Raw genomic sequence first — 115,343 nt, 5'->3', positions numbered from 1 at the left:
GAACATACGAAAATGTCTCTGATCGGTGTTTCCCATTCTGCGTCGGAGTATCTGGTTCATAGCACATTGCTGAAGCGTTGGTTTGAGGGTGAGTTTGAGTTTAATAGGATTCGATTAATCCCGCAGAAAGAATGGTGGTTGTAATATGAATAATCTTAGTAACAGGTGTTACTGGAACGTTGGGAGCAAAAGTAGTGGCAGGGTTTGTAGAGAGTGCTGAAGAAGTATTATAAAACAATGGGCGGTAGGATAGTGGTGCATCAGTTATAAAGACTATTCGCTCATCTCTAACCTTACTTGCAAAATAGTCTGTTTTTCTAAGGATTTATTAAATCCAGTAGTGCATAGTGCACTGTATCATTCATTTACGTATATAAACTCTTTGGTTTCTGACCATCCTATATCCACCAATAGCCCTCTTCCGGCTAGCCAGGTTAATCCACGATGCTACGAATGAGGGCTTTTAATTTTAATAAAGAGGGACGGACCTCCGTTTTCCCCAGGCGGAATCTATCACCTGATTCCACATATCGACATCTCATAAAGAATCTGCTACAATATAATAGTTACCAATGATAACTATTATCTAAGATAACTATAAAAAAGGAGGAAAGAAGAATGAAGCCGGCACAGCAGTTTTTTCAGGAGTTGATCAGACTCTACAGACCATTTGAAAATCAGTTGAATGTCCAGCTGAATGAACACGGTCTGCACAGGGCCCAGTGGACCATTCTTTATAACCTTTACCATAATGGACCTGCATCCAATGTGGAGATTTCACAGTATCAAAGTGTAGAGAAGCCGACGATTACGAGGACGGTTCATCAATTGGAGGACGCGGGATATATTGAGCGGATTCCTGGTAAGGATCGAAGGGAAAAGCGGATGCAGCTTACACAGGCTGGCATGGAAGTCTATGAGGACGCCCGTAAAACCATCGATGGCTTTGAACAGTCCATTATGGAAGGAATCAGCGAAGAGAAGCAGCTTGAGATGATCAATCTGATGAAGAGGATCAAGGATAATATGAACAGATAAGGAGTTTTACAGATGAGTCAGACACAATCAAGGCTATGGACGAAGGACTTTACTCTTATGTCCATCGCCAATTTTTTTATCTATTTAATCTTTTATTTATTACTTGTTACCATGGCGGTTTATGCCGTGGATGAATTTGGGGCGTCCGAGAGTCAGGCGGGTCTAGTGACGGGAATCTTTATTATCGGAACCCTGATTGGGCGACTGTTCCTCGGACGGATGATCACGGCCATCGGAAATAAGAAAATGTTGTTTGTCGGCATGATCGCGTTTATTGGGACATCCTGTCTCTATTTCGTGGAGGGGGGCATCAGTTTCTTGCTGCTCACTCGTTTCCTTCACGGGGTAGCACTCGGTATGGTCAGTACGGCTACTGGTACGATTGTGGCAGAAATTATCCCGGCGAGCCGTAAAGGAGAAGGGATCGGGTACTACAGCATGAGCATCACCCTTGCTACAGCGGTTGGTCCGTTCTTCGGTCTTTTCTTGAGTCAGCATGCAAGTTTCCAAACGATCTTTGCTTTCTGTCTTGCCTTAGGGGTCATTAGCTATATCTTCACCTTGTTTGTAAAAATACCGGTCGTCAAGAAACCGGCAGAGGAGAGAACGGAGAAAGAGCGCCTGAGTCTCTCAAGCTTTATCGAACCAAAGGCACTTCCGATTGCACTTGTTGTACTGTTCGTGTCTCTTGCCTATTCAAGTGTCCTGTCGTTCATTAACTTTTATGCCATCGACATCGACCTTGTCGAAGCTGCGAGTGTGTTCTTTGTGGTGTATGCTGTAGCGATCCTCGTTTCACGTCCGTTTACAGGCAGACTGATGGATGCGAAAGGGGCCAAGGCTGTCATGCTTCCTGCTTTCATCCTGTTTGCTGCGGGCTTGTTCCTTCTGAGTGCAGCAGGGAACACGATGATCCTGCTTCTTTCAGGTGTCCTGATCGGACTCGGATTCGGTAACATGCAGTCCGTCACACAGGCAATTGCCGTGAAGGCCGTGCCACCGGAGCGAGTAGGTCTCGCAACATCCACCTACTATATTTCACTGGATGCCGGCCTCGGATTCGGGCCTTATGCCCTTGGCTTCTTAATTCCTTTGACAGGCTACCGTTCCCTGTACATGATCATGGGAATCCTGGTTGCGGCAACACTCGTACTCTACTACTTCCAGGAACGAAAACAATCGCGCACCGTACTCGCGCATGAATAGATTTCACTTCAAGGAGTCCGGCCACATGGCCGGACTCCTTTTTTGGAGGGACGGACCTCCAAAAGGGGTACTTCCTCTCTTGATTCGCCCCTTTTAAAGGTCCGTCCCTCACTGTTTCCTTAACCTGTGCCGCCCCACCTGTCTGTCATGAGCAAGAATGGACAGGAGGGTTTCTGGTGTTTCTACTATATTGGTAGAGTGCATGCGAGATGAAAGGCGGGAGAGGAATGGAGTTTAAAGAAGTGGTAAAGGAAGATTTTGTTCTGATGGGATATAGTGCTCCGGGGAGCTGGGGAGGGGATTTTGCGTATCCGATACCTGGTCTATGGGAGAAAGCTAAGGAGTTCATCACAGCCTATCTGGCCGATCAAATTGTAGGGGTCTGCCTTCCCCCAAGAAGTGATGACTATTATTACACCTGTGGAATGGAGATGGACTCTGTAGCTTACCGAAGAATGAGAAAGGACTTGACGGTCCACCTTTTCCCGAAACAGACATATGTCGTATTCAAGCATAAGGGCCCCTCCCGAAACATTTCTGCAACCTACCACAAGCTGTGGAAGGTCTTTGACCAGGAAGGATATCTCATTGAAAAAGGAATGCCCGAGATTGAAGTGGTGAACGTACATTGGTTGGGAAAAGAAGAGAGCGATGAATATGAAATGGATATTTGGATTCCGGTTGGTGAGCATCCCTGCGAATGAGGGGTGCTTTTTATTTAACAATAAACATATCTTTAAAAATAATAAAAATTTATTGTAAAACAATAAATATCATGATAAATTCATACTATATTATCAAATGAGGTGCTATGAATGAAACGGGAAACGCTCTTTTTGAAAATTGCTTTATTTCTTATTGGGGTCCCTATTGCTGCTTTATGCTTCTTCGGGTTACCCCTGCTCGCCATGAATGTGTCTGGCTCGAGCTTTGCCAATATGATTTATGGAATTCTCGCCGTCATGTACGCGTCTGCGATTCCTTTCTACGCCGCATTGTATCAAGCATTCAAACTGTTAACGTTTATTGATTGGAACAATGCGTTCTCGGAATCATCCGTCAAAGCGTTAAAGACGATCAAAACATGTGCCATGGTCATCGGTTCCTTCTACACAGCGGGGATGCCACTCTTTTATATGGTGGCGGAGGCAGACGACGCCCCTGGAGTCATCGTGATCGGCATGATCTTTATCTTCGGTTCAGCTGTGATCGCCGTCTTTGCAGCGGTCCTTCAGAAGCTTCTGAACAATGCCATTGAAATCAAATCTGAAAATGATTTAACGGTCTGAGGTGAAATGATGGCGATTATAATCAATATTGATGTCATGCTTGCAAAACGAAAAATGAGTGTGACGGAGCTATCGGAAAAGGTAGGAATCACCATGGCAAACCTGTCGATTTTGAAAAATGGAAAGGCAAAGGCGGTCAGGTTATCCACCCTGGAGGCGATCTGCAAGGCACTCGATTGTCAGCCGGGAGATCTATTGGAGTATCAACCAGATGAAGGCGAAGGGGAATGAACATGAAAGCAATCAAACAGCTCTGTCGTTTCGGATGGGAGCAGGCGCTCTCTTGCTTGTTCCCTGTGGTCATCTTTGCTTCATTGGCATTGACTCAAATCTTACCGCTTCCTTTCCTGCCGCGATATGACTGGCTGCTTCTCATCTGCCTTCTGATGCAGTGGGGGATGGTGAAATCGGGTCTTGAAACCCGTGATGAACTGAAGGTGATCACACTGTTTCACATCATTGGTCTTTGCCTTGAGCTTTTCAAAGTACATATGGGCTCGTGGTCCTACCCTGGGGAAGGCTATTCCAAACTATTCGGTGTCCCTTTGTACAGCGGATTCATGTATGCAAGTGTAGCAAGTTACCTGTGCCAGGCGTGGAGGAGACTTGAGGTGGAACTGATCAAGTGGCCGCCGTTTTGGGTCGTCGTTCTCCTGGCAGCAGCGATTTATTTGAACTTCTTCACCCATCACTACTGGATCGATATCCGCTGGTGGCTGTCGGGTCTTGTCCTCATCGTGTTCTGGAAAACTTGGGTCGGATATGTAATCGGTGGCACCCGTTATCACATGCCCCTTGCCCTATCATTTGTCCTCATCGGCTTTTTCATCTGGATCGCAGAGAACATCGCCACGTTCTTCGGTGCCTGGGAGTATCCGAATCAAACCGATGCCTGGAGCCTCGTTCATCTAGGGAAGGTCAGTTCATGGCTTCTTCTCGTCATCGTGAGTTTCCTGATTGTGGCTTCGTTGAAGCGGGTGAAGGGACAGGGTGAGATGGCAACGGGAGCAAATCACAATCCTTCCGGCCGTCGCCACTTAAGTCAGGAAGGGACACAATGAAGAAAATCGCTGTCGTATTCGTGATGGTTCACTTTATGATTTTCATTTTCTGGATCATGAACTCAGCCTACTTATTTTCACCAATTGGTATAACGGCTTGGATTGCCTGCGTGGGTGCAGGCTTTGTCATTCAAATGAAGCTCGATAAAGTCATGAAGATAAGAACGGTACTTGCCGTTTCAAATGGCTGGATGGTGTTCTTAATGGTGGCCACAGTGTTTATTTATTTGGCTGTCAGCTCCATGCCTTAATATGTTTCCCACGGACTGGTCCCTTGGTGCTCCAAAAATTTAGCGCAAGCTGACCTGTCTTTTTATATTTTTAGGAATAATATGGAACCATCATTGATCTGAACCGTACATATAATTATTCCCGATAAAAATGGAGGAATCAATATGGACTACGGCTTATTGATCATCGGTATAGCTCTATTACTGGTTTCATTCTTAGTTGGTGTGAAAAAACAGACATGGCTGCTCGCGGGCTTCAATGAAAAAAAGGTCAAGAACAAGTCGCTGCTTGGAACCATCACTGGACTGCTATTCTTCTTGCCGGTGGGACTGATCGTGATCATCAACAGTATCATTGATTATGCCCATGAAGGGACCGTATTGGTGGTAGCTATCATGTTCCTGCTCACGTCCGTGTATTTATTCATCAATAGGAGGCTGTTGGATTAATGGAAGAAAAGTATCTGGAGATCAATGGAAAGACTCTGTTCACTATGCAAAAAGGAGAAGGCGAGCCAATGATCTTCCTGCATGGCGGGCCAGGTGGGAGTCTTGATTATTTCCTCCCACATATGGAGCCCCTGTCAAAGGATTTCCAAATCATTTTATATGATCAAACGGGGTGCGGGAAGTCTGAAGTGAAGAAAGGTCATAAGTATTCGATTGAGGATGAAATCAGCAATCTTGAAGCACTTAGAAAAGCCTTGAACCTGGAGAAGGTGACGCTGTTCGGCGAGTCATGGGGGAGTATCCTCGCTCTGTCTTATGCAGCAAAGTATCCGGAGCGCATCGATAAGCTCATACTGACCGCCGCTGTCGGTTTAACCTCTGCGGACTATCGTGCGTTCAAACAAAATCTTTTCCGTAAGCTCGGGTTTTACAAAAAAGTGCTTCTCGGGTGGTATTCACTTACTTCCCTGTTCAGTGCCCATGCATCTAGAAAGCTCCAGCAACTGCTCGACCCATATTATGTGTATTCCTTCGATACATTAAGCAAGAAAAAAGAGATTTCATTTAACAAAGTTGCCCTTAATTACATAGGAAAGGAACTCGATCAAGATTACAACCTGCTGCCATCCCTTTCAGAGCTTGGTTCCCTCCCTATTTTAATTGCACAAGGATCACACGATATCTTAACGCCTGAGTACATAGAGAAACACGTCATAAACCACTTACCTAATGCCACACTCACCGAAGTGAAAGAAAGCGGGCACTGGACCATCCTCGAACAACCGGACAAGATGGTAGCATTAACCGGGTCTTTCATGCGTTCTGAAGGAGAGCGTTCCAAGGGGACAGGTCCCTTGGCTCAATAAGAGCCAGGGTACCTGTCCCCTTGGCTTTTTCAGCACATCGGTGCACACGAATTAAAGGATAAACCAACCCCCTCCCCGAATAGAAATAGGTAGAATGGAGGGAAGCTCATGAATGGCAAGATCGAAGTGGAGAATTTGACTAAAACGTTTAAAAAGGGAAATGTCCAGGCGGTAAAAGGTGTATCGTTCCAAGTCGAAGAGGGCGAATTTTTTGCCTTTTTAGGACCGAATGGAGCAGGGAAGTCGACGACGGTCCAGATTCTGACGACTCTGATCAATGCTTCTTCAGGGAAAGTGAAAGTGGCTGGGTATGATGTCATCGGGGAGCCTGAACACGTCCGTCGCCATATTGGTGTCGCCCTTCAGGAAACGGGGGTCGACCCTGATTTGACAGGTCGTGAGATGGTGGAACTCCAGGCGTACATATTTGGCTTCGGGAAGGAGGAAGGGAAGCGGCGCGCTGAGGAGCTCCTTGAGATCGTGGATCTGTCGGAAGCAGCTGAGCGGAGGATCGGCGGATATTCCGGGGGGATGCGAAGAAGGCTGGACCTTGCCTTGACCCTCGTCAACGAACCGAATATTCTCTTCCTCGATGAACCGACGACGGGATTGGACCCATCCAGCCGGGCTGCGATCTGGAAAGAGCTTCGGAGACTGAATAAGGAGAAGGGGACGACCATTTTCCTCACGACGCAATATCTGGAGGAAGCGGATTCCCTGGCGGACCGGATCGGCATCATCAATAAGGGGGAGATCGTTGCCATGGGGTCTCCAAAGGAACTGAAGGCAGAGATCGGTCAAGATCTCATCACCTTTACATTGAAAGATCGAGACGAGATCGATCGCAGTGTGGAGATGATCCGCACGCAATTGGAGGGTGTCGACGTCCTCGCACAGCAGGACAAGATTCTGGTATATGTTGAAGAAGGGACCAGGCAGCTTCTTGAGGTGGTACGGATCCTCGATACAGAGAATATCGGCATCACGGATATTCAGTTGTCCTCTCCTACTCTGGATGATATCTTCCTGAAATTAACGACGGAGACGAAGGAAGGGGTGAAGAGCCGTGGGGAATAATGTATTCAAGGATACGTGGCTCATGACGGTCCGGAACATCAAGACTACTCTCCGAAACCCGTTTTCATTCATTCCTAATCTGATCATTTCTGCTTTTTTCCTTCTTGTGTACGAAGGGGGATTGAGCGGAATATCTCAATTGCCGACCTTTGAAGGTGCCGATTATCTGGCCTTCATCCTGCCCGTGTCCATCGTATCCGCTGCGATCGGTGGGGCAGGGGGAGCAGGGCAAAGTATCGTGAAAGATATTGAAACAGGCTTTTTCTCGAGACTTCTTCTCACCCCGGCGTCGCGCCTTGCCATCGTCCTTGGCCCGATCATCGCGGGGATGCTGCAGCTTTTGGTTCAAACGCTGCTCATCATTGGAATGGCGTTCTTACTTGGGCTTGATGTTAAGACAGGTTTTGCCGGTGTGTTATTCGTCCTGCTGATTGCGATTGGCTGGGGCCTTGCGTTTGCCGGTTATTCTGTCGGCATCGCTCTCAGGACCAGAAATGCCCAGGCCGCACAGGCGGGTACATTTATCTTTTTCCCGCTGATTTTTTTGAGTACGACATTTGTTCCCTATGAATTGATCGAAGCGCAATGGTTGAAAATTGCCGCCACGATCAACCCGACCACGTATGTATTTGAAAGTATGCGTACGGCCCTCATCGACGGATGGGTGTTCTGGGATTTAATGCAGGGAGTGATTGCGATCGTAATTGTTTGTGCCATCACCATTACATTCGCTGCCGTTTCTGCCAAGGGTGCGGTTTCAAGAAAATAGATCGGTAAGAAGAATTCTTCTCTTATTGGGGGAAGAATTCTTTTTTATCAAACCTCCTTATGCACGCTAATCGTAGAAGGAACTTCAAATACGTTATTATGTTTATAAAGGTAGCTTAGCGGGTAAAAAATAATTAACTAACGAGCTATCAAATGAGAATTTTTAAAAATGGTTGACATCTTCAACTGTAAATATTATTATTACAGTGAACCCGGAAAAAGGGTGATTCTTTTTATTGTAACTGTTACTTTTTTTATTACATTTAACAAGGAGTGTGTAAACACATGGTCAATTTATTTCTGACACCAAGCTGTACGTCCTGCCGCAAAGCGAGAGCATGGCTTGAAGAACATTCAATTCAATATGTGGAGCGTAACATGCTGACAGAACCGTTGACACCTGATGAGATCAAATCGATCCTCCGCCTGACGGAAAATGGAACAGAGGACATCATTTCCAAACAATCAAAGGCGTACCAGGAGTTAAAGGTAGACATTGATTCGTTGCCACTCCAAGATTTATATACATTGATTAAAGAAAATCCACTGATTTTGAAAAGACCGATCATGTTGGATGAGAAAAGACTGCAGATTGGCTATAACGATGAAGAAATTCGCAGTTTTCTTCCAAGGAAAATCCGTAATTTTGAATACAATGAGCTACAAAAATTGGCCAACTGATCATAAACCGGATTCTTGACAGTCTAAACTGTAAAAGTTACCATTACAGTAATATCCGTAAAGGAGGCAGGCCATGAATAGCGACTTTACATTAGCCATCCACAGTTTGACGTACCTGGCCCTGCAGACGGATCGCATGTCGACAAGTGACGCGATTTCGGTGAGTGCTGGAGTCCATCCCGTACGGATTCGGAAAGTCCTTAGTCTCTTGAAAAAGAAAGGATTCATCACATCCAAAGAAGGCACAGGCGGTGGATTCATCTTTGCCAGGGAATTGAGTGACATCAATCTGTGGGATATTTATAAAATCACGTCAGAAGGTGCCCTGCAGCCCAAATGCACAGCTTCCAATGACAAGTGTCTCGTAGGGGCAAATATGAAAAATGTCTTATTTCAGATTTTCCTTGGCGCGGAAGAAAAGCTTGGGGATTATCTAAAAGACTACACCATTAAAGATATCATCGAAATGATCAATCATGAGAAAGCGTAAAAGCTTTCTGGTCATATAAATGTAACAAATAATATTACAGTTGAAAGGGTGAAAAGATATGTCAAACGAACAAGGTATCCTGAAAGTGGGAGACTGGATTAAAGGAACATTGCTTACAGGTGAACTGATCATCGGCTATGTCGAGAACCTGGACAATCAGGGCAGCGCCGTAAAAGCGAAAATCGTCACCAGTGATAATAAGACAATCGAAGGAAGAAGTCTTCCTCTCCTTAATAGACAGGTAAATAAAATCCCGGATACACATGTGAAAAATAAAGAACAAATTCAATTCCTCATCGACCTGGCACTTGTAACAGGGGATCAAGAGTGGTTCCTGGAACTGACAGCTAAACTGAACGCGATGCGGGAACTCGCCGAAAGTGTGAAATGAATATCTTGCATGAAAGCTGAAGAGTTGATTCTTCAGCTTTTTTTATAGTGAATTTCGTTCCGGGACCGGCTATCTCAGCTTGAAGAAAATCATTCCCACTACCCACATCACAACGATGGTACAGCCTGCAAACACAGCGGCATGCACGTAAGGCATAATGAGATCACCCAGATCTCGAATGGGTTCTGGAGGCAATAAAGAAATCCCAAAGGATGCAAATGTAAAATGTAACAATCCCGTAATAAGCGAAACCAATAGAATCTCTACTCCACCCCATTTCCTCTTGATTCCCCAGAATAGAAAAACAGCAGTGGTGATCAAGAGTGAACAGGCAAACGATACCCATAATCCGGCTACCATCCGAGTGGCCATAAAAGCAGATAATGAGAGTAAACTGAACGACAATCCCCGAGGAAGATTCTCCATCATGATCCCTTTCTTTCTTTAAAGATTTTTACCGCTGAGCCTGAAAGAAAAGCCAGAGAAGTGTATACAAAAACCCATATCAGAAACGAATCATTGAATACAGTATACGTGGCAAAAAGCGACCCAAGAAAGACAATCAAAGGTGGCACGAATATGTTTTTAAAGAGGAAATAACCAACGATACCAATGAGCAACGAAAGGACCGGAAATCCAATCAAAACCATGAACATAATATCCATAAGGAGTCACCAACCTTTTGGTGTAATTTTACACATAAAGGATATATTTATCAATTCTTTCTTTTGGATCATTTTAGGGATACTCTGACTAACAACCCAATGTATCTGTTTGAAGCAAGCACAAAATGACAGGTAGTTTCCTATTAGGAAGGATATGATGGAATCCTGGGAGGTTTTCACATGTCTACATTTAATGTAAGGATCCTTCAACTAAGGGGGAGTTCTTTTCAAATCGGGTTACAGACAGGGGTAGAGCTTAAAAACACCGGAATTCTACACGTGTTGAATTCCATTACGAAGCAGGAGATCGACTACCTTAGCATGAAATCGATCTATACCTCCTTTGCTCCGCATTTGCTGGAGGAATTGGAAGGTCTGGCTGAAGGATTAGGGATATCCTCAAGAAGGGCGGCTGCTTTACTAAGTGGTTACGATGTGCCTAAGACAGAGGCAATGGGTTGCTCGACGCTCCTGACAAGCGACTACTATGTGAGGAATTATGATTTTTCGCCTGATTTGTATGATGGGGTTTTTAGCTGCGTTCAATCGGATACCGCATTTGCATCCGCCGGTTACAATCTTCAAGCCCTGGGAAGGCATGACGGAGTGAATGAGAAGGGGCTGGCAATGGGCTTACACTTCGTCAGCCACAAGGGTTATAGAAAAGGAGTCTCACCTTGGGCGGCCATACGGATGGTTCTGGATACGTGCCCCTCCATTGAAGAAGCGGTTACCATGTTGAAGGAAATTCCTCACAGTGCCTGCTATAATTTTTCTTTGGGAGATTGTGATGGAAAGATGGCCGAAGTGGAGGCGAGCCCAGATCGGGTGACGGTCCGGTACGGTGAAACGTTCCTCTCTTGTGTGAATCACTTTCAGGAGGAGCAAATGAGGAGCAATAATCGTCCATCCATTGAAGGCTCCCTCCAGAGAAACAAGTATTTGCTGAGCTTGAAAGGGAAGAAGTGGTCCCATGATCAAATATTCCACCATTTCAAGAGTGAGGAATCGCCCATATTTTTTACGGATTATGAACACTTTTTCGGGACACTTCACACCTTCTCTTATTCCTATAGGGATTCTAGAATCCTTACAGGCGTTGCAGGGGGCAAGGATGTTCTTGATGTAAACTTTAAGGACTGGGTGAATGGTAGCGACATCCATGGGGAGAAGCTCAGTGGTTTTATTAAATGAAAAAGAAAAGATGATCCCACATCAATAGCGGGATCATCTTTTTTTTCGTTCAAAAGTCGTAGAATCTTTCTATCCAAATGGCTGAAGATGTGGTCTGAGAAGATGAATATACTGATAGTATTACGACTATTTCATTCATTCAAATTATAGTGAATATTTTCATTGATTGGTATAAAATAGAATTTTGTGAGGGGGTTGAACATGAACTTATTAAAAACTACTTTAAACCATTTTAAACCTTATTGGAAAAAGCTCTTGGTGGCACTCCTGTTTTCCGTTATAGGCGGTCTTTTTACCATCGTGCCATCGATACTTGTCAAGAGGCTGGTTGATGACGTCATTGTCGGCGGGGATTTGAATTTCTTAGTGTGGGTCGTAGGCGGGGTTCTCGGTGCGTACCTGGGAAAATCCCTGTTCGAGACGATGCAGGAATATGTACAGGTGAAGATCGGTCTTGATGTCATTACAGATATGCAGATCCGGGCATTTCGCAAGCTTCACCGGACACCGATGTCGTTCTTCTCGAAGACTCCGAGGGGGGATATGCTCTTCCGTCTGACCCATGATGTGGAGTCGATCCAAAACCTGAATAATACGGTGGTTCCACGTATTCTGCAGCAGGTGGTGGGGGCGATTGCTGCCTTTTCCACAGTGTTTGTTTTATTCTGGCCGGCTGCCATCGTGATGTTCGCCGTGTTTGCCATTTACATTGTACCTTCCTTTACCCTTGGCAAAAAGATGCGGAAGATGAGCGCCGTCCAGCGGGAAATGAGTGCGGATATGTATCAGCACTTACAGGAAAGCATTGAAAGTGTCAGGTTGGTCAGGACCTACCAGACACAGGATGTGGAAGTCGGTACCCAGGAGAAGAAGCTTTCAGATTGGAAGCAATTCTCGATCCGGGCTGCCCTCATCGGAAAGGTGAACTGGCGCCTCGGAAATCTCTTTAATATCGCAGCACCCGGTGTGGTGATGCTCGTTGGTGGATGGGCGATCTGGGACGGATCCATCACAGTTGGGACGCTCGTTGCCTGCCTGAGCTTTATCCCGATCATGTTTTTGCCGGTGAGGTCCATGGCAGAGCATGCCTTGACAATTCAACAGGCGGTTCCCGCCCTGCAGCGGATTTATGAATATTTCGATCTGCCGGAAGAACATGAGTATGAGCTTCCTTCTTTTGGTAAGGTAAAAGGAAAGATTGACATAGAGAATCTGTGGTTTTCCTATCCCGGGAGTGATAAGCAGGTCCTGAAAGGAGTTTCCTTATCTCTTGACCAGGGGAATCACATCGGGATTGTCGGGACGAGTGGAGGTGGGAAGAGTACCCTTGTCCAGCTTTTACTCGGATTGTATGAACCCCAGCAAGGCTCTGTTTTAATTGATGATAAGAATCTGTTTGATTATAACAGGAACAGCTTCCGTCAGCAGGTGGGGGTCGTGTCTCAGGAAACGTTTCTGTTAAATAGCACGTTGCGTCAGAATCTGTTGTACGGAAAGTCCGATGCGACAACAGAAGAATTAAATCAAGCTGTTGAAGCAGCGGGATTGAAAGAGCTGATTGATTCCCTGGATGAGGGGTACGAAACGATCGTAGGGGAGAGGGGATTAAAGCTATCTGGCGGTCAGCGGCAACGCGTTGCCCTTGCCCGTGCGATCCTGAGACAGCCGCCTGTATTGATCTTCGATGAAGCAACTTCTTCCCTGGACGGGGAAACGGAAGAAAGGGTGCAGGCTTCTTTAGAAAAGCTGATCCCGGGCCGAACAACCATCACCATCGCCCACCGTCTTGTAACGGTAAGAAATGCCGATGTGATCATTCTCCTGGATGGAGGGGCTGTAGCTGAAAAAGGAACCCATGAAGAGCTGCTTCTGTTGCATGGCAAGTATTATGAATTATACAGAGCTCAGTACAGCGAGCTTGAAAAGGAGATGATCGGATGACGGCCTCGAAAAGTAAAAATAGTGACGGAAGAAGGGTGCTGAGTTTTCTTCGTCCATACAAGAAATGGGTCATCGCAGACTCCGTCGTCATTGCCGTAAGCCAAGTGTTCTCAGCGCTGATTCCGACACTCGCCCTCAGCTGGCTCGTGGATACGATCATCCCTAACGAGAACTACAATTGGCTATGGGGACTGATGTGGCTTCTGATTTTATCAGCGGTGATTGATTTGGTCATGATGGTCATCGACGAATACTTCTGTCATCAGACTGCGAAGACCGTGACGAACTGGCAGAAGCTGCGTCTGTTCCGTCATTTGCAGGTTGTTCCCTATTCGTTTTATCATCACAATTCCACAGGGGAGATGCTCGCCAGGGTGTCCGATGATCCGGATACCCTTCATAATTTCCTTGCCTGGGAAGGCTCGACCTTCATGGCAAGCGTGCAGGGAGTATTCATATACAGTCTGGTGCTGTTATGGATTCATCCTTACCTGATGATTACTAGCGTCGTCCTCGGTGTGATTTTCTATTGGACTTCTAATATGGTAGGAGCAAGGACCCGGTTGGCTTCAGCGGATGCCCGTCAAGAAGCATCAAGATATCTTGAAAGGTTGAGAGAATCGGTGACAGGCATTCATCTGTCGCGGGTAATGGGGGTGTCTGACAGTGAAGTGGACAGCGTCATCTCTATCCGGGACAGCTTCGTAAAGCATTCGGTCAAAGAATTGAAAGCAAGGATGCAGTCGGTGGTAGTGATCGCCAGCTATAACGGATTTGCCCTTGGACTAGTCTATTTAATCAGTACGTTATTAATCTGGAATCAAGGCTTGACCAGTGGGCAGATGTTGACGGCAGGAGGTCTTGTGACGATTGCGGCAAATGAAATGCAGCGCCTTCTCAGGAACTGGTTGTCCGTGAGAAGAACAGGGCCTGCCCTGGATCGCTCTGAAGCTTTGCTCTCAGAAGAAGTGTCTGAAGCAGAGGTGTCTGAAGGCATGCGGGGTGAACGGGCAAGTGGAAGCATCCGACTCCAGGATGTAGCGTTCGCTTACCCGGGGAAAGAAGAAAATGTGTTAAAAGGTGTGTCCTTTACAGTGGGTGCCGGAGAGAAGTGGGCACTGGTCGGACCGAGTGGATCCGGGAAATCCACGATTGTCGATCTGTTATTCAAGCTTTACGATACGGGAGTCGGACGGATTGAAGTGGATGGCCGGGATATCCGTGAATGGGATACGGCATGGCTACGTTCACAAATGGCCATTGTGACCCAGGACGTCATGCTCCGGAGCGGAACACTCGCTGACAACCTGCGGGTCGGAAAGCGGGATGCAACGGATGAAGAACTTCTGAAAGCATTAGGGGACAGTGGACTCACTGAACTCATTGACACGTTACCTGAAGGGCTCAACACCCCGGTCGGTGAAAGGGGTAGCCTGCTTTCAGGAGGACAGAAGCAGCGTCTGTCCCTGGCGAGGGCGCTGTTAAAGGATGCCCCGATTTTGATCCTGGATGAAGCGAGCTCGGCCCTTGATCCCATCACGGAAACGAAAATCAATGAGGCCGTCCTTCGGGCAGGGAAGAACCAAACGATCATCATCGTGTCTCATCGTCTATCAACGGTCCTTTCTGCAGATCAGATTGTCGTACTGGAGGATGGGCGGATTGTAGAGCAAGGGAAACATATGGATTTGTTACAGAACAGATCAGGAGTATATTCACGCTTGTTCGGAAGAGAAGCAGAAATTGGAGAAGCAACGATTGATTATGTGTCTTAAGAAACGAATAGATGCCTGCTCACTTGAGTAGGCATCTTTTATATTGGTGAAAAGTCAAAAAGAAGGGTTAGTCAGTAGGTCTTTTGGGGTATTGTGAAACAGTGTAGTACATATTACGAAAAAGGTTTTATCAATCCAGTGGCAATGGACTTGGGAGGGGGGCATATATGGCTTGGTTACGACAAAATAAGACAGATTATTCAGAAAAAAATGGTTGATATTTGTGACAGGGACTTTTATACTAGTCTTATAGATTGATGGATGATGTCGAAAAACCTTGGGTAACGAATGGGAGGAATACATATGAAAAAGGCAATGATGTTCATATTGATGGTAGTGGTATACTTTAGTTTTGGAAACAGTGTAATGGCGGCTTCCAGCGAAGGTGACTATGATAAGGTTCTTGAATCCATCGAGAAAACCAATCAAGAAATTGATGTAAAAGTGAGTAAAGCGGTGGAGGAGGCAGATAAATTAAATGAGTCTTTTCTGAATGAAGTTCGTGAAGTGGAAGAAGGAAAAGAAATCGTCAAACTAAAAGGGGAAAAGGAAAAGAAGTTAGAAGAGATGAAAGCAGAACATGACGAAAAGAAACGAGAAAAGTTCCGTGAAAAATTAGTGGAGTTGGAAAATAGAATCGCTGAAAAACAGGCAGAAATCAATCAAGAGATCACATTGATCCAGGAGGAGATTGGGGCACTAACCTTTGAGGAAATGAATTCAATCAATGATAAAGAGAAGGAAAAAGTAGACAAGAAATTGGATGAATTACAAGAAAAACTAAACAAACGATCTGATAAGATGAGTGGAGTCTCTCACAAATATAAAGAAGATTTAGATGGAATCGTCAACAAAGTATATGACGAAACCTTCAAGATGTCACAAGAAACGATCGCGAAGGCAGCTGAAAAAGGTGTCAAGGCGGAATGCAGCTGGAAATACGTCCGCTTTGCTGACAGGTGGGTGTGGATTGATCCGATTCGGGTGGTTGGCATCTATTAAACAGCTGAACTTAATATGAAGAGAATAAAACGAGTTCATCGGAACTCGTTTTATTCATCGTTGAAAGTTCATCACAAACATGGGGGAGAGACTGATGAAAGGATTCACGTTAGGAAATAGCCGGAAACCATTAGAGAAAATAGAAGTTGACAATTTTGAATTAAGCCTGTTATCCCGAGGTGACGGTGTTGAGGTTTTACTTCAGACTATTAATGAAGGAAGCTTATTTTATGTCTACCCGGGCGATAATCCTACTGGGTTCGAGTTTTATTACGTCCTTACTGGTGATATGGAATGTGAACTAAAAGGTGAGAAAAAAAGGCTTGGACCAGAGGATTACTTCTCCGCTCAGGGTCTTGTAGAACCGATTCATTTCACAGCCTTAACCCAAGTGACCTTATTATGGGCCGTGACAGATCCAACCTTCTTCCATTTAAGCAAGGACATGTCCACCTTGATGGGAACAGTAAAAGAAGTGGAACAAAAAGATCGGTATACTTCCATGCATAGTGACAGGGTTGCCAAGTACTGCGTGAAAATCGCTAAAAAGCTTAAATTAAATAAAGATCAGCTGGAGAATCTTACCATGGCTTCGCTTCTTCATGATGTAGGGAAGATTCATGTTCCCGAAGAAATACTTAATAAGCCGGATCGCCTGACAGATGAGGAGTTTTCAATCATAAAAAAGCATCCCGAAGACGGAGCGAAAATGATCCAAGAAACGTACTATAAAGAATTGGTTCCCATTATTCAACAGCACCATGAACGACTCGACGGAAGCGGTTATCCCCGTGGCCTGAAAGCAGGGGACATTCTTCTCGAGGCTCGAATCATTGCTGTCAGTGACTCATTCGATGCCATGACCGAGGATAGGGCCTATCGTAAGGCATTTAGTAAAAAGCATGCTATAGAAGAGCTGAAGAAACATGCAGGGACACACTACGATCAAGAGATTGTCAGGATATTTGAAGAAATCTTAATCGAAGAGGGGGTTCTTTAAGTTTATTGGTATTATGGTATGGCATCATTTATCTGGCACGACTTATGAAGACCAAACGCATTGGATAGAGAATTACCCAATGCGATTTTTTTATTGAAAAAATAAAAAGAACAATTCCAATGCCTTTCAGCAAAAGAATTGTCCTTGTTTATAGAAATCCATTTCTTATCCTACATTCTTAATCTGCTTCAATTCCTCCGTCAACCGCAGGAATTCTTTTCTGTTTCGTTTGAGTAATGCCTGGTCAATACCTTGCGCGATTTGCTCTTTCCGAAATGTTAGCAGTGCCTCGTCCAATATCATTTCTGCAAATAGGGAATCCATGTGATTTACATCAGACTGTGGTGAGTTAAGCAAATACTTCTTCATGAAATCAGCTCCTTGACCTTTTTTCTATTATACTAACCATTTATAGAATATTCAAACATTTTATTTCGAATACGATGATTATAATTCTTAGTTTCTATATATAAATAGATAAACCCGACTCTTTTCTGAATCGGGTTTATCCATTTCTTTTGAATTATATGGATGTGTGAGAAGAGATGAGTTAAAAGGTTATTAAAGCTATTCAATCCATTACGTCCCTTTAAATGGACCGAGTCTTGGTCCTGTTCAAGAATCCGTTGGTCGTTCCTCCGAACGATTCCTTAGTTTCGCATCAACCAGAAAATACGCTGTGATGGCAGAGGTGACGGGGATGGCAAGGGCAACTCCGAGTCCGGCAGAGCCGATGAAGATCATTTCAGAGGTGAACACTTTGGAGTTCACGATGTCACCGATGGAATAGGAAAGATCTTTGAACCAGATCAGAAGTCCCATGTAGCCACCGAAGAAGGCAAAGAACAATGTATTGGCGCTTGTCCCCAGGATATCCCTTCCGAGGCTGACTCCTGATTTGAATAAATCCTTCCGGCTGATATCTGGATTGTGGTAGGCGATTTCCCTCATGGGGGAGGAAATCGATATGGTTACATCGATGATCGCCCCGATCGTACTCATAATGATCATTGACGCACCGATTTTGACGAAATCCACTCCGACATACAGGGAAAAAGCGCCGATCTCTTCGGTTTCTTCCTCACTGAAACCCTGAATCATGGCGGCATCGGTCAACTCCAAAATGAAGAAGATCAAGGCGCCGGTCGTCAGGATCGTAGAGATGAAAGCTGTAACGGTTTTAATGTTGATTTCACTGATATAAAACAAGGAAATGCAGCTGATCAAGATACATGCGATCAAGGTCAGGATGATTGGATTCATATCCGGATCATTCATCATGATGATGGTGAGCAGCAGCACCCCAGTATTCAGAAATAGGGCCACAAAGGAACGTGCACCTTTCTTCCCGCCGACTGCGACCATCAGTGCGAATAGAATGATGGTAAGCCATACTTGGACGGTCATGCTTTCACCCTCTTTCTATTAATAAAGAAAATGGCTGTATAAATGCCGATTGGGATAGCCAGCACAATCCCAATGCCTCCTGTGAGGGCCCTCGTCATTTCAAGGGAAAGATTCATGGAAAGGGTGAAACCGAGCGGTGAGGCATTTTTAAAATAAAGGATGAGCATGGGAATGCCGCCACTGATATAGACGAAGAACAGGATGTTGGTCATCGTCCCCATGATATCCTTTCCAATGTCAAAGCCTGACGTTCTCAGTGCTTTTGTCGAAATGTCCGGATTTTTTTCGTAAAGTCCGAAGATCGAGGAAGATAAGGTAATGGCTACATCCATCACCGCTCCCAGGCATCCGACGAGTATGCCCGCCATGAATACTAGTTGATAAGGGCGGGTGAGGTACTGCATTTCCTCATACCGGAGTCCGTCCCCAGCGGTGAAACGGATGACAACATAGCTGATAAGAAGCGTCATGAACGTTCCGATCAGAGTTGCCACCACCGCTGCATACGTTTTCTCATTGAATCCGTTCACAAATAGAAGGGAGACGAGGGTGAAGGCAATCACCCCAACGCTGCAAGCCAGCAGCAGGCCAACTTTCTCCGAGTTTAGGTAAACATCCAATGCGTAAGAAAGAATCAATGCATTGACCGCGAGGGTGATCAGTGAGAACAGGCCCTGTCTTTTTCCTACAATCAACAGGAAAAGGATGAATGCCCAGGTCATGATCATAAGGTATTTGTCCCGCTTCACATCCTCTATATGCCCATTCAATGCTTTACCTTTTTTACCCCCGGCATCGATTGTGACGAATAATTCATTCCCTGGTTCATAGCGCTGATCGTTGGCACCGGACATGGAGTATTTATTCGATAAAAGGATCGTCTCCCCATTATGTTTGCCGTTTTTCATTACGGCTTTCAACTGTTGTATGTATACCTTGTCTTGATTGCCTGTCGTATCTTCCATATCTGTTGTTTCTATGATCGTCGAGTCCGTCACTTCTGCAATAGGCCGGTCATACAGACGTTGATTGTGGTTGACGAAATATAATGAAGCGAAAACACAGACTGCCAGGAAGGCCAATAATATTAGTGTCCTGTATTTTTTGATAACTATCACAATTCATCCTCCAACTTCTGGATGATTATTTCATCCAAATCGTAATCATTATTCCATACCAGGAGGGATTACGCAAAGGTGGACATGAAAAGAAGTGTCCATATAATATGAACACTTCAGGAAGAGATTGTCACGCCGCATTACATGCGTTACGCCAATCATATGAATGTGATTTCTCACCTTCTACTTCAATATAAAGTATGAAACGGGTTTCAGAACAAGGAGAAAATCAAATAATGTACTAAAATAAAAGGAAGAAGATCTGGCATTGATTGGAACGGATTTCCTTTGATACATGCAATGATTATAGTTCTTTCGCATAATAGAAAGTTCGTACAACAGGTGGAACGAGCCACATACACGGTAAAAAAACCAGAATGACCTCAGTTGTCTCCGTAAAAGGAGGCAAGAACAAAAAGACGATACCGGTTAGAAATAAAGGGACGGACCACACTATTATCTGCAAGGCCCCGTACCGGTTAATCTTATACCAGGCTTCATCAGATTCGAATGATTTTGATATTCTAATACCATAATACGTATTCATCTTGATTTTCTCTAAAAGTAATGGGAAGCTAAAAGCGATGAATATGAGGGAAGAAGTTATATATGTAAGTGAAACGCCAATATTACTCATTTTAAAAGACCTTTCTATCTTTGCAGGCGGTACTCATGATTTTTCTCCACCAGCCCATCCAAAAATCTGCGGATTTCTTTGTTAGCCACCATTTCGTTCTTCTTCTTAGAAAAACCGTGACCTTCGTCATGAAACACGAGATACTCAACAGCGACCCCTTTGTTTTTTAATTCATATACAATTCGCTCCGACTCCTCCGTCTTCACCCTCGGATCGTTCTCACCATGTATGATAAACATCGGAGAATTCATATGGTCGATATAGGTAATGGGTGAGTCTCTTACAAGTTTCTCATAGTCTGTTTCGGGATTTCCCACCAGTTGATCCATAAGGGTTCTCCAACTTGCCGGAACATTTTTCAGGAAGGTTAATAGATTCGATATGCCAAATAGGTCGACAATCCCACAGAAATACTCAGGGTGTCGTCCAGCGAGAAGTAGACTCATATAACCGCCGTAACTTCCACCCATCGCGACGATTTTGCCCTTTTCAGCCATTCCCTCCTGTATAAGCCATTCCATCCCAGCCACACAGTCGTGTCGCGGTCCGTCCCCCCAGTTTTGCTCCACCATCTTCTCGAACGTTGCTCCGTAGCATTTACTGCCGCGGAAGTTGGGGGCGAACAGGGTATAGCCGCTTTGTACGAGGTACTGAATTACAGGTCTGTAGATCATACGCTCAGCTTTCTGGGGTCCCCCATGCGGCCAGAGAATGGTGATTCCATTCGCTTTCTCCGGTTTGTACAGCAGTCCTTCGATTTCCAGGCCATCCTGGGTTTCGTAGTGGACGATGTCAGGTTTAATCATGTTTCCTTCAAGCACGCCCAGTACTTTGGTATTCGTCACCTGTGTCCAGCAGCCGTTCGTTTCTCTTTTGAAAATGGTATCCGTTTTGTCAGCTGACATTCCCAGCACAAAGAGGCTGCCTTTATTGGTGACCTTGATTTTTTTGAAGACATCGCAAGGGGTATCGACTCTCTCTCCCTCACCCGTCGACAAATCATAGACATATAGATGATCCCTTACGCCTTTTTCCGACGTCATGATAATCGTATTCGATTGTTGATGGACCTGGATTGATGTGATTTCTTCTTTATCTAATGTAAAAAGCGGGTGGAAGTCATAGGTTGAAAGGTTAAAAGAAGCCAGGTATGAAAATTCTCTTCCATAGTTGGTTGTGAAATAAATAAACTCCTTCGTCAAGTAAATACCCTTGATTGTATGAGCGGTATTAACATCCGGTACCAGGGCCACTTTAGTATCACTAGTCTGATAGAAGGCAGTGGTATGGGTATTGGAGTAGGTTTCTGTATATACATAAGAGCCATCCGACGAGGCAGCGGCCACGACAATTGGAGCTATTTTACCTTGTTGGATAAGGGAGGTGTGGCCCGTTTGTAAATCCGTTTTGTAGATATTCAACAAAGGGTTTTCGTGATTGGTAGAGTAATACATTTCCTGATCTGTAAAACAGGCATGATAACATGTTGAACCGTATTCCTCTTCATGGAAGGGGGTAGGGGTACCTCCTGATAAGGGCAAATGATGCAATTGGTAATTTTCATCCCCATCCTTCTCGAATGATGCTACGATTTGATTTTGATGAATATGGATGAGGTTGCTATTCTGGTTGATGGTCGTTAAGGGATAAGGGAACAGATGTGGTAGATCCATTGCCCATAGATTATAGGTCCCATTAAGATTCGTACTGAATACGAGTGTGTCTTCGCTTTCATTTATGGTGAATGTGCTGATTCCAGTAGTGTGGAAATAATGTTCGATTTCCGTTGCCGTGCGGATAGGTCATTCCTCCCTGTGAGTACATATAGGTATAGGTATATTATTCCATTTCAAAAGGAGGTAGGCAAGATAAAATAATGAGGGAAGCCTTAGGAATGAATCAATCTTGATACAAGTAAACTTGATGTTCATCTGACAGGTAACAAAATGACATACTTCTACAACTATTTCCCCGGAAATTGATAAATACTTGTACAATTCGACTCATCTTCAGCTTCAATGAACAGAAAAAGGAGCCAGGGGACCTGTCCCCATGGCTCCTCCAGATTATATCGCCACTTTAATGCTGTACTCTTTCAACCAGCCGTTCACTTGAATTAAATAATCCAATAAACCTTTTGCACTGGAATCAGGAAGGCTGCTTTCTCCTTCTGCAATCTTCCTGACAGCCTCTACATCGATCAACTCAAGAATTGGGGAAGATGGATCACCCAATATGGAACTCATCCACTTCTGGACTCCTGAGAGATATGCATCATCCTTCGTACTCGGGTAGGCACTCTTCCGTCTATTCCGCACATCATCAGGAAGGTATCCCTCGAATGCCCGGCGAAGGATTCCCTTTTCGATGTCATCGATATTTTTCATTTCGAACGGAATATTCCATAGATATTCGACGAGTCGGTAGTCACAGAAAGGTACACGTACTTCAAATCCTGTCATCATACTCGCCCGGTCTTTGCGGTCAAGCATGAATGGAAGGAAACGGGTGATGAACATATACGACATCCGCCTTTGTTTTGCTTCTACATCGCTTTCGCCTTCTAATACAGGCAGCTCTGCGAGTGCTTCCTGATAGCGCTGCTTTTGGTAATTCTTGATGTTTAGCTTGTCTTTCAAGTCTTCTTTCAGGACACCGGCGATCCCTCCGATATTCAGGAGCCACGGGAACACATCGGCATCGAGGAACTCCTGCTGATGGAACCACGGATACCCGGAGAACACTTCATCAGCGGATTCCCCAGATAATGCGACGGTCGCATCTTTTTTCATTTCCTTAAATAAAAGGTAGAGGGAGGTCTCGATTTCGCCGACTCCCGGCATGTCCCTGGCACGCATAGGTGTGAGGAGGTTATCTACCAGTTTCTCCGCATCAAATACAATTGACGTATGATCCGTTCCGACATGCTCTGATACCCGCTTCACCCATGGTTCATCAAGGTCCCGTCTCAGGAAATCTTCCTTGAAACTTTCTTCATTATTCACGAAGTCGATGGAGTAGGTTGGAAGCACCTTGTTTTCCTCCTTGAACTCCTTCCCTGCAATCGCCGTGAGTCCACTTGAATCGAGGCCGCCAGAGAGCATGGATACAAGGGGCTTATCTGCGATCAGTTGTCTCTTGACTGTATCTTCAAGCAGTCCACGAATGGTTTGTACGGTTGTTTCGACATCATCCGTATGCTTTTTGCTTTCAAGTTTCCAATATTGGACGGTCTTTCGATCATTCTTCGTGACGGTCATGTAATGACCGGCGCGAACTTCATATATATCTTTGAAAATGGCTTTTCCAGGTGTCTTCATCGGTCCGAGTCCGAATACTTCAGATAACCCTTCTGTATCAATTTTTGCTTGAACGTCAGGGTGGGAAAGTAGGGCTTTAATTTCGGAGCCGAACAGTATCTGGTCCCCTTTAATCGTATAAAATAAAGGTTTTACCCCCAAATGATCACGGCCAAGCATGAGCCTTTCTTTTTCCTCATCCCAGATTCCGAAGGCAAAGATGCCGTTGAAATGACGGACACAATCTTCACCCCATTCAAGGTATGCGTGCAGTAGAACTTCTGTATCAGAGTTTGTTCTAAATTGATGATTCTTTTCCGTTAGCTCATTACGGAGCTCCAGATAGTTATAAAGCTCGCCATTATACGTTAGTGCAATGGTGTATTTTTCATTTTGATAAAGCATAGGCTGCTTGCCGCCATCAGGGTCGATGACGATCAGTCGTCGGTGCCCGAGTGCCGCATGTCCTTGAAGCCAGCTTCCTTCTGCATCCGGTCCCCGGTGTTCAATGGCATCGGTCATGTTCTTCAAGGTCCGTCCCTCATTTGTCAGGTCTCTTGTCCAATCTATCCAGCCTGCTATTCCGCACATAATTGTTACGCCTTCTTTCTTAAAGTTCTTTCATGTTGAGCGCTCATCCATGAAATGGGTTACATGTTTTTGTTTAAGTGATCCCTATTACGGGTTCACGTTATATGTTAAAACTATTTTCTCGGGAACGTCAAAGGATTACGGCTTTCTTTTGAGAAAAAATGTAAAAGGTCATTCTTTCTTTCCAGTGAACTCCTAAAAAGGCAAGTCCTTTGCCTTAATGAAATGGAAGCAGAACTAGAAAAGCTTTCAGCTGAACTTTTTTCTTTCTTTTATGACGGGGACATAGTACATTACTTTTATAGATGTTAAATTCTTTACACAAGAACGGTCATCAAATCTATTCATCGCGTCTTAAAGAAAGTAGGTCAAAAATGCAAGTATCGGATAAGTTTTATACGTTTATGAGTGAACGGACGTGGCAGTTGACAGAGAATTGGTACGCGTCATTGGATAAGAGCGATCCTACTGGAGTTTATGCTTCCAAGGATTCTAGGGTAATCCAAACTTTAAAAGAGCAAAACCACGCGTTTCACGAACGGTTTTGTAATCTTTTTAAAGATGTGGAACAGGATGCACTGTGCAACTTTGAACAATGGATCGAAGAAATTGCCAGGGATGAAGAACATTTGCAAACCCCTACACATTTTATTCTGAGGGAGTTTTTTAGGGCCCAGGATCAATATCTAGATATCTTAAACGAATTTATTCATATGCATGGCAATGAATATTCAATTGATGAAATTGAGTCATTAAGAAATATTATCATTAAAACCTTCAGTCTTGTCATCTCAAAATTTGCTGAAGAAAATTTTGAGTATTCCCAAAGACGGTTGAATGCCCAACAGGAAATGATCAGAGAGTTGAGTTCTCCGGTCATTTTGTTGAATAAAAAAACGGGAGTCCTGCCTTTGATCGGCGACATCGACACGGGAAGGGCCAGGTATATTCTTGAGAATACGCTGGCTGAGTGTGTCGACAAAAATGTTGACCATCTTTTCATTGATCTTTCCGGAGTCATTATGGTAGACACAATGGTTGCCCACCAGTTATTTCAAATCATTGAAAGCCTGAATTTAATCGGAGTGAAGAGTACGATTTCAGGGATTCGTCCTGAAATTGCTCAAACGGCGATTCAACTGGGGATCTCTTTTGAAAATATTTCAGTGACTTCCACACTTGAGCGTGCATTGAACGAGAAGGGTTAGGGAAAGAAACGAGGGATTAACATATACCCCTCGTTTCTTTCTTTTTTATCCTTTCTTAGTTTATAAGCAATTTATATAGGGGATTACCACCATTATAGAGTGAATTTGGTGAGGTTGTCCCTTAGAGGAATTCACCCTGAAAGGAGGGCACCATGAAATTCGTTAAAATAATCCGTTATCATCACAGTGGATTTAAATGTGGATCACCGAAGATGGATGAGCAGAGAACCCCTTTTTTTATCAACCGCGTGGTGCAAAACCTCTTTCAAACGGATCAACCGGTTTACACAACAGAAATAATCCTGCCCAATGAGGCCGACGGGGAGTGGTCAGGCTGTTTCTGTTATTTAGAGGAATACACAAGGCCGACCACAGAGAAGCGGAACATCGGTTTTTTGCCCGATGAAAGTGTCATATGGGTGAGGAACATGAGCCATATGGATGGTGGAACCCCTTATTACAGCCGATCCGTCCATCCTCTATTGATGGAAGAACCAGGGTATGAAGGCAGCATGATGACGGATACATGGGTGAAGATGCGGGTAAGGGATGCATTGGAGCGAACCCGTCTATGGAAGGAGAAGAATAGCATCCTACCTGATTGGGTTACAGAATGTTACCTGATGGAACAACAGGTAAAGAACCTGATTTACCCTTCTGTACAAGAGAAAGTCATGGAATTTTGGTTGACTAAAAATTAACACACCGAATGGTCTACCTGAATCGCTTTTTTGTTATACTACATAGTAGGGAATCTTATAGTTAAGATTAGATCGAAGTGTAACACATATGTACACTTTCTATGTTAAAGGGGAATTCACTTGAAATTTGAAGAATTGAATCCAGAACTCGTGTTACTATGCAAGACAGCCGACCACTTTCATATGGCTGAAACCGTGATCGGCAGTCCCCTGAGAGGTTTGGACATCCTCTCCCTGAAAGGGATCGAGCGTAAGAAATCCCTTCCGGCTGATGTGACCAATCTATTGATTATCTACTTCTTTTCAGAGGTGAAGGGTACGGTCTATCACCGGAATGCATTGTCTAAATTATACAATCAATGGGTATCCAATGAGGTGTTTACCTTTACGAAAGCACAAGAAATGGTGGAGCTGGATATGCAATCACAGCTGGGTGAAATTGATCGCATATAAAACAGGAAAGAGGTCGGGATCCAAATTTGGGTCCTGACCTCTTTTGGTTATTGACTTGTGTTGATGCTGTATCCAAGCCCCTTTAAAGCCTGAATCAGGGTGGAGTGGATATTTAGGGTACCGAGTGGGATCCCTAGCTGAACAGCGGTTTGAGCGATGGCAGGCCGGATTCCCGTGATCACTGGATGGACACCGATCAATGTGAGCGTGTTCATCAGTTCGAAGATTTTCTGTGCAACCATGGTGTCAATGACGGGAACGGCTGATAGGTCCACCACCAAATGATGGATTTCTTTTTGCACACATTCCGCGAGGGCATGTTCCATAATATATTTGGCCCGGGTTGTATCAATGTCCCCGACAATGGGGAGGATCGCAATGTTTTCAGACAACGGGATAATCGGGGAACTTAACTCATTGATCAATCCCATTTGGTCTTTCAGCCTATTTTCATAATGGGTTTTGTAGGAAATGACGAACGTTTTAATCACTTCATCAAAGATAGAATGATAGGTTCCAATCAATTCATATTGTTCATTCAGGGGGAGACCTCCATACTCCATCAGCCAAGTTTTCATAGATTGATAATAGAGGGATCTGAACAGCTGGAACTGATCGAGCACTTTATCGATGCTTGTTCCATCATTCACCCGTTCCTTTGCAATCGCTTCCGACCAATCCAGTAATTTTGGGGAAATCCTCTTATCACTCTGGATCAAGGCTTCTGTTATACATAGAATGAAACTGCCCGACTCTTCCATCAGCTTTTCCTCTGTCTCTTGTGACTCATTTACATTGAAAATCGAAAAGGGATCAACTTCACGCAAATCCAACCATTCCCGGATGATCTCATCCGATTGCAAACGAACGTAATCCATCAACTTGTCTTTTGTTTTCATTTCCACGCCTCTTTCACATCCTAATAAATGACACTTCAGTAAAAAATTATAGATGAGTCCGAAGAGATTCGTCAATCAGATTTCAGAGACAACGTGGAAAGTAATAGAAAAGGATTGTGGATTTTTGGGAATTTTGAAATAATTACTAGTAGGTAAATGGTAGGGGGAGAGACAGCTATGGCAAAAGTAGAAACCAGTACCGTCACGGAAAAATGGATCAGTGACAGGGAATTGGAAACGATTCTTACCCGTGTTGAAGGAGAGAAGCATTCCTTGTATGCCCTGGGTCGGGTGTATCTTGATGATCAAAAGGAAATAGAAAATGTATTCTACCGCACGATCATCCATATGTTGAAGGAGAAAAAAAGTAAGAAGGATCACTCTACCACATCCATTTTTTTCGGAGAATGTCTGGAGAGGACAGAGAATTCATCAAGTACAAATGAGGGTGATCCCTTTCACATATTTCAACAGATTCAGGGAGCAGATAAAGAGGCCGTGGCATTGGTGTATATGAAAGGATGTTCCAAGGAGGAAGCCGCCGGAATCCTTGACATCACCGTTGATGAGGTGAAATCCCGCTTATACTCAGGCATCCGGAAACTTAGGGGAAAAATGGGGTATGGCACGGAATTTTCAGGCTGTGCCGACTATCAGAACGATTATCTTGATTATTTAGGGAAATCCATGGAACGCCCTAAAAAGGTCGAATTTGAAATCCATATTTATCATTGCCCGGAGTGTCAGGAGGACCTTGCCTCGTTCCAGGATGTCACTCTGGCACTTAACGGATTGGCAGAAGATGCGCACGCTCCTGGAGAACTTATGGAGAGAGTGCGATCGAGGCTTAAAGATAGGGAGGAGTGCAGACAGAAACGGAAGAAGAAGCGAAGATCCCTTCTGCTTTCCTTCGGAGGTATTTTCGCACTCCTTATCATCACGGGATTTGTGACAGGTGGATTTGCGAAGCTGTATTACTCATATACGGAAGAGGATGAACAATTACGCACCTTTCTCCAGGAAGGCCTGGGTGAAAGATTGAACTTGGTGGCGGAGAGTGACGGTGTGAAGATCACAATCAAGAGTGTTGTGGCTGATGAGGTGCAGACGCTGGTGTTTTATGAAGTCGAGAATGAAAAAAAAGATGAACGGTATATGATGAATGCATATGAAGGCATCTACATCGAGAATGAGCGTGACGTTTTGGATATGGATTCGAATACACACTATTATTCCCCTCCAATTGATCAGAATGACCTACACAATGAGGAAGAAAATGTGTATAGAGGAACGATGAGTCTGATGCCGGTATCTGTTGACAAGGGAACCATTAAACTGAATGTGGCAAGGCTTATGCAAGTGCCGAACGATCCCAAAGAGGGTATGGACCGCAGAATGGAGATGAAGTTTGCCGAGGGGGATTGGAGCTTCGAGATTCCGTTTGAAAAGAAAGAATCCCGGGTCCATAAGCTGGATCAGGTGGTCAAAGTAGGAGAGATTCCTGTTCGTTTGGATCAATTGACAATCGCTCCCACTACAACCGTCCTGCAATATAGTCTTCAAAACGATAGGGAGAAAGAACGGATTGATAGGATTAATTTTGACTCCATTAAGGTAGATGGAGAAAAGAAAAAAGCAAATATCTTTGGTGCAAGTTTGTATGTTGAATCATATGAGCAACGAGAGTGGGATTCCTTTACTTCAAGCTTTGATACTCTCTATTTTGATGATCCGGGGGAAGTGACTATTCAGTTCGACTCCGTCCATCTTACTGTAGACGACCGGAAGACGATCGAACTAGGATCTGTCAACGACATTCCTAAAACCTTTCAGTATCAAGGGAATAACGTTACCATCGATAAAATTCAGGTTGGAAATCCTGCACATGTGGAAGTGACACACGATATAAACAAGGAACGGACATACGAAAATATTCAGTACGGATTCTATGATTTTAATGAAAGAACGGATGCCAATATCTCTGTCGGTATAAGCGGGGGAGACGGCATGCTGATGGACAAAGAGGGGAACTTTCACAAGCCAGAGGAATTTATCTTCGATCAAGAGGAACAACCACGCTATTTTGATACAAAACAGACGATTGAATTTTATAATCAGGCTTCCGACGAAGACATTGTACCGAAACAGCTGGTTATCCAAGGCTACAGTACAACCAAATATGTAAACGATTGGACGACGGTGGATCTTGAGCAGGATTAATGGTTGTGACTCCCTCCCGACTTCACGAAAAAAACGATATGGGAAAGAAAGGGACAAGGAGCATGGCCCTTTCTTTTTGTTGTAAAAGGGGTATGAACCGCGAATTGATGCATAAAATGAAGGGATGATTAGGACTTTCAGATAAGAAAGGGGAATAATATGAACATGAATCCAGAAGGAGAGCGGGGTTCCGAAATCCCTACTGGCTGCCTGCATGTGGTGGACAATTCTGCATACAATTGGCTTTATGTTTTATTCAACACAATGGAGGAGGCTGTGCGCGCAAATCACGAAGGCGGAATCACTCCCTCACTTGCCAATAAGTTCCACTGGCTTGATGAGATGACCCTTCAATTACATTTGCGGGAAGGTGTACTCTTTCATAACCACGAACCTTTTAACGCTGACTATGTTATAAGAGCGTTTGATGAAATTAAACCATGGCTCTCTCCTCATCCTCCTGGAACGTGGGCTAATTTCCCAGATGGGACTACAGTAGAGAAGGTAGATTCACACACAGTCGTGTTTCATTTTCCTACTCCAGAAGGGTTGGCCCTCGGCAAGCTTAGAGCATATCATTTTCCGAACCGATCATTTTGGGAAACCATTGGTTTTGGTTATAAAAAGCTTGGAACGGCTGAAGGGCATTGGTGAGTACTTGATGCACCGGGACCGTGGGGCACGGGACCCTTCATTTTAAAAGAGGGATATTCCTCGATTGAAAATATCCAAAGCGTCATCCAGAAAAATCCGTACACCTCTAATTGGCTAACAGTGAAAGAAGACCGAACCGATTTCATTGTACTTGAAGCCAATCCGCTCTATTGGAATCACAAGAGGAGACCGGAAATCAAGAAGATTGTCTTTAGAAATGACCTAACCCAAAATCAAGCGTTACATTATTGTATGGATAGAGAAGGGGAAGTAGATATTGTCACTGAGGTTTCGCCAGAGTATGCCCTCAGGGTTCAATCTTCCAAGTACGCCAAACTGGTCTTCAACGGAGGCGATAGGATCGTAACAGGAATCTTTAATCGATTTCAAGAGGATGTCCGATTCTCCGATAGAAGACTCCGCCTGGCATTTAATTATGCCATCAACCAAGAGGAGATTATCAGGGAAGCCTTCCATGGCTATGCTGAAGCAGTGCCCGCTTTTACTCCTCCTTGGGCAGTGGACTTTCCTCAAGAGCTCAAGCCAATTTCGTATAATCCTTCTAAAGCAAATCAACTATTCAATGAGGTTAAATGGCCTGACGAAAGACCATTACGCATCGTCACACCGGAAATCTACCAATCAGTTGCAACCATGATAGCTGCCCAACTTAAAGAGGCTTTCGGTGTCTCAATCAAGCTGAATATTCTTTCAGGACGAGACGAACTAAGATGGAGAAGAGTCCTTGCAGAAAAAAAACTTATTCCTAACTGGGATCTTTTCATTGGCAGTCCCTCAGCCTTCTTTTATGAGGGAACGCCAGCTTTCTTTCACCGAGAATGTCTTGGAGCAGACGGGGTACTGCGGGCAAGCCCCGTTCTCCCTGAATTTGAAAAGGTATATCAAGCCATGGCAAGGGAAACCAATCAGCGTGCATTCATTGAAAGGGCGAAAGAAGTGGATCGATTCGTCCATAATGAAGCGTTGGCTTTATTTCTATGTGCACCCTATAAGTTATACGCTGTAAATAAAAACGTTGACTTTAGACCTTATCGAACAACCTTTGAATTAGTGGATACAAAAGTGTGCAGAGGACATTGGTCAAGAAATGTGTAAGATATATATGCCTTCCTGACGCCAAGGATTGGTCGTAAATCCTTGGCTTTTTCATGTCTACATAATTTGTTTAATTAAAGATTTAATAAAATCGAATAAGCATGGATAAACTATTTCTACTATTACTATAGGCGGTGTACGTAATGAGAAGTGGAAATGGTAATCATAAGACGAGAACATCCGCATCTGAGTATGGGGTTATATGGTCACAATACATTAACGATAGTTTATCATGCTGTATCCTTCGTCATTTCCTTTATTGGGTGGAAGATAAAGAGATTAAGGAAGTTTTAACGTTGGCATTGGAATTGTCAGAGTCCCATTTGAAGAGTATAAAGCACTTTTTAAAGAATGACGATTACCCCGTCCCTTTGGGTTTTACCGAGGAGGACGTTAATGTAAATGCCCCACGACTATTTACAGATACATTTATGCTTGTTTACATCAATATTATGGCTATTCATGGAATGACCCGATACACTGGGGCCCTTGGTACGTCTACTAAACAAGATTATATGGACTATTTTACTGAATGCACTTCACAAACGATGGATTTATATAAAAAATCTACTACTATCCTGTTACAGAAAGGAATTCTCAGCAAAGCCCCAGTATTAAACAATCACCAACAGGTTGACTTTATAAAAAAACAAAGCTTTCTAACAGGTTGGCTGGGTGATCGCAGGCCCATTAATTCAGTAGAGATCAGCGGAACGTACCTTAACCTCCAAAAAACGATGGCCAAGATGGTACTCGAATTAGGGTTCAGACAAGTATCACGATCGAAGGAAGTACGCCATTTCATGGATAGGGGCAGGCAGGTTTGTCAAAAGCATTTTGATTTACTTTCCTCCATGTTAAAAGAAGACCATCTAAGTGTCCCCAGAACATTTGAAACCGAGGTGACGGATTCTCTGGCTCCTCCATTTTCTGATAAACTTATGCTGTATCATATAGTCACGCTGCTTTCGTCTGCAATTGGATATTATGGTGAAGCTCTGGCTGTTAGTCAACGGAGGGATATGGCCGCCGTGTATTTCAGGATGATGACGGAAATAGGTGTATTGGCGGAAGATGGAATGAATTTACTCATTAAGAATGGGTGGGTTGAACAGCCTCCGGGTGCCACGGACTATGATCATTTAAAAAATCAAAAATAAAATATACTGATATTCTATCTCTTCACATGTTCGTCTGAAGAAGAATGGTTCGTGATGTCTAACCATTTTTCTTCAGGCTTTTTTCATTTACCATCACTCTTTGAGAAAATAATTAACAATAATAATAGATATACAAAAATTCAAGGTGTAAAATGAAGAAAGAAGCTCAAAGCTATCCTTTTTGACTTGCAGGAGGAGACCACCATCCAACAAGAGTGAATACAGTTATGCCTATTGTTGCAATCGTTTTTTCTTTCGATTGGAAGAATCACTGATGCTTCCATCAACGAAAATGTTCAGAATGTTTAAAATACGATATAAGGTTGATGATGTTGGCAATGGATACGAAAGAAGTAACTTTAAAAGAACAAACAATTTTTCACCATACGGGGAATAAGATCAAGACGGAAGACAGAGAGATTCAGATTATCGCGAAACTGGAGGAGCCACTGATTGTCGTTCTTGGCAATGTCTTGAGCGAAGGAGAATGTGACGAACTCATCCAGCTTTCCGTTGACAAGGTTGAGCGTTCTAAAATTGGGAACACCCGCTCTGTGGACGAACTGAGAACAAGCAGCTCAGTATTTCTGGAAGAGAACGAACATGACGTTGTGACGCGTGTCGAAAGACGGATCTCTCAGATTATGAATATACCTGTCGAGCACGGGGAAGGGCTGCAAATCCTGAATTATAAACCGGGTCAGGAATATAAGGCTCACTTCGATTTCTTCTCTGCTTCGGCACGCCCGGTGAAGAATCCGAGGATCAGCACCCTCGTCATGTACCTGAACGATGTAGAGGAAGGCGGCGAAACCTATTTCCCGAAACTGAATCTATCAGTTTCACCTCAAAAAGGTATGGCTGTTTACTTTGAATATTTTTATGATAATCAGGAATTGAACGACTTGACTCTTCATGGCGGCGCGCCGGTTATCGTTGGAGATAAATGGGCGGCAACGCAGTGGATGAGAAGGCAGGTATTTAAATAAATAAAAAGGAGGAGTATCCCCGTACAGGATGCTCCTCCTCTTTATTGAGGACTGGATGAGAAGGATACCCCTAACTTTTAATAGGATTTTTCTATGTCATACCATCATTACTAGTATCTTATACGAATCTCCTGCTACTATCATCCATTTGGGTGTCAATTTACATGTCATTTTGAAATCTGACTCCACATCCCCTGAAAAATCCCTTGAAACTTTTCCCCACCCCATCCGGCTCTAATGAATGACAGGAGGTTAACAAATGGATGTAAAACTCGTAAAAAAAGCCATCAAAGGGAATGAACAAGCATTCGAAAAGCTGATCCACTCAGAAAGCGAGAAGCTTTACCGAACGGCATTCCTGTATGTAAGAAATAAAGAAGATGCACTCGACGTGGTGCAGGAAACGGTTTGTAAAGCTTTCATTTCCATTTCGCGCCTGAAGAATCCAGAGTACTTCAGCACCTGGCTCATCAAAATCCTGATACATACGGCATACGGAATCCTGAAGAAACAAAAGCGGATGGTCCTTACAGGTGATGAATATTTCGACAACGCCATTGCTTCAGAGAAGACGGATGTCGAAGGAAGGATTGACCTGCTTACGGCCGTGGCTTCCCTGAGCCAACATTACCAAACGGTCATTATCTTATTTTATTTCCAAGGGCAGTCCATCAAGACCATTTCAAAAACGATGGAAACACCTGAAGGAACGGTCAAGACGTATCTTCATCGGGCGAAAAAAGAGTTAAAGAAGCTGTTGGAAGGAGTGAATCAGTATGGACAGAAAATGGTTTGAGGAAGAAATGGATAGAATCGAAGTACCGGAAGACGACGTGTACAAGTGCATTTCAACAGGCATTCAAAAAGGGAGGAAGATAAAGGGCAGAAGAAGAACGGTCAAGGTAAGTGCCGCCTTCACTACCGCAGCTGCTTCTATGGTTCTCGTCTCAGGCTTTCTTTTCGCCCCTGTGAATAATGCTTTGGCCATGCTTCCCGTACTGGGTGAAATCTATGAAGAAGTCGGATCCGGAGTCGGTAAAGAACTCTATTCCAGTGATAAAGTTACCGAGGTCAACCAGGCAGCTGCTTCAAACGATGTTAATGTAACGATCACAAGCACCTATTATGATGGGAATGTCATCGGTGTCACGTTCAAGGCGAAGGGTGACAACCTTTCCGACAGACATATGGATGAAAGAAACCGGCCGGTGAGCGAATACAGTTATCACCTCTTTGACGGGAAAGATCAGGAGCAATGGGGGTCAGGGAGTTCAGGTCTTAAAAAAGACGGAGATGAGTTCGTAGGCTCTATTGAATTTTACCGGGATGGGAAAGATCTGCCGGAAGACTTTACTCTTCCTTTGACGTTCACCCATATGGCGGATGTGAATGGTACATGGTCATTTGATGTACCGGTAAAGCGGATTCCGTCTGAAATGATTCACACAGATGCACGAACCCAATCACCTGATGGGAAATATGAGCTGCAATTGACTTCCCTCATGAAAGGGAAAGCAACAACGACACTGGAATACACGTATACGGTGGAGTCCTGGAAGGATTCAATTGAGTTACTTGTATTTGATGATTTAGGGAACAGGCTTTCAAAATCCGGAACAGAAACCCTGGAAACGAAACAGATGAACGGTAAGGTGCAAAAGACGGTTCGGGAGCTATTCACCAGTAAGCTCAGTGACAAGGCACGCTCGCTGCACGTCCAGGCAGACATGGAGAGGGTGGATAAGAATGTCTTTACATCATTGAACAAACCTCTTCCATTCAAAATGAAGAGTCCTCGCTTTGGTTATGAAATGACAGTACAAGATATCCAAAGTGATAAAGGAAAGGTGACAGTCGATTTCACCATTGATCATTTACCGAAAGATCAATTCCCTCAAGACATATTAAACAATTTCGCTCAGTTCGTACAACTAATTCCCTCAAAAGAACAGAGCAATCAGTATGATGAGATGTTGGACCATATGATCCGCAGTCATGAAACGAAGGTAGTAGGTCAAGATACGCACCATTATCAATCCACATTTGAACTACAGCATAATACCAGAGTGGGAGACTATTCTTTGATTGCCCCATTCGAAGTTTTAAGCGGAAATGATAAGCCGATAGTAATGAAGGCGTTCGATATCCAATTGAAGTAAGATGGTAGCCCTTGGATACAATTCCAGGGGGCTTCTCCTAAAATAATTGACAACCATTTTAAGATAATGATATAGTAATTCCAATCAAATAAACAGTCACTCTCTGATAATAGAGGCGCGAGAATGAAGAGTACCTTCTTTGAGAATAATGGATTCCGGGATAAGTTGGGAAAGGCAGATCGCCGAAGCAGAAAATAGCCAATTCTATTTTATGTTGGGCCAGCATTGAAGAAATGCTGGACTGTCACAATGCAAAGGTTGTGGAGCACTATTGAAGAGATGTTAATACATTAGTCTTCATCATATGTTCGAACACCTTGATGAGTAACCGTATGAGCATCTGCTTCATGCGGTTTTTTGTGTTTTTAGAGAGTTTAAAGGAGTTAGGATATGAGAACAGTTGATGTGAATGTTCAAGGAGATTTAACCATCGGTGGGATGGGGACAGGTGAGTTGGTCGAAAGATATGGTACACCGTTGATGGTTTATGATGAGAGGATGATTCGTGGGAACGCCCGATTGTTCCGGGATGCGTTCAATGATAGTGGGTTGAAATTTCAGGTGGCGTACGCAAGTAAAGCATTTCTTTGCAAAGAGATGGTGAGAATTGCAGAGCAGGAAAACCTCTCCCTTGACGTCGTGTCCGGTGGGGAATTATATACGGCCCTGGAAGCAGGATTTCCTTCAGAGCGCATTCATTTTCATGGAAACAATAAGTCTGAAGAAGAGCTCCTCATGGCTCTTGAAGCTGAGATCGGCTGTTTTGTCGTCGACAGTTTTCTCGAGCTTGAACTATTGCATGACCTTGCAAAGGAGTATGAGCAGCAGGTTCAGATCCTGATCAGGGTCACGCCGGGAATCGAAGCCCATACCCATGAGTACATCACAACGGGACAGGAAGATTCGAAATTCGGATTTAGCATTTCGAACGGACAGGCAAGTACAGCGATTCAACTGGCCATGAGAAAACCGTATTTTACATTACTCGGACTTCACTCTCATATTGGTTCCCAGATATTCGAACAGGATGGGTTCGATCAGGCGATTAAGGTACTTGCCGATTTCATGCAGCGAATCCGGATCGAGTTCGATGTGACGATGCCGGTGCTCAATATCGGTGGCGGCTTCGGTGTCCGCTACACGCAAGAAGACCAGCCACTTCCGATTCCGACGTATGTAAAGGGCATTACGGATAGTGTCAAAACCTATTTTGCCAAAAATGAATATCCACTCCCGGAAGTATGGGTGGAGCCGGGCCGAAGCATGGTGGCAGAGGCAGGTACAACGTTGTACAAAGTGGGGTCGAAGAAAATCATACCTGACGTGCGAACGTATGTGGCTATCGATGGAGGAATGACGGATAATATCCGTCCGGCACTGTATCAGGCGAAGTATCATGCGGTGCTTGCCAACCGTCCGAATGAGGAATGCACGGAGCTTGTGAGCATTGCCGGGAAATGCTGTGAATCCGGGGACATGCTGATCTGGGACCTGATGCTGCCGCCGACGAATTACGGTGATGTCCTGGCTGTGTTCAGCACGGGTGCTTATGGCTATTCCATGGCGAGTAACTATAACCGGATCCCAAGGCCTGCTGTGGTATTTGTGCAGGATGGGGAGTCCCGGGTCGTGATCGAGCGGGAGACATTTGCGGACCTTGTACGGAAAGATCGATAGGAAAGAAAAGGTGGAATCCAATGGGTTCCATCTTTTTTTATGTGATTGATTGGATTATTATGGTAATCTAAAAGAAGCATGTACCTTTATTATGGGAGGATCAATTTATGTATCTCAAATCGATCGGTTCCATGGTTTTAAAATTTGTCTTTGTTCTGTTTGGCATTATCCTTTTGACAGGTCTTATCGGTCTGTTCAATGAGGGAGTGGAACTCAGCTTGAAACAATATCTCATGAACCTTAAGGGTATTTCAGGCTCGCTGCTTCATTTCAATGCGATGACCATCACGAATGAAGTGAACAACTCGTATCCGATGTTCCCTGCTTTCTGGGAGCCGTATTTCTACTCTGTTACGATTTTTATTTGTGCTTTTCTTTTATCCATTATGATGGGCATCCTCCTTGCATACCTCACACATTTACTGCCCGCCGCCTGGTCAACGTTGATTATCCGGGCCACCAATCTGCTCGAGTCCACACCCGATATCTTTATCTTGATCGTCATTCAATACACCGTCATTTTTATCCTTAAAGAAACAGGAGTCTTGTTGTTTCCCATTGTCGGATCGCAGGAAAAGGTGTTTCTGATACCGATCCTGACACTTTCCATCTTACCAACGATTATGTTGTTCAGAACTACCTATCTGCTGGTGAAGGATGAATATGGGAAGCCTTATGTCGATCTGATCAAAAGCAGGGGGATGTCCAAACATTTTATTTTCTTTATTCATATCCTGAGAAATATCACGTTCAGTTTATTGAATCACTCCAAGTCCATCACTCTCTTTCTCTTATCATCTCTTATTGTATTTGAGAGATTGTTCAATATTTATGGGATCACCCATTTCATCCTATCCTTCTCACAAATGGATGTGATTTGTTTCAGTTTGATCCTGTTTTATCTGCCTGTCTTCCTGCTCCTCATCTTGATCCGCCTGATCATTGATAAAAAAACCGGGCAGAAGGTGGTGATTTGATGTTCAAGAAATTGATGAAGAAACCTGCATTTTTAACAGGCTTTCTTTTTCTGTTTGGGATGTTCGCTGCAAGTCTTGTTTATTACGCAGGCTGGGGGGATGAGGTGGCGAAGCTGGACCTTATGAAAAATGAAGAGGGAGATTTTCTTAGCCCTCCATACTCCCCGTTAGAGTATCCACCGCTTGGTACGGATAATTTTAACCGGAATGTCCTTCTTCTCCTCATCGTTGGTGCGAAGTATACGATAGGAGCGGCTCTTGTCATCATGTTATGCAGGGTGCTGCCTTCGGTTGTTCTTGGACTGGTGATTCATTTTTATTTCAAGCCGTTCAGGAATATCATCGATCACATAGTAGATGCCGCCAATTATTTTCCTCCCACTTTACTATCGTTCTTATTATTGAATTGGATGCTGCTTGAGGGGCCTTTAGACAATCCCGATCATTTTCCTTATGACTTTTGGGATAAAACGATTTTTTACCTGGTCATTCTCATCATCATCTCGATTCCTAGTCTGACCCCGTTATTTTCGAATGAATATGACAAGATCATGAAAGAGGAATTCATCGACAGCTCCAAAGTGTTGGGGGCTACCAAGCGCCATTACATCATGAATCATATCCGGCCATTTATTCTGCCCCAGATCCTTCTCATATCCATTCGGGAATTCATGATCATCATGTTGTTGATTGCGCATCCTGGGGTGTTAAAGGTTTTTATCGGTGGTGCGGTACTGGAAGAGGACGTCTTCCATAACCAGGTATTTGTTTCTCTTACTTACGAATGGTCTGGTCTCCTTGGAGGCTGGTGGCAATATCTATGGACGACCTATCCGTGGATTTCGTTCATTCCTGTGGTGTTTTTTAGTTTGACCATCCTTTCGGCGAAGTTGATGCTCATTGGGGCTACACGGGTAATGGAAACGTTGGGACGTGATCATAGGGTAGTTCATGAAGAAAAGGCCGATTCTTTTGAAGGGAAAGAACGATTTGATTTGGTTCATAAAGCTTGAGATTTACGAAAGTGCCCCCCCTTTTTGAGTCCCAGGGCAGCTTTTTAACTATCATCCTTTACGTGGTCGCCTATTTTATTAGGACATTCAATTTCTGAAATCTGGTACTCGCCACTCATCATGAAAGAGGGACGGACCTTCATTTGCCAAAATGAAGGTCCGTCCCTTTATAATTGATCCAGCTTCTTCTCAATATGGTTGAAGTAGTTGATCATGAAGGGATGGAATTGTTTGGCGGTTTTGGTGAGGTGCCTTCGTTTGGACCAGCCGAGTCCGATGGTGCGCTCACAGGTTGGCTTGTTGATCCGGATTTTGTGAGGGAATGGTGTCCGGCGGTTCATCCAGGAGATGGCGGGTATGAAGGCGATGCCGAGCCCCTGTCTGACAAGATCTCCGATGACGCCGGGCTCATCTCCTTCAAAGGAGATCACGGGTGAGAACCCTGCCTGTAAACACAGTTCGTCTGTCAGGTTACGCAGTCCGTAGCCTGTATTCATACTGATGAACGGTTCATCCTTCACTTCAATCAGATCGATTTCACTTTTGTTGTCCAACCGATGACCAGGAGGTAAGATTAGGAAGATTTCCTCTGTCATAAGCGGTTCCCATACAATATCTTCATCATCATTCAGAGGGATGGAAGAGATGCAGTAATCCACTTCCCCATTCTTTAACTGTTCTTTCATCCGACTCATGGAATGGACGAATTGCTGAAAGCGGACGTGTGGGTTCTCCTTCAGAAATGACCCGACCAGATCCGGGAGCACCCTTGGAATGGTGACGGCCATCCGTATGGTATGTTCCTCGAGATTCATGGCCTCCAGAATTTCTCTCTTTCCTTCGTTAATCTCCATGAAGACACGTTCCACACGGTTAAGGAACAGTGCTCCAAACCGGTTCAGTTTGATTTGCCGGTGCTGTCGTTCGAATAAAGGCACTCCAATATCTTCTTCCAGACGGGCAATCGTCTTGCTGAGGGAAGGCTGGGCAATTCGTAGTTCCTCTGCAGCCCTGGTCATATGTTCCAGACGGGCAACGGTCTGAAAGTAGAATAACTGTTGTAGTTCCATAAGGGAACCTCCTTTCATAGATTCAAAGTTATGTATGTATAACTAATTATGTATTATACATTATCATTATATACAAGTATGATCATTGGATGTAAATGATTATAAAAGGAGTTAGTTATGAAAGGATTTGCATTAATATTTCAAGATTTAAAGGCAATGTTAAGCCATAAACACAGAAGAATTGCCCTCGGATTTCTTCTTTTAGTTCCATTAATCTATTCGGGATTATTCCTGTCAGGATATTGGAATCCATACGGAAAGCTTGAGCAATTACCTGTTGCCATTGTCAATGAGGACGAGGGAGCCGTGATGGAGGATGAATCGATCGAGGCGGGTCAAGACTTTGTAAAGGAATTGAAAAAGTCGGAAGATCTGAATTTCAAATTCGTTACCGCTGCAAAAGCCAAAGTAGGTCTCAAAGAAGGGACGTACTATATGGTCGTTACGATCCCTAAAGACTTCTCGGAAAAGGTAAGCACCTTAATGGATGAACATCCCGAGCCTGCCGAACTCATGTATAGGGACAACCCTGGTAAGAACTTCGTAGCTTCTCAAATCAGTTCGAGTGCCACTGAGAAAATGAAAAGCAAGCTGTCTGAAACTATCTCCAAATCCTATGCGGACGGTGTTTTTTCCAAGTTTGAGGAACTGGGGAGGGGATTAGCGAAAGCGAGTGACGGAGCGAACAGACTTCACAATGGAATAGCAGACGAAAAGGCAGGAATGAATACTCTTGCTGCAGGTATCAACGGACTGGGAGAAGGTTCGGAAAAGCTTCAAGCCGGAAGTGAAAAACTGTCAACCGGAGCAGGTTCCCTTGAGAGCGGCCTCCAGCATCTACATTCAAGTTCTGTCCAATTAGCCGGTGGAATGAATAACCTGTCACAAGCAGGAGAGAAAATGAATACGGGCACTGAACAACTGGTGGATCAAACGAAGAAACTGGCTGGTGCAGAGAATCGCCTCCAGCAGCAACAATCAGAAGCAACTGATTCGGCGGAAGAACTTGCGGGTCAGCTTCAATCGTATGAAGAGACACATCCAGAGGCGAAAGAGGATCCTGAATTCACTCGTCTTCAAGAACTTTCCCAAAAACTATCAGTTTCCACATCGGAGCTTGAAAGTGAGCAAACAAAACTTCATCAGCAAACGGAACAGCTTGCAGGTGGACAGAGTCAGCTACATGCAGGATTCTCCCAACTGACGGACAAGCTGAACCAGGCATCCAGCGGAACATCTGAACTGGCGTCCGGTATGTCCACGCTTTCTTCCGGGTTTGCCGAATGGAATAAGGGCTTTACAACTCTTACTGAAGGAATCGTCCGTTTATCAAACGGAAGTGACAGGCTTTCTTCAGGTGTTGGTCCTTTAAATGATGGACTGACAGATCTTGAAGCAGGTTCAGGGGAATTATCGACGAATCTCGCTGATGCTGCAGAAAAAACCTCCGCTGTTCATTCAACGGAAGAGTTATCGTCCATGTTCTCAGATCCCGTGCATCTTGTGAAATCCAATGTATCTGAGGTGCCGAACTATGGAACCGGAATCGCACCCTATTTCTTGTCATTGGCATTATACGTAGGGGGGATTATGGCGGCGAACATCCTGCCACTCGGCAGACGCAATGATCTTCGCGTGAATGGTACAACTCATTTCATCAATAAATGGGGATTGGTATTTGCCATCGGATCCATTCAGGCACTCATCGTCGACGCGGTTCTTCTCTTTGGGTTTCATTTAGAAGTCGTGAATATACCGATATTTATTCTATCGAGTGTCATCGTTTCTTTTACGTTCATGACCTTTATCTTCATGCTGATTACCGTATTCGGATTCGTCGGGAAGTTTCTTGCCGTCACTTTCCTCGTCCTGCAGCTGGCGACTTGTGGAGGGACGTTCCCTAGAGACTTGAATACACCGATATTGCGCATCATCGGTGAGAACTTACCGATGGCACACTCGTTAAGCAGCTTCCAGGAAGTCATTACATTGGGTGACTTCACTCAGCTTGCGCATCAGCTGTGGATCCTTTTTGCTTACTTGGCCGTGACAGGCGGAATCGCCTGGTTCACCACTCATATGCAGCATTCGAAAACCGTTGAAGCAGTAAAACTATCATAAAAATGCCTGTCTCCCTTTTAAATGGGGGACAGGCATTTCTTTATGATAATGAATCGGTTACATACTTCTTCGTCACAGCTTGATAAAACCCGGCCTGAACCGTCAGCACGGATACGATCATCACATTCAGGACTTTGCTTAGATTCTCTTCGATAATTCCGTCGAAGCTTGAAAGCATGGCGTGACATTCTTTCTTAATGAATCCATCAATATGCTCGTTGACGGAACCGTCAGCCGTTTTGATCGAAGGAAGTGATTGATGATGGATCTGATCAAAGACGGATGCATAGGCAAAATAAAGATCCGTGGGGTTGACTATGTCATCAGTGCGGTCTTCAATATTGTTGAACACGAGAGTCAGGATCTTCCGGATGGATTCAAAATCTAAAGTGGCTTTGAGATCTTCGACGATAAACAGCATGGCGGCCTGTTCGACGGTGTATTTTTTTCCGATCTGCGGGGAGCCGATCAATCCTCTCACATCACGCTTTACCCAGTTCTGGACGGTACTTTGGGGAAAGTTGGTGAATTCAATCAGATTACCAAGGGACACGATCTCTTTGAGGGAGAAGCCGATTTCACCCTTTGCCGATTTTAGTATTTTTTTTAAGATGAGAGGCAGTTCATCCTCGTTAAGTAAATCCGTCCACGTATCCTGGAGTTCCTGGAGTATATGAAATGGGGTCCTGCTGGTGGTGCCGTTCAGGGAAAGCAGCAGGTCTGCCATATTCTTGCGTGTCAGTTTAAACGTTTTCATCGTTATTACCCCGTCTCTTTTGCAAATATCTTCTTCTATACTACTGGTTCGTCAGAGCCTCGTCAATTTCATCTTTTGCTTGTATTTCATTCTAAAAGGAATTATAATATATTTAGATACAGGTTCATATGAACTTGAAATAGGAGTGAGGAAAAAGATGGGAAAACGTATATTTTACTTCCTGTTAACGAACGTTTTAGTATTACTGACGATTAGTATTATTTTTTCCGTCACTGGAGCGGGGAATTACATCACTGCTTCAGGCGGAATCGATTTAGGGGCGTTGTTGGTATTCAGTGCCATCATCGGTTTTTCCGGATCGTTCATTTCTTTAGCCATGTCACGATGGATGGCAAAGCGGATGATGGGTGTCCAGGTGTTGAACCCGGATGGGGCTTTATCAACTGAAGAACGTGCGGTTGTGGAGAAAGTCCACCGTCTTTCAAGAGCGGCAGGACTTGTGCATATGCCGGAAGTAGGAATTTATCAATCTCCTGAAGTAAATGCATTCGCCACAGGTCCTTCCAAGAAACGCTCACTTGTTGCCGTTTCGACTGGATTGCTTCGTGAAATGGATGATGATGCGGTTGAAGGCGTCATTGCCCATGAAGTGGCCCACGTTGCGAACGGGGATATGGTGACGATGACATTGCTGCAGGGTGTAGTCAATACATTCGTTGTCTTCCTGGCGCGTATTGCTGCGTGGATTGCATCACGCTTTGCAAGGGAAGAAATGGCACCGATTGTACACTTCATTGCCGTGATTGTTTTCCAGATTGTCTTCTCGATCCTGGGAAGTCTTGTGGTCTTTGCTTATTCCCGTCATCGTGAGTACCATGCTGATAGAGGCGGAGCGGACCTGGCCGGTAAAGATAAAATGGTTCATGCCCTTCAAATGCTGAAAGCTTACTCAAGTCGTATGAAGGGTGAAGATGATACAGCCATCTCTACATTGAAGATTAATGGACGACGTAAATCAGCGATGTTCTCGACTCACCCTGATTTGGATGAGCGGATCAGTCGTTTGCAAGGGAAATAATCGTAAGTGCCTGGCCTTAAATGGGGCCAGGCACTTTTTTTGTATAAAAAAGCTCAACTCCCGAACGGATCCAGCTGTTCGGAAGTTGAGTTTTTACTTTTTTTTACTGATTAATCTTAAAGTCATCAATGTTCAATCTTGATCCGCTCGTTCCTGTTACGCTAATACGGAAGCGGACTGGTGAACTTGAATTAACCGTGATGGTCTCTTCAGTAAGAGTACTTCCACTGGTAGAAGAAACCGTTACATCCGACCAGGTTGCCCCTTGATTCGTAGATTTCTGCAGCTTCCACAGAGCGCCTGAGTCACTACCGAAATGGGCGTGGGAAAAGCTGACTGACTTGGAAGCAGAAGCATCAAAGTTCATGGTGATGGATCCGGTTGCTTTGATTCTTGCGGATTGAGTCCCCACTTTTTTATCATTCGATAAATTGCCTAAAAGGGCATTCGTGAACGTCCACGTTCCGCTTGGAGTTGTGACATCACCGGTCGTATAGCTTCCTTTTGATCCTGATTCAAAATCTTCACTTACCAGCGGGGCATATGTGACGATTCCGGCATGGCTTCCCAAGTTCGAAAAAGTGTCAGACGGATAAGAAGTCCACTGATTGGACGAATACGTAGCTGAACCTTTTGTTACGCTTGAATCACGAACGAGTGTGACGTCCTGTCCATCATTCACACCGGCAGTACCAATTTGATCGATGGAGGCAGTGCTATGTTTTAACGTGACAGCGTCATCCCCATTGAATGAAATGGAGGAGTTCTGCATATCCGCAACAGCCAGGATAGACGCATCGGCGTTTGGATTTGCAATGACAAACACCTCTCCGCTTGCAAGGGTCCCTGATAAGGGAATGGGGCTTGAAAGATTCGACAGTTCAAGAGAATATTCGGATAAGTCAATGGCTGATGATGATCCATTAAAGATCTCAAGAGCCTTATTGTAACCGGAACCTTCTACATATTCGGACAGAAAGACACTTTCTTCAGCTGTTGTACCGCCGCCACCTGTGGAACCGCCGATATAACCGTAAGAACCTGCCTTGAATGTAGAGGGATCATACCATTTGTAACCAGGGTCCGGTGAAGCCCAAGGTTCAGCTTGCGGTTCTGTTGAAGATGCCGGATCTTCCATGGCTAACAGAGAGGTCGGCTGATCCAATTGAAGTCCGCTCACCTGAGTTAAATCCGAATAGTTTTCCTGGTTTGATAGCCAGTTGATCATGTTCACTAGGAGTTTGGAATCGTTTTGTTCCGTAAAACCATCATAAGTCGTCTTCGCCTGTCCCGTTTCTTCCCTTACGTATTTGGAAGTGGAATCCTCGACCGGAGAAGAGTCCCCGATAAAGGCCGCTTTCCCTAATCCCACTTTTGATACGGCCACGAATGGCCCTTCTGCTCTTCCGCCTCCATTATAAATACCCTGATCCACAGCATATGACCATTTGGCAGACGTTTGAGGAAGGTAGACGATCCCTTTTGCCTTCGACGGGTCCGTGACGGCAAGCGTGGATCCTGCATGCATGGCAACGGTGGAGACGCCGTTTGTAATGCCGAATGCTTGTGAAGGAGAGACAATATCATTGGCTGTTACGTTTCCGATTGCATTGTAGCGAAAACGGACGCCGAAATTGGAAGAGAGCCAATCAGAACTATTCACATTCTGCATGGCAGTAGAAGAAGCCTCTTCTGCCGTCATCCCCTTAGCAGGGTCAGCCCACGCTCCTCTTCGATATCCATTGAAAATCTCTGAAGCATCAAAGCGGTTTTTGTTTCGGTCTGCATTGTAATGATCAGCAATGAAGAAGATACTTCCGCCATTTTGAACATATTGAAGCATGGCTGCCTGTTCAGAAGCCTTGTAAGGGATATTGGCTTCGCCGATAACAAATACATCATATGTACTCAAATCTTCTAACGTGATGGGAGTGTTTTTACGTAATTCCTTCACATAATGGCCTTCGCCGGCAATGGCGTTGGCGAAATCAGAGAAACCGCCATCAATGACCCAATCAGCAGCCCCCGCCGTCTGCCCATGCGTATTATCAAATAGAATCTTCTTTCCCGTTTCGGTCCCGATCGGCATGATGATGGGAGCAGGATCAGACGGACCTTCTGCTTCTGCAGAGATAAATGGTGATGAGAGTACTGAGGATGCTCCAAGAATTAATACACTTGCCACAGAGAAAATTTTTGTTTTTCTTTGGTTCATTTTTACAACATCTCCTATTCTTTTAGACTCTTCTAAAGTTTACCAATGTTTCATTAATGGAATGTGAAAAGATTTGTAATGTTTAGTTTTCTATTGAAATATTTTATACACTTACTGGAAATTTATAGTTCTCAGGTAGTGAAAATCGTCAACCAATGCTACTGTCCTGCCAAAATTTCTATAGGACGGATGAACAGATTTCATAGAGTGATCACAGTGTTGACAAGGATTTTTCCCTTATCAACACTTCGCATTTACAGCTCATTTACAATATGTAAAATTGGTTCTAAATAACTAAAATCCGTTCATTCTTCACTGAACATCCCCATAGAATCCCTTTCCGACGGCTTCATTTTTTCTCTTAACACTTCCTTAACATTATTTCAAAATAGTTTTACGTTTGGTTAATCTCTTGTTTACTTTGATTTTTTATGATGAGTGTGTGAAACAAAAGGAAACAAAAATGATTCAAAAATAGGAGGAGACATCCATGAAGAAGAATGCATTGTTGAAGGTATTGACTGTAGGGGTGACTTCCGCTTTCCTTATGGCGGGCTGTTCAGGAACGATAGCGCAGAAGGAAGCAAAATTGATACTAGTAATCTATCATTGGACCAAATAGAAAAGAAGGCAAAAGAAGAAGGGGAAGTGAACTCAGTTGGAATGCCCGATTCATGGGCGAACTGGGGACAGACGTGGAAGGATATCACAGAGAAGTATGATATCAAGCATACAGATACAGACATGTCGAGTGCCGAAGAGCTTGCGAAGTTTGAAACAGGAAATGTCGATGTAGGGGATGTCGGTGTGGCATTCGGCCCTCTTGCTGAAGAGAAGGAACTGACGCTTCCATATAAACCGACGCACTGGGATGAAATCCCCGATTGGGCGAAAGATGACAATGGAGACTGGGTGGTAGGCTATACCGGAACCATGGCTTTCATTATCGATAAGAATAACGTGAAGAATCCTCCTTCTTCATGGAGTGATCTCTTAAAGGGTGACTATAAGGTGGATGTAGGTGACGTGATGAAAGCCAATCAGGCTCAATTCGCTGTCCTCGCAGCCGCAATTGCAAACGGTGGGGACGAGAAGAATATTGAACCGGGAATCGAATTCTTCCAAAAAATCGCAAAACAGAAACGCCTTCAGACGACGGATCCATCCTTGACGTCTCTGGAAAAAGGGGAGACGGATGTCGCGATTGTATGGGATTTCAACGCATTGAACTATCGTGACCAAATCGATAAAGATCGTTTTGAAGTTGTGATTCCATCTGATTCATCTGTCGTGTCGGGATATGCGAATATCATCAATAAAAAGGCCAAGGATCCACATGCCGCGATGCTGACACGTGAATACATCCTTTCTGATGAAGGACAGGCAAACCTTGCCCGTGGATATGCAAGACCGATCCGTGAAGAAGTGGAACTACCTGAAGATGCGAAAGCAAAGCTTCTGCCGGATAGTATGTATAAGAATGTACGACCGGTTGAGGATGCAGTAGCATGGGAAAAGACAACAAAATCCCTACCTCAAAAATGGCAGGAGGAAGTGTTGGTCCATGTCAACTAACGACAAGCTGATTTTCATCATGATCGATGGACTGCGATTTGATACGGCCGTGGACAACATGGGGTATCTGCATCATTTGGTGGAAAAGGGACAGGCTTCACGATTTAAGGTGATTTCAGAGGTGCCGAGCATGTCCAGGCCCCTTTACGAAGTCTTGTTGACAGGAACATCCCCTTACCAAAATGGAATTACGTCCAATCAAATAGTCCGTGGGTCAAAGGAAGAGAGCATCTTTCACTTAACGAGTAAGGAAGGATTAAAGAATGCAACGGCAAGCTATCATTGGGTGAGTGAGCTCTACCATTCCGCTCCCTTCAACCCGATGACGGATCGCATCAAGCTTGACGGGAATGGCCCGATTCAAAACGGGTTCTTCTATTGGGAGGATCACTATCCCGATACACATCTTTTTGCTGATGCCAACTATATGAAAACAACAAACGATCCTGATTTCCTTTATATTCACAGCATGAATGTAGATGATGATGGACACAAATATACGGCAGATTCCGCTGGTTACAGAAATCGTGTGATCGCCGTGGATGTCTTGCTTGCTTCGGTTCTTCCCGACTGGATAGAGGAAGGATACCAGATCATCATCTCTGCCGATCATGGAATGAACAAGGATGGTCAGCATGGAGGAACGACGAAGGAAGACAGGGAAGTCCCGTTATTTGTCATCAGTTCGAAACTAGAAGCAGGAATCTATGAAGAGGAAGTCCCGCAGCTTCAAATCGCACCATTCGTATGTAAACTATTAAACATTCAACCGTCACCTGCCATGCAGGAATTAACGATTCCAGGACTCACTGAGGGTTTGTAGTCCTCTCAGGGTGAGGGGCGCATCGTCCCTTGACCCTGATCGCTGGGACAATGGCGTAAAAGGAGTGAATACTCATGAAAAAGAGGAAATCCGGTATTTTTCTTACAATGGTTCCTTTAGTGGTCTTTATTCTATTATTCTTGATCGTTCCATTGCTATCGATGATTCATGCAAGTTTTACAAAAGGTGGGGAAGGGTCGTTTTCCCTGGCTAACTATATGGAGATCTTTACGAATCCCTATTACTATCAATCATTCGAGAATAGTATCATCATTTCGATTTCGTCTACCGTCGTGGCGATGATCCTTGCGCTTTTTGCTTCATACGCCATTACCTTTTTTCACAAAAAGACTCAGGACCGGATTCTCGTACTGGCAAATTTGACGTCGAACTTCGCCGGAATCCCATTATCCTTTGCATTTATCGTCCTATTGGGAAATAGCGGTGTGTTCACGATTTTAGCGGAAAAACTCGATGTTGCGCTACTGAATCACTTTAATCTGTATTCCTGGACTGGTCTCATACTCATTTATATTTACTTTCAATTACCCTTGGCTGTCATGCTTATGTTTCCGGCATTCCATGGCATCAAGGAGCAGTGGAGGGAATCGGCTTATCTTCTCGGCGCGTCCCCGCTTGTGTTCTGGAAACGCATTGGGGTTCCGATCCTTTTACCGAGCGTCGCGGGTACATCGAGCATTTTATTCGCGAATTCCATGGGTGCATATGCTTCGGCCTATGCACTCACAGGAAGCACCTATAACTTGGCCACGATCAGAATCGGAGCCCTGATTTCAGGTGATATCTTTGCCCAGCCTGAACTTGGAAGCGCACTTGCCGTGTTACTGGGAGTAACGCTGATTGTCTCGATGCTGATCAATGAATGGCTCACACGAAAGGTAAGGAGGGATGTCGGATGAAGAAGAGTCGGGTTTCGTTCGTTCCCTTGGTCATTGTGTTTGCTTATCTCATCATTCCGCTTTTAGCCACGTTTTTATATTCGGTATCAACGAAATGGAATCAAACGGTTTTGCCGGAAGGAATCACGTTTAAGTGGTATGCGGAGCTATTCAGTGATGGAGCATTTACGTCAGCAGTCATCCGTTCCCTTGTGCTTTCAGGAGGGGCAACCGTTCTTTCAGCTCTCTTCATGGTACCTGCGATATTTGCCATAGTGGTCTATGCGCCTCGTTTGGAAAAGGGGCTGCAGGCGATTGTGCTCCTCACCTATGCCATGCCGGGAGTCATTATGGCAGTAGGGCTGCTACGGGCCTATTCGAAAGTCGGCGTTCCCATGGTACTGGTGACGGTCGGTGCGTATTTCATCGGGATCATGCCGTATATGTATCAGGGTACCCGAAATAGTCTCAGAAACATTCATGCCGTATCACTGATGGAATCGGCTGAACTGCTGGGGGCATCTAAAATATCGGCCTTCAGGAAAATCATCGTACCCAATATCATGACGGGCATCCTGGTGTCGGCCCTCCTTTCATTTTCGATTCTGTTCGGGGAATTCGTCCTGGCTAACTTATTGGTCGGTGGCAGTTATGAAACGGTACAAATTTACTTGTATGAGCAACTAAAGAAAAGTGGTCATTTCTCCAGTGCCATCGTCGTGTGTTATTTCGTATTCATCAGTGTCCTATCAAGCTTGGTTGTGAAATTTGCCCAGCGTAAAAAGGAGTCGTTCTAACATGAGCTTTATCACATTGAATCACATCCGAAAATCCTTTGAAGGCCAGACGGTCATTCAGAATATGAACCTCGAAATCGAGAAAGGGGAACTTGTGACATTCCTGGGCCCAAGCGGTTGCGGAAAAAGTACTCTCCTTAGGATGATTGCAGGTCTTGTCACTCCGGAACAGGGCTCTATTCTAATCGATGGAAGAGATGTGACCCATGTCTCGCCAAAGGACAGAGGAGTGGGAATGGTGTTTCAATCCTATGCACTGTTTCCCAATATGAATGTGTATGAAAATGTCGCCTTCGGATTGAAAATGAAGAAAATGGAGAAGGGCAAAATACATGAAAAAGTGATGAATATCATTGAACTGGTAGGACTGACAGGGAAAGAAAAGGCTCTTCCACATGAATTATCCGGCGGTCAGCAGCAGAGAGTCGCTTTGGCAAGAAGTGTTGTCGTTGAGCCGAAAGTTCTTCTGTTGGATGAACCACTAAGTGCACTTGATGCTCAAATCCGAAAGAATCTACAAAAGCTGTTACGATCGATTCAGCAAAGACTTGGGATCACGATGATCCTTGTGACTCACGATCAGGAAGAAGCCATGGTGGTCAGTGATCGAATTGTCTTGCTGAACAAAGGTGAAATGGTTCAAAGTGGACATCCTGATGATATCTATATGAATCCGTCTACGGAATTTGCCGCCAGGTTCATTGGTCATTACAATGTCCTCGAGGCAGGTGAGCTCGATGCCCTACTGGGTCCGGCAACCATTCCTGACAGCAGGCTATATGCCATCCGGCCTGAAGCGTTTCAGAGAACAGAACCGGGCGATTCTTTTGCCATAAAAGCTGTAGTGAAAGACATCGCTGTATTAGGAAGCATCGTACGCTATACGTTAGAGTCGAGCTCTGTGACAATCTCTGCGGACTTGCTGCAGCAAAGAGAGACGGGACTGACGCCTGATGGTGAAGTCATGCTATATATCCAAAAAGAGGACGTGATTCCACTGACATGAGTGCATTTGCAGCGGACCGGCACAAATTAATAGAAGACATCCTTCAAGAGGATGAGAAGATATACGTTACCCAATTAGCAGAAAAAATGGGTGTGACGCCTGAAACCATTCGAAAAGATCTGGCGTTTCTCGAAAAAGAAAAACGTCTCACCCGTGTCCATGGAGGAGCGGTGAAATACGTAACACCCGTGCAAGAACCATTGTTCCGGCAAAAGATGAATGTCCGGCTGGAGGAAAAACGGACGATCGGAAAACTTGCTTCCCGGTATGTACAGGACGGGGATACGATCATGTTGGACGTGGGGACCACCACCTATCAACTTGCCCATGCCCTCGCCGGGCTTCAGCGTCTGACGATCGTCACCAATTCGCTCGCTGCAGCGGAAATCATCAATAAGAGCCTCGAAGCAAAGATTTTTGATGGAAAGCTTGTGATGCTTGGCGGGATGAGCAATCCTCAACAGAAATCGGTGGCAGGGGCATTGACCATCCAAATGCTCCGGCATTTTCAATTTGACAAAGTATTCCTGTCTTGCGGAGGAGTCACCATGACAGACATCTTCGACTATGATCTGGAAGAATCCCTCGTTTCTGAAACCGTCATGAAGCAGGGGAGGGAGATTTATCTTCTAATCGATTCCTCCAAATTGAACTCTACCTCTTTTTGCCGGATTGGTTCCGTTGAGGATCTGGACTATGTGGTCTGTGATGCCCCGATGCCGAGGGAGTGGCAAAAAAATAAACATCGTAGATTTAAAAAATGGATTTCGCCATAAGGAGGAGACCTCATGACAGTCGATTACCACGTACATCTGGAAGAAGGCCCCTATTCATTTCGCTGGCTTGAACGTACGAGCCGCGCACTTCAGCATTTTTATCCGATCCAAGAAGGAGTGCATCAACGCGACTGGATCAGGTCCAGCCACAATGCTTTGAGGGAAAGGTTAGAAAAAGGACCCTATTCACCCGAGTGGCTCGATCTGTACTTGCAAAAAGCTAAAGAAAGAAACCTGAGTGAAGTCGGAATCGTCGATCATTTATACCGTTTCAATGAGACGAGGGACTATTTTGAAAATCATATGGACATCAGCGAAACCGACTTGGGAAGAAAGCAGCATCGGTGGTTGAAGCAGGTGATGACCGAAAACATGGATGACTTTGTAGGATTCATCGAAAGTCAGAAAGCTAAGTGGGCGGATCACGGCATCCAGCTGAAGCTTGGAATGGAGGCAGACTTCTTCCCGGGTTCACATGACAGACTGAAAGAGCTGTTATCAGGGCATAATTGGGATTATGTCATCGGTTCGGTCCATTTCGTTGACGGATGGGGATTTGATAATCCTGAAGCCATCGATCAATTTGAGCGATATGATCTGGAAGAGTTGTACGGACGCTTCTTCCAAATTGTGGAGGAGGCCATCCGCAGCGGCTTATTTGATTTTGTCGCTCACCTCGATAATCTGAAAGTCTTCAACTTCAGACCGAAGGAGGATAAACTTCTGCACAGTTACCAAAAAATCGCGCGTGCACTGGTAGAAACCAATACAGCCACAGAAGTGAACGCTGGTTTGTTTTACCGTTATCCGATTAAAGAAATGTGCCCGAGTCCGAGCTTTTTGAAAGTGCTGGCTGAAGCCGGTGTGAGGTTTACCACTTCATCGGATTCCCACTTTCCGGATGATATCGGACTTTATGTGAGTGAAAATACTGAAGTAATCAAAAAGCTCGGAATTCATCAAGTAGCCACTTTTTAGAAAGGGTTTGAAGATAATCCTGATATGTTCTGGTATGCAAAACTGCTCAGTCTTTTCGATTTAATAGATAAATAGATTGTGTGCCTGCCTCCCGGTTCTTGAGCCGTGGGTGGCAGGCACTTTTTTTATCTTTTTCCAGCTCTTTTTCTCTAGCCGTGACCATTTGCCCAAGCTGTGAATATCTAACTGGTGAAAGGAGGATGTAAAATATGGGGAATGCTGGAGATTATTTAATTGCGTTGGATGATGGTCATGGACTTGGGACAGCTGGTAAACGGACGCCTTATATTCCGTCGATTGGCAGGAAGATCAGGGAAAATGAGTTCAATGAGAGAGTGACCATCTTTTTGAAGATGGAATTGGAGAGGTGCGGATATCGGACGCTGTTGACGGCTCCTACTGATGCAGACACACCCCTGAAGACCCGGACAGATGCAGCGAATTCCTTTGGGGCCGATGCATTGATTTCCAATCACTTTAACGCCTTCGACGGGAAGTTTGATGGTTCAGGTAATGATCCTGAAGGGCATTCGATTCACGTTTATTACAATGATAGTGCGGACAGGAGACTGGCTGAACATATCGCGAAGTACTTGAAACAAGGAACGAAGCAAGTGTACCGGGGAATCATTGAACAGAATCTTCATATGACGAGGGAGTTCAATGGACCGGCTGTCCTTGTGGAGAATGGATTTATGGATAATGAGAGGGAAGCGCTGCTCATGATCAACGAGGATTTTCAACGGGAAACGGCAAGGGAGCAGGCGCTTGGGGTATGTGATTTCTTCGGAGTGCCTTATGTGGCTGCTGGGAACCCGGGTAATGGGGGAACCACTCCCATTTCAGACGTGCCGGGCAGTGGGGATGTCGTCGGTAAGCGTGTCGAGAGTATATACAGAGGGGCGGAAGGACTTGATTTTTACAGCAGGCCGACCTTTGATGATACTTACCGTGTAGGAATCCTGAAGTACGGATACGGTTTTCCGACGATTGTACGGACATTAAAGGTGGAAGGGGCTGACATGTATGAGGTCAAAAACTCCAGGGGATATGTGTTTTATGTGACAGCATCTCTGAAATATGTGAAGGTGGTGGGAAGCGGGTAACCATGGCTCCTTTGATGCGACCCCGTAGCCATATCCCTGTTGCATTTCGCCTCCTTTTTTAATAAAGTATAGAGTTAGAGAGCTTTTTGAAGGAGGACGTAGAAATTGTCGAATATCAAACCAGAAACAATGGTTGCTACAATAGAAGAATTAGATCAGAAAGGATCGGGACAGGCCGTGATCTGGCGTGAGAATGAGCTCGGGAATCCGAAGAAGCTGAGACTCACGATCCCTCAGACCCTTATGGGGGAAAAGGTGAAAGTGACGGTGGATCAGCCGGATCGCAGAAGACGGAAAGCGATGGCCGATGAAATCCTGGAAGCGAATCCCGAGCGCATTGCACCGCCCTGCCCGCATTTTGAGCGATGCGGAGGCTGTGTTTGGCAGCACTGGGATTACGAAGGTCAGCTGAAGCACAAGACCGATCATGTGAAAGAGGCTTTAATAGGGCAGGGCTTTGATCCCGCCCTTGTCCGCGACACAATGGGTATGGACAATCCATGGCGTTACCGTAATAAAATGGAGTTTACGTTTTCACCTGAAGGAGAGCTTGGCCTGCATGAACAGGGGAATTTCCGTAAAGTCATTTCCCTTGAAACATGTCTGATCGCAAGTGAAGAAATGGTCGAAGCGACAATGGAAGTGGCCGATTGGGCAAAGGATCATGACTTAGAGGGGTATGACAAGGATAAGCATGAAGGACTGTTACGCCATTTAATGGTCCGCCAATCGTTTGCAACAGGCGAATTGATGCTTGCCGTGTTCGCTACAGAAGCCCCAAATGCCCACCCAAATGCGGTGGAGGATCTAATCAAACGTGTTGAAGAGAAGTTTCCCCATGTGAAGAGTCTATTATGGCTTGAAAACACGGCATGGGCTGACCGTACTCAGGCAGAGGAAATTCACCTGTTAGCAGGCCGTGATTTCATATACGACGAGATGGATGGTTATCAGTTCCGCCTGTGGTTCGATACGTTCTTCCAAACGAATCCGACTCAGGCACAGAAACTTGTGGATCTGGCGATCGAAATGGGACAGCCGAAGGAAACGGAGAAGATGATTGATCTTTTCTGTGGAGTCGGGACGTTCTCTCTGCCATTTGCAAGGAGAGTAGGGGAGCTCGCCGGTATTGAAATTGTGGAAAGTTCCATTGAATCGGCAAAGCGGAACGCCAATGATAACGGAATATCCAACACCACATTCCTTGCAAAGGATGCACGTAAAGGGATTGACCAGATGCTGGAGAGCTTCGGTCATCCGGAGCTGTTGATGCTAGATCCTCCGCGTTCCGGTGCCGGTGGCAAAGTGATGAGACGGATCGGTCGTGCGAAACCGGAGCGCATCGTGTACGTTTCATGTAACCCGGATACATTCGCAACGGATATCAAAGAGCTCGAACCATTCGGTTATACGCTGGATGCCGTGCAGCCCGTTGATCTATTCCCCCATACAGTGCACGTAGAATGTGTCGCGACACTCACATTGAATGCATAAGCTGGACAGCATAGCGCTTGTCCCCTAAAGAAAACACCTGACTCCTATGAGGATCAGGTGTTTTTTGATTATGGGGAGGGACGGACCTCTGATTCACGATCCAACACGGATTCATTGTAAGAAGTGAGACCCGTCCCTCACTTCACAGCCCTGGATTTATTCGGTATGTTGGTCAGGTTCCATATGACGCCGTCTCCGTTGGGGTCGGTGATGCTTACGATAGGGGCGACGAGAATCATTCCGGAGACGGTGTTTTCGTTGTATTCGAAGTCGAGGTAGCCGATGTTCGGGGCAATGTCTTCCCCCCAGAATCCGTAAATTTCCTGAACTTTGGATTTTTGGATGGCAGGGTTAAAAAGGACCTCCAGCTTGTAGCGCGAATCCGGGTCGACCCTGTCCACTTTGATCTGGAAATTTCCTTTTTCGTCCACCACACTGGTACTCTCTGTGACGTATTCTTCACTTTCTTCCCCCTGCCAGTTAATGACCCTCGCGTATGATTCGAAATCTCCATAGTCCTTGAGCCCGGCAAACAGGATGCTGTCTTCCGGCAGGTTGGACTTTCCTTCGACGATGAGTTCATCTCCATTCAGCAGGACGGTACCGGATAAGTCAATCCTGACCCCCGATGGTGCCGCCGGTTTTTGAGGCAGATCCGTTGCCATTTCAACCCGGCATCCCGTCAGGAGAATGAGACAGGCTGACAACATGCAGAACAGCTGATTTCTCAATGAAATTCCTCCTTTGAAGTCCTACTGAATGAAAATGGATCTTCAAGCGTTGAAGAAGATGCCGGCTTATCAGAGGAGGTCCGTCCCTCACTCACGGGTATCGTTTCTTCTAACAGAACATCTTTCAAAACCCTGGTGATTTCATTGATGCAGAAGATCGATACGGCAAAAAAGACAAGGGGTGTCATCACCAGCCATGTATGGAGAAAGACCATTTGTATGTTGATGCTCATCGTGGCCGCCCACTCATTCGTAAAAGAGAAATATTCCGGAATATGCTCCATAATCCCGAACTCCTCCGTTTTCAATCCACCGAGGCAGATATGAAGCACCCCCAGTTGAATGAGGAGATACAGGGTCTGGGAGACCTGTTCAGAAAACATGACCAGGGCATGGCGGCTGAATTGGGGGCGCAGATGTTGTTTGATGATATGAAATCTGGTTGCGCCGATTTGTCTGGAGACAGAAATAAAATCATTCTTCAAATATTCCTTCATTTCCTCCCCCAAATACATGCCCAGTGATGGGATGACGATAATGGCGATCACCACAACTTGAATGATCAAAAATTGAAACGAATACATTTCTCCGGCTTCAAAAGCAAGCTGAAGAGGAGTGAGAAGAATGAATGCAATGATGGCAAGGGGAATGAAATTGAATGTATCCCCGATTCCCTTGATCATCTGTCTTATCCAATCGGGAAGAAAAGCATACAGTATCCCGAATGCGAAACCGCCGATCATGCGTAGAAGCGCAATGACGATAGCCGACAAGAGTGTATATTTCGCTCCTGCAAGCAGTAAAAAAAATAAATTCCTCCCAAGTTTATCACTTCCGAGAGGGGTCATCTGTTCCATGGAATAGGGAGGATCTGCAATCACCTTTCCGGAATCATCCTTTAAATACGGAGGACCCGGCTCAAGGAGATCAGGAAAGAGATAAGGCACGATAAAGCTTGATGAGAGGATCACCAACAGAAAACCAAGTGGCAGCCAAAATCTGAGTGATTTGAGAATCCTCATGAACCAACCTCCTCTCCTGAGAGCCATTTCTTCAGAATGACCGCTCCTAATGTAAACACGATGAAAAACGGTATGTAAATCATCAACATCCCAATAAAAAACGCAGTGGGAGTATTAATAGACATATCCAAAAGCACATTCATAAACCCATTGATATTAAATAGGATTTCGATGATCAACAGATTAGAAAGCATCAGCAGGAAGATAGGCTTAATATGATAATAGAAATGGACCCATACATTTCGGAACAGATGAACCCATATCGTATAAGCCTTCGAAAATCCTTTAGAATAGGAATACTCTACATAGGGCTTCTCTTCCTCTTCCCGAAGCTGAAATAAGAAGTGCTTTGTTAAAAAAGCAATCGGCATGATGGCAAGACAAACAATCGGGAGCAGATAAATTTTTTCATCGCCTAGAGTATAAATATCAAACAGCAGAATATCGGTCTTTTTGAAAAACCAGACAATGAACAGCTGGATGAATACGATGATCATGACATCCGGCAGTGAGTCCAGGGAATCCAGCAGGCGAAAGCATATACGATATACTTTCCTTGGCAGAAACATAAACAAGTAGCTCACGAGAGAAGATGCGATGGCAGCCAGGGAGAAAGAAAGTAATAAGAGAGAAAACGAATAACCGAATAGTTGGAAGAATATCGGGTAAATCGGATAACTTTTGAAGTCCATGGGATCGCCTATTCTGATAATGATGGAACTGGGATTCAGCAGTTCTCGTCCCATTTCCTGCAGTGTTTGAAGATACTTTCCAAGCATGATCACCAATTCTTCATCGTAATCGAGCAACGAACCCGCTCCGCTGAAAAGGAATAACCCGATACACGTGAGAACAAATTGCATGGGAAGACCGATAAATTGAAGTCTCCTCAGTAGAACCACCTCCAACCTCTTTTAGAATTAGTATAACGGCACATTACGAAAATTTCAAAATAATTTTAATTTTTACAATAATGTTAATTCTGTGGAAGTGGCAGTTTGAATAGTTAACCGAGTCGATGAAAATCCTATGAGTATGTGAATCATACGAAAGGGTGATGGAATGAAAGACGAGCATTTATTGACTCAGACGGTTGCTCATCATCAACACAAGAAGCGCAAGAAACGAAAGGGAACAAAGCTAAGCTGGTGGCAGCTTTCCCTGATCGGCATCGGATCCGTCATTGGGGCTGGGTTTTTCCTTGGGACAGGGTTATCAATTAAGACGGCGGGACCTTCCATCCTGATCGATTATGTCATCGCAGGGGTGACAGCTTATTTTGTGTTCAGTGCCCTGGCAGAAATGATTACGAATGATCCTCAAAAAGGGACATTTCGCATCTACGCCAAGAAAGCGTTTGGCCATTCGTTCGGATTTATCTCCGGATGGATGTACTGGATTTCCGGCATTCTGATCATGTCCAGTGAAATTGTGGCATTATCAACATTCACCCAATTTTGGTTTCCGCAGATTCCGCTATGGATCTTTTCCGTCATCTATGCTGCATTTGGGTTTGCCATTAACCTTTTGGGTGCAAGTAACTTTGGGAGGATCGAATCGGTTTTTGCTGTGATAAAATTATCCACATTGCTGATTTTTATTGTGTTCGGTGCTCTGCTATTATTTCATATCATTACGCCGTCCGAGCTTGAATCCGCTAAGAACGCAGGCATTTCTCCTTTTATGCCAGAGGGGATCAAAGGGACGTGGGCTGCCTTGATATTTGTATTCTTCTCCTTTGGGGGAATTGCGGTCCTGGGGATTGCGTCCAATGAATTAAGGGAGAAAAAAGACGTTCCGAAGGCCGGGAAGGGAACACTTTTCTCACTTGTGACGGTCTATGTCCTGTCTTTGTTTTTTGTCATGAGCATGGTGTCATGGACGAAGATCAATGAAACGGAAAGTCCGTTTGTTACGGCACTCTCGGCTTATCATATCCCGTTCCTTGATTCAATCTTCAACATCATCATCATCAGTGCAGCTTTCTCGACGATGGTGGGGGCCCTCTTCTCAATCACAAATGTCATGATTTCTCTTGCAGTGGATGGGGACGCTCCGAAAGGATTTGCGAAAAAAAATGATCGGGGAGTGGCAGTGAAATCCTTGATGATTACAGCAGTTGGACTTGGCGTATCGATCCTGTTCTCCTTCCTTCTGCCCGATGAAGTGTATGAATACATCACCACAGCCGCAGGGGTCATGTTGATCCTGAATTGGGTGATCATCCTTGTGTCCCATATCAAGCTACATCCTTCCTATGATGCGTCAAATGGAAAATTCAAGATGTTCGGCTATCCTTATACCTCTTATGTTGGCATCGGTCTGATTCTTCTCGCGATTTCAGGAGCTATGGTCCATGCCAATCATCGGATCGGATTGTTCATTTCATTAGGGTTGATCCTTGTGATTTATCTGTCTTATTGGGGTGTTTTCCGCAGGGGTCATAAAGGACATTAAAGGATAGTAGCGCTATAATGAATGAGAGAACAGAGAACTTTACAAAAAATCATAGAGGGTCTATGATTTTTTGTTTTATTTACGAAGAGGAGGAGATGAGACGATGGGAAATAATGCAGGTTGGAATCTCGATAACAGTTTTACCAGCCTTCCAGGGGCGTTTTTCACCCGGCAGAATCCCACTCCCGTGCGTTCACCACAGTTAGTGGTGTTGAACGGAGAGGTGGCGGAATCGTTAGGGTTGGATGCAAGGAAGCTTTCAGCCGGGGTTTTATCCGGCAATGATATCCCAACGGGTGCAGCCCCCCTTGCCCAGGCCTATGCCGGGCATCAATTTGGTCACTTTAACATGCTGGGGGACGGGCGTGCGGTCCTGATCGGGGAACAGATTACGCCTAGTGGTGGGCGGTTCGATATCCAGTTGAAAGGTGGTGGGAGCACTTCCTATTCCCGTGGAGGGGATGGTCGCGCGGGTCTCGGTCCCATGCTACGGGAACACATCATCAGTGAAGCGATGCATGGACTCGGGATCCCTACGACCCGAAGTCTGGCAGTGGTGACTACGGGAGAACCGATTTACCGGGAAACAGAGCAGGAAGGTGCGGTTCTGACAAGGGTGGCAGCGAGTCATCTCCGTGTCGGAACGTTCCAATTTGCTTCCAGATTCGGTGAGGCAGATGACCTGCGTGCCCTTGCCGACTATGCCCTTAAGCGACATTACCCTGAAGGTTTGGAGGCAGAGAATCCCTATCTGCACCTGTTGCAGAAAGTGATCAAACGTCAGGCTGCCCTCATTTCCAAGTGGCAGATGGTCGGATTCATCCACGGGGTGATGAACACGGACAATATGACGATAAGCGGAGAAACGATCGATTACGGACCTTGTGCCTTTATGGATACGTATGATCCGAAAACGGTCTTCAGCTCGATAGATACACAAGGTCGATATGCCTACGTAAATCAACCGCCGATCGCCGGCTGGAATCTTGCCCGTTTTGCCGAGAGCCTGCTGCCGATCCTTCATGATGAACAGGAAGACTCCCTTAAGATTGCACAGGATGCCGTCCTTGAATTTCCGAAGCTTTATGAGGCACACTGGCTGGAAGGTATGAGAGCAAAGCTTGGATTATTTAATAAGGAAGAAGGAGACCGTGCTCTTGCAGAGGATTTACTGCATGTAATGAAGGGAAATCAAGCAGACTATACCAATACGTTTCGCAGCCTGGCGCTCGGCAATGAAGAGTCAGTCGTCTTCAAAACGGCAGAATTTTCCGATTGGAAAGAGCGATGGGATACAAGACGTGGCAGGCAGGAAGAATCGAAGGACGACTCATTGAAGCTGATGAAGAGCAGCAACCCTTCGGTTATTCCACGTAATCACCGGGTGGAAGAAGCATTGCAGGCTGCTGTCGAAAAGAACGATTTCAGCGTGATGGACCGGCTACTGGCTGTGTTGAAAAATCCGTACGCTTACTCACCGGAACAGGATGAATATTGTACGCTTCCTGTCCCATCCCGTCGACCGTATCGTACGTATTGCGGAACGTGATGTGTTAGTGGAAGATACGAAAATGAAGAAAGGTGATGACTAATGAAGGCTGTGCAAGTGACGGGATATGGAGATGTAGACAAGCTCTCGGTAGTGGAGATAGCGGTTCCGACACCACAAAAGGGTGAAGTCCTGGTCAAAGTAAAGGCATGTGCCATCAACAATACTGAAATCTGGATGAGAGAAGGCGCTTATGGAACTGAAGAGAAGTCTGGCTGGCGTCCTGAAGGAGTCCAGTTCCCAAGAATTCCAGGATCGGATATCACAGGTGAAATCGTAGAAGTGGGGGCCGATGTTCCAGAAACGTTGGTGGGGAAGGCGGTTGTCCTTTTCCCTTTTACTTCAAGAGGTAAGGAAGGCAGCGAACATATTTCTGACGATATGTCTTTCATTGGGTCCGAATATGACGGAGGATATGCAGAGTATGTCGTCTGGCCCTCTGAACTCTGTTATGATATGCCTCTGTCTACATTTGAAGAAAGTGCTGTGTTTTCCGTCAGCGGTTTGACGGCCTGGCATATGGTGGAACAGATCAAGGCAAAACCCTCTGAAACGATCGTTGTAACGGGCGCCAATGGAGGTGTAGGGTCATTGAATGTACAAATCGCTTCAAATGTTTACGGTTCAACGGTCATCGCGATCGTTGGGAACTTGGAGTTGGAAAGTAAAGTGAAAGAACTTGGTGCCACTCATGTACTGTCCTATAAGTCACCAACCCTTGCTGAAGAAATAATAGAAGTAAATGGTGGTCCGGTGGATTCCGTATTGGATGTTGTCGGAGACGCATTGTTTTCAACTTCCCTGGAAGTATTAAAAAAAGGTGGGAAATTCTGCATATCAGGCTCTGCCGGTGGTCAGATAACTGAACTCGACTTCAGAAGCCTTTATCTAAAGCACATCACATTTTATGGCTCGGTCCTGGGCACAAGAGAAGAGTTCAAACGGATGCTTGATGCGATCTCTGAAGGCAAAATCAAGCCGGTCATTGATCGGACCTATCCCCTGGAAAAGGCAGGGGAAGCACAAACGTATTTTAAACATTCAGGAAAACTGGGGAAGATTCTATTACTTCCATAATCGCTACACGAAAAGCTCGGAGTCATTTGATTCTGAGCTTTTTTTAGTTCCTTATAAAGGATTATCAATTGTGTGTATGTAATACGTGAAAGCCCATTCTAGCCATAAACAGCTTGAATGGGCTCTTCTTACGGTGATTTTTGACAAACCGGACAAAAGTACAGTCTCCTCGAAGCTGCAACGGTCTTCTTGATTTCACTTCCGCATATGAAGCATGATGCCCCTTCACGGTTGAATACCCAGTGGCGATAACGGGAACGTTCCACTCCTTGTGATTTCAACTTGTTGGCGAGTTCAAGATCATTCGTGATCCCTCCCGTTTCATAGGATTGCTTCATTAAATGGATGATGCTTTCAGCCGCTTTCTCTAACTGATCCCGCGGGCAATCAATCGGTCGAAGGGAAGGATGGATACCTGAGGTGAACATAATTTCTGATCTTAAATAATTTCCGATTCCGGCTACAAAGCCCTGGTCCAATAATAGAATCGCCCATTTACGGTTTCGGAACTGCTTGTCCTTCATCTGATCGATTAAATCATCTGCTGTTACCTTTTCGCTTAATAGATCTGGTCCCACCTTTGAAATGAACGGATGCTCCGGCACTTCCTCATCACGGAGGACTTCAATATCCGATGCACTGTAGAGGATTGCCGATTTCCTGTCGTTATGCAAAGCAAGGCGGAGCTGTCTGTTTGTTTTTGGATAGTTGTAGGATTTCCGGACATACCATTTTCCATAGAGCTGATTGTGGGAGTAAATCGTGTAGCCGTTATCAAAGCGGATGAGCATGGCCTTTCCCTTCGTATCCACCCTTGACACGATTGCCCCCGTTAACAGGTCTTCGTACCCTTTCAAATGGGGGAAGGCAAAATAGATATCCTGTACAGTTTTATTTTTAAGAGCTTGCTCAATGGTATCGGCGGCTCTTCTGATTTCGGGACCTTCTGGCATGGTGGTTTCTCCTTTTTTAGTATAGTTGTTCCCTGTTTTTTAAAGGATGTAACATTCGGATAGGTTACACCCTGTGTTTTGCCCCTAGTGAACTAATTAAGGGGATAAAAAGGTGAATTCTTCCATCACGTAGAAAGTCATATATACATCGTTAATAGGGGGGAGCATGGTGGAAGGCTTTCGATATAAAGAATACGACGGTTTAGGATTAGCAGAGCTCGTGAAGAAAAAAGAAGTTCATCCGAAAGAATTGGTAGAAGAAGCCATTACGCAAATAGAGACAAAAAATCCAGCTTTAAATGCCGTCATTCACAAAATGTATGAACAGGCGAGAAATACTGCAGACAAAGAACTGACTGGAGCTTTCGCCGGTGTACCGATGTTATTGAAAGATATAACCCAGGAAATCAAGGGTGAGCCCCTTACTGCAGGCTCAAGATCCCTTCAGGCATATCAAGCGAAAGCGGATTCAGAGTATACGAGGAGATTAAAGGAGGCGGGAGTGGTTATCCTGGGGCAAACGAATGTACCTGAATTTGCATTGGTTGCTGTGACAGAGCCAACCCATTATGGGGCGACAAAGAACCCGTGGAATCCTTTTTATACACCCGGTGGTTCGAGTGGAGGTTCAGCGGCCGCAGTTGCCTCCGGAATAGTCCCGATCGCCGGTGCTAACGATGGAGGAGGTTCGATTCGAATCCCTGCTGCCTATTGCGGCTTATTCGGCTTGAAACCAACCAGAGGACGAACCCCCGTAGGACCTACCTATGGTAGAGCGTGGCAGGGTGCTTCTGTAGAACATGTCTTGACAAAGTCGGTCAGGGATAGCGCAGCCATGCTGGATGAGTTACGAATCCATGAGAAATCGGCAGCATTCTATGCTCCTCCTTTCGAGGGGAACTATCTTCGGGCATGTCACACTCCGCTGGGACAGAAATTAAGAATCGCTTATACGACTAAATCCCCAATAGGAACGAAGCTTCACCCGGAATGTGAAAGTGCCGTTTTGAAAGCGGCTAAAATGCTGGAAGGAATGGGCCACATTGTGGAAGAAAAAGAAGTTCCGGTAGATGGACAGAAAATAGCGAGAAGTTATTTAACCATGTATTTTGGCGAAACAGCGGCCATACTAACGTCCCTTGAAGAAACACTTGGACGAAAGGCTACAATGAACGATGTAGAAGCGTCAACTTGGCTTCTGGGTATGCTTGGGAGAGCCACAACGGCTGAGGAATTTGTTCTCGGACTAAGGGAATGGGATAAAGCAGCCTTTCAAATGGAATGCTTTCATGAAACCTATGATATGTATGTGACACCTACAACGGCCTTCCCACCAGCCAAGATAGGTGAATTGGAGCCTACCACCTCTGAAAGACTATTGATGGGAACAGTGAGCAGGTTGGGCCTCGGAAGCCTATTAAAGAGGGTGGGGATAGTGGATCAAATTGCACAAAAAAACCTGATGCGCACTCCTTTTACTCAGTTGGCAAACTTAACAGGACAGCCAGCCATGTCACTTCCATTACATCGGACTTCGGAGGGGCTACCCATTGGAGTACAGGTGATGGCAGCGAAGGGGAGAGAAGATTTGCTTCTTCAATTAGCGGGGGAAGTCGAACAGTCTGAACATTGGTTGAAGGTAGAGAGTTGTCCTCCATTCTAAAAGGGAGTTCGAGATGTTCTTCTGAAACGGAAACAGTGGATTGGAACCTCCATCCAGAAGGTCCGTCCCTCTACTTCAAAAGCGCGTTCCCGGTAGGACACCGATAGTGTGTTCCTTCCGGGCTTTTGTCTTCTGGGAATGAATGAAGAACGGGAAACAACCCCGTCTTCTATTTATTGGATCATACCGACGATTCGTTCACAGATCTCATGGGTGACCAGAGAGTCCTCGATGGATGGATCTGGATTCTTTCCGTGTTCTACACAATGTATAAAGTGTTCGACCAAGTCATAGAACCCTCGTTTGTAAAGTGTCGGCTCCCAGTCTCCAAAGGAAGAAATGCTCTTTTGCTTGTTGTGATAATGGGTTGTCTCCACAAGGCTGTTGACGACATATTTGTGATGACCCGCAGAGTATTCGATGATTTCTTCCGTTACACCGCCATCACGGTTCATGATCCCGACAGCTGTACAGTCTTCACCGATCAGCTGGATGATGAGATGATGAAGGATGTCTCCTTTTTTTAGGAACTGAACCTTTACATCCTTCACCTCTGAAACCATCAGGAAGCGGAGAGTGTCTACGACATGAATGAAATCTTCGACGACGAATCTTCTTGGCTCGTCCGGTGCCGCAAATCTATTTTTCTGCATCAATAGGAAGCTCGGTTTTCCATGCTCTTTAAGTTCTTTCACCTTCGGAATGAACCGTCGGTTGAATCCAACCATGGCAATCTTACCGCTGTCTTTCGCGAGTTGAATGATCCGTTCGGTTTCATGTAAGTTCAGTGAAATCGGTTTGTCTATGTACACATGAACATCATTCTCAAGGAGCTTTTCCGTTATCTCAAAGTGGGCGTCTGTGGCCGTGCTCACGAAGGCTGCGTCGATATTCTCCGCAATCAATTCTTCCACATGTCGAACCCGGTGTTCGATTCGATATTGGTCAGCCAGTTTATGTAGGGTTTCTTCGTTTCTGGTACAAAGCACGAGCTCGATACCTTCTTTTTCTGAAAGAACAGGCAGGTAGGCTTTTTTCGCAATATCACCTAATCCAATAAGTCCGATTTTCATATTCTACACCTCATCATTTTTCTTTTATTATAGTATTCTGTCTTTGGATTTCAAATTATCCGCTTACCCTGCGAAAGAAAGAGATTCTATAAAACACGAACATTAAAACTGTTTATTTAAATAAAATTCGTATTTTTGTTGAATTTACTAATAGGTTTTGTTATAGTAACACCGTAACACAATTACATAGCGTTACTCGTATATCCTCGGTAATACGGTCTGAGCGTTTCTACCTGGTTCCCATTATAAGAACTAGACTACGAGTTAAGGTGTTCGGTTTTTCGGCATGTTTGTCGTTTACCCGTACTTTGACTTCGGGAGGTCTGGAATGTAGGAATCACTCTACCAATCCAGGTCTTTTTCTTTTGACCTAAACAGACAGAGGGACTCAATCAACTAGAAAAGGGAGAGATTCAAATGAAAAAGAAGTTGGTCTCATTTACAGCACTATCTGTACTTGCACTATCCGTATTCACCGGATGCAGTTCGACCCAAACCGAAGCAAAGGAAAAAAAGGAAGAGCAGCCGATCATGATACAGGGTCCTATGCCAATCGAAGCTGAAAAATTTGCCGGGAAACTTGAACATGTGAAAGAAGAGACATCCGGCTCGTTTGTTTTTTATAAAGGAACGTTGGATGACTATCCGGTCATCGTGACAAAGACAGGAAAAGGAATGGAAAATACGGCAGCGGCAACGGCTGTAGCCATTGAAAAATATAATCCCATCGCCATCATCAATCAAGGGACATCCGGAGGCCATGACCCGGAACTGGACGTGTTTGATATCGTATTAGGGGAAAGAACCGTGAATCTCGGTTCTTTAAAAACAGGCAACCTGGCTGATGAGGAAGGCATCGAACCGACTGCCTGGAAACCGATGGACCTGATGGCCTCTGAGGGTAGTGCAGGGGAAGACCCGGATGCAGAAAAAATTCGTTACTATGATGGAGATGAAGATTTACTTGCTGCGGCCAAAGCCGTAAAGGATATGTACAAAAAAGGGAAAGTCGTGGAAGGGACGATCGGTTCTGCAGACGTGTGGAATAACGAAGTCGATCGCATCCAATGGTTTCATGAGAAATACGGTACGTCTGTAGAAGAGATGGAAGGAGCAGCCGCGGCACAAATCGCCGGGGCATATGATGTGCCTTTCCTTGGTATTCGTGTTTTGTCAAATAACAAAACGAACGGCGGATCGTACAATCCCGAAACAGCAGCTGCGAACCAGGGGTATGTATATGAAGTGGTGAAAGAGTATATTGCCGAGATGAAGTAATTTATCATGGAGGGACCGATCCGTAGTCGGTCCCTTTTGATTTGAAAAAGTTTTACTTATTCTGTTAAAGGGAAGAAGATATTATACTGGATTGCCAAGGAGGAAACAGAATGGGTAAAACAATTTTCATCACTGGCGCGGGAAGCGGTCTCGCCAAGGGAGCATCACTTGGTCTTGCAAAAAAGGGCCACCGTGTCATTGCGACGACAGAGCTTACCTCTCAAAAGACCGATCTAATGAGAGAAGCGGAGGAACAAGGATTGAATATGGAGGTATTTAAGCTTGATATAACGAATCCAAGAGATCGCGAGCAAATATCGAAGTATGAGTTCGATGTCTTCGTAGCCAATGCGGCCATCAATGAAGGGGGACCACTCGGGGAAGTGCCGATGGATCGTTTTCGGGCCCTCTTTGAAGTGAATGTGTTCGCCACCCTGGAAACGGTTCAATTGGCCGCACAGAAGCTTGTGAAGAAAGGCAGCGGGAAAATCGTGTTCATGAGTTCCATGGCCGGGATCTCTGCAACGCCTTATGTCGGTCCCTATACGGCAACCAAGCATGCTGTGGAAGGGATTGCCCAAACCTTGAAATCAGAGCTTGAAGAATTCGGTGTGAAGGTCGCGACCATCAATCCCGGTGCATTCGAAACCGGATTCAATAAACGGAGCGGTGAAGAGATTTGGAAGTGGTTCGACGATGAAAAGAACTTCACCCGCAAGGAAGATATCTTGGAACAGCAGAAAGGATTGGAAGATCAGTTTGATCCTGAAGACATGATCCAAAAGATGATTGAAATCATCCCCGCAGAAAATCATAAATTCCGTACGGTATACCCGGAAGAAACGGAGAAACAGTTGAAACAGACGCAAGCGGAGCGTTGGGAAATGGAAATCTGATTAAGGAGGGAGGAGACCCGGGAAGGGGTCCCTCCCTTTTTTTGTGGTACAATGGTGAAATGCAAAACCACAGACGGAGTTGATTACAATAGAAACGAAAAACTATTTATATACGTTTTCATGTGAGCCGGATGAAGAGTCCCTATGTGCATTGGAAAGACGCATCCTGTTCGGAGAGGCTTCTGACTCTGGCATTCTCGAAAGTACGGTGAAGGTCGATCCAAGCAGAAGCCCTTTCATCCGGGAGAGACTGGAGATCATATGCGAAGGTGCCGAATTAGAAGAATTGCTTCATAACATAGAGAAGTTAGACGCAGTGGATGGATTCAAGGTCGTGTTTGTACAAAATCCAGATGGTGACAGAGTCGGTTTTAAGAAACTGCGGAGGATCGAGAAGGAAATCGGCCTACATCTTAAGGGCGAAGCGGAACTCGTCAATCCCCATATTTGGTATGGTGTCATCAACACCGGTGAACGCTGGGTGTTTGGGGCTTATATGAAAAATGAAGCGATCTGGCTGCATCATGTGAAAAAGCCTCACAGCTATTCCACTGCGCTGGGTACCCGTGTGGCAAGAGCCGTCGTGAACATTGCGGCGCCGGAAACGGAAGGCATCAAGATGATCGATCCGTGCTGCGGAATCGGGACGGTCCTGGTAGAAGCTCTATCAATGGGTATCGATATTGTAGGCAGTGACCGCAATTCCTTGATCCTCGACGGAGTAAGGGAGAATATCGCTCATTTCGGTCTGGAAGGGGAAGTGACCCTGAAGGATATCAATGATGTAGAAGGCAGCTATGATGTCGCGGTCATTGACTTACCTTATAATCTTTGTTCCGTCATCACGGATGATGAGCAGCTTGAAATGCTTCGCAGTGCAAGAAAGTTCGCATCTAAAGTTGTGATTGTTACATTAGAACACGTAGATGATAATGTAGGACAAGCTGGCTTTGATATTGTAGATCGTTGCGAAGTAAGGAAGGGGAGATTTGTTCGGGAAGTTCTGGTTTGTGAGTGAAGAAGAGGCTCAAGCTGAACAGAATGGAAGAGAACACTTAACATAAGATGTAAATAGGTTTCATCTTTCTATCGCTTTTTTAGAATCTAACCAGATTTTTGATAAAGTGATAAAAAGATGAATTTTTTTTTGCTTTCGTTTCGTCTAGTGGGGAGAAGCATCTAAAGGAGGCAGTAAACATGATCACCATCAAACAATTACATCATTCATTCTATGTAGGAAAAAAGGGTAAGAAGCAGGAGGTCCCTGTACTGCAAGATATCAATCTAACCATACATAAAGGAGAAATAGTAGCGATCCTGGGGAGGAGCGGTTCTGGTAAATCAACTTTACTAAATCTAATGAGTGGGTATATTAAGCCTACAAAAGGGACCATTTCCATTAACAATCAGAAGGTCACGGATTTTTCAGAAGCGCAGTGGGCGGATTTTCGTTTAACACACTTAGGCTTTATTTTTCAAAGCTTTCAGTTGATCCCGAGTATGACCGCAAGTGAAAATGTAGAACTCCCTCTTGTCATGAAAGGCATTTCTGAAGAAAAAAGAAAGCAACAGGTGAAAGACATGTTCAAGCGTGTAGGTTTAGATGGTTTCGAACAACATTACCCATCCGAATTATCTGGCGGGCAACAGCAGCGTGTGTCCATTGCCAGGGCTTTAATTGTGAATCCACCTATTATATTTGCCGATGAACCGACGGGAAGCCTGGATTCTGAAACAGAGGATAGTCTGTTAGCGTTCATCAAGGAATTGAACAAAGAGGAAGAGATTACCTTTGTCATGATTACCCACGATAAAGAAGTTGCTTCTATTGCGGATCGAAGCATCCAGTTAGAAGACGGGGCCATGGTCATCGACGAGGGGGTTGTTCTATGAGATTCAAAGATAAACTGCAGTTCATTCGACAGAATATGAAAAAGAGTAAGTCAAGGGTATTCATGACAATCCTTGCTACGGCCATTGGATGTGCATTCCTTATCGTCTTAACTTCAGTGGGATTCGGTGCTCAGAAATACATTGAAGACAGTATCCTTTCCAACAGAAGTGTAACGGAAATTAATGTCCATGGAAAGGAACAAGTGGATGAAGGGGGAAATCCAGAGATTACCACAGAGGATATTCAGAATCTTGAAGGGATAGACAATGTGAAATCAGTGACCAGGAAGCAGCTGTTGAGATTTGATCCCCTATTTGAGTTTGGGAAATATTTCATTCATGCTCCGGTTTTTCTTGCGGATTACCCGTCAGAAGTAAAAGCGGGTTTAACGTTAAGTGAAGGTCGAATGCCGGAAAATGAACATGAAATTATAGTAGGATACCACATACAGGACGTCATTTATAAAGCCCCTAAAGATCAAGAACCCATTCCCTCTGAAGAATTATTCAACGGTGAAGGGGTAGTAAAGGAAGAACTCAGGTACACAGGAGAAAAAAGTTTACTCGGTGAAGAAATAAAGCTAAAAGTGTTTCAATATAAAGACGGCGAACAAAAAACAAAAGATATTCCCTTAACCATTGTAGGAATTACAGAGGCTCCTTCCCGTGATTGGATGAAAGATACCCAAATTTTGTTGTCTACAGATGTTTTGCCAATCGTCGAACAATTTACAGAAACACCTTTCGGGCAGACGATCACACCTGATATGAGTCAGGAAGATATCAATGATATGACTCAACAAACATCAGAAACGACTTATCAAGAAGTGAATGTGATTGCGAACAGCATGGAGAATGTAGAAGGAATCTCCACTGCTTTAAAAGAGAAGGGTTATTACATTTATTCAGTATCTGAAGAATTGGATCAATTGAATGTCGTTTTTGCTGTGATAAAATCCGGGTTGATTTTCATCGGGACCATTGCTCTCCTCATTGCTTCTATTGGAATCTATAATACAATGAGCATGGCGGTCACTGAACGAACACAAGACATTGGGATCATGAAGGCGATAGGTGGACAGCCGCGGATGATTCGGAATATCTTTCTGCTTGAAAGTGGTTATATTGGTTTGATCGGGGCTTTTGTTGGGGTGGTCGTTGCCTATGGAATCAGTATGGCCGTTAATTTTGCCCTTCCATTCGTCATTCAGCAAGTGTTCAATCAAGAAGTGGAAGAAGCGATTCAGTTGTCCTATATCCCCACCTACGTGTCAATCCTTTGTGTGTTGTTAAGTGTGGGGGTTGCTATGATCTCTGGGCTAAAACCTGCTATTAAGGCTACAAGGATCGATGTGTTGAAAGCGTTAAGAAGAGATATGTAAAAGGGGTAGGATAAATAATTATATTTCGGGCTTAAGGAAACACTCTCGCCTAAATGACATTTTCATAGCGTTAATAGTTTCCTGTCAAACAGAACTCGGAATTTTTTATCGGCCTTTACCAAGTCTTAAAGCAGATGGTAGGACCCCCGGGAGAAAAGTGGGTTGTCACATAACAGCATTATAAAAGGAAGAGATCCTTATACCTCTTATATGGTAAAGGACCTCTTCCTTATTACTTAGCCAATTCATCCCGATCTGCAGCTAGCGGAGGCTGTTCCAGCCATCCTTTTTCAATCAATAATTTCACTCCATCATTTGAAAATCTTGATATTTCGACTACCAGCCTTGAAAAGTCTAAAGCAATGTCATGTCTAAATGTAGAAGTTATACCTACACCGTAATTCACTAAACTACCAGCGTTAGCTAATGCCACATGATAGAGCATAAGCTTCTCAGAAAACGGGGCAACAGTAGTTTCCAGCACTTCCGGGTCCCAAAGTTGAGGAGAAGGCAAATTGTCCTTCGTGAGAAGATCTTGAAGGATGGTGATATTTTTTTGAGAAATATCTCTTCCCCGTATCATATACTCTTTCAGTTTTTTCGTCTTGATCACTTGACTGAAGGCCATCATTATGGATTTCCCCAGTTGATTTGAATCTAGATTCACATACATACCCGTTATTTCAGTAGCGGCCATAGGTCTTTGTTTTCCCACTAATTTATGAAGGAAATCCTTCGATTCCACAAATTTTACTTCATTTGGAATCGGAATAAACGGAGCCCTGATAATAAGTCCTTTCGCCAGCATGCTATTGAGGGAATCGTGATAAAGTTCGCTTACATCATCGATACACTCATCAAAATAAGTTCGGATATCTTCTCTAAAGGAAACAGTCAGGGCATTGGTGAAAAGAATAAGATTGATTCTTGCCATTTCCTTCAAATAAAACAAATAGAACTTATCGGTGAAAATCGCAGGGGCGTTCTCCATCAGATCGTTCTCTCCGAAACCAGTGGGTACAGGGAATTTTTCTTTATTGAAAATTTCTTTCAGCTTACTCATATGCTTTCTTGTCATGTTTTGGGCTTTTTCTATTACTTCCTTAATCCGCTCATCATCTACATTGGTTAAGAAGTGGCTGTATACACAGTCTAATAAAGACTCACCTATATAATTTTTCCAAAGCTCACCTAATTCTGTAGAGGTCAACGTAATATTTCGTCCATCTTGCAAGTTCATCTAACCACCCTTTTCGCATGTTTTCCATGTTCATATCTTCTACATTTCAGGAGTAATTATCCCTACAAAAAACGTTGTGTTAAAAAGGGAAGAAAGTATTACGAGATAAGAATATTTTTTTGATTGAAAAAAATAATAATACGAGTGGAAAGTTATTCAAATGTACAAAACCCTTATACATCAATGATTTTCCCGTTGAAGACAAGATGCAATTCATCTCCATATGACATTTGTCATGCCCAGCATATGACACCTACTACTAACACGATGAATGTACATATTCTATAATGAATTCAACGCCTTAAACGAAGGGAATAATGACATGACAAATATAAAAACGCTGAAAAAAGAAGTGGCTCCTTATGAAAAATCAACCACAAAGGAAAGTATCTGGCAGATGATCAACACGCTTGGACCGTTCTTTCTATTATGGTTCCTTGCTTATCAAAGTTTATCTGTGTCGTATTGGCTGGCACTCGTTCCAATCGTAATTGCAGCCGGATTCTTGACCAGAATCTTCATTATCTTTCATGATTGCACCCATTTTTCTTTCTTTAAAAGCCGTCGGGCCAACCGGGCAGTTGGAACGGCTATGGGTGTCCTGACACTGTTCCCGTTCGATCAGTGGGGACATGATCACGCTGTCCATCATGCGACAAGCGGAAATCTGGATAAACGTGGGACGGGTGATATTTGGACCCTTACCATTGATGAGTATGTAGCAGCACCTTTGAAAACGCGTTTAGCGTATCGTTTTTACCGTAATCCGTTCGTTATGTTTGTGCTGGGCCCAATTTATGTATTCCTTTTAAAGAATCGTTTTAATCGCAAGAATGCGCGGAAGAAAGAACGGAATAACACGTATGTAGTGAACGCGATCATCGTTGTTCTCATCACTCTCCTTTGTCTTGCCCTTGGATGGAAGGAATTCTTACTTGTTCAAGGTTCGATCTTCATGGTGTCAGGATCAATCGGGATCTGGCTGTTCTACGTGCAGCACACATTTGAAGATTCTTATTTCGAGGAAGACAAAGAGTGGCAGTACGTACTGGCAGCGGTAGAAGGAAGTTCATTCTATAAACTTCCAAAAATCATGCAGTTTTTAACTGGGAACATCGGATATCACCATGTTCACCATTTAAGCCCGAGAGTTCCGAACTACAAACTGGAAGAAGCTCATAAGAATACCGAGCCGTTGCAGAATGTACCGACCATTTCGTTATGGACCAGCTTAAAATCGCTTCGATTCAAGCTGTGGGACGAAGAAAACAAGACATTCGTAAGCTTCAGAGGCGTCAAATCCTCAGTGAAATCAAATGCCCGCATCTCAGCAGAAGCCAAACCTGAATTATAAAAACACAGTGACTCTCCTTATGCATCATTCATATAAGGAGAGTTTTTACTTAATAAGGAGAGAACCTACATGATCCGCATAGTGATGACTCAAGATAAAGAATTATTACTGGGGACAATCGCCTCTCTTCTCAATCTCGAAGAAGACATGGAAGTCGTCGGAAGAGCCACGAACAAAGAACACACACAAGAACTCATCCGAAAGCACCAGCCCGACCTCCTTATCCTCGACATTGAAAATCTATTGAGGGACGGACCTCTTGAGGTGGAAGATTGCCGCATCATCGTCCTTGCGACATTTGCGAAAGAAGGATATCTCGATAAAGTGCGCGAAAGCAGGGCAGATGGTTATGTATTGAAGGACAGTCCGAGTGAAGAACTAACTTTCACGATTCGCAGTATCATGGAAGGAAACCAGATCTATTCCCCGAATCTTCTCGGGGGAAGAGATGATATTTCTAACGAAATCCCCCTTGATCCCGGCCCGGTGAAGAAGAATTATTTTACCATGATCATGGACAAGATGAAGCACCCGATAGGCTGATTCCACTTTATTCAAGCACGGATGCTCGCCGAAGGAGAACTCGTAACCTGGGATTTAAACAGCTGCAGCTCGAGGCACAACGATAAAAGGAAGTCAAAAGGGGACACCCTTCTGACTTCCTTTTCCTGTTAGGAAAAGAGTTCAAGATATAAAAGAAGATGGCTGCAAGACTTGCTGAAATGGGTAATGTAATGCCCCACGTGATCAACATCCTTCGGGCCTTTCCCCACTTAACACCCTTCAATCTGTGAGCAGAACCTACACCGAGGATGGAAGAGGAGATAACGAAACAAGAAGAACTTATTTAATGGATCAAGAAGTGAAAGGAAGCATATAAAAACCGGTGACAAGATATAGTCTTGTCACCGGTTTTTATCAGTTACCATTCCTTCGGTTCATAATCCAAATCTTGAAACAATCTCGTTTTTTCTTTCTTTGTAAGATCACGCCACTGTCCCACGGGAAGATTGCCTAAATGAATATTCATGATCCGTGTTCGCTGCAGGCGGTACACTTCGTAACCAAGTGCCTCGCACATGCGGCGGATCTGTCTATTCAATCCTTGCGTCAACGTGATTTGGAACACATATTTCGAGATCTGCTCTACCTTGCAAGGCAAGGTTTTCGTTCCAAGGATTTTGACGCCCTCTGACATCTGCTTTAAGAAGTCGTCTGATATGGGGCGATCGACTGTGACAATGTATTCCTTCTCATGCTGATTCTCGGCACGAAGAATTTCATTCACGATATCCCCATCATTTGTAAGAAGAATCAAACCATCCGAGTCTTTGTCCAGACGTCCAATGTTAAAGATGCGCAATGGATGATTGACAAGATCGACGATATTCCCTTTGACTCCTTTTTCTGTCGTACTTGTAATGCCCACTGGCTTGTTTAAAGCAATGTACACATTATTCCGGGCAACACGGACAGGGGCACCGCTGACCAACACGTCATCCCCGGGATTCACTTGATCCCCAATCTTCGCGATCTTTCCGTTGATGGTGACCCTTCCTTCTGTGATCAATTTATCAGCGCCGCGTCTGGAGGCCTTCCCGGCTTCACTAATATATTTATTAATTCGCATATTTAACACAACCTTATACTCAAAATGACTATACTAAGAATATCGGACTGGCACGTTATTTTCAAGGGATTCCCCCATATGTTGCCTTTCACAAGTACCGGATAACATCGTATAATTTTTTCCGGAAAACCCCTTTACTTTGACGTTGCGTCAAGCTGTAAAGTAAGAACTGTCAGGAGGTGAAATCATGGAATATACCGTTAAAAAACTGGGAGAGATCGCTGGCGTGAGCACGCGGACCCTTCGTTATTATGACGAAATTGAGCTCCTGAAGCCGGCCAGGACCAATTCTTCAGGTTACCGGATTTACGGTCAGATGGAAGTCGACCGTCTACAGCAGATCCTCTTTTATAAAGAATTGGGTGTAGGACTGGATGAAATTAAGGATATTCTGGATGATCCCACTTTTGACGCAGAACAGGCTTTACGGGAACACAGGGAAATCTTACTGAGCAGACGCACGCAGCTTGATCAATTGATTGCGAATGTAGAAAAAACATTACGTGTAAATAAGGGGGAAATCAACATGTCGGATCAAGAAAAGTTTGAAGGATTCAAGAAGAGAAGGGTAGAAGAAAATGAGAAGAAATATGGGGATGAAGTACGGGAGAAATACGGTGATAAAAAAGTGGATGAATCGAAAGCAAGATTCATGAACATGTCGCAGGAGGACCATGAAAAGGTCACGGGACTTGAGCGTGAAATCAAGAAAACGCTGGGGGAAGCATTTCAAGAGGGAGATCCTTCAAGTGAAACAGCCCAAAAGATGGCTGATTTGCATAGGCAATGGATCAGCTTCTATTGGGGGCACTATAATAAGGAAGCACATGCGGGACTTGCTCAAATGTACGTAGATGACGAACGGTTCAAAGCTTATTATGATGCTGAGCAGGATGGGATGGCTGAATTTCTCCGGGATGCCGTTTACATTTATACAGGGCAGAAAGGGTAAGTGGAATAAAGAAGAAGTATTCTGCGCCCCTGATACGTGTTATAGTATGAAGACGATCTTGAAAAACGTATCTTATTATAACGGAGTGAAAAAATGAGTAAACCGAAGAAAAAGAGCGGAACCGGGCAAGGGACTGGTAAAAAAGGCTGGAATCGCTGGCAGGCTGGAGCCAATAAGAAGAAAAGCAACAAGCCATATACAAGTAAAGGCGTTAAACATGGCGGGAAACAGGAAGAAAAGTAGTGAAAGGTCCATTTCCTTGTGGGAGTGGGCTTTTTACTTTTTACCGATGCATTTAGAGGGAAGTTATATAAATGGAGTCTGATTTTGCCTATATCTAAAGAAAAAGAAAGAATGCATTTGCTATTTTTACGATTTTCTGTTAGTCTTAAGAAGAATTATTTTTGTTCGGTCTGTAAGGAAAGAAAGTATTTAAACTTTTCGCCTTTGATATCTAACTTGAGCAATAATAGTAATAAATCGTGGATTCAATGTCCACACAGGAGGATACACACATGCAAGAAGGTACAGTAAAATGGTTTAACGCAGAAAAAGGTTTCGGTTTCATCGAAATCGAAGGTGGAGAAGATGTATTCGTACATTTCTCAGCTATCCAAGGCGAAGGATTTAAATCTTTAGACGAAGGTCAAAAAGTTACATTTGACACTGAACAAGGTCAACGTGGACTTCAAGCGACTAACGTTAACAAAATCTAATTGCTTTTAAGAAGGACCCTCCCTGAGGGTCCTTTTTTTATGCAAAAAAAAGATGCCGGGAAGATTGGCACCTTACGCTAACGCATACTTCATGATTCCTTGAATGTAAACAGAACCTTCTTTCTGTGTACACTCCCTGATTTTGATCTTTCCTTCTTTTTCTAATTCTGCTGCCGCTTGTTCGATGGTTGCCGCTTCCTCACTTGACTGCGCAGGAAGATCGATTGAAAAGAAGTTTCCCCTGCTTGCTTTCGTTAATGCTTTGAGTAAACCGATTTTATTCATTGGTCCATCTCCTTTATAACATACCTTTCGACAACGGTGATGAATATTCCTTTAATGGAGGAGAGTTGGGGTGATTTTTAAATGCATTTGCTTTTTATTCGATTATCTGTTAGTCTTAAGAAGAATTATTTTTGTTCGGTCTGTAAGGAAAGAATAAGTTTTAAACTTTTCGCCTTTGATATCTAACTTGAGCAACGATAGTAATAAATCGTGGATTCAATATCCACACAGGAGGATACACACATGCAAGAAGGTACAGTAAAATGGTTTAACGCAGAAAAAGGTTTCGGTTTCATCGAAATCGAAGGTGGAGAAGATGTATTCGTACATTTCTCAGCTATCCAAGGCGAAGGATTTAAATCTTTAGACGAAGGTCAAAAAGTTACATTTGACACTGAGCAAGGTCAACGTGGACTTCAAGCGACTAACGTTAACAAAGCGTAATAGCTTTTGATGAAGGGGCTCTCTCTCAGGAGGGTCCTTTTTTTATTGGTTTATGTTATGCTTGTCGGGGCTGGGCGAGCCGCCTGCGCTTTAGGATTCTGCTAGCTCCGGCGGCTAGCCCCTCGAGGTCATAAGTCAAACAGGCCAAAAAGGCAAAGGGCGCCTTTCCGTCCTGTTCGTCTTATGCTTGTCGGGGCTGGGCGAGCCGCCTGCGCTTTAGGATTCTGCTAGCTCCGGCGGCTAGAGGCTCGAGGTCATAAGCTAAATAGGCCAGGAAGGCAAAGAGCGCCTTCCCAGCCTATTCATCTTATGCTTGTCGCCTCTGGGCGAGCCGCCTGCGCTTTAGGATATAAAAAGGGACCGACAGCGTTCGTCGGTCCCGGAGACAACATGTTACAAGTTAAAAATGGTTAGGTAAAGCATAACACACTATTGGTGGAATACCTAAATAAATTTTAAAAGAATTTTAAAGGGGTATTTTTGAATGAATTGAATCACGGCTTTCCTATGAAAAATAAGAAAAAATGAATGAGGTTATGATATGACAATGAAGAAGTTTAAAGATTATAAGCTTAGTGAAGAGATTGTACGAGCATTGTCAGGCTTAGGGTATGAAGCCCCTACAGAAGTCCAGACCATGGTGCTTCCACTCGCTCTTGAGAAACAAGATCTGGTTGTACGTTCTCAAACGGGAAGTGGAAAGACCGCTTCTTTCGGGATCCCCCTTTGTGAAATGGTGGAATGGGAGGAAAACAAGCCGCAGGCCCTGATTTTGACTCCGACCCGTGAGCTGGCCGTGCAGGTAAAGGAAGATATCACGAATATTGGCAGATATAAGCGGATCAAAGCAGCCGCTGTATACGGGAAATCCCCTTTTCATCGTCAGAAGCTTGAACTGAAGCAGAAAAATCATGTTGTCGTCGGGACACCTGGTCGAGTTCTCGACCATATTGAAAAGGGGACTATCCCTCTGGATAAGCTTTCCTATCTTGTGATTGACGAAGCGGATGAAATGCTCAACATGGGGTTTATCGATCAGGTTGAATCCATCATTCAGGAGTTACCGACAGATCGTGTGACGCTGACCTTCTCGGCTACTTTACCAGAAGATGTCGAGACTCTGTGTCATAAACATATGAAAAAACCCGTTCACATTGAAATTAAGGCGAAGGGCATCACAACGGATAAAATCGATCATGCTGTGATTGAAGTGAGGGAAGAAGATAAGCTGTCACTTCTGAAGGATGTGACAACCGTTGAAAACCCGGATAGCTGCATCATTTTCTGTCGGACGAAGGAAAATGTGGATACGTTGTGTGGAGAACTGGATCGATCAGGCTACCCTGTGGATAAAATTCATGGAGGCATGATCCAGGAAGCGCGATTCGAAGTAATGGATGATTTCAAACGGGGAGAATTCCGTTATCTGGTTGCGACGGATGTGGCGGCACGTGGGATTGACATTGAAAGCATCACCCACGTCATCAATTACGATATTCCCATGGAAAAAGAGAGCTATGTACACCGTACGGGAAGAACGGGGAGAGCGGGGCAGGCAGGAAAAGCCATCACATTCTGCACTCCTTACGAAAATAAATTCCTTGGGGAGATTGAAGAGTATATCGGGTTTGTAATCCCTAAGCTTGAGGCCCCTACGGAGGGGGCTGTGGCGAATGGGAAGAATGATTTTGAACGGAAGCTGGAAGAGGAACCCGATTATAAAATGGATAAAAGCGAGCAATTGAACAGAGACATCATGAAGCTCTATTTCAACGGCGGAAAGAAAAAGAAAATAAGGGCAGTCGATTTCGTAGGGACGATAGCCAAGATTGATGGAGTAACGGCTGATGACATCGGTATCATCACCATCCAGGAGAATCTATCGTACGTAGAGATACTGAACGGGAAAGGGCCGCTGGTTCTGCAGGCAATGAAAAAGACGACGGTGAAGGGAAAGTTGTTGAAGGTGCATGAAGCGAGGGGGTAGAGCGGTTGTGTCACTGGATTTCTATACCCTGCAAAATGGAGCACCTGTGGGGGTGGATTAATGATGAATGGAATTCCAACTTCATGCTATGAACTGGCAGAGGGACCGGAGATGTTGGGGAATGAAAGTGAAGATGTTGGTTCTGATACGTTTAGAAGTGAGATTTGGATACCGGTTGGGAAAAAATTAGAGAGAAAACAGTGAATTCTTTTGGATTCGCTGTTTTTTTGCGTGGGATTTAGATAATGAGATAAGTGTTGAGGGGAGGGGGAGGAAGGTGAATTATGTGCGGAATCTTGATTTTATCAGCGATACGCAGACTTGCTCCCTGGACCTCGCCAGAAGCGCGGCATCTTATCATGTCCTGATCTGCTCTGGAAACAATTTATAAGAGAAATCACTCCAAACAGATAAACTCCATTCCAAAAAGAAAAAGCGAACCCCATAAGGGTCCGCTTTTCTCCAATCATGCTCCAGCCCAAACATCCTTCGCATATCGACCTTCTTCTTCCAATGATCGCATCCATGTCTCGGCTTCTTCTTTTGGTGTTTGATAGAAACGCATGTAGCTTTCTACTAATGTCTTTTCCACATCGGGTGCCATTTTGCTTCCATCACCACAGATGTATAGGCGTCCGCCATCTTTCAGTAACGGAAGGATGTCTCCTGCATTTTCTGCTAAACGGTGTTGGACGTAGGTTTTCTCTTGACCCGGGCATCTTGAGAATGCTGTGTGCAGGGTGACGATGCCCTCTTGTTCAGCTTTCTCCAATTCGCTTTGATACAAGTAGTCGTGCTCAGGGTTTCGGCAACCGAAATAGAGATGTGCCTCGCCGAGCAACTTCCCTTGTTCCTTAAGAACGCTGCGTGCCTGGATGAACCCTCTGAACGGAGCAATTCCTGTTCCAGGACCAACCATGATAATCGGCGTTTCTGTATCTTCAGGCAGCTGGAAGTTCGACTGTGGTGTGCTTATGAAACAGGCGATTTTGTCACCGGCTTCACGTTCAGCCAAGTAGTTGGATGCAATTCCCTTGTATTGACCATTACCGCTCCATGCTTCGCTTCGGACAACACTGACGGTGATGGTGGCTTCACCTGTTTTGTATAAAGGTGAGCTTGAAATTGAATAATAGCGTGCCTTTAAAGGAGGGAGCAGTGCCAGGAATCCTTCAAAAGATATTTCGCACGCCATGTATTTTTCAACAAGGTCGAGCATCGTAATGCGTTTATTTAGTACCGCTTCTTTATATGTCTCATCCTTCAATAGTTCCTCAAGCTCAACAACGTGAGGAGGGCAAACAGTATGAGCTGCAAGAGCACGAATTTGAGAACGGGTGGCAGGTTCTTGGAACTCTACGTAATTCGCCAGTAATTCGTGAAGTTTCACCGGTTTTTCGGTAGGCAGATGAGCCGCTTTACCGGAGTCTCCCGTCAGTTGAACGTTGTCCTGACCGTTCAAATTGAATCGACTGAGCACTCGCTCGACAAGTGTCGACGGATTTTGCGGAAGGACTCCAACATGATCTCCTTCCTGATACGTAACACCTTCTGGTAAGGTGAGGGCGATATGCCTTGTGTTCCTGCCGCTTTCTGCGTGTTGCAGTTCCATGTTCTCATTGACCACGGCTGTGAAAGCATGATGTGTGCGGGCAATTGGTGTGTCACTAACATCGCTGACAAAATTCAAGGTAATGGAGCTGTTCATTTGATCGTTTTGATGGAGTTCGATGTTTAAGTCTTCTGCCAGGTTCGGCCAAAGAGCACCTGCCCACTTTTCATAATCTCCTTCAAAGTCATCACTTGCGTCCCCATGGCCGACCTCTGTTATACGGTGTGCTCCTTTTTCGTGAAGTTGTTCATCAATGAAGTTCGGGATACGCTGATACGTTGTGGCCCAGTTGTGGTCACCGCATCCAAACACAGCGTAGCGGACACCTTCAAATTCACTTGTCTGACTTTTCTTCAGCATGGAAATAAATTCACCAGCATTGTCAGGTGGATTTCCGTTATAGGAAGCCGAGACAATCAGGACAGCTCCGTTTGCAGGGAGTCCGGCGCTGTATTCATCTAAAGGAGCAACCTCCGTCGAAAATCCTTGCTGACGCCCTGATTCTCCTAAGTCCCGGGCTAATCCTTCAGCTGTTCCCATGTTTGAGCCATATAGAACGAGTAAAGGTGTTCCGTGGGAAGATTCAACCACAGTGGGCTTAGCGACTTCATCTGCTTTTTCGTCTCCCTTGGAGGCAATAGAGAATGGCAGGGCAGGCTTACGTGGTGTTACCCGCATCGTTAATCCATCCGGCTTAAGGGTCAGTGTTTCTTTTACATCCAATGTATAGTCTTTATGATCGATCAGATCAAAGTGCTGAAGCACCATACCAAGGACCAGTGTGGCTTCATGGAGGGCGAACTGTTGTCCAATGCAGGCTCGCTGTCCGTTTCCGAACGGTTTATATGCATGGTACGGAATGGATGAAGGATCCTCGAATCGTTCCGGAATAAAGGCTTCCACATCGTCACCCCACACAGATGAATCACGGTGAAGTTCAGGAATGACCAGTGTGAACACATCATCCTTTTGGACATCATATTTGCCCCCCAGTGTTGTATCTTCTTTCGCATAGACAGAAAAAGCAGGGGCGGTCGGCCAAAGTCGAAGTGTTTCATTCAAGACCATACGGACGTATTTCATCTGTTTCACTTGCTTATAGTCAGGAATGTCATCTCCCGCCACGCGGTCGACTTCCTCCTGAGCCTTTTTCAATTTATCCGGATTGTTCATCAGGAAGTAGAGGGCGAAGGAGAGAAGTCCACTTGTCGTTTCATGCCCTGCAATCAAGAATGTGATGATTTGAAAACGGATGTTTTCGTCACTAAGCGCTTCGCCTGTTTCAGGATCTGTTCCTTTCAACATATAGGAGAGTAGGTCATCTTCACCTTGATCCCCGTTATCCTTCCTTTCGGCAATCAATTCATCGACAAGGGAGAACATATACTCGATGTCTTCTCTGAATTGTTTTTTTGATTTGATCATCAGTTTATCCTGGACTCCAAGACGCTGGGATTGGTTCATCGCTTCGTCCAATGCGCGAACCATGCTGTCTACGAAAGGATGGGAAGTTTCACGGTAGAAACTGTTAAAGCGATAATTGAAACCGCAAAGTCCGATTGTATCAAGGGTAAGACGGGTCATGTCTTCAGGAACGTCGATTTCATCTGCCGGATTCAGACGGGTCCATTTTTGGATGAGCTGGGTGGCGAGATCCACCATTTTAGCGTGATATCCTTTCATCGCCTGCTGACTGAAGCTGGGGAGAAGGATATTATGTGCTTTTTTCCAGTTGATCTCTTCCGTTTCACTCGTGAATAGGCCGTCTCCACCGAAAGCTCTCACTTTTTGAAGGGCCGGGCCCACTTTTTTGTCAAAGCGGGTTTCATCGCAGATTTCCTCTGCAAGGGAAGCATTTGAAACAAAGGTACTCGTTCTCCCTGGGAACTGGAACTGATAGATCGGTCCCAGTACTCTTGCAAGCTTCATAAATGATTGAAGGGGCTTTTCTTTATCGATAACGGGTAAACTCCCGAGGGGTCCATATGTTTTCGGTTGTGGATATTGTGTTTGTTGTGTCATCTTTTCCTTCACCTCGTCATAGTTGTTTAGCTTACGGAATGAACGTTCATTCCGCTGGGGAGTGAGAAACGATTTGTTTCTCACCCGTGTAATCGGACAGCGTCCCACATACTTTCCTCTACGTCATTAAGCATGGTGACATCAGGCTTTAATTCCCCGATCCGGACCAGTTGCTGCAGCTCAAGAAAAGCACCATACAGGATTGCGATCAAAGCCGTTGAAGGGAGATTCTTGATTTCCTTTTTCTTTTTTCCTGAATCGAAGAAGCATTTAAAGATATTCAGGAGGCCTTCGAAACTTTGGTGACTTTCTTCATTTAAAAAGTGGGCGCTGCTATGTGTTTTGATAAAGTAAATGGCTTGACTTTGTTCCTTTGTAAAAAGAACCATTGAATGAAAAATATGGTGAAATTGATTTCAAATCGACTGTTCATACGGGAAATCCTTTCTCACCGTTTCTTTCAACATATCAACATATTCTTTGAAGAGCGTATTCCCAAGTACTTCTTTATTTTCGAAGTATCGATAAATCGTACCGGCTCCAACGCCGGCAGACGTCGCAATCATGGGAATCGTCGTGGCATCATAACCCCGTTCTGCAAAAAGAATAAGGGAACTCTCTACAATGCTGTCCCGTTTATTTACTGCTTGTGACATTCTCGTTCAGCCTTTCATAACGGTAATACGGAATGAATGTTCATTCCAGCATAGTGTATACCTATGTGAAACGTATCTCAATCACACGAAGTACCTATTGTTTGTGAAGGTTTTGTTAAGAAAGGGCTCTGCCCTTTTTCTGTTTCATATGATAATGGCCGGTCCCACTCTATCAAATTTTCATAGAATAACCTTGTAAGCGAGCTCACTTACTAGAATTCCTGATAGAAAGGGGGGATTTTATATGCCATTAGGTCTTGTTACCTTTCTAATCGCCGTTTTATTACTAGTCGCCTGGTTGTTAGTATCAATCTTGGCTCCGAACAGTAATCTTGTTTCTATATTGAAGAACGCTGTTTGCAGTATTTTGGGATGTTAATTACTATCACTCTCTAATCCAGGGACGGACCTCCAACTTTTCATCATTCCATTTGTTGATCAAATGGAAAACGTGAAGAATTGGAGGTTTTTTTCTTTAGTAGGGTAACGTGTTGAGGGACGGACCTCAAAATATGATTTTCGGGAGCTTAAATTAGGTGGCTTAGAGGTCCGTCCCTTATGTTTAGTATTTCACATAAGGGGAAAAGACTTTCCATGAGATATATCAAATCATGGAGGTTTTACTAGATGGGAAGGTTAAAAGATAAGGTTGCGGTTATTACAGGAGCAGCAACGGGTATCGGGGCTGCGACTGCTAAGGTGTTTGCCCTTGAGGGAGCTACAGTGATCTGTGGAGATGTGAATATTGGACAAATGAACAAGACGGTAGAGGAGATCAGAGGGAAGGGTGGTAAGGCTGAAGCATATCACCTTGATGTTTCCAGTGAAGAGAGTGTCACAACCTTTGCAAGTACGGTAAAGGAACAGTTCCATCATATTGACGTTCTGTTTAACAATGCAGGGGTAGATGAGCAGGGTGGAAAAGTGCACGAATATCCAGTGGAATTATTTGATCGAATCATGGCAGTGGACTTACGGGGGACTTTTCTATGCAGCAAGTATTTAATCCCGTTAATGCTTGAAAATGGAGGCTCCATTATTAATACGGCGTCCATGTCCGGCCATGCGGCAGACCTCGACCGATCAGGGTATAATGCAGCCAAAGGCGGTATCATCAATTTCACGAAGGCAATGGCAATAGATTATGCAAGAGATGGAATACGGGTGAACTCCCTTTCCCCTGGAACAATCAAGACCCCTTTAATTGATGATCTCGTGGGAAGTAAGCAGGAGAAGATGGGTGAAGAATTCAGGGAAGCCAATACGTGGATCACTCCAATGGGACGCCTTGGTCGACCGAAAGAAATGGCGACAGTGGCCCTATTCCTTGCATCTGACGACAGCTCTTACGTTACAGGTGAAGACATCACAGCAGACGGCGGGATCATGGCCTATACTTGGCCGGGAAAGATGCTGATTGAGGAAGAAGAGTGGAAAAAGGGTACTGAATAATATTCTTTAGGGACGGACCTCCAATTTTCCCACATTCCATTTGAGTGATTCAAGCAGGAAGTGAGAAGAATTGGAGGTTTTTTTGTTTAGTGGGGTAACGTGGTGAGGGACGGACCTAAATTGGTACAGTAATACAGCCCTGATAAGCCAATTTGGAGGTCCGTCCCTCAAACCATATCTTCCCATTCTTCGTTAGGTGTGGTAGAATGGGGGTAACTTATGAGAAATGGAGGTTTTCCTTTTGATTTTGATCAGACTTCGCATCCGCAATTTGAACGCTTAATTGAATAAGTTCAAAGGCTCTGCCTGTGTGCAGGGTAAATGGGATCGGTCTGACTATTTTTAAAGGAATTCTTCATTTAACGTGCATGGAGAAAGGGGAGTTCTTCTTTCCCTTTGAAAATAGAATTGAATATATACTGAATGGTACTATTTCGATGACTTTCATTACAGTCATACGGGGAAAGTGCGGGCTTCTTCGTGTTCCATCGGTATATTCAAAAATCCATTTACTAAAAGCACAGGCAGCAGCCTGTGCTTTTCTTGTACGAAAATATTTGATAGGAAGTGAACCAATAATGGAAGAAAGATTAAAAGCCATCGCCATAGGCGTTAATACAAAAGATAAGAACAATGACTTTGAATATTCGATGCTGGAGCTGAATGGATTAGCAGAAGCGAGGCATATCGATGTGGTCGGTGAACTGACACAGAACCTGCCCCGGCCGAATCACGTACATTATATCGGAAAAGGGAAGATTGACGAACTGCTGCCCCTTATTGAAGAGTGGGATGCTGATGTACTTATCACCAATGATGAACTGTCCCCATCGCAAATTCGTGTGTTGGAGGAAAAACTGGACGTCCGGGTGATGGACAGAACGATGCTGATTCTTGATATCTTCGCAGAGCGGGCGAAAACCCGGGAAGCCCAGCTTCAAGTCGAGGTGGCACAGCTTCAATACATGCTTCCACGCCTTGTGGGACGTCGTGAATCACTGGGCCGTCAAGGCGGAGGTTCGGGACTTGCCAACCGTGGTGCCGGTGAAACGAAGCTAGAGCTCGACCGTCGTCGGATCGAAGAGAAAATCACGGCTTTGAATAAAGAACTGGATTCACTTGTCGACCTGAGGACCACGCAGAGAAAGCAGCGTAAAAAGAGTGCAATCCCCGTTGTTTCTCTTGTCGGCTACACCAATGCAGGGAAGTCGACAACGATGAATGCTTTTGTAGAAACGTTCCATCCGAACGAGAACAAGCAGGTATTCGAAAAGGATATGCTATTCGCAACCCTGGAAACGTCGGTAAGGAACATTACGTTACCCGACAAGAAGGAATTTCTCCTGACTGATACCGTCGGATTCGTCAATAAACTCCCTCATCAGCTGGTCAAGGCATTCCGCTCTACCCTTGAAGAGGTGGTGGAAGCGGATCTCATTATACACGTGGTGGATTATTCCGACCCCCATTATGAAAAATTGATGAAGGTGACGGATCAAACCCTTGATGAACTGGGTACCGGGGATATTCCTGTCATTTATGCATTCAACAAAGCTGAAATGGTTGATGAGGAAGTACCGAGAGTCGAGAAGGATCGCATTTATTTTTCTGCAAAAAATAGAATAGGGGTCGAGGATCTCCTTCAGGTAGTAAAAAGCTATATCTTTAAAGACTATAAACGTTGTCAAATGCTGATTCCGTTTGATAAAGGGCATTTGATCTCTTATTTTAATGAGAATGCCAATGTATTAGAAACCGAGTATGAAGAAAATGGAACGAAGCTTACCCTTGAATGTAAGGTGAGTGATGCTGAGAAATATAGAGAATATATGGTATAAGTGATATGGATCTTCTCCACCTCATGTGGGGAGGTCTTTTTTTGAATAAATATGTACATACTCCTCCACCTGGGCTCTTGCATACAGTAAATGCGAGGAGGGATGCAGTATGTTTTTTCAGAGACGGTATCCGGTCTATGCAATTCCCTATGAGTGCTATCCATTTGGAGCAGAAGTAAGAAATGATTATGAAGACATCCTTTTACCACATACTTATCAGCAGTATTTTCCACAACAGGAATATTATCCACAGAATCTTCACTACTATGATCCTTATCAGGGTGCTGTTACACAGGCAGGTTACCCTGATCCATTTGACTCCCGTGCCAACTGGAGGGAATGGGAGGATCTGGGTGCACCGCCACGCGGGATGAAGGGATCCCCCGCCGCTGCTTCCTGGCAGGTGAACCGGCTTGATACGTTTGTCAGAGGAGAAAACGATCGAATGTATCACAAATGGTGGGACGGTTCACGATGGAGTAATTGGGAAGACCTTGGTGCACCGAGAAGAGGCCTGAAGGGTTCGCCGGCAGCCGTATCATGGGGACCGAATCGGATTGATACCTTTGTCAGAGGAAACCGGGATATTCTTTTTCATAAATGGTGGGACGGCCGAAGATGGAGTGAATGGGAAGATCTCGGCGGACCACCGCGGGGCTTCAAGGGAGATCCGACGGTGTCATCCTGGTCAGCTAATCGACTGGATGTGTTCGTCCAAGGATACGATAATAATCTGTGGCATAAGTGGTGGGACGGACGAAACTGGAGTCAATGGGAGAACCTTGGCGCTCCAAGGGGCGGTTTGAGGGACTCACCTGGTGCCGTATCCTGGGGGCCGAATCGCATCGATTGCTTTGTACGGGGAAACAACGACCGGATGTGGCATAAGTGGTGGGACGGTTCACGATGGAGTAATTGGGAGGATCTCGGTTCTCCGCCTAGAGGGTTTGAAGGCGCCCCAGCAGCATCTTCATGGGCACCGAACCGCATCGATACCTTTGTCCGTGGAGACAACAACAATATGTGGCACAAATGGTGGAACGGTTCCCGCTGGAGCAATTGGGAGGACCTTGGTGCACCCCGGGGAGGCGTACGTTCGTCCCCTGGTGCCGTATCCTGGGGGCCGAACCGTGTGGATGCCTTTGCCAGAGGCAGAAATGATCATATGTGGCATAAGTGGTTTGCGTGAATAAATTCAGAAACCCGGTGTGAACACTGTTCACACCGGGTTTCTCTTTAGCTTGCTTTCCTTTTGGGACGAGCTTCCATCATCGGCATATATTCATTAAAATAATGATTCGTCTCGGAAACGATCACTTTATAGAGTAATAATAATGCGATCAGATTCGGAATCATCATCAATGCATTGGACATATCGGCAAAGGCCCAAACCAGGTCTAGATTCGCGACTGCCCCAAGGCCAGTGGCAAAAATATAAATAAGCCTGTAGGAATTGGCAAATCGATAATTCGTAATATACTCGAAGCATTTCTCCCCGTACATGTACCATCCGACAATCGTCGAGAATCCAAAGAAGATGACGGAGAAGGACACGATATATTCTCCAACCACACCAAGGGCATGTCCGAACGCGGCGCTCGTCAATGCTCCGCCGTCAAGGCTTGGTGCGTGCCCGACACCCGAAATCGCTCCGCCGGTCGGATCCCAGAAACCTGTGATCAATAGCACGAGACCGGTCATGGTACATACGACGATCGTGACGATGAAGGTGCCAGTCATGGCAACGAGAGCCTGTTTGACAGGGTGATCGGTTTTCGCATTACCGGCAATCAGCGCGGCGGTACCAAGTCCAGCTTCGTTTGAGAAAATACCTCTGGATACCCCGCTGCGGATCGCTTCTGAGATGATGATTCCCGTGAAACCACCGGCAGCTGCTACAGGATTGAATGCGTAGAAGAAAATCATTTTAAAAGCAGGGATGATCATGTCATAGTTCAGGACAATAATGGTCAGTGAGCCTCCAATGTAAAGGAACGCCATGATCGGCACGAAGAAAGAAGCAACAGTACTGATCCGCTGAATTCCTCCGAAAATGATCAACCCCGTTAGAACGGCAAGAACGATACCCGTTGTCAGGTTGTTAATGTGAAAACTTGTGCCCATGACGTCGGCAATCGTATTGGACTGAACGCTGTTCCCGATGCCGAGAGCGGCGAATGCACCGAATAGGGCAAACGCGACGGCGAGCCATTTCCACTTGCTGCCGAGGCCCTTTTCTACATAATACATAGGCCCGCCTGAGTATTCCCCGTTTTTATTCTTCACACGATATTTCATGGCGAGAAGGGCTTCTCCGTACTTCGTCGCCATCCCGAGAAGGCCCACGATCCACATCCAGAAAATGGCCCCGGGCCCCCCGATTGTCAGGGCCGTTGCGACTCCGGCAATGTTCCCATTCCCAATCGTAGCAGATAAAGCCGTCATCAACGTTTTGAAGTTACTGATGTCCCCTTCAGATTGATCAGATGAGGCAGTGGGTTTCTCCTTCGTAAAAGCCAGTTTAAAAGCATACATCAATTTTCGGAACTGAAGCCCTCTTAACATAAATGTCAGGAAAAGACCTGTCCCGAATAATAGCACTAAACTTGGTGTCCCCCATAAGAATGAATTAATCTTGTCTAGCACATCTAACATAGAATCCTCCTTGTCGTCTCATGTTGTAAACGTTTTCTTTGTGAGTTTCCATCTACTATTTATATAGTATTCCGAACAATCTGTCCATAACAAATCCCGAATTTCCAGAGATTGAGCCTTTTTTAGTAGAGTAGCTTAGTAGAGGGACGGACCTCGATTCTCGGTGTGGTAAGGAAGATTTTCGGAGGAGATTAAATCATGAAAACCGCATCATGAAAGGGACGGGCCTCAAATCAGCAGTACGTATACATCACGTTATTGCTCGATTTAAGAGGTCCGTCCCTCAAGATTATAATAGAGTTACGATTAATATGATGAGGAGGGGGCCGATGAGGACGATGTATCCCAGTGGTCTGGCGAAGTTCAGTGTCCAGCCTACTCCGAAGCGTTTTTCGACGAAGATGGAGGGATCTTCAGGGTTAAAGTAGATGAGACCGCCTTTCCAGTATTGATCGTCGTCTGCATTGATTACTTCCGATGAGTCTTCACCGATGATTTCTCCGTCCAGATCTGAATCATTCTTTCCTACTTTGACTGCCAGTATGATACTCCCGATCAGTACGAGTGCAGAGAAAGCAAGTGGCGTTGTAATGATCAGCAGGTCGCTGACGCTGTTTTCATATAATGTGGTGAATTGCAGGAACGTAAACAACAAGGAAACCAGAACGGAAATGAAGAACAACAGCCAGCTCGTGTATTTTCGAAGACGGAGCTGACGAATTCGTGATGCCTTAACATTACCAGCACTCAACTTAATCCCGGAATTTCTGGTGAGTTCATTGATCCCGAGGAACATCCCGTTCATAATCAGTAACACCAGTGGGAGGCTCAGCGCGGTAAGATAGGTTTTACTGGTGAAAGCATCAGGTTTTCCATTTGGCCCCCAGTGGGTTGGGATCTGGTCCGGGAAGCTGTTGTAATTCATTAAAGTAAACACGATCAGTGCAACTGTGATCACCATGGGTACGGTATACACCATCCAGGGAAGCATTTCATCTTTCGTCCGGAGGTTCAATTCCGACACCCTGATTTGTTTGCGGTCCTTGAACCACTGCATTTGCTTTTTCAACGAAATGACTTTCATATGAAAATAAAAATAAAGGGCCATCGAAATAAATAAGATGACAAAAGGCATACATAATCCTGCCAATATGAGGTGGTTTTCGCTGGGTGTGTTCGTTGTTGACCAGATGAAATAGATTGTCAAAACGAGGATGGAGATGAAAAGTGTCAGGATGGCATAACTTTTTTTGTATTGTCGAAGCTGTGTGTTCTTTACCTCATCAAAGGGTATCGTCACACCAAACACGACTGTCCGTTTCACAATGAAAGGAATCGCGATTTGAAGCGCTACCAGAAAGCCTACCGTGACGTAAATAAGTGTCATTTCCAATGGTTACTCCCCCTTAATGTTTAAAATGATGGACGTGACTAATTCAGTAATCTCCTTCTCACTCAAACCAACGACCAGGGATTCCACTATTACAGGGCGCAATTGTTCAGAGAACTGGTTCAACTTATGCGGCGGAATTTTCCCCTCGGCAGGTGAACAAATGACAGCGCCGGACTTCGGAACAATCCGGATAATCCCTTTGCTTTCCAATTCATGATAACTTTTATTCACCGTATGCATGTTCACACCAAGGTCACCAGCAAGGCTCCTTACAGAAGGAAGTACGTCTCCCGGTGTCAGTTCTCCCCTGACGATTCCTTCCATGATTCCATTTCGCACTTGGGCATAGATCGGTATATCTGATTGAGGCTCGATTTGGATGAACAAAGCGTCACCTCCTGTTTTGTTATGGTCATAGGATAACAAATTTGTTCTAGTATGTGTATAACAAAAGGTGGTGAATTCCAGAAAAAGTTAGGGGGTCAGATGTTTCCCGTTATCTTTTGATTATCTAAATGAGTGGAGTGAAGAGGGTGAGACATAAAAAAATTCGCTGGTTAAAGAGAAAGGCTAAACGTTGGTAAGCTACCTGGAAAAACCCATGGATGAAGAGATGGGGTATAGGGAGAGGGAGCTTATTTTTATAGGGAAATTGAGATAAGGTGATTAAAAGAGTAGTAGAATAAAATTAAGCCTATTGCCGACAGAAGTACCGGCATGGTGGAGAATTGAGAGACTTGGGAGTGGAGTGGTCATGATGAATCAAGGCGTGAAAATCGAAGAACTGAAAAGCATAGATCCCTTTATTGGTGAAATGTCTGATTTATTAAGGGTAGTAGTGGATAACGGGGCATCAATCGGCTTCTTATCCCCATTGGCTCCATCTGATGCTGCGGAATATTGGATGAATATCCTTCGCCCACATGTGATCCTATATGTGGCCTGGGTGGATAATACCATTGCTGGAACCGTACAGCTTCATCTTTGTACCAAACAGAACGGGACCAATCGAGCAGAAATCGCCAAGATGATGATGCACCCCGCCTTCCGCCAAAAAGGCATCGCCAAAAAACTCATGCAAACCGCTGAGAAAAGAGCGAAAGAAGAGGGACGGACCTTGCTCATACTTGATACGGTCGAAGGGGCACCTTCCAATCATTTATACACTTCCTTGGGATACGTTCAAGGAGGGCGGATCCCTGAGTACGCCGCATCTCCTAATGGTGAATTAGAACCGACCATTATCTATTACAAACAGATATAGAAGGGTCGTGGGAGGGACGGACCTCTAAATCAGGTTATTAAAAATTCACTTTCACTAGTTTGAAGGTCCGTCCCTCCTTCTGAATTAGGGAAATAGGACCGGGAACCGATGGTGGTATTGTGCGTAGATGTATTATACAGAAAGTTTAGGAGGATGGCATGAGGAAGAATAATAGATCGTCTTTGATGGCGTTGTTTGGTTTGTTGGTCTGTTTTCTGTTTGTGGCAGCATGCAGCGACTCGAATGTGAGCAGTGGGGAAACGAAGGCACATAACAAAGAAGAAGATCCGTATGAAAAGGAAGTAATGAAAAAGAATAAGGAACTTGGGGAACTGAAGCCTTTGGAGCTCACTTCCTACAGTGAGGAAATCGGCGCTACTATAAATGAACCGACATACAAAGATTTTGCGGTAAATGGAAAAGTGAGGGTGAACGGAGAGATTGAGAAGTATCAGGATCTAAAATCAAGCTATGTCTGGATCAAGGTCAGGTCTAGTGAGGAAGGACCTGCAGGTAGGCAGCTTGAATATTACACACCGATAAAAGACGGAAAGTTTAAGCAGGACATTCACTTTTTCAATGGCAAAGGGGAATACAGCATTTCAGTGCAACTTCCAAGCAAGGACCGTGAGGATTACTACTATGAGACGGCCTCCTTTACCGTCCATAATGTGAATCCCGAGGCTGATAGGGACGTTACCCTGACTCCGTTCGGACAGGATGCGGGACTCACTTTATCCACGAAATCAAGTTACGTGAAAGGGGATGAAGTCTTCTCTCTTAAAGGTGAGGCGGCTGAGCTGACGGATGAAGATAGCATGATGCTTAGAATGAAGAAGGATTCTGAGAACTGGAAACATGTCATCCCTATAAAAGATGGGGAATTCAGTTATGATATCCCGCTTTTTTATGGAAAAGGAGTACATGAGCTTGAAGTGCTCGTTCCTGATGAAGACCGTGAGAACTACTATCAGACCGCCACGACGATCCTCATCGATAATGCATCTGCTCGTGTGATGAGCCCGATCGACTATTCGGAAACTTTCAGGGAGAGGGGAGTGACATTGGAATCCCCGCAATTCGGGGGAGAAGAGTCTGACGGACTATATAAAATTAAAGGAAGCATCGATCCGATGGCGGAATTCGGACCTGAAACCACTCATATTTATATCACCACGAAAAAGGGTGAGGACGAAGCGCTCGATGTGATTCCCGTTGAGGATTTTACGTTTGATGATTCGTTTTACCTTCGCTTTGGGCCCGGAACGTATGAAGTGACCCTCAGTGTCCCTGAAATCAAGGAAGAAAACAGTGATTACTTCAGATTCTTCGGTTTTGCGAAGTTTGAAGTGGAATCCACAGGGGAAGATAAGCGGGATCTCCTGCCTTCACGTGGAGTACAGTCTGATTCTCCTGAGATCAAGAAGCAGGTGGAAACCGTCACAGCAAGAAAAACGAGTGACAGAGATAAGGCGAAAGCCATCTACGATTATGTCGCAAAGAATATTTCCTATGACGTTGAAAAGTATGAAAATGATGACTTTAATTGGGATGACAGTGCATTGAAAACCCTGCAATCCAAGACCGGTGTGTGCCAGGATTATGCATATCTGGCGATTGCCATGCTTCGGGCCATTGACATTGAGGCAAGGTTTGTAGATGGCAGGGCAGGGGGCATTTTCCCTGGAAGGCACGCCTGGGTGGAGGCAAATCTGGATGGGGAATGGGTGACCCTTGACCCGACATGGGGATCGGGCTATTTGAAAGACGGTCAGTTCGTCCCTGCCTTTAATGAAGATTATTTTGATCCGGATATGAATGAATTTAAGAAGACACATACGCGTACGGGTGTGTCGTATTGATTGGTATCACGATTCAAAGAACCAGCTTTGTTCAGGAGCTGGTTCTTTTTTTGATGTATAGAGGAAATTATTAGCTGTATTGTGAATGAAACCCATAAATAGTACACTTGGGTAAAGGAAGAATTTTTATCATCGGGAGAGTAATGAATGTTCTTTATACAAAATAAGAAAACAGTCCTCATACTATTTATAACAATGATTTTTTTGGAAATACTGGATTTTTCATGGAAAACGATTGATCACTCTGTAGAAGGATCATTACTCCTTCACACAGGATTAGTCCTTTGTATGCTTTCTCTATTGTTTCTTCTTTTTAGAGGGAATTGGAGTGCCACAAAGGAATTATCCAAGAGCAATAAGAATTTAAACAACATATTTGAAACCCTTGATGTTGCCATATGGTCTCACGATTTAAAGTCAGATGTCCTTTTAATCACACCGGGGATTGAGAATTTATATGGATATCCTTTAAACGACTTTTATCAGGATACTCTTCTGTGGAAAAAAGTGATTCACCCCGAAGACAAGCACGTATTGGACGAAAGGGCGGAGAACCTAGGTGCCGGTCAGGCATGTGTGAGTATTTACCGGATCATCAGGCCGGATGGTCAGGTTCGCTGGATACAGGACAGGGGAATCCCGACCTTGGATGAAAACGGTGAAATGATTTCTTTTACCAGCGTTTTATTTGATATTACCAATCGCAAAGAAAGTGAAGATCAATATCGTAGTTTAGTAGAGTTGTCACCGGATATCATTGCCGTGATCAGCAACCAGACATTTGATTATATCAATGAAGCCGGAAGCAGGCTGATTGGTGCAGAAAGCCCTTCAGATATTATCAACCAAGACGTTGCCCTTTTTACCAGTCTTGAAAATATCAAGAACATTAGGGAGGAGACAAAGGGCTCGACTTCAGGGGAACGATTTGAACTGACCATTTCTCGCCTTAACGGAGAAGAAATCGAGTTGGAGATTTCCGCCATGCCCATCTTGTATGGAGGAAGGATGGCCATCCAATTGGTCGGCCGGGATATTACGAATCGGAAGAAAGCAGAGAAAACGATTCATGCCATGGCGTATTATGACTCTTTGACCGGTCTTCCGAACAGGAATAAATTCAAGCAATACTTAGAAGAGTCCATCGAGGAAAATGCGGACCATTCCTTTGCCATCTTATTTTTGGATTTGGACCGGTTCAAAGTCATCAACGATACGAAGGGACATTCTACGGGAGATGTCATTTTAGAGAAGGTCTCCATGCGATTGAAAAATGTCGTGAAAGACAACGGAATTGTATTCAGACAAGGAGGGGATGAGTTTATTATCATACTCTCTGAATTGAGTGAAATAGAGGTCGGAAATAGGACGCAGGCTGTATTACAAAGCTTCAACCGTCCATTCGTTATTCATGATCAGGAATTCTTTGTGACAACGAGCATCGGGATCAGTATGTACCCAAAGGATGGAAGGGATCAGGAAAGCTTAATTAAGCATGCAGATACTGCCATGTATTTAGCGAAGGAACGAGGAAAGAACAATTTTCAGTTCTATTTTCCAGAACTTGAGAAAGCTTCTTCGAGAAATATGGAAATTGAGAATGGATTGCGAAAGGTATTGGAGTTTGGCCAATTAAGTCTCCATTATCAGCCGAAAGTGAACCTCTATACCCATGAGATTACCGGTGTAGAAGCGTTGGTACGTTGGGATCATCCGGAACTGGGAATGATTCCTCCTTGTGAATTCATTCCACTGGCAGAGGAGACAGGCTTGATCATTCCGATTGGAGAGTGGGTTCTGCATGAGGCGTGCAGACAAAGCATGGAGTGGGAACAGAATGGATTGGGTATTGTTCCTGTTGCAGTGAATATATCTGTTCGGCAGATCAAAGATGATGGATTTGTTCAAATGGTGGAAGATACATTGCAGAATCTCGCGTGCCAGCCTGAACGACTTGAGCTTGAAATAACGGAGAGTATTATGCAGGACTTCGAAAGGTCAACCTCCGTACTTAACAGGTTAAAACAGTTGGGGGTCACCATATCCATGGATGACTTCGGAACGGGTTACTCTTCATTGAATAATTTAAGGCATCTACCAATCGATAATATCAAAATCGATAAATCGTTCGTGGATGATATTGTTAAAAGTTCAAATCAGGTCTCGATTGTAAAAGCCATCATAGACATGAGTCAAAACATGAAATTCACGACTATAGCAGAAGGGATTGAAACGGAAGAACAGGTATTATTTTTGAAGGGGAACGGTTGTCAGATAGGGCAGGGATATTATTTTAGCCGTCCGCTGCCAGTGCGGGAATTAGAAGTACTTTTACTTGAAAGAAAGCATTCCGTTGAAATATCAAATCAATAAATAAAACCCGAACCCACCCATATTGTGTGAGAGGGACGGACCTCATATTAGCATTGAAAACAAAGGATTTTTTGTTGCTTAGAGGTCCGTCCCTCTATTTTATTTGTTACACTGATAAGGTTGGTACTGGAGTTGTGGAGGGATGATTGTGTATGGAGATGGAAGGGGCGGTTTTGGTCAGGTTGGAGATCGGATTATAGAGAGAAAGTTTGGTTATGACGGAAGTGTAGTGGATCATTCCTGCAGGGTTTTGAAAATGGGAGTAGAAGAGGCAGTGCTTTTTCATAAGATTGAAGATGATTTCACTATGTCAATAAACGAATCAAGCTTGACCGTCCAAAAAGGAAGCTATACGATTGCGCATTATTGGGAGAATCGCGCTTATAATCTTTATATTTGGAGAGATTACAGTGGTGAGTATGTAGGCTCTTATTTTAATATCGTCAAAAATACGAATATGAACAATGAAGTCGTTTCTTTCGAAGATCTCATTATTGACCTTCTCGTATTTAAGGATGGAAAAGCATTTGTACTGGATGAAGACGAGTTACTTGTTTCTATAGAGGAGTTTGAGAATGGTTTGGTACTAAAAGAACTAAATGAATTAGTTGATGAGCTGGATAGATTACTACCAAAACTTATTTCTGATTCAAGGGTTTATTTTCCTCATGATGTTTTTCTCGGGTGGCTGCGCGACCCGGAAAGCTGAAGGGAGGTGTCTCGGTTTAAGGATGAAAATAATAGATGATAAAGATATCGTCCATCCAGCTTCAGGTGCTGTCATTATGGCTATTGGTATTTTTCTTTATGCTGCAGTGGATGCTTTTACATGGATCAACTACACGAGTGGAGAAGTAATGGCTGTGTTCCTGATAGTATTGGCAGTCTTCACCTATCAATCTATTTTCAAGCAATGGGTACTGAAGCCATGCTTCACTGTACTTATACGAAATCCTGTTCAATCATTCGCCGTTGGATCCTGGGTTGCCGGGCTATCGGTGTTAAGTAACGTCATCACTAAATATTTTCCGGCAATGAGCATGGGTGTACAGGTTATGATGATGATCAATACTCTCTTATGGGTGGTGTTTACGGCCAACTGCTTCTATCAATTCAAAGAACTGATGAAACGACCGTCAGCGTATGCTCCTCATGGGGTGGTGCTGCTGTCTGCTGTTGCCACTCAATCATTGGTGATCTACTGGTTGAAGGTATTTTCTCTTCCAAAGGGACTGCTGATTGGAGTGATATCACTTGGGGTCCTGCTCTATACCATTGGTTTGACAATCGTGGTGCTGCGTTATATAAGAGGGAATCCTTGGACGATCATTGACGATTGGCCAAGCACAAACTGTATCATTCATGGTGCTTTATCCATTACAGGTCTTGCTCTCGTCACTTCAGAAATGTTTTCAGGAAGGATCATGATGATCTTTTGGCTCTTTGTGTTTATCCTCTTGATTTGTATAGAAGTGATGGAAGTGGTGAGGGCGGTCAAGCGGATTCAGAAACTGGGCTGGAAACGAGGGATATTTACCTATCATATCAGTCAGTGGTCACGAAACTTCACCTTTGGAATGTTTTATGCTTTTACTATGACCATGCATCAAAATCCTTATTATATGAATGACTTTTATGAGTTTCATCAAGGATTCCTGCATTTCTGGATGTGGATTGTCTTCCTGCTTCTCATAACCGAGATTGGTTTATGGGCAGGATCGAACAGAAATCTACATGGAAAGAAGACGAAGCAGTTATCTAGAGGGACGGACCTGGAATGAGCGGGGGACCTGGTGGTTTCGTGTTGGTTTCAGAGGTCCGTCCCTCGTTTCATTTGGATGATATTTCGTCTAATACCTCTTTTAGGACAATGGCGTGGTTGTGCTGATCATCTTTTGCTCCGTAAAGGAGTACTACGCGCTTGTTCAATGAGAGTTTTATTAACTTTTTCAGCTGCTCCTGCTTTTCTTCACCTTGAGAAAGTTCTTTTTTGTATGCTTCCCTAAATTCCTCGAACTTCCCGGCTTCGTGATTGAACCACTTCCGTAAAGAGGGGCTGGGGGTGAGTTCTTTCATCCATTCATCCAAGTCGGCGTCTTCTTTTGATATCCCACGTGGCCAGATTCGGTCGATTAAAATACGGTGTCCTTTTACTAAGGGCGGCTCATCATAAATCCGTTTTAACACAAAAGACATTATAAGATTCTCCTCCTCCATTCTTATCTAATTAGAGGATAACGAATGGAAAGGAGAAAGCAAAGGTTTTTGTTTAACCATCTCCAGCCTCCAGCATAGATCAACAAATGCAAGTTGAAGCAACTTTTGTCACTGCTTTTAGGTCCGTCCCTCTAATAGTGCTTCTAATTGTGCCTTTTAATAATATTTACGTAACTTTGAAATATTTGTATTATATCTGTTATAATTGTTAAAAAATTCAAACGATTATAATGGGGGATTTTGAATGGCTATTGGGGTCAAGGTTGATGGGGTTTCGAAGGCATATAAGGGTGAAGGGGTTGAGACCCATGCTTTGCTGCAGGTGTCTGCCGAGTTTCGGCAGGGGGAGTTCGTCTCTGTCGTGGGTTCATCAGGCTCTGGGAAGTCGACGTTATTGAGTGTGATCGGGACGTTGGATAAGCCGACAGAAGGAAAGATTTTATTTGGATCAAAAGATGTCACGGAATTCACTCAGAAAGAAATGGCGGATTTTAGATTTCAGAGCATCGGATTCATTTTTCAACAGTTTCATTTAATTCCGACTATGACGGCTATGGAGAATGTGATGGCACCTCTATTCTCAAGAAAAGTTCCGTATAACAAGAAAGAGCGGGCAATCGAACTTTTGGAATCACTAGGACTTGGGGATAAATTACATTCCCTTCCTTCTCAATTATCAGGTGGTCAGCAGCAGAGGGTGGCGATTGCCCGGGCATTGGTCCACGAGCCACAGTGGCTTCTGGCCGATGAACCGACAGGGAATCTGGATACTGAAACAGGTGAGTTAATCTTCCAAATCATCCATTCGCTCAACAAGGATAAAGGTTGTGGCATCATCTTTGTCACCCATGATATAGAGCTTGCCGGGAAAGCAGACCGAATCATTGAAATGAAGGATGGCAGGATTGTGTCTGATCGAGTGGTGGAACCTATATGATCCGTTTTATATGGAATACATGGTGGAGGGATAAGCAGCGGTTCATCCTGTTAATCATTGGGGTTCTGTTATTGAGCGTCGGACTTAGCTATCTGGTCGGGATGACGCAGACGAACAATGGAACGATTGTAAATGAACTGCAGAAAAAGTGGAAATCTTCCTATCACATGGTGGTGAGACCTCCTGATTCAAGAAGCGTCACGGAAGAAATGAATCTGCTGGAACCAAACTACTTGAGTGGGCTTGATGGGGGAATCTCTCTCGAACAATATGAAACCATTAAACAATTGGGAGAAGTCGAGATTGCCGCTCCCATCTCCATGATGGGATATGTACTCAATGATGTCCAAATGGCGCAGTTATCAGTAACGGAGCCGGGTATTTACCGTTTGAAGGAAGAGGAAGTGGTGAAGACCGGAGCGAAGGACGAAGTGGACGGAGGGAACTACTACTTTACAATCGGCGGTGGAAGGGAGTATAGCATGGACCCGGGGTATGGAGTCGGGGCATCCCCGGGAAGCCTGTCTTACGGGACTGAAATCCTCGTGGCCGGAATCGATCCGGAACAGGAAGCGAAGCTTGTCGGACTGGATCATGCTATTGTAAAAGGGAAAGGAAGCCGTTATTTCTCAGAAACAGATGAGGTCATGGATACCCCTCTGGAAGGCGACTTAACTGATACAACAATCCCCGTCATTTTAAGCGATCGTGAATTTGTAGATGGGGAAATACATTATACCGTGGAAAAGCTTGATCTGGACTTTGATCCTGCCAGCCAAAGTGAAACGATGGAAAGAGTAAAAGGAAATGGCGGAGAGGCATACCTTGACAAGCAAATAGGGAGTGTAGTGGAGGAAAAGCGTTTTACGACAAACAAGGCACACGAGAAAGTTGTCAGTACGGTCATGAATCCAAGCTACGCCAATGATATGGGTGGCATGAGCTGGATGGCTCTGAAGCCTTCTCCTGTAACCTATCAGCCAGTAACGAGCCCATTTAGTGAAAGATGGGCATTCAGTTATGAAGTAGAGCCTTACAACCTGCCTGAAGACTCCCTTCTCTCGGTAGATCAGGCTTACCGCCCGGTTGAGATGTTCGGGGAGAATAGCTCGAGCTGGCCTCGGATAAGGTTGGATTACATAGGAATCTTTGATGCCCAGAAACTGAACATTTCAAAGGATCCTTTAACCGAGCTGCCCGTCGAAACATATTTTCCTTCGAAAGCCAGTTGGGTAATAGATGAAAATGGGAAACCGGTTAATCCTCCTGTCAATATGAAGCCTGAAAATAATCCCTATGGTTTCTTGACGAAGCCTCCTTTAATGCTGACCACCTTGGAAGCAGCAACGCATGTTCTGGGGGATAAACCCATATCAGCCATACGTGTCAACGTAAAGGGTGTCGAGACGTTCAATGAAGAAAGTGAAGCGACCCTGCAAAAGGTGGCTAAAAAGATAGAAGAAGAAACAGGATTGATAGTCGACGTCACATTGGGATCATCTCCTCAGCCTGCTTTGACCCATATCCCGGGAATAAAGGGGGAAACGGGCTTCGGCTGGATCGAACAACCGTGGATCAAAATCGGTTCCTCCATCACGATTTTTAAAGAAGCAAAACTTGGAGTGTCAGGAGTCGTTGGCAGCGTTGTGGTCGTGGCCATTGTGTACGTGTTTTCTTCCAACCTGATTATGATGTATGCCCGTAAAAGGGAGTTTGCCGTATTACTTTCATTGGGGTGGCGTCCGAATCAGCTTTCAAAGCTCCTCCTCCTTGAGTCCCTTATTCTCGGTTCCGTTGTATCCATCATCAGCTGGCTGATATTAGGCTGGTTTACAGTCGCAAACAATCTTGACACATCCCTTATCAGGGTTGCCCTTATCGGATTGATTGGGCTCGGCATTTATTTGATGGGTGCGGTGATCCCTGCCAATCTGGTGAGGAGGATCAGGCCGTATGAAGCGATGCGTTCAGGTGAAATCACCGTGAAGCAGAAGAGATTTGTGAAATCTGAATCCGTTGTGGGAATGGCGGTCAACTCGATGCTTTCGAGATGGAAACGCACCATTCTATCCGTCGTTTCCATGGGTCTGCCAACAGGACTGCTCGTCTTTTATCTGTTCATCACCTTACGTTTGAAAGGGGTCATGTACACGACCTGGTTAGGGGAGTATGTGGCCATGGAAGTCAGCACGATGCATTATGTGGCAATGGGAATCGCCTTGACCATCGCGGTCCTGACGACGGCAGAAATCATTTGGCAGAACGTGGCTGAAAGACAGCCGGAAATATCGGTGTTTAAATCACTTGGATGGAAGAATGGGACCGTTCGGATGCTGGTCATTCTGGAAGGAATGTTTTCCGGTGTCCTTGCAGGAATCATTGGATTGGTCTTTGCCTTTGCGATGGTTTGGATGATGTATGGGGACATCCCCTTTGCACAGTTATGGATGTATGGGGCGTCTCTGTTGATTCCGATTTCCACGGGGGTGTTAGCCGCCCTCCTACCGGCAAGAAAAGCAGTCAATACCCCGCCTTTCCAAGGATTGAATGGGACGTACAGTAATGATAGAAAAGTGGAGAAACAGTTTAAATACGTTCTTGTCACTGTAGCGGCAGTCATGTTCTTCTCAGTATTTGCTCTTTTAGGGAAAGGAATTCCAGAGGGACATAAGGTTGAAACCGCCAGTGTGATTGCCCCTGAGGAACAACAGGGGACAGAAGGGAAGACAACAGATGTTTTCAAACCGGATAAAGAGAAGAAGGAAGATACCGCCATGGATGCGCCTCTTCCCTTTTTAAAAGCGAAGGAACTCGCTAAAAAGCAGGCAGTCGTTGGAGAAAGACTGGATTTTGACGAGCAATCGATTCTTATTGAAGCACCCAGTCAATCCTCTTCGGAACTGAGGGCGAAGAACAAGCATCAGCTCATCACCATACCCGTCAGTTGGGATTTCAAATACAGTAGTGATCCCTATATTGACAGGATATCGTTCAAACCAGGTGCCTACACTCTCCTGGATGAAAAAGGGAAGAAATATTATCCTTTGGAAACGGATGTGGTGAACGCGGTCAACTACCAGGCGGGGAGAGTGAAGCTTCCTGGCAAGGTAACTGCTCTGTTGACGTTTGAAGTTCCTGAGAAATATCATCGCTTTCTCATTAGTGGAAGGATTCCTGATGAGCACAGGGACATAGTTGCAGAATTAACCAAAGAAGATCTGAATAAAAGCAGAAAGAAGTATGAACTGAAAGAATCAGGGATTCCCCAGGAAGCATCTGCGGACTATAACTTGAAGTTGAAAATGGATCATGAGAAAAAGTGGAGTGTTCAAGCAGATATCAAGGTGACCAATCACTCGGATGAGTCTTTTGAGAATATTGGTTTTTATTTTATTCCGAATGCGTTCACGGAAGATAATAAACCGGAGTTCCTGAAAGATCATGCAGAAACCGTTATGGGTTCCATTCAGAGTAGGGGGAAGAGTCTTTCGTTTTCATTGGATGGGAATCAGCTCCTTGTAGATCTTGACGAAAAGCTGCCACCCGGGGAATCCAAAACGGTTAGTTTCAAGTACACCATGACGCTTCCGGAAGAAGGATTGCGTTTATCCCGGAAAGGGGATGACTTTTTCCTTGCCCAATGGTATCCGATGCTCGCAACGTATCATGATGGATGGGACATTCAACCTTTCGACCCAAAAGGTGAATCGTATAATACCACATATGGAACCTTTGAAGTCTCATTTGAAACGCCTGAAGAATATTTAGTGGCAAGCTCGGGAGTGGATGTAGGGAATGAACCGGTCAGTCAAGGTGTAGTGGAAGGAAAGAGTATCCGGGACTTCTATATTGCCTTCTTGAATCCCCGGGAATGGGAACAGAAAACGGAGAAAGTCAAGGTAGGGATGTATCGCAACGTAGAACTTCGGGCCTTTATTAAAAAAGGTCAGTCATCGATTATGAGCGATGTTCTAAAGAAAGCAAGGGACGCATATCTCTTTTACCATGACTCCATTGGTGAGAACCCTTCAAATGAATTGGATCTGATCGGGAATAATGGAGACATGGAATATTCCAATATTGTTGAAATTTCAGGTGACCCGAATGGCTATGAACATCCATTGGTTCATGAAATCGCCCATCAATGGTTCTATCAGGGAGTGGCGAATGACCCTTACCGGGATGCCTGGCTGGATGAAAGTCTGACAGAGTTACTATCCTCTTATTATCTCGCATATGCATATAAGGACGAGGGAAAAGCGTTTGCCTTTTCGAATCAAGTGTTGAACAGTGGGAAGCCGGAACCATTCTTAAATACTCCCCTGAATGAATTTGAGAATAATTACATTTCAACTGTATATGGAAAAGGGCCGAATCTGTTAAACGATTTCTTGGACGAACATGGAGGTAGGACCGAAGCATTAAACTTCCTGGCAGCCTACTACAAAGAATATCAATACAAACACGTGGACTCCCGCACCTTTGCCGAATTCTTCGAACAATATTACGACGGCAGCCAGAAAGAATTCCTGGACAGTTGGCTTAAATAAGAGAGGGACGGACCTCCAAACGCTTATATTCTATCCAATTAAGCGATCTGCTGGAGGTCCGTCCCTCTAAAAACGCTGCCATTATGATGAAATCTTTTATAGAAAGTTCTGTCGTGCCGTTGCATTCAGATACGTTTTCTGCGGAATAAGGAGAGGAAAAAATGACCGCTGCAATATTATTTATGAAAAGTCTCATTATCGGTGTGGCAATTGCTGCTCCTGTTGGACCTGTCGGGATTCTCTGCATTCAACGTACATTGTCATATGGAAGAAAGACAGGTTTCATTTCAGGGCTAGGGGCAGCCACGGCAGATGCTCTTTACGGACTGATTGCCGTCATGGGACTTACGATTGTGTCGGGCTTCCTGCTGAATCACCAGTTCTGGATACAATTATGGGGAGGGTTGTTCCTGTTCCTGCTTGGATGGAGGACGTTCAGCACACCACCGTCGGCAACAGTGACAGACGAACCGCATCCCACTTCCCTGTTGAAGGGTTTTTTATCTGTTTTCTTGTTAACGCTCACCAATCCTATGACGGTACTTGCTTTTATTGCGATCTTCGGGGTGTTTCGGGTGGCAGGTTCTCAGGATTTAGGGACTGCACTGACGGTGGTGTCTGGCGTGTTTTTCGGATCGGCCATTTGGTGGGGGTTTCTCGCCTTGGTTGGAGGCTTTATAAGCGGCAGAATGGGAAAGGCTTCGTTAAGTATGATCAATCGTTTAGCGGGTATCATCCTAACTATTTTCAGTGTACTATTCCTCATTGACTTGTTATAAGAAAAGGGAGGACTAGAGGGACGGACCTCCAAAATGGATACTTACTTTACATAAGATATCCTTGTGGAGGTCCGTCCCTTTAAACGTCCCTTTAAGTTGTCCCATTACCTAAAACTCCCCATGTTCATTTCCCCATTCATGCATCTGCTGAAGGATTGGCATGAGGGTCATACCGAGGTCTGTCATGGAGTATTCGACTTTGGGGGGGATGGTGTCGTATTGGGTACGGGTGATGAATCCGTCTTCTTCGAGTTCTTTCAGCTGCTGGCTCAGTACTTTGTGGGCAACACCCGGTAGAAGGCGTCGCAATTCATTGTACCGGTGCGTCCCTTCCGTACCGAGATGCCAGAGGATGACCGTCTTCCATTTTCCTCCGATTTTTCGCAATGTGAATTCAATTGAACATTTCAATTTCCCCTGTTGATCGACAGGTGTATCCATCGTGCACCAGTCCTTTCTTACCTAAAGGTTAGTTTCTTACAAAAAAGTGCATTCTTACATTTATTCGCTTCTCTTCGTATAATGAAGTCGTGTTAGATGAGACTAATCAAAACGAAGGAGGAATCATTCAATGTTACCATATCCAAGATCATTTTCTCATATAGGACTTTCCGTCCCAAACCTTGAAGAAGCGATTACATTTTACCAAGAGGTGTTCGGTTGGTATGTCATCATGGAACCTTCCGATGTCGAAAATGACGACACTGCCATCGGACAGATGTGCCGTGACGTGTTCGGGAACGACTGGGACAAGTTCAGAATTGCCCACATGGCAACAGGTGATAAAATCGGGATCGAGCTATTTGAATTCCCGCACAATGAAAAACCTGAGAACAACTTTGAATATTGGAAGACAGGATTATTCCATTTCTGTATTCAGGATCCCGATGTAGAAGGCATGGTCGAAAAGGTCAAGCAGCACGGTGGAAAACAGCGGATGCCGGTCCGCGAGTATTACCCAGGTGAGAAGCCTTATCGTATGGTGTATGTGGAAGATCCGTTCGGAAATATTTTTGAAATTTATTCCCACAGCTATGAGTTAACGTATTCTGAAGGCGCATATTAAATCCAACCAGCAAGGCACGTTCCAAGATGGACGTGCCTTTTTATAGTGAAAAAAAGGGATTTCCCCAGAAATGAAGAATCCATTTAATATACGTCAATGCAGTAAAGAGAGGAAACCCGTCATGAAGGTCGTTGAGTTACAGAAAGAAATGAGTTTATTTGATAACGCAGTGAAAGCTTTTTGGGAGCAGTGGGGGAGCGAAGATAATTTCAGATTTTACGAAGATTGTATGTACCATTCATGCCGTACGGAAGAGGACCTTCCCAGATTTTATACCGTGTTACGGGAAAGAAAGATCATAGGCACTTACGCTTTACTCAGGAACGACCTTAACAGCCGACAGGATTTGTTTCCATGGCTTGCATGTCTATATGTAGATCCAGCGCATAGAGGAGGCAGGCTGGGTTCCTTAATGCTGGACCATGCTTTAAACGAAGCCGGTAAAAAAGGATACCAACAGCTCTACCTCACAACGGACCTGGAAAACTATTATGAAAAATATGGATGGATGCATTCAACTGAGGCCATTGGATTAAGCGGTGAGTCCATGAAGGTTTATGTGAAGGAAAGTAACTAAAAAGCAGCGAGGGACAGGTGTCTGTCCCTCGCTGCTTTTTTAGAGGTCCGTCCCTCAAATTTTCTTCTGCACCCGGTCAATGGTGTATCCTGCGATGACAGCGAGGAGGGCGGGGGTGGTCCAGGAAAGCCCATTTCCGCTGAGGGGGAGTATGCTTAGGGCTTTCTGTATGGCACTCATTGGGATCGGAAGGGTGGTAAGCATTTCGTAAAAGGCAAAGATTGTCGCAACACTGACCCCGTATACATACATCCTTCTGCTTTCCCCGAAGAAGTGCTGGAAGAGGGATAGAGCTACAAGAACGATGGCAACAGGATAAATGAAAACAAGAAGGGGAGCGGCAACCGATAAGATCATGTTCAGTCCCAGGTTGGTCACGGCCATACCGACCAGGATGAAGATCAAGACATACGTTTTATACGAATATTTTGGATACACATCTTGGAAAAATCGCCCACAGGCATTGATAAGGCCGATACAAGTCGTCAAACAGGCAATCATCACGATCAATCCAAATAACATATTGCCGCTGTATCCGAATAGCTGCTGAGATGCCACTACCAGTATTTCCGCTCCGTTTTCCATTGGTCGTTCATGTGGGATGACCCGGCCGATCCATCCCAGTGATAAATAAACCAATACCAATCCTACGGCGGCAATCAGCCCTGAACTTATAGTCCCGCGAATCAGCTCTGATTTTGACGATGCTCCTTTTTCCTTCAAACCGTTGATGATGACGATTCCAAACGCCAGGGCAGCTACGGCATCCATGGTGAAATACCCTTCCAGAAAGCCTTTTAGAAATGGAGCGGATTGGAATTTCTCTGTGGGCATGGCATCGGCGTAATCAAATATGATAAAAGCGCGTACACATAATACCGCCAATACAATGAGCAGCACGGGAGTTAAATACTGTCCGACGAGATCAATGACTTTCTTCGGATTGATGCTAAGTATGTAGGTTAAACCAAAGAAAGCTATAGAGAAGAATAATAGAGGAAGTCGCCCCTCTACATCGGTCATTTGTAAAAAACCCAATTCATACGCCACATTGGAAGCCCTGGGGATTCCGTAAAGAGCCCCTATTGACATGTAAATCACGATGGCAAACACAAGTCCGAAGACTGGGTGGACACGTTCACCAATTGATATTAATCCGTTTTTGGAAAGGGAAACCGATATAATCGTTAAAAAAGGCAAAAATACTGCCGTTAAAATAAATCCGGAGATCGCTGCAATAAAATATCCTCCGGCTTCCAATCCAAGATAAGGGGGGAAAATTAAATTCCCGGCACCAAAAAATAATGAAAAAAGCATAAATCCCGAGATGAGGATATCTTTTTTCCTCATAACCATTCCTCCAATACTCTCTACTGCCTATCACATGAAAAAACCCGCCCCTTATGAGGGACGAGTCCTGGCTCGCACTATAAACCATATTTCGTATGTGATCACATTAAAGTCATACTTTTCATCTTATTTCAAATTTCGTTAATACTCACAATCTAGCACAGGGCATTTGCCTCGTCAATGAATTTTCCTAATATAATAGTAATTTCTCTACTCTTGATCTTCCTTTTCTGGTTATGCCTTGCAACATACCGGAATATGCATTAAGAAAAGATAAGGGAGTTGGTCTCATGAAGCATGTTGCAGCTGCGATCTATCTTTCTTTCGGGATGCTCTTTTTATTTCTTCAAGGGTATGAGGGGTTTAGAAGACCGGAGATCATGAACTTTCTTATTTTCCTTTTCTTTATGGCCGGATTATTGTATTTATACCGGGAATTCCAGGACCGCTTTTTGAAAAAATAAGGCGCGCATGAGTATGCGCGCCTCTTTTCTATTATAATCCGAGTGAAATATATTTTACTTCGAGAAATTCCTCAATTCCCTGGTGCCCGCCTTCACGGCCGAGCCCACTTTGCTTGAAACCTCCGAATGGCGCTTGTGGAGTGGATGGCATGCCGTCATTCAATCCGACGATTCCGTATTCCAGTTGCTCGCTGATTCGGATTCCCTTCGTGATATTCTCCGTGAACACATAGGCAGCAAGACCATAAATCGAATCATTCGCCCGTTCGATGGCTTCTTCTTCGGTTGAGAACGTCGTGATCGGGGCGACGGGACCGAATGTTTCATCTTTCATACAAAGCATATCATCGTTTACGTTTGTCAGGACAGTGGGTTCAAAATATAACCCATCCAATCCATTTCCTCCGTAGGCAACAGAAGCCCCTTTTTCTACAGCGTCTTTGACGTGTTTCTGGACTTTCTCGATGGCATCCTCATCAATCAATGGACCAATGTCCACACCCTCTTCCAGTCCGTTCCCTACTTTCAGTGCTTTCACTTTTTCGACCAGCTTGTGGGAAAATGTATCTGCGATGGACTCATGTACATAAATACGGTTGGAGCAGACACATGTTTGACCGGCATTCCTGAATTTAGAGGCGATGACTCCATCGACGGCCTTTTCTAAATCAGAGTCAGCCATGACGATGACAGGGGCGTGACCTCCCAGTTCCAAGGATATCTTCTTGACGGTATCGGCGGATCCTTTCATGAGGACCTTCCCGACTTCCGTTGAACCGGTGAAGGTGAGTTTCCGGACACGAGAGTCTTCCATCCACGCTTCCCCGATGGATTTCGAATCACCTGTCACCACATTGATGACGCCTTTAGGAATGCCCGCTTCATCTGCAAGTGCGGCCATCTTTAATGCGGTCAAAGGAGTCTGGTTTGCCGGTTTGATGACGACCGTACAGCCTGTGGCAAGTGCCGGAGCCACTTTACGGGTAATCATCGCCGCAGGGAAATTCCAAGGGGTGATGACGGCTACAACCCCGACCGGCTGCTTATGGACGAATAAGCGTTTATTACGCTGAGTGGCAGGGATTTGTTCCCCGTAAACGCGCTTTCCTTCTTCTGCGTACCAGGAGATGAATCCATTGGCATATTGAATCTCTCCAAGAGCTTCTTTTAGAGGTTTTCCCTGCTCGATGGTCATGGTGCGGGCAAGATCTTCTTTGTTTTCATCGATCAGGTCATGCCATTTGCGAATCAGTTCGCTCCGTTCGTATGCTGAATACTGTGACCATTCCTTGAAAGCATCATAAGCTGCGTCTACCGCTTCCTTTGCCTCATGTTTTCCTCCATTGGGAATGGTGGCGATGACTTCCGATGTGGCAGGATTGGTTACATCCTTTTTCGCAAGATCCGAACCGGTTTGTTCTCCGTTGATGATCAAATTGTAGTGTTGCATAGTGTTCCTCCTTTTGAAAGTTAGATTCCCATATGCTTATTACTATGTAGTTTGTCTTAAATTTACAATAGTGAATGGGAAGAATCCAGTAATACACCCTGTATAAATGCCGATGGGCTATTCATTGTTTAAATACCCTTAAAGAGAGGGAACATAAACCGTATGAATAAAAACAGGGAGGCGCTTAAATGAAAGCCATCATCATCAAACAATATGGAGATAAAGAAGTATTACAGGAAACGGAAATCAATCAGCCCGAGATCGGGGACAACCAAATATTGCTGGAAAATCATGCGACGTCCATCAACCCCATTGATTGGAAGGTACGGGAAGGGTATTTAAAAGATATGCTGGACTTTGAATTTCCGATCATCCTGGGATGGGATGCAGCGGGAGTGATCGCTGAAAAAGGTAAAAATGTAAAAGGGTTTGAAGTAGGTGACCGTGTATTTGCGAGGCCGGCTACGACAAGGGAAGGTACTTATGCTGAATATGTGGCCGTGGATGAAGAACTGCTTGCCAAAATGCCTGAAAGCATGAGCTTTGAAGAAGCGGCTGCCATTCCCCTGGCCGGATTGACTGCCTGGCAGTGTTTAGTCGGTTTCGGTGAAATCAAAGAAGGCGATAAGGTGCTGATCCACGCAGGTTCCGGTGGGGTAGGAAATTTTGCGATTCAGATTGCCAAAAGCTTCGGGGCACATGTCGCGACCACGGCAAGCGGCAAAAATGAGGATTTCGTCAAATCACTGGGCGCCGATCAGTTCATCAATTATAAGGAAGAAGAGTTTAGTGAAGTGCTGAAAGATTTCGACTTGGTATTGGATTCCATGGGGGGAGAAATCCAGACAAACAGTTATAAGGTCCTTAAGGAAAATGGGAAGCTCGTATCGATTGCACAGCCCCCTAATGAAGAGGAAGCTGCAAAGTACAGTGTGAAAGCCGAATTTCTATGGCTCGATCCCAAGGGAGAACAGCTGTCCAAACTTGCGGACCTTTACGAATCCGGTCAGCTTAAGCCGGTGATCGGAGAAACTTTCGAACTGAGTGAACAAGGTTTGAAAGACGCCCACGCATTAAGCGAAACCCATCACGCTCAAGGGAAAATCGTGATCAAAGTAAAATAAAAATAGAGGGACGGACCTTTCGAAGAAAGGTCCGTCCCTCTATTTAATCCGTTCTATTATTGACCTCGTAGGCTGCACGGATGGCCGATTCGATGGCCCCTTCCACCCAGCCGTGGAAAGGGGAGGTATGTTCTCCGGCAAAGTGGATGCGGTGTTCAGGTAAGTATAAGGAATCAGAGAAATCCGAAGCCTGGTTGGGGGCAAATAGGGTGAAGCATCCGGCAGAGAATTGGTTTTCCGCCCAACTGTAGGAGGCCCCTTTTGAAAATTCTTTGTACACCTGTTCTCCGTAAATTTTATACAGTCCTTGAAGTGCTTCCCGAATCCGCTCATCTTCTGGCAAGCTGTTCCACAGATTGGCATTCTGTCCCCAGCTGTAACTGCCCAGCATGACACCGGGACCGGCGACCCCGATACCATGACTTGGCCGATACGTATATCGGATGGGAAGATCCGTTATGATATTTCCAATCTTGAAGGATTCCCAGAACTTTGATTTGAATTCCAACCCGATTTTTACGGAAGAAACATAATTCAGCTCCCGTATCGCCTTCCATTTATGAAAGGAGATGGATTCCTGTGGGTGGACGTCAATGAATTGGAATACAGAATAGGGGACCGTCACGATGGTGTAATCCCCCAGAAAACGTTGGTAACGGTTAGTCGTGCGATCTCGTGTGATGACCTCTACGCCGTCATCCTTTTGAATAATCCCATGAACCTTTTGGGCATAGAGGATATTCTGGTGAAGCTCCGGCAAGAAGGAGTAGGGAAGCTTATCATTTCCACCATCTATTTCATAAAACTTTAATTTGTCATTGAAGACCGTTCGGACAATATCAAGAAGTATATCAACGAAAGAAAGTTCTGGAAATCCTTCTATACCGAGGATGACCTTTACGATACGAATGGCTTCGGGGGTAAGGGACGTTCCAATTGGATTGAACCTCAAGAAAACATCGAAGGAATAATGATCAAACTTCAATCGTAACCGTTTCTGTTCCTCTGGGCTTGCTTTTTCGTACAAGTCTAAAAAAGGTCTCACAGCGGAGGATAATAACTCGATGGCTGTTTTGCCCTGTTCTTCAGGGGGGAAGGGATAGTTGAAGATACCCGGATTTTTGTTGTAATTCGAATCTGTTGTTTGGACTCCATTTACGAGATAGAGATCACTCTTATTGATGAATTCATTGGTGGGTAAGTTGAATTTACGAATATATTCAAATACTAACTCATGGGTTTCCGGAAATCGCATGGCACCTACATCGAGGTATTGACCTTCTGAAAAAGGTTGCCGTAACGTATATACCCTTCCGCCAATCCGGTCATTCCCTTCAAGGATCGTAACGGAATGGCCTGCTTTTTTCAAAAGGGATCCTGCCACCAATCCGGCCATACCTGCACCGATGATAATCACTTTCCGTGGTTTTTGTGTAGGACCCAATCCGTTCTTAACGATTGAAATCATATCATCCGGATAAGAAAGATCACCGTAATGATGATCATCAGCTCTATTTCGCAATTCGTTTTCCCCCTTTAGGCGAAGCTGCATTATTCAAATATATGATTGGAGAGAAGTGGAATAGACGGGAGATGTTGGTTCAATCCTGTATTTGTAAAAAATAAACAGGGACGGACCTTGAATCTAAAGGTCCGTCCCTCCTGGCTATTCTTCATTATGTTCTACGATGTACTTCAACAGGTCAACTGAAGGAGGAGATTGGTGAAAAAATGCAGAAATAAAGTCTTAAGGTCATAGTGCATAATGGATTTGACAACTATCGGTCACATCATCGCACAGAATGACAGGATTACTAATAATCTGGACGGTATATTTAGGTAGTGGGGAGAAGATAAACAATGGAAATGCTACACAGGATGAATGACTGCATTCAGTATATAGAGGAAAATCTGGAAGGGGAAATTGAGATGGAGGAGCTTGCCAGGCTGTCTCTCCATTCTAAATTCCATTTTCAAAGATTGTTTTCTTTAGTCACAGGGTGCACCGTGGCTGAGTATATCCGGAGGAGAAGACTGACTCTGGCTGCCCAGGAACTAAACAACGAGAATTCGAAGGTCATCGATGTCGCATTGAAGTATGGGTATGAAACACCCGAATCCTTCTCGAAAGCCTTCCGAAGAGCGCATGGTGCAGCTCCATCCCAGGTGAGGGAATCGGGTACCCCTCTGAAAGCATTTCCTCGCATCTCCTTCCAAATCCAACTTAAAGGGGAAGTTGAAATGAATTATAAAATCGTTGAAAAAGATGCTTTTCAAGTAATTGGGAAAGGGAAAAGAGTCTCCACTAACAATGGTCAAAATTTGCAGGATATCCCTGCATTCTGGGAAGAAGTGAATAGTTCCGGTTTAGACGGAACGATTTGTGAGGCAGCTGGTAATGACGAAATGCTCGGGATCTGTATGGAGTTTGATCACCCCAATGAAGAGTTCACCTATTTTATCGGAGCTGCTAAAAAGTCTGATAAAGAACCTTCACTGGAGGTGAAAAAGATCCCCGCAGCCACATGGGCGGTATTTGAATCAGTGGGTCCGATGCCGGAAGCGATTCAAACTGTTTGGAAGCGCATTTTCTCTGAATGGTTCCCATCCACGGGTTATGAACATGGGGATGCCCCGGAATTTGAGCTGTATCCACCTGGTAATCCAAACGATGAGGACTATCGGTGTGAAGTGTGGGTCCCGATTATGAAAAAATAAGCCGGGAAGGCCTCCTTACGGGGGCTTTTGATTTTCTTCATTGAAGAACCGCATAAGGCCTCATCATCTCATAATCCTCATGCTCAAAGATAAATGTCAGTGCCAAACATACAAACCGGTATAAAGACCAAAATGAACAAAGATCCGCGTCATTTCCCAGGGATTTGCACATACTGTGTGTCCTTAAAGCCTTGTTCATTAGGATCAGGTTAGATGTGTAGTCCTCCGGCACGACTTTCCCTTCCTTTGAACCTTCCATGTACAGTTCTCTAATTGTAAATGAAATCGCTTCACTCAGGTCCTGCCCGTATGCAATACTATACCTTTTTCAAGGAAATGATAGG

Annotated in this window: 106 protein-coding genes, 4 pseudogenes and 2 riboswitches (1 of these 112 running past the window's edge); of the genes and pseudogenes, 77 read left to right on the top strand and 33 right to left on the bottom strand. The window is 44.7% G+C overall.

Annotated elements, in window-relative coordinates; genetic code table 11:
- The 15 genes from JI667_RS12315 to JI667_RS12245 all read left to right on the top strand — a co-directional run.
- Positions 1 to 144, top strand: the final stretch of a protein-coding gene (locus JI667_RS12315) for a Nif3-like dinuclear metal center hexameric protein (protein ID WP_206854050.1). The gene continues 771 nt to the left of window position 1, outside the view; 144 of the gene's 915 nt are visible here — the last part of the coding sequence; the start codon falls outside the window, past its left edge; its stop codon occupies positions 142 to 144.
- A gap of 474 nt (positions 145 to 618) precedes the next feature.
- On the top strand, positions 619 to 1,038 hold the full coding sequence (locus JI667_RS12310) for a MarR family winged helix-turn-helix transcriptional regulator (RefSeq protein ID WP_206854033.1): 420 nt from the start codon (positions 619 to 621) through the stop codon (positions 1,036 to 1,038).
- 12 nt (positions 1,039 to 1,050) lie between these two features.
- Positions 1,051 to 2,244, top strand: coding sequence for an MFS transporter (locus JI667_RS12305; RefSeq protein WP_206854030.1), 1,194 nt, complete (start codon positions 1,051 to 1,053; stop codon positions 2,242 to 2,244).
- 227 nt (positions 2,245 to 2,471) lie between these two features.
- Positions 2,472 to 2,948, top strand: a complete 477-nt coding sequence (locus tag JI667_RS12300) for a GyrI-like domain-containing protein (protein WP_206854027.1) — start codon at positions 2,472 to 2,474, stop codon at positions 2,946 to 2,948.
- A gap of 111 nt (positions 2,949 to 3,059) precedes the next feature.
- A complete protein-coding gene (locus JI667_RS12295) occupies positions 3,060 to 3,533 on the top strand; it encodes a DUF2975 domain-containing protein (protein ID WP_206854013.1) in 474 nt (157 codons plus the stop codon).
- A 9-nt stretch (positions 3,534 to 3,542) separates the two neighbouring features.
- Entirely contained in the window at positions 3,543 to 3,764 is a 222-nt protein-coding gene (locus JI667_RS12290) for a helix-turn-helix domain-containing protein (protein WP_206854503.1), read from the top strand.
- Between the two features lie 2 nt (positions 3,765 to 3,766).
- Positions 3,767 to 4,594, top strand: coding sequence for a DUF817 domain-containing protein (locus JI667_RS12285; protein ID WP_206854010.1), 828 nt, complete (start codon positions 3,767 to 3,769; stop codon positions 4,592 to 4,594).
- Complete coding sequence (locus JI667_RS12280; RefSeq protein WP_206854007.1) at positions 4,591 to 4,845, top strand: hypothetical protein; 255 nt, start codon at positions 4,591 to 4,593, stop codon at positions 4,843 to 4,845. The genes JI667_RS12285 and JI667_RS12280 overlap by 4 nt, the downstream gene beginning before the upstream one ends.
- Before the next feature lie 144 nt (positions 4,846 to 4,989).
- Positions 4,990 to 5,274 carry a DUF3784 domain-containing protein gene (locus tag JI667_RS12275; protein WP_206854004.1) on the top strand — a complete coding sequence of 95 codons (285 nt, stop codon included), beginning with the start codon at positions 4,990 to 4,992 and terminating at the stop codon, positions 5,272 to 5,274.
- On the top strand, positions 5,274 to 6,140 hold the full coding sequence (locus JI667_RS12270) for an alpha/beta fold hydrolase (RefSeq protein WP_206854001.1): 867 nt from the start codon (positions 5,274 to 5,276) through the stop codon (positions 6,138 to 6,140). The genes JI667_RS12275 and JI667_RS12270 overlap by 1 nt, the downstream gene beginning before the upstream one ends.
- A gap of 108 nt (positions 6,141 to 6,248) precedes the next feature.
- Positions 6,249 to 7,217, top strand: a complete 969-nt coding sequence (locus JI667_RS12265) for an ATP-binding cassette domain-containing protein (protein WP_206853998.1) — start codon at positions 6,249 to 6,251, stop codon at positions 7,215 to 7,217.
- Positions 7,207 to 7,986: an ABC transporter permease gene (locus JI667_RS12260; protein ID WP_206853982.1), complete on the top strand. Its 780-nt coding sequence runs from the start codon at positions 7,207 to 7,209 to the stop codon at positions 7,984 to 7,986. Before JI667_RS12265 ends, JI667_RS12260 begins: the two co-directional genes overlap by 11 nt.
- A 284-nt stretch (positions 7,987 to 8,270) precedes the next feature.
- On the top strand, positions 8,271 to 8,666 hold the full coding sequence (gene spxA / locus JI667_RS12255; protein WP_098354053.1) for a transcriptional regulator SpxA: 396 nt from the start codon (positions 8,271 to 8,273) through the stop codon (positions 8,664 to 8,666).
- Between the two features lie 73 nt (positions 8,667 to 8,739).
- On the top strand, positions 8,740 to 9,156 hold the full coding sequence (locus JI667_RS12250; RefSeq protein WP_206853977.1) for an RrF2 family transcriptional regulator: 417 nt from the start codon (positions 8,740 to 8,742) through the stop codon (positions 9,154 to 9,156).
- Positions 9,157 to 9,214: 58 nt separating this feature from the next.
- On the top strand, positions 9,215 to 9,547 hold the full coding sequence (locus tag JI667_RS12245) for an IDEAL domain-containing protein (RefSeq protein ID WP_206853974.1): 333 nt from the start codon (positions 9,215 to 9,217) through the stop codon (positions 9,545 to 9,547).
- Positions 9,548 to 9,616: 69 nt separating this feature from the next.
- On the opposite strand, the gene JI667_RS12240 is transcribed toward JI667_RS12245, so the two are convergent.
- Both JI667_RS12240 and JI667_RS12235 read right to left on the bottom strand, forming a co-directional pair.
- Positions 9,617 to 9,976 (bottom strand): hypothetical protein, encoded by a 360-nt coding sequence (locus JI667_RS12240; RefSeq protein WP_206853971.1) that lies wholly within the window; start codon positions 9,974 to 9,976, stop codon positions 9,617 to 9,619.
- A complete protein-coding gene (locus tag JI667_RS12235) occupies positions 9,973 to 10,197 on the bottom strand; it encodes a DUF2651 family protein (protein WP_244668314.1) in 225 nt (74 codons plus the stop codon). The genes JI667_RS12240 and JI667_RS12235 overlap by 4 nt, the downstream gene beginning before the upstream one ends.
- 195 nt (positions 10,198 to 10,392) lie before the next feature.
- Between JI667_RS12235 and JI667_RS12230 the strand changes: the two genes are divergently transcribed.
- The 5 genes from JI667_RS12230 (at position 10,393) to JI667_RS12210 (ending at position 17,124) form a co-directional block, all read left to right on the top strand.
- Entirely contained in the window at positions 10,393 to 11,406 is a 1,014-nt protein-coding gene (locus tag JI667_RS12230; protein ID WP_206853964.1) for a C45 family peptidase, read from the top strand.
- Between the two features lie 201 nt (positions 11,407 to 11,607).
- The gene (locus JI667_RS12225; RefSeq protein ID WP_206853961.1) at positions 11,608 to 13,347 is read left to right on the top strand and encodes an ABC transporter ATP-binding protein; all 1,740 of its coding nucleotides are present in this window, start codon (positions 11,608 to 11,610) and stop codon (positions 13,345 to 13,347) included.
- On the top strand, positions 13,344 to 15,122 hold the full coding sequence (locus JI667_RS12220) for an ABC transporter ATP-binding protein (protein WP_206853958.1): 1,779 nt from the start codon (positions 13,344 to 13,346) through the stop codon (positions 15,120 to 15,122). The genes JI667_RS12225 and JI667_RS12220 overlap by 4 nt, the downstream gene beginning before the upstream one ends.
- 303 nt (positions 15,123 to 15,425) lie before the next feature.
- Positions 15,426 to 16,124, top strand: a complete 699-nt coding sequence (locus JI667_RS12215) for a hypothetical protein (RefSeq protein ID WP_206853955.1) — start codon at positions 15,426 to 15,428, stop codon at positions 16,122 to 16,124.
- A gap of 94 nt (positions 16,125 to 16,218) precedes the next feature.
- Positions 16,219 to 17,124, top strand: coding sequence for an HD domain-containing phosphohydrolase (locus JI667_RS12210; protein WP_206853952.1), 906 nt, complete (start codon positions 16,219 to 16,221; stop codon positions 17,122 to 17,124).
- Positions 17,125 to 17,289: 165 nt separating this feature from the next.
- Here the strand turns inward: JI667_RS12210 and JI667_RS12205 are convergent, their stop codons facing one another.
- The 6 genes from JI667_RS12205 to asnB form a co-directional block, all read right to left on the bottom strand.
- A complete protein-coding gene (locus JI667_RS12205; protein WP_206853950.1) occupies positions 17,290 to 17,493 on the bottom strand; it encodes an IDEAL domain-containing protein in 204 nt (67 codons plus the stop codon).
- 246 nt (positions 17,494 to 17,739) lie between these two features.
- A complete protein-coding gene (locus JI667_RS12200) occupies positions 17,740 to 18,531 on the bottom strand; it encodes a YibE/F family protein (RefSeq protein WP_206853947.1) in 792 nt (263 codons plus the stop codon).
- Positions 18,528 to 19,649 carry a YibE/F family protein gene (locus JI667_RS12195; RefSeq protein ID WP_368077904.1) on the bottom strand — a complete coding sequence of 374 codons (1,122 nt, stop codon included), beginning with the start codon at positions 19,647 to 19,649 and terminating at the stop codon, positions 18,528 to 18,530. The genes JI667_RS12200 and JI667_RS12195 overlap by 4 nt, the downstream gene beginning before the upstream one ends.
- 304 nt (positions 19,650 to 19,953) lie before the next feature.
- Positions 19,954 to 20,196: an SdpI family protein gene (locus JI667_RS23160; protein WP_206853944.1), complete on the bottom strand. Its 243-nt coding sequence runs from the start codon at positions 20,194 to 20,196 to the stop codon at positions 19,954 to 19,956.
- Positions 20,197 to 20,300: 104 nt separating this feature from the next.
- Entirely contained in the window at positions 20,301 to 21,959 is a 1,659-nt protein-coding gene (locus JI667_RS12185) for an alpha/beta hydrolase family protein (RefSeq protein WP_206853941.1), read from the bottom strand.
- Positions 21,960 to 22,352: 393 nt separating this feature from the next.
- The gene (asnB, locus tag JI667_RS12180; RefSeq protein WP_206853938.1) at positions 22,353 to 24,176 is read right to left on the bottom strand and encodes an asparagine synthase (glutamine-hydrolyzing); all 1,824 of its coding nucleotides are present in this window, start codon (positions 24,174 to 24,176) and stop codon (positions 22,353 to 22,355) included.
- Between the two features lie 374 nt (positions 24,177 to 24,550).
- On the opposite strand from asnB, the gene JI667_RS12175 reads away from it, so the two are divergent.
- The 3 genes from JI667_RS12175 to JI667_RS12165 all read left to right on the top strand — a co-directional run bounded on the left by JI667_RS12175 (position 24,551) and on the right by JI667_RS12165 (position 26,538).
- Positions 24,551 to 25,384, top strand: a complete 834-nt coding sequence (locus tag JI667_RS12175) for an STAS domain-containing protein (protein ID WP_206853920.1) — start codon at positions 24,551 to 24,553, stop codon at positions 25,382 to 25,384.
- 152 nt (positions 25,385 to 25,536) lie between these two features.
- Positions 25,537 to 26,085 (top strand): hypothetical protein, encoded by a 549-nt coding sequence (locus JI667_RS12170; RefSeq protein WP_206853917.1) that lies wholly within the window; start codon positions 25,537 to 25,539, stop codon positions 26,083 to 26,085.
- A 120-nt stretch (positions 26,086 to 26,205) separates the two neighbouring features.
- Positions 26,206 to 26,538, top strand: coding sequence for a hypothetical protein (locus tag JI667_RS12165; protein WP_206853915.1), 333 nt, complete (start codon positions 26,206 to 26,208; stop codon positions 26,536 to 26,538).
- Positions 26,539 to 26,585: 47 nt separating this feature from the next.
- Here the strand turns inward: JI667_RS12165 and JI667_RS12160 are convergent, their stop codons facing one another.
- Positions 26,586 to 27,437 (bottom strand): STAS domain-containing protein, encoded by an 852-nt coding sequence (locus JI667_RS12160; protein ID WP_206853912.1) that lies wholly within the window; start codon positions 27,435 to 27,437, stop codon positions 26,586 to 26,588.
- Between the two features lie 177 nt (positions 27,438 to 27,614).
- Here JI667_RS12160 and JI667_RS12155 point away from each other — a divergent pair, with 177 nt between their 5' ends.
- The 10 genes from JI667_RS12155 (at position 27,615) to JI667_RS12110 (ending at position 39,402) form a co-directional block, all read left to right on the top strand.
- Positions 27,615 to 29,657 carry a DUF4179 domain-containing protein gene (locus JI667_RS12155; protein WP_206853909.1) on the top strand — a complete coding sequence of 681 codons (2,043 nt, stop codon included), beginning with the start codon at positions 27,615 to 27,617 and terminating at the stop codon, positions 29,655 to 29,657.
- A 165-nt stretch (positions 29,658 to 29,822) separates the two neighbouring features.
- Complete coding sequence (locus JI667_RS12150; protein ID WP_206853906.1) at positions 29,823 to 30,311, top strand: ABC transporter substrate-binding protein; 489 nt, start codon at positions 29,823 to 29,825, stop codon at positions 30,309 to 30,311.
- 120 nt (positions 30,312 to 30,431) lie between these two features.
- A complete protein-coding gene (locus JI667_RS12145) occupies positions 30,432 to 31,427 on the top strand; it encodes an ABC transporter substrate-binding protein (RefSeq protein ID WP_368077903.1) in 996 nt (331 codons plus the stop codon).
- A 143-nt stretch (positions 31,428 to 31,570) separates the two neighbouring features.
- Positions 31,571 to 32,587 (top strand): DUF3231 family protein, encoded by a 1,017-nt coding sequence (locus tag JI667_RS12140; protein ID WP_206853903.1) that lies wholly within the window; start codon positions 31,571 to 31,573, stop codon positions 32,585 to 32,587.
- Between the two features lie 338 nt (positions 32,588 to 32,925).
- Positions 32,926 to 33,576: a 2OG-Fe(II) oxygenase gene (locus JI667_RS12135; protein WP_414635235.1), complete on the top strand. Its 651-nt coding sequence runs from the start codon at positions 32,926 to 32,928 to the stop codon at positions 33,574 to 33,576.
- Positions 33,577 to 33,835: 259 nt separating this feature from the next.
- Positions 33,836 to 34,372, top strand: a complete 537-nt coding sequence (locus JI667_RS12130) for a sigma-70 family RNA polymerase sigma factor (RefSeq protein ID WP_206853900.1) — start codon at positions 33,836 to 33,838, stop codon at positions 34,370 to 34,372.
- Positions 34,353 to 35,735, top strand: a complete 1,383-nt coding sequence (locus JI667_RS12125) for a DUF4179 domain-containing protein (RefSeq protein WP_206853897.1) — start codon at positions 34,353 to 34,355, stop codon at positions 35,733 to 35,735. Before JI667_RS12130 ends, JI667_RS12125 begins: the two co-directional genes overlap by 20 nt.
- Positions 35,736 to 35,837: 102 nt before the next feature.
- Positions 35,838 to 36,014: riboswitch (Lysine riboswitch) on the top strand.
- Between the two features lie 111 nt (positions 36,015 to 36,125).
- Entirely contained in the window at positions 36,126 to 37,412 is a 1,287-nt protein-coding gene (lysA, locus tag JI667_RS12120; protein ID WP_206853894.1) for a diaminopimelate decarboxylase, read from the top strand.
- Positions 37,413 to 37,519: 107 nt separating this feature from the next.
- Positions 37,520 to 38,389, top strand: coding sequence for a peptide transporter (locus JI667_RS12115; protein ID WP_244668304.1), 870 nt, complete (start codon positions 37,520 to 37,522; stop codon positions 38,387 to 38,389).
- On the top strand, positions 38,389 to 39,402 hold the full coding sequence (locus tag JI667_RS12110) for an ABC transporter permease subunit (RefSeq protein ID WP_206853891.1): 1,014 nt from the start codon (positions 38,389 to 38,391) through the stop codon (positions 39,400 to 39,402). The genes JI667_RS12115 and JI667_RS12110 overlap by 1 nt, the downstream gene beginning before the upstream one ends.
- A 167-nt stretch (positions 39,403 to 39,569) precedes the next feature.
- Here JI667_RS12110 and JI667_RS12105 read toward each other — a convergent pair whose 3' ends face one another.
- Complete coding sequence (locus JI667_RS12105; RefSeq protein WP_206853889.1) at positions 39,570 to 40,472, bottom strand: LysR family transcriptional regulator; 903 nt, start codon at positions 40,470 to 40,472, stop codon at positions 39,570 to 39,572.
- A 117-nt stretch (positions 40,473 to 40,589) separates the two neighbouring features.
- Here JI667_RS12105 and JI667_RS12100 point away from each other — a divergent pair, with 117 nt between their 5' ends.
- On the top strand, positions 40,590 to 42,593 hold the full coding sequence (locus tag JI667_RS12100; RefSeq protein ID WP_206853887.1) for a YhgE/Pip family protein: 2,004 nt from the start codon (positions 40,590 to 40,592) through the stop codon (positions 42,591 to 42,593).
- 40 nt (positions 42,594 to 42,633) lie between these two features.
- Here the strand turns inward: JI667_RS12100 and JI667_RS12095 are convergent, their stop codons facing one another.
- On the bottom strand, positions 42,634 to 43,350 hold the full coding sequence (locus JI667_RS12095) for a DUF1836 domain-containing protein (RefSeq protein WP_206853884.1): 717 nt from the start codon (positions 43,348 to 43,350) through the stop codon (positions 42,634 to 42,636).
- 157 nt (positions 43,351 to 43,507) lie between these two features.
- Between JI667_RS12095 and htpX the strand changes: the two genes are divergently transcribed.
- The gene (gene htpX / locus JI667_RS12090; protein ID WP_206853882.1) at positions 43,508 to 44,389 is read left to right on the top strand and encodes a protease HtpX; all 882 of its coding nucleotides are present in this window, start codon (positions 43,508 to 43,510) and stop codon (positions 44,387 to 44,389) included.
- Between the two features lie 103 nt (positions 44,390 to 44,492).
- On the opposite strand, the gene JI667_RS12085 is transcribed toward htpX, so the two are convergent.
- Positions 44,493 to 46,604 carry a lamin tail domain-containing protein gene (locus tag JI667_RS12085; RefSeq protein WP_206853879.1) on the bottom strand — a complete coding sequence of 704 codons (2,112 nt, stop codon included), beginning with the start codon at positions 46,602 to 46,604 and terminating at the stop codon, positions 44,493 to 44,495.
- Positions 46,605 to 47,094: 490 nt separating this feature from the next.
- Between JI667_RS12085 and JI667_RS12080 the strand changes: the two are divergent.
- From JI667_RS12080 to rlmD, 9 genes and pseudogenes are all read left to right on the top strand, one after another.
- Positions 47,095 to 48,179: pseudogene (locus JI667_RS12080) on the top strand (ABC transporter substrate-binding protein).
- Positions 48,169 to 49,002: an alkaline phosphatase family protein gene (locus JI667_RS12075; protein ID WP_206853866.1), complete on the top strand. Its 834-nt coding sequence runs from the start codon at positions 48,169 to 48,171 to the stop codon at positions 49,000 to 49,002. The pseudogene JI667_RS12080 and the gene JI667_RS12075 overlap by 11 nt, the downstream one beginning before the upstream one ends.
- Before the next feature lie 74 nt (positions 49,003 to 49,076).
- Positions 49,077 to 49,922 (top strand): ABC transporter permease, encoded by an 846-nt coding sequence (locus JI667_RS12070; protein WP_206853863.1) that lies wholly within the window; start codon positions 49,077 to 49,079, stop codon positions 49,920 to 49,922.
- Positions 49,919 to 50,698, top strand: coding sequence for an ABC transporter permease (locus tag JI667_RS12065; protein ID WP_206853860.1), 780 nt, complete (start codon positions 49,919 to 49,921; stop codon positions 50,696 to 50,698). Before JI667_RS12070 ends, JI667_RS12065 begins: the two co-directional genes overlap by 4 nt.
- Position 50,699: 1 nt before the next feature.
- Positions 50,700 to 51,704 (top strand): ABC transporter ATP-binding protein, encoded by a 1,005-nt coding sequence (locus JI667_RS12060; RefSeq protein ID WP_206853855.1) that lies wholly within the window; start codon positions 50,700 to 50,702, stop codon positions 51,702 to 51,704.
- Positions 51,701 to 52,480: a DeoR/GlpR family DNA-binding transcription regulator gene (locus tag JI667_RS12055; protein ID WP_206853853.1), complete on the top strand. Its 780-nt coding sequence runs from the start codon at positions 51,701 to 51,703 to the stop codon at positions 52,478 to 52,480. Before JI667_RS12060 ends, JI667_RS12055 begins: the two co-directional genes overlap by 4 nt.
- A 12-nt stretch (positions 52,481 to 52,492) precedes the next feature.
- Positions 52,493 to 53,458: a histidinol phosphate phosphatase domain-containing protein gene (locus JI667_RS12050; protein ID WP_206853851.1), complete on the top strand. Its 966-nt coding sequence runs from the start codon at positions 52,493 to 52,495 to the stop codon at positions 53,456 to 53,458.
- A gap of 209 nt (positions 53,459 to 53,667) precedes the next feature.
- Entirely contained in the window at positions 53,668 to 54,564 is an 897-nt protein-coding gene (locus JI667_RS12045; RefSeq protein ID WP_206853849.1) for an N-acetylmuramoyl-L-alanine amidase family protein, read from the top strand.
- A gap of 129 nt (positions 54,565 to 54,693) precedes the next feature.
- Positions 54,694 to 56,058 carry a 23S rRNA (uracil(1939)-C(5))-methyltransferase RlmD gene (gene rlmD / locus JI667_RS12040; protein WP_414635237.1) on the top strand — a complete coding sequence of 455 codons (1,365 nt, stop codon included), beginning with the start codon at positions 54,694 to 54,696 and terminating at the stop codon, positions 56,056 to 56,058.
- Between the two features lie 137 nt (positions 56,059 to 56,195).
- On the opposite strand, the gene JI667_RS12035 is transcribed toward rlmD, so the two are convergent.
- Genes JI667_RS12035 through JI667_RS12025 form a run of 3 tightly spaced genes read right to left on the bottom strand, consistent with a single transcriptional unit; the run spans position 56,196 to position 58,713 of the window.
- Positions 56,196 to 56,789 (bottom strand): hypothetical protein, encoded by a 594-nt coding sequence (locus JI667_RS12035; RefSeq protein WP_206853836.1) that lies wholly within the window; start codon positions 56,787 to 56,789, stop codon positions 56,196 to 56,198.
- On the bottom strand, positions 56,786 to 57,811 hold the full coding sequence (locus tag JI667_RS12030) for an ABC transporter permease subunit (protein WP_206853835.1): 1,026 nt from the start codon (positions 57,809 to 57,811) through the stop codon (positions 56,786 to 56,788). Before JI667_RS12030 ends, JI667_RS12035 begins: the two co-directional genes overlap by 4 nt.
- Positions 57,808 to 58,713 carry an ABC transporter permease subunit gene (locus tag JI667_RS12025; RefSeq protein WP_206853832.1) on the bottom strand — a complete coding sequence of 302 codons (906 nt, stop codon included), beginning with the start codon at positions 58,711 to 58,713 and terminating at the stop codon, positions 57,808 to 57,810. Before JI667_RS12025 ends, JI667_RS12030 begins: the two co-directional genes overlap by 4 nt.
- A 160-nt stretch (positions 58,714 to 58,873) precedes the next feature.
- Between JI667_RS12025 and JI667_RS12020 the strand changes: the two genes are divergently transcribed.
- The 3 genes from JI667_RS12020 (at position 58,874) to JI667_RS12010 (ending at position 62,894) form a co-directional block, all read left to right on the top strand.
- On the top strand, positions 58,874 to 60,268 hold the full coding sequence (locus tag JI667_RS12020; RefSeq protein ID WP_206853831.1) for an amino acid permease: 1,395 nt from the start codon (positions 58,874 to 58,876) through the stop codon (positions 60,266 to 60,268).
- Between the two features lie 103 nt (positions 60,269 to 60,371).
- A complete protein-coding gene (locus JI667_RS12015; protein WP_206853830.1) occupies positions 60,372 to 61,817 on the top strand; it encodes a protein adenylyltransferase SelO in 1,446 nt (481 codons plus the stop codon).
- A gap of 42 nt (positions 61,818 to 61,859) precedes the next feature.
- Positions 61,860 to 62,894, top strand: a complete 1,035-nt coding sequence (locus tag JI667_RS12010) for a zinc-binding dehydrogenase (protein ID WP_206853826.1) — start codon at positions 61,860 to 61,862, stop codon at positions 62,892 to 62,894.
- Between the two features lie 128 nt (positions 62,895 to 63,022).
- Here JI667_RS12010 and nei read toward each other — a convergent pair whose 3' ends face one another.
- Positions 63,023 to 63,847, bottom strand: coding sequence for an endonuclease VIII (gene nei / locus JI667_RS12005; RefSeq protein ID WP_206853823.1), 825 nt, complete (start codon positions 63,845 to 63,847; stop codon positions 63,023 to 63,025).
- Between the two features lie 166 nt (positions 63,848 to 64,013).
- Here nei and JI667_RS12000 point away from each other — a divergent pair, with 166 nt between their 5' ends.
- Positions 64,014 to 65,510 carry an amidase family protein gene (locus tag JI667_RS12000; protein ID WP_206853820.1) on the top strand — a complete coding sequence of 499 codons (1,497 nt, stop codon included), beginning with the start codon at positions 64,014 to 64,016 and terminating at the stop codon, positions 65,508 to 65,510.
- Positions 65,511 to 65,683: 173 nt separating this feature from the next.
- Here the strand turns inward: JI667_RS12000 and JI667_RS11995 are convergent, their stop codons facing one another.
- Positions 65,684 to 66,583: a Gfo/Idh/MocA family protein gene (locus tag JI667_RS11995; protein WP_206853817.1), complete on the bottom strand. Its 900-nt coding sequence runs from the start codon at positions 66,581 to 66,583 to the stop codon at positions 65,684 to 65,686.
- 176 nt (positions 66,584 to 66,759) lie between these two features.
- A riboswitch (purine riboswitch) is annotated at positions 66,760 to 66,863 on the top strand.
- A 137-nt stretch (positions 66,864 to 67,000) separates the two neighbouring features.
- Between JI667_RS11995 and JI667_RS11990 the strand changes: the two genes are divergently transcribed.
- The 5 genes from JI667_RS11990 to JI667_RS11970 all read left to right on the top strand — a co-directional run bounded on the left by JI667_RS11990 (position 67,001) and on the right by JI667_RS11970 (position 72,032).
- On the top strand, positions 67,001 to 67,861 hold the full coding sequence (locus tag JI667_RS11990) for a 5'-methylthioadenosine/S-adenosylhomocysteine nucleosidase (RefSeq protein ID WP_206853814.1): 861 nt from the start codon (positions 67,001 to 67,003) through the stop codon (positions 67,859 to 67,861).
- 110 nt (positions 67,862 to 67,971) lie between these two features.
- Positions 67,972 to 68,757, top strand: coding sequence for an SDR family oxidoreductase (locus JI667_RS11985; protein WP_206853811.1), 786 nt, complete (start codon positions 67,972 to 67,974; stop codon positions 68,755 to 68,757).
- A 79-nt stretch (positions 68,758 to 68,836) separates the two neighbouring features.
- Positions 68,837 to 69,775: a TRM11 family SAM-dependent methyltransferase gene (locus JI667_RS11980; RefSeq protein ID WP_244668302.1), complete on the top strand. Its 939-nt coding sequence runs from the start codon at positions 68,837 to 68,839 to the stop codon at positions 69,773 to 69,775.
- 179 nt (positions 69,776 to 69,954) lie between these two features.
- Positions 69,955 to 70,650, top strand: coding sequence for an ABC transporter ATP-binding protein (locus JI667_RS11975; RefSeq protein WP_206853798.1), 696 nt, complete (start codon positions 69,955 to 69,957; stop codon positions 70,648 to 70,650).
- Positions 70,647 to 72,032, top strand: coding sequence for an ABC transporter permease (locus JI667_RS11970; RefSeq protein ID WP_206853795.1), 1,386 nt, complete (start codon positions 70,647 to 70,649; stop codon positions 72,030 to 72,032). The genes JI667_RS11975 and JI667_RS11970 overlap by 4 nt, the downstream gene beginning before the upstream one ends.
- A 232-nt stretch (positions 72,033 to 72,264) precedes the next feature.
- Here the strand turns inward: JI667_RS11970 and JI667_RS11965 are convergent, their stop codons facing one another.
- The gene (locus JI667_RS11965; protein ID WP_206853792.1) at positions 72,265 to 73,272 is read right to left on the bottom strand and encodes a DUF3231 family protein; all 1,008 of its coding nucleotides are present in this window, start codon (positions 73,270 to 73,272) and stop codon (positions 72,265 to 72,267) included.
- A gap of 322 nt (positions 73,273 to 73,594) precedes the next feature.
- On the opposite strand from JI667_RS11965, the gene JI667_RS11960 reads away from it, so the two are divergent.
- Both JI667_RS11960 and JI667_RS11955 read left to right on the top strand, forming a co-directional pair.
- Entirely contained in the window at positions 73,595 to 74,626 is a 1,032-nt protein-coding gene (locus tag JI667_RS11960; protein ID WP_206853790.1) for a fatty acid desaturase, read from the top strand.
- A 69-nt stretch (positions 74,627 to 74,695) separates the two neighbouring features.
- The gene (locus JI667_RS11955; protein WP_206853786.1) at positions 74,696 to 75,169 is read left to right on the top strand and encodes a response regulator; all 474 of its coding nucleotides are present in this window, start codon (positions 74,696 to 74,698) and stop codon (positions 75,167 to 75,169) included.
- 139 nt (positions 75,170 to 75,308) lie between these two features.
- On the opposite strand, the pseudogene JI667_RS22710 reads toward JI667_RS11955, so the two are convergent.
- Positions 75,309 to 75,467: pseudogene (locus tag JI667_RS22710) on the bottom strand (inorganic phosphate transporter); the annotation flags it as partial.
- Between the two features lie 81 nt (positions 75,468 to 75,548).
- A complete protein-coding gene (gene rluF, locus JI667_RS11945) occupies positions 75,549 to 76,256 on the bottom strand; it encodes a 23S rRNA pseudouridine(2604) synthase RluF (protein ID WP_206853781.1) in 708 nt (235 codons plus the stop codon).
- Between the two features lie 187 nt (positions 76,257 to 76,443).
- Here rluF and JI667_RS11940 point away from each other — a divergent pair, with 187 nt between their 5' ends.
- The 3 genes from JI667_RS11940 (at position 76,444) to JI667_RS11930 (ending at position 77,924) form a co-directional block, all read left to right on the top strand.
- Positions 76,444 to 77,208, top strand: a complete 765-nt coding sequence (locus JI667_RS11940) for a MerR family transcriptional regulator (protein WP_206853764.1) — start codon at positions 76,444 to 76,446, stop codon at positions 77,206 to 77,208.
- A gap of 93 nt (positions 77,209 to 77,301) precedes the next feature.
- The gene (locus tag JI667_RS11935; RefSeq protein ID WP_206853761.1) at positions 77,302 to 77,451 is read left to right on the top strand and encodes a DUF3934 family protein; all 150 of its coding nucleotides are present in this window, start codon (positions 77,302 to 77,304) and stop codon (positions 77,449 to 77,451) included.
- 272 nt (positions 77,452 to 77,723) lie between these two features.
- Positions 77,724 to 77,924 carry a cold-shock protein gene (locus tag JI667_RS11930; RefSeq protein ID WP_206853758.1) on the top strand — a complete coding sequence of 67 codons (201 nt, stop codon included), beginning with the start codon at positions 77,724 to 77,726 and terminating at the stop codon, positions 77,922 to 77,924.
- A gap of 72 nt (positions 77,925 to 77,996) precedes the next feature.
- On the opposite strand, the gene JI667_RS11925 is transcribed toward JI667_RS11930, so the two are convergent.
- The gene (locus JI667_RS11925; protein WP_206853754.1) at positions 77,997 to 78,209 is read right to left on the bottom strand and encodes a hypothetical protein; all 213 of its coding nucleotides are present in this window, start codon (positions 78,207 to 78,209) and stop codon (positions 77,997 to 77,999) included.
- Between the two features lie 243 nt (positions 78,210 to 78,452).
- Between JI667_RS11925 and JI667_RS11920 the strand changes: the two genes are divergently transcribed.
- The 3 genes and pseudogenes from JI667_RS11920 to JI667_RS11910 form a co-directional block, all read left to right on the top strand.
- On the top strand, positions 78,453 to 78,653 hold the full coding sequence (locus tag JI667_RS11920; protein ID WP_060671790.1) for a cold-shock protein: 201 nt from the start codon (positions 78,453 to 78,455) through the stop codon (positions 78,651 to 78,653).
- Positions 78,654 to 79,194: 541 nt separating this feature from the next.
- Positions 79,195 to 80,640, top strand: a complete 1,446-nt coding sequence (locus JI667_RS11915; protein ID WP_206853751.1) for a DEAD/DEAH box helicase — start codon at positions 79,195 to 79,197, stop codon at positions 80,638 to 80,640.
- A 47-nt stretch (positions 80,641 to 80,687) separates the two neighbouring features.
- Positions 80,688 to 80,844 (top strand): annotated as a pseudogene (locus JI667_RS11910) (AraC family transcriptional regulator); the annotation flags it as partial.
- 262 nt (positions 80,845 to 81,106) lie between these two features.
- Here the strand turns inward: JI667_RS11910 and JI667_RS11905 are convergent.
- From JI667_RS11905 to JI667_RS22700, 3 genes are all read right to left on the bottom strand, one after another.
- A complete protein-coding gene (locus JI667_RS11905) occupies positions 81,107 to 84,274 on the bottom strand; it encodes a bifunctional cytochrome P450/NADPH--P450 reductase (protein ID WP_206853747.1) in 3,168 nt (1,055 codons plus the stop codon).
- Between the two features lie 80 nt (positions 84,275 to 84,354).
- Positions 84,355 to 84,675 carry a hypothetical protein gene (locus tag JI667_RS22705; protein WP_368077906.1) on the bottom strand — a complete coding sequence of 107 codons (321 nt, stop codon included), beginning with the start codon at positions 84,673 to 84,675 and terminating at the stop codon, positions 84,355 to 84,357.
- A gap of 15 nt (positions 84,676 to 84,690) precedes the next feature.
- Positions 84,691 to 84,930, bottom strand: a complete 240-nt coding sequence (locus JI667_RS22700; RefSeq protein WP_244668300.1) for a TetR/AcrR family transcriptional regulator — start codon at positions 84,928 to 84,930, stop codon at positions 84,691 to 84,693.
- Positions 84,931 to 85,557: 627 nt separating this feature from the next.
- On the opposite strand from JI667_RS22700, the gene JI667_RS11895 reads away from it, so the two are divergent.
- The 3 genes from JI667_RS11895 to JI667_RS11885 all read left to right on the top strand — a co-directional run bounded on the left by JI667_RS11895 (position 85,558) and on the right by JI667_RS11885 (position 89,409).
- Positions 85,558 to 86,382 carry an SDR family oxidoreductase gene (locus JI667_RS11895; protein ID WP_206853730.1) on the top strand — a complete coding sequence of 275 codons (825 nt, stop codon included), beginning with the start codon at positions 85,558 to 85,560 and terminating at the stop codon, positions 86,380 to 86,382.
- Between the two features lie 578 nt (positions 86,383 to 86,960).
- The gene (gene hflX, locus JI667_RS11890) at positions 86,961 to 88,220 is read left to right on the top strand and encodes a GTPase HflX (protein WP_206853726.1); all 1,260 of its coding nucleotides are present in this window, start codon (positions 86,961 to 86,963) and stop codon (positions 88,218 to 88,220) included.
- A 109-nt stretch (positions 88,221 to 88,329) separates the two neighbouring features.
- The gene (locus tag JI667_RS11885) at positions 88,330 to 89,409 is read left to right on the top strand and encodes a carbohydrate-binding protein (RefSeq protein WP_206853713.1); all 1,080 of its coding nucleotides are present in this window, start codon (positions 88,330 to 88,332) and stop codon (positions 89,407 to 89,409) included.
- A 47-nt stretch (positions 89,410 to 89,456) separates the two neighbouring features.
- Here the strand turns inward: JI667_RS11885 and JI667_RS11880 are convergent, their stop codons facing one another.
- The 3 genes from JI667_RS11880 to JI667_RS11870 form a co-directional block, all read right to left on the bottom strand.
- The gene (locus JI667_RS11880; protein ID WP_206853710.1) at positions 89,457 to 90,875 is read right to left on the bottom strand and encodes an alanine/glycine:cation symporter family protein; all 1,419 of its coding nucleotides are present in this window, start codon (positions 90,873 to 90,875) and stop codon (positions 89,457 to 89,459) included.
- 289 nt (positions 90,876 to 91,164) lie between these two features.
- Positions 91,165 to 92,262, bottom strand: a complete 1,098-nt coding sequence (locus JI667_RS11875) for a DUF1648 domain-containing protein (RefSeq protein WP_206854477.1) — start codon at positions 92,260 to 92,262, stop codon at positions 91,165 to 91,167.
- A gap of 9 nt (positions 92,263 to 92,271) precedes the next feature.
- Complete coding sequence (locus tag JI667_RS11870) at positions 92,272 to 92,655, bottom strand: GntR family transcriptional regulator (RefSeq protein WP_206853706.1); 384 nt, start codon at positions 92,653 to 92,655, stop codon at positions 92,272 to 92,274.
- A 370-nt stretch (positions 92,656 to 93,025) separates the two neighbouring features.
- Here JI667_RS11870 and JI667_RS11865 point away from each other — a divergent pair, with 370 nt between their 5' ends.
- The 5 genes from JI667_RS11865 (at position 93,026) to JI667_RS11845 (ending at position 99,548) form a co-directional block, all read left to right on the top strand.
- The gene (locus tag JI667_RS11865; protein WP_206854474.1) at positions 93,026 to 93,532 is read left to right on the top strand and encodes a GNAT family N-acetyltransferase; all 507 of its coding nucleotides are present in this window, start codon (positions 93,026 to 93,028) and stop codon (positions 93,530 to 93,532) included.
- A 158-nt stretch (positions 93,533 to 93,690) separates the two neighbouring features.
- Positions 93,691 to 95,394: a transglutaminase domain-containing protein gene (locus tag JI667_RS11860; protein ID WP_244668299.1), complete on the top strand. Its 1,704-nt coding sequence runs from the start codon at positions 93,691 to 93,693 to the stop codon at positions 95,392 to 95,394.
- 147 nt (positions 95,395 to 95,541) lie between these two features.
- Complete coding sequence (locus JI667_RS11855) at positions 95,542 to 97,767, top strand: EAL domain-containing protein (protein WP_206853703.1); 2,226 nt, start codon at positions 95,542 to 95,544, stop codon at positions 97,765 to 97,767.
- A 142-nt stretch (positions 97,768 to 97,909) separates the two neighbouring features.
- Positions 97,910 to 98,476, top strand: a complete 567-nt coding sequence (locus tag JI667_RS11850; protein ID WP_206853700.1) for a DUF402 domain-containing protein — start codon at positions 97,910 to 97,912, stop codon at positions 98,474 to 98,476.
- A 22-nt stretch (positions 98,477 to 98,498) separates the two neighbouring features.
- Positions 98,499 to 99,548: a hypothetical protein gene (locus JI667_RS11845; RefSeq protein ID WP_206853697.1), complete on the top strand. Its 1,050-nt coding sequence runs from the start codon at positions 98,499 to 98,501 to the stop codon at positions 99,546 to 99,548.
- Between the two features lie 49 nt (positions 99,549 to 99,597).
- Here the strand turns inward: JI667_RS11845 and JI667_RS11840 are convergent, their stop codons facing one another.
- A complete protein-coding gene (locus JI667_RS11840; RefSeq protein WP_206853682.1) occupies positions 99,598 to 99,963 on the bottom strand; it encodes a DUF488 domain-containing protein in 366 nt (121 codons plus the stop codon).
- A gap of 265 nt (positions 99,964 to 100,228) precedes the next feature.
- On the opposite strand from JI667_RS11840, the gene JI667_RS11835 reads away from it, so the two are divergent.
- The 3 genes from JI667_RS11835 to JI667_RS11825 all read left to right on the top strand — a co-directional run bounded on the left by JI667_RS11835 (position 100,229) and on the right by JI667_RS11825 (position 106,250).
- Positions 100,229 to 100,921, top strand: coding sequence for an ABC transporter ATP-binding protein (locus JI667_RS11835; RefSeq protein ID WP_206853681.1), 693 nt, complete (start codon positions 100,229 to 100,231; stop codon positions 100,919 to 100,921).
- Complete coding sequence (locus JI667_RS11830) at positions 100,918 to 105,471, top strand: FtsX-like permease family protein (protein WP_206853679.1); 4,554 nt, start codon at positions 100,918 to 100,920, stop codon at positions 105,469 to 105,471. The genes JI667_RS11835 and JI667_RS11830 overlap by 4 nt, the downstream gene beginning before the upstream one ends.
- 161 nt (positions 105,472 to 105,632) lie before the next feature.
- Positions 105,633 to 106,250 (top strand): LysE family translocator, encoded by a 618-nt coding sequence (locus tag JI667_RS11825; RefSeq protein ID WP_206853677.1) that lies wholly within the window; start codon positions 105,633 to 105,635, stop codon positions 106,248 to 106,250.
- A gap of 108 nt (positions 106,251 to 106,358) precedes the next feature.
- On the opposite strand, the gene JI667_RS11820 is transcribed toward JI667_RS11825, so the two are convergent.
- Entirely contained in the window at positions 106,359 to 106,691 is a 333-nt protein-coding gene (locus tag JI667_RS11820) for a winged helix-turn-helix transcriptional regulator (RefSeq protein ID WP_206853663.1), read from the bottom strand.
- A 130-nt stretch (positions 106,692 to 106,821) separates the two neighbouring features.
- On the opposite strand from JI667_RS11820, the gene JI667_RS11815 reads away from it, so the two are divergent.
- Positions 106,822 to 107,316, top strand: a complete 495-nt coding sequence (locus JI667_RS11815) for a lactoylglutathione lyase family protein (RefSeq protein ID WP_206853660.1) — start codon at positions 106,822 to 106,824, stop codon at positions 107,314 to 107,316.
- 70 nt (positions 107,317 to 107,386) lie between these two features.
- Positions 107,387 to 107,893, top strand: coding sequence for a GNAT family N-acetyltransferase (locus JI667_RS11810; RefSeq protein ID WP_244668298.1), 507 nt, complete (start codon positions 107,387 to 107,389; stop codon positions 107,891 to 107,893).
- A 54-nt stretch (positions 107,894 to 107,947) separates the two neighbouring features.
- On the opposite strand, the gene brnQ is transcribed toward JI667_RS11810, so the two are convergent.
- A complete protein-coding gene (gene brnQ, locus JI667_RS11805; protein ID WP_206853657.1) occupies positions 107,948 to 109,243 on the bottom strand; it encodes a branched-chain amino acid transport system II carrier protein in 1,296 nt (431 codons plus the stop codon).
- 290 nt (positions 109,244 to 109,533) lie between these two features.
- Between brnQ and JI667_RS11800 the strand changes: the two genes are divergently transcribed.
- Positions 109,534 to 109,707, top strand: coding sequence for a hypothetical protein (locus tag JI667_RS11800; protein ID WP_206853652.1), 174 nt, complete (start codon positions 109,534 to 109,536; stop codon positions 109,705 to 109,707).
- A gap of 31 nt (positions 109,708 to 109,738) precedes the next feature.
- On the opposite strand, the gene JI667_RS11795 is transcribed toward JI667_RS11800, so the two are convergent.
- Entirely contained in the window at positions 109,739 to 111,157 is a 1,419-nt protein-coding gene (locus JI667_RS11795) for an NAD-dependent succinate-semialdehyde dehydrogenase (protein WP_206853649.1), read from the bottom strand.
- Between the two features lie 188 nt (positions 111,158 to 111,345).
- Between JI667_RS11795 and JI667_RS11790 the strand changes: the two genes are divergently transcribed.
- Complete coding sequence (locus JI667_RS11790; protein ID WP_206853646.1) at positions 111,346 to 112,281, top strand: NADP-dependent oxidoreductase; 936 nt, start codon at positions 111,346 to 111,348, stop codon at positions 112,279 to 112,281.
- A 43-nt stretch (positions 112,282 to 112,324) separates the two neighbouring features.
- On the opposite strand, the gene JI667_RS11785 is transcribed toward JI667_RS11790, so the two are convergent.
- Complete coding sequence (locus tag JI667_RS11785) at positions 112,325 to 113,803, bottom strand: flavin monoamine oxidase family protein (protein ID WP_244668297.1); 1,479 nt, start codon at positions 113,801 to 113,803, stop codon at positions 112,325 to 112,327.
- A 338-nt stretch (positions 113,804 to 114,141) separates the two neighbouring features.
- Between JI667_RS11785 and JI667_RS11780 the strand changes: the two genes are divergently transcribed.
- Positions 114,142 to 114,999, top strand: coding sequence for an effector binding domain-containing protein (locus JI667_RS11780; protein WP_206853640.1), 858 nt, complete (start codon positions 114,142 to 114,144; stop codon positions 114,997 to 114,999).
- A gap of 37 nt (positions 115,000 to 115,036) precedes the next feature.
- On the opposite strand, the pseudogene JI667_RS24025 reads toward JI667_RS11780, so the two are convergent.
- Positions 115,037 to 115,208, bottom strand: a pseudogene (locus JI667_RS24025) (multicopper oxidase domain-containing protein); the annotation flags it as partial.
- Positions 115,209 to 115,343: the final 135 nt, after the last annotated feature.

The sequence above is a fragment of the Bacillus sp. NTK074B genome, from assembly GCF_017303375.1.
Lineage (GTDB): Bacteria > Bacillota > Bacilli > Bacillales > Bacillaceae_B > Rossellomorea.
The sequence above is the reverse complement of the archived record's forward strand: the minus strand, read 5'-3'. Positions and strand labels throughout refer to the sequence as shown.

Coding starts and splice junctions, on each gene's coding strand:
- JI667_RS12000 (WP_206853820.1), top strand. CDS start 64,014: ATGGTGGAAGGCTTTCGATATAAAGAATACGACGGTTTAGGATTAGCA.
- JI667_RS12250 (WP_206853977.1), top strand. CDS start 8,740: ATGAATAGCGACTTTACATTAGCCATCCACAGTTTGACGTACCTGGCC.
- JI667_RS11935 (WP_206853761.1), top strand. CDS start 77,302: ATGAGTAAACCGAAGAAAAAGAGCGGAACCGGGCAAGGGACTGGTAAA.
- JI667_RS11875 (WP_206854477.1), bottom strand. CDS start 92,262: ATGACACTTATTTACGTCACGGTAGGCTTTCTGGTAGCGCTTCAAATC.
- JI667_RS12200 (WP_206853947.1), bottom strand. CDS start 18,531: ATGACCGTCCAAGTATGGCTTACCATCATTCTATTCGCACTGATGGTC.
- JI667_RS11895 (WP_206853730.1), top strand. CDS start 85,558: ATGGGAAGGTTAAAAGATAAGGTTGCGGTTATTACAGGAGCAGCAACG.
- JI667_RS12265 (WP_206853998.1), top strand. CDS start 6,249: ATGAATGGCAAGATCGAAGTGGAGAATTTGACTAAAACGTTTAAAAAG.
- JI667_RS11845 (WP_206853697.1), top strand. CDS start 98,499: ATGAAAATAATAGATGATAAAGATATCGTCCATCCAGCTTCAGGTGCT.
- JI667_RS11830 (WP_206853679.1), top strand. CDS start 100,918: ATGATCCGTTTTATATGGAATACATGGTGGAGGGATAAGCAGCGGTTC.
- JI667_RS12280 (WP_206854007.1), top strand. CDS start 4,591: ATGAAGAAAATCGCTGTCGTATTCGTGATGGTTCACTTTATGATTTTC.
- JI667_RS12070 (WP_206853863.1), top strand. CDS start 49,077: ATGAAAAAGAGGAAATCCGGTATTTTTCTTACAATGGTTCCTTTAGTG.
- JI667_RS11885 (WP_206853713.1), top strand. CDS start 88,330: ATGTTTTTTCAGAGACGGTATCCGGTCTATGCAATTCCCTATGAGTGC.
- JI667_RS11985 (WP_206853811.1), top strand. CDS start 67,972: ATGGGTAAAACAATTTTCATCACTGGCGCGGGAAGCGGTCTCGCCAAG.
- JI667_RS12105 (WP_206853889.1), bottom strand. CDS start 40,472: ATGGAACTACAACAGTTATTCTACTTTCAGACCGTTGCCCGTCTGGAA.
- JI667_RS11790 (WP_206853646.1), top strand. CDS start 111,346: ATGAAAGCCATCATCATCAAACAATATGGAGATAAAGAAGTATTACAG.
- JI667_RS12140 (WP_206853903.1), top strand. CDS start 31,571: ATGAGAAGTGGAAATGGTAATCATAAGACGAGAACATCCGCATCTGAG.
- rlmD (WP_414635237.1), top strand. CDS start 54,694: ATGGTTGCTACAATAGAAGAATTAGATCAGAAAGGATCGGGACAGGCC.
- JI667_RS12110 (WP_206853891.1), top strand. CDS start 38,389: ATGTTCAAGAAATTGATGAAGAAACCTGCATTTTTAACAGGCTTTCTT.
- JI667_RS12245 (WP_206853974.1), top strand. CDS start 9,215: ATGTCAAACGAACAAGGTATCCTGAAAGTGGGAGACTGGATTAAAGGA.
- JI667_RS11955 (WP_206853786.1), top strand. CDS start 74,696: ATGATCCGCATAGTGATGACTCAAGATAAAGAATTATTACTGGGGACA.
- JI667_RS12295 (WP_206854013.1), top strand. CDS start 3,060: ATGAAACGGGAAACGCTCTTTTTGAAAATTGCTTTATTTCTTATTGGG.
- JI667_RS11835 (WP_206853681.1), top strand. CDS start 100,229: ATGGCTATTGGGGTCAAGGTTGATGGGGTTTCGAAGGCATATAAGGGT.
- JI667_RS12215 (WP_206853955.1), top strand. CDS start 15,426: ATGAAAAAGGCAATGATGTTCATATTGATGGTAGTGGTATACTTTAGT.
- JI667_RS12060 (WP_206853855.1), top strand. CDS start 50,700: ATGAGCTTTATCACATTGAATCACATCCGAAAATCCTTTGAAGGCCAG.
- JI667_RS11850 (WP_206853700.1), top strand. CDS start 97,910: ATGATTGTGTATGGAGATGGAAGGGGCGGTTTTGGTCAGGTTGGAGAT.
- spxA (WP_098354053.1), top strand. CDS start 8,271: ATGGTCAATTTATTTCTGACACCAAGCTGTACGTCCTGCCGCAAAGCG.
- JI667_RS12300 (WP_206854027.1), top strand. CDS start 2,472: ATGGAGTTTAAAGAAGTGGTAAAGGAAGATTTTGTTCTGATGGGATAT.
- htpX (WP_206853882.1), top strand. CDS start 43,508: ATGGGAAAACGTATATTTTACTTCCTGTTAACGAACGTTTTAGTATTA.
- lysA (WP_206853894.1), top strand. CDS start 36,126: ATGAGAACAGTTGATGTGAATGTTCAAGGAGATTTAACCATCGGTGGG.
- JI667_RS12030 (WP_206853835.1), bottom strand. CDS start 57,811: ATGAGGATTCTCAAATCACTCAGATTTTGGCTGCCACTTGGTTTTCTG.
- JI667_RS11960 (WP_206853790.1), top strand. CDS start 73,595: ATGACAAATATAAAAACGCTGAAAAAAGAAGTGGCTCCTTATGAAAAA.
- JI667_RS12135 (WP_414635235.1), top strand. CDS start 32,926: ATGGATACGAAAGAAGTAACTTTAAAAGAACAAACAATTTTTCACCAT.
- JI667_RS12020 (WP_206853831.1), top strand. CDS start 58,874: ATGAAAGACGAGCATTTATTGACTCAGACGGTTGCTCATCATCAACAC.
- JI667_RS11815 (WP_206853660.1), top strand. CDS start 106,822: ATGTTACCATATCCAAGATCATTTTCTCATATAGGACTTTCCGTCCCA.
- JI667_RS11920 (WP_060671790.1), top strand. CDS start 78,453: ATGCAAGAAGGTACAGTAAAATGGTTTAACGCAGAAAAAGGTTTCGGT.
- JI667_RS12185 (WP_206853941.1), bottom strand. CDS start 21,959: ATGGATCTACCACATCTGTTCCCTTATCCCTTAACGACCATCAACCAG.
- JI667_RS12285 (WP_206854010.1), top strand. CDS start 3,767: ATGAAAGCAATCAAACAGCTCTGTCGTTTCGGATGGGAGCAGGCGCTC.
- JI667_RS12100 (WP_206853887.1), top strand. CDS start 40,590: ATGAAAGGATTTGCATTAATATTTCAAGATTTAAAGGCAATGTTAAGC.
- JI667_RS12170 (WP_206853917.1), top strand. CDS start 25,537: ATGAAATTCGTTAAAATAATCCGTTATCATCACAGTGGATTTAAATGT.
- JI667_RS12310 (WP_206854033.1), top strand. CDS start 619: ATGAAGCCGGCACAGCAGTTTTTTCAGGAGTTGATCAGACTCTACAGA.
- JI667_RS11840 (WP_206853682.1), bottom strand. CDS start 99,963: ATGTCTTTTGTGTTAAAACGGATTTATGATGAGCCGCCCTTAGTAAAA.
- JI667_RS12220 (WP_206853958.1), top strand. CDS start 13,344: ATGACGGCCTCGAAAAGTAAAAATAGTGACGGAAGAAGGGTGCTGAGT.
- JI667_RS11975 (WP_206853798.1), top strand. CDS start 69,955: ATGATCACCATCAAACAATTACATCATTCATTCTATGTAGGAAAAAAG.
- JI667_RS11930 (WP_206853758.1), top strand. CDS start 77,724: ATGCAAGAAGGTACAGTAAAATGGTTTAACGCAGAAAAAGGTTTCGGT.
- JI667_RS11780 (WP_206853640.1), top strand. CDS start 114,142: ATGGAAATGCTACACAGGATGAATGACTGCATTCAGTATATAGAGGAA.
- JI667_RS11915 (WP_206853751.1), top strand. CDS start 79,195: ATGACAATGAAGAAGTTTAAAGATTATAAGCTTAGTGAAGAGATTGTA.
- JI667_RS12155 (WP_206853909.1), top strand. CDS start 27,615: ATGGCAAAAGTAGAAACCAGTACCGTCACGGAAAAATGGATCAGTGAC.
- JI667_RS11940 (WP_206853764.1), top strand. CDS start 76,444: ATGGAATATACCGTTAAAAAACTGGGAGAGATCGCTGGCGTGAGCACG.
- JI667_RS12150 (WP_206853906.1), top strand. CDS start 29,823: ATGAATCCAGAAGGAGAGCGGGGTTCCGAAATCCCTACTGGCTGCCTG.
- JI667_RS23160 (WP_206853944.1), bottom strand. CDS start 20,196: ATGAATACGTATTATGGTATTAGAATATCAAAATCATTCGAATCTGAT.
- brnQ (WP_206853657.1), bottom strand. CDS start 109,243: ATGAGGAAAAAAGATATCCTCATCTCGGGATTTATGCTTTTTTCATTA.
- JI667_RS11905 (WP_206853747.1), bottom strand. CDS start 84,274: ATGACACAACAAACACAATATCCACAACCGAAAACATATGGACCCCTC.
- JI667_RS11825 (WP_206853677.1), top strand. CDS start 105,633: ATGACCGCTGCAATATTATTTATGAAAAGTCTCATTATCGGTGTGGCA.
- JI667_RS11855 (WP_206853703.1), top strand. CDS start 95,542: ATGTTCTTTATACAAAATAAGAAAACAGTCCTCATACTATTTATAACA.
- JI667_RS12050 (WP_206853851.1), top strand. CDS start 52,493: ATGACAGTCGATTACCACGTACATCTGGAAGAAGGCCCCTATTCATTT.
- nei (WP_206853823.1), bottom strand. CDS start 63,847: ATGCCAGAAGGTCCCGAAATCAGAAGAGCCGCCGATACCATTGAGCAA.
- JI667_RS11990 (WP_206853814.1), top strand. CDS start 67,001: ATGAAAAAGAAGTTGGTCTCATTTACAGCACTATCTGTACTTGCACTA.
- JI667_RS12085 (WP_206853879.1), bottom strand. CDS start 46,604: ATGAACCAAAGAAAAACAAAAATTTTCTCTGTGGCAAGTGTATTAATT.
- JI667_RS12225 (WP_206853961.1), top strand. CDS start 11,608: ATGAACTTATTAAAAACTACTTTAAACCATTTTAAACCTTATTGGAAA.
- JI667_RS12045 (WP_206853849.1), top strand. CDS start 53,668: ATGGGGAATGCTGGAGATTATTTAATTGCGTTGGATGATGGTCATGGA.
- JI667_RS11995 (WP_206853817.1), bottom strand. CDS start 66,583: ATGAAAATCGGACTTATTGGATTAGGTGATATTGCGAAAAAAGCCTAC.
- JI667_RS12130 (WP_206853900.1), top strand. CDS start 33,836: ATGGATGTAAAACTCGTAAAAAAAGCCATCAAAGGGAATGAACAAGCA.
- JI667_RS12275 (WP_206854004.1), top strand. CDS start 4,990: ATGGACTACGGCTTATTGATCATCGGTATAGCTCTATTACTGGTTTCA.
- JI667_RS11810 (WP_244668298.1), top strand. CDS start 107,387: ATGAAGAATCCATTTAATATACGTCAATGCAGTAAAGAGAGGAAACCC.
- JI667_RS12160 (WP_206853912.1), bottom strand. CDS start 27,437: ATGAAAACAAAAGACAAGTTGATGGATTACGTTCGTTTGCAATCGGAT.
- asnB (WP_206853938.1), bottom strand. CDS start 24,176: ATGTGCGGAATAGCAGGCTGGATAGATTGGACAAGAGACCTGACAAAT.
- JI667_RS12065 (WP_206853860.1), top strand. CDS start 49,919: ATGAAGAAGAGTCGGGTTTCGTTCGTTCCCTTGGTCATTGTGTTTGCT.
- JI667_RS11965 (WP_206853792.1), bottom strand. CDS start 73,272: ATGAACTTGCAAGATGGACGAAATATTACGTTGACCTCTACAGAATTA.
- JI667_RS12205 (WP_206853950.1), bottom strand. CDS start 17,493: ATGAAGAAGTATTTGCTTAACTCACCACAGTCTGATGTAAATCACATG.
- JI667_RS12210 (WP_206853952.1), top strand. CDS start 16,219: ATGAAAGGATTCACGTTAGGAAATAGCCGGAAACCATTAGAGAAAATA.
- JI667_RS12125 (WP_206853897.1), top strand. CDS start 34,353: ATGGACAGAAAATGGTTTGAGGAAGAAATGGATAGAATCGAAGTACCG.
- rluF (WP_206853781.1), bottom strand. CDS start 76,256: ATGCGAATTAATAAATATATTAGTGAAGCCGGGAAGGCCTCCAGACGC.
- JI667_RS12075 (WP_206853866.1), top strand. CDS start 48,169: ATGTCAACTAACGACAAGCTGATTTTCATCATGATCGATGGACTGCGA.
- hflX (WP_206853726.1), top strand. CDS start 86,961: ATGGAAGAAAGATTAAAAGCCATCGCCATAGGCGTTAATACAAAAGAT.
- JI667_RS11970 (WP_206853795.1), top strand. CDS start 70,647: ATGAGATTCAAAGATAAACTGCAGTTCATTCGACAGAATATGAAAAAG.
- JI667_RS12235 (WP_244668314.1), bottom strand. CDS start 10,197: ATGGTTTTGATTGGATTTCCGGTCCTTTCGTTGCTCATTGGTATCGTT.
- JI667_RS12015 (WP_206853830.1), top strand. CDS start 60,372: ATGGGAAATAATGCAGGTTGGAATCTCGATAACAGTTTTACCAGCCTT.
- JI667_RS12115 (WP_244668304.1), top strand. CDS start 37,520: ATGTATCTCAAATCGATCGGTTCCATGGTTTTAAAATTTGTCTTTGTT.
- JI667_RS12010 (WP_206853826.1), top strand. CDS start 61,860: ATGAAGGCTGTGCAAGTGACGGGATATGGAGATGTAGACAAGCTCTCG.
- JI667_RS12230 (WP_206853964.1), top strand. CDS start 10,393: ATGTCTACATTTAATGTAAGGATCCTTCAACTAAGGGGGAGTTCTTTT.
- JI667_RS22700 (WP_244668300.1), bottom strand. CDS start 84,930: ATGTCACAAGCAGTAAATAAACGGGACAGCATTGTAGAGAGTTCCCTT.
- JI667_RS11820 (WP_206853663.1), bottom strand. CDS start 106,691: ATGGATACACCTGTCGATCAACAGGGGAAATTGAAATGTTCAATTGAA.
- JI667_RS12305 (WP_206854030.1), top strand. CDS start 1,051: ATGAGTCAGACACAATCAAGGCTATGGACGAAGGACTTTACTCTTATG.
- JI667_RS12290 (WP_206854503.1), top strand. CDS start 3,543: ATGGCGATTATAATCAATATTGATGTCATGCTTGCAAAACGAAAAATG.
- JI667_RS12270 (WP_206854001.1), top strand. CDS start 5,274: ATGGAAGAAAAGTATCTGGAGATCAATGGAAAGACTCTGTTCACTATG.
- JI667_RS12095 (WP_206853884.1), bottom strand. CDS start 43,350: ATGAAAACGTTTAAACTGACACGCAAGAATATGGCAGACCTGCTGCTT.
- JI667_RS11860 (WP_244668299.1), top strand. CDS start 93,691: ATGAGGAAGAATAATAGATCGTCTTTGATGGCGTTGTTTGGTTTGTTG.
- JI667_RS11800 (WP_206853652.1), top strand. CDS start 109,534: ATGAAGCATGTTGCAGCTGCGATCTATCTTTCTTTCGGGATGCTCTTT.
- JI667_RS12055 (WP_206853853.1), top strand. CDS start 51,701: ATGAGTGCATTTGCAGCGGACCGGCACAAATTAATAGAAGACATCCTT.
- JI667_RS11925 (WP_206853754.1), bottom strand. CDS start 78,209: ATGAATAAAATCGGTTTACTCAAAGCATTAACGAAAGCAAGCAGGGGA.
- JI667_RS11880 (WP_206853710.1), bottom strand. CDS start 90,875: ATGTTAGATGTGCTAGACAAGATTAATTCATTCTTATGGGGGACACCA.
- JI667_RS11865 (WP_206854474.1), top strand. CDS start 93,026: ATGAATCAAGGCGTGAAAATCGAAGAACTGAAAAGCATAGATCCCTTT.
- JI667_RS12240 (WP_206853971.1), bottom strand. CDS start 9,976: ATGATGGAGAATCTTCCTCGGGGATTGTCGTTCAGTTTACTCTCATTA.
- JI667_RS12175 (WP_206853920.1), top strand. CDS start 24,551: ATGCAAGTATCGGATAAGTTTTATACGTTTATGAGTGAACGGACGTGG.
- JI667_RS11795 (WP_206853649.1), bottom strand. CDS start 111,157: ATGCAACACTACAATTTGATCATCAACGGAGAACAAACCGGTTCGGAT.